General features: G+C 56.0%; 97 protein-coding genes, 5 tRNA genes, 4 rRNA genes and 1 riboswitch (1 of these 107 running past the window's edge). Of the genes, 33 read left to right on the top strand and 73 right to left on the bottom strand.

From position 1 onward, the window contains the following. The 3 genes in view from ACWPW2_RS00530 to ACWPW2_RS00520 are tightly spaced (at most 56 nt apart) and all read right to left on the bottom strand, a layout consistent with a single transcriptional unit that may run on beyond the window. Nucleotides 1-138, bottom strand: the beginning of a protein-coding gene (locus ACWPW2_RS00530) for an ABC transporter permease (protein ID WP_454121262.1). It extends 696 nt beyond the left edge of the window; only the first 138 of its 834 coding nucleotides appear in the window; the start codon lies at nt 136-138; its stop codon lies beyond the left edge, outside the window. Between the two features lie 56 nt (nt 139-194). Continuing rightward, entirely contained in the window at nt 195-1,343 is a 1,149-nt protein-coding gene (locus ACWPW2_RS00525) for an ABC transporter substrate-binding protein (protein WP_454121261.1), read from the bottom strand. A 34-nt stretch (nt 1,344-1,377) separates the two neighbouring features. Then, nucleotides 1,378-2,367, bottom strand: a complete 990-nt coding sequence (locus tag ACWPW2_RS00520; RefSeq protein ID WP_454121260.1) for an ABC transporter ATP-binding protein — start codon at nt 2,365-2,367, stop codon at nt 1,378-1,380. A gap of 152 nt (nt 2,368-2,519) precedes the next feature. Here ACWPW2_RS00520 and ACWPW2_RS00515 point away from each other — a divergent pair, with 152 nt between their 5' ends. The 3 genes from ACWPW2_RS00515 to ACWPW2_RS00505 are packed head-to-tail and all read left to right on the top strand — an operon-like array spanning nt 2,520 to nt 5,064. After that, entirely contained in the window at nt 2,520-3,281 is a 762-nt protein-coding gene (locus ACWPW2_RS00515; protein WP_454121259.1) for an MBL fold metallo-hydrolase, read from the top strand. Further along, nucleotides 3,274-4,284: a LacI family DNA-binding transcriptional regulator gene (locus ACWPW2_RS00510; protein ID WP_270221116.1), complete on the top strand. Its 1,011-nt coding sequence runs from the start codon at nt 3,274-3,276 to the stop codon at nt 4,282-4,284. Before ACWPW2_RS00515 ends, ACWPW2_RS00510 begins: the two co-directional genes overlap by 8 nt. Before the next feature lie 9 nt (nt 4,285-4,293). After that, nucleotides 4,294-5,064: an inositol monophosphatase family protein gene (locus tag ACWPW2_RS00505; protein ID WP_454121257.1), complete on the top strand. Its 771-nt coding sequence runs from the start codon at nt 4,294-4,296 to the stop codon at nt 5,062-5,064. 5 nt (nt 5,065-5,069) lie between these two features. Here the strand turns inward: ACWPW2_RS00505 and ACWPW2_RS00500 are convergent, their stop codons facing one another. The 4 genes from ACWPW2_RS00500 to ACWPW2_RS00485 form a co-directional block, all read right to left on the bottom strand. Next, a complete protein-coding gene (locus tag ACWPW2_RS00500) occupies nt 5,070-6,533 on the bottom strand; it encodes a SulP family inorganic anion transporter (RefSeq protein WP_454123553.1) in 1,464 nt (487 codons plus the stop codon). A gap of 362 nt (nt 6,534-6,895) precedes the next feature. Continuing rightward, nucleotides 6,896-7,342, bottom strand: coding sequence for a hypothetical protein (locus ACWPW2_RS00495; protein ID WP_454121256.1), 447 nt, complete (start codon nt 7,340-7,342; stop codon nt 6,896-6,898). Nucleotides 7,343-7,490: 148 nt separating this feature from the next. Next, on the bottom strand, nt 7,491-9,086 hold the full coding sequence (locus ACWPW2_RS00490; protein WP_454121255.1) for a glycosyl hydrolase family 18 protein: 1,596 nt from the start codon (nt 9,084-9,086) through the stop codon (nt 7,491-7,493). A 228-nt stretch (nt 9,087-9,314) separates the two neighbouring features. Continuing rightward, a complete protein-coding gene (locus tag ACWPW2_RS00485) occupies nt 9,315-9,443 on the bottom strand; it encodes a hypothetical protein (RefSeq protein WP_454121253.1) in 129 nt (42 codons plus the stop codon). Between the two features lie 251 nt (nt 9,444-9,694). Between ACWPW2_RS00485 and ACWPW2_RS00480 the strand changes: the two genes are divergently transcribed. Continuing rightward, a complete protein-coding gene (locus ACWPW2_RS00480; protein ID WP_124970624.1) occupies nt 9,695-10,237 on the top strand; it encodes a chorismate mutase in 543 nt (180 codons plus the stop codon). A 72-nt stretch (nt 10,238-10,309) separates the two neighbouring features. Here ACWPW2_RS00480 and ssb1 read toward each other — a convergent pair whose 3' ends face one another. Beyond that, nucleotides 10,310-10,843, bottom strand: coding sequence for a single-stranded DNA-binding protein SSB1 (gene ssb1 / locus ACWPW2_RS00475; RefSeq protein WP_023478365.1), 534 nt, complete (start codon nt 10,841-10,843; stop codon nt 10,310-10,312). 256 nt (nt 10,844-11,099) lie between these two features. Between ssb1 and uvrA the strand changes: the two genes are divergently transcribed. Beyond that, entirely contained in the window at nt 11,100-13,925 is a 2,826-nt protein-coding gene (uvrA, locus tag ACWPW2_RS00470) for an excinuclease ABC subunit UvrA (protein ID WP_279793853.1), read from the top strand. On the opposite strand, the gene ACWPW2_RS00465 is transcribed toward uvrA, so the two are convergent. From ACWPW2_RS00465 to dnaB, 8 genes are all read right to left on the bottom strand, one after another. Further along, nucleotides 13,926-14,279, bottom strand: a complete 354-nt coding sequence (locus tag ACWPW2_RS00465; protein ID WP_054804259.1) for an MmcQ/YjbR family DNA-binding protein — start codon at nt 14,277-14,279, stop codon at nt 13,926-13,928. Nucleotides 14,280-14,282: 3 nt separating this feature from the next. Then, nucleotides 14,283-14,699: a secondary thiamine-phosphate synthase enzyme YjbQ gene (locus tag ACWPW2_RS00460; RefSeq protein ID WP_312119533.1), complete on the bottom strand. Its 417-nt coding sequence runs from the start codon at nt 14,697-14,699 to the stop codon at nt 14,283-14,285. Between the two features lie 98 nt (nt 14,700-14,797). Beyond that, nucleotides 14,798-15,508 carry an acid phosphatase AphA gene (gene aphA, locus ACWPW2_RS00455; RefSeq protein ID WP_042712656.1) on the bottom strand — a complete coding sequence of 237 codons (711 nt, stop codon included), beginning with the start codon at nt 15,506-15,508 and terminating at the stop codon, nt 14,798-14,800. A 174-nt stretch (nt 15,509-15,682) separates the two neighbouring features. Then, nucleotides 15,683-16,876, bottom strand: coding sequence for an aromatic amino acid transaminase (gene tyrB / locus ACWPW2_RS00450; protein ID WP_454121251.1), 1,194 nt, complete (start codon nt 16,874-16,876; stop codon nt 15,683-15,685). A gap of 94 nt (nt 16,877-16,970) precedes the next feature. Next, complete coding sequence (locus ACWPW2_RS00445) at nt 16,971-17,975, bottom strand: AAA family ATPase (protein WP_454121250.1); 1,005 nt, start codon at nt 17,973-17,975, stop codon at nt 16,971-16,973. Beyond that, nucleotides 17,972-18,529, bottom strand: coding sequence for a nicotinamide riboside transporter PnuC (gene pnuC / locus ACWPW2_RS00440; protein WP_454121248.1), 558 nt, complete (start codon nt 18,527-18,529; stop codon nt 17,972-17,974). The genes ACWPW2_RS00445 and pnuC overlap by 4 nt, the downstream gene beginning before the upstream one ends. A 12-nt stretch (nt 18,530-18,541) precedes the next feature. Further along, a complete protein-coding gene (gene alr / locus ACWPW2_RS00435; RefSeq protein ID WP_023478382.1) occupies nt 18,542-19,621 on the bottom strand; it encodes an alanine racemase in 1,080 nt (359 codons plus the stop codon). An 81-nt stretch (nt 19,622-19,702) separates the two neighbouring features. Continuing rightward, the gene (dnaB, locus tag ACWPW2_RS00430; protein WP_023478500.1) at nt 19,703-21,109 is read right to left on the bottom strand and encodes a replicative DNA helicase; all 1,407 of its coding nucleotides are present in this window, start codon (nt 21,107-21,109) and stop codon (nt 19,703-19,705) included. 61 nt (nt 21,110-21,170) lie between these two features. On the opposite strand from dnaB, the gene ACWPW2_RS00425 reads away from it, so the two are divergent. Beyond that, nucleotides 21,171-22,154, top strand: a complete 984-nt coding sequence (locus tag ACWPW2_RS00425; RefSeq protein WP_454121247.1) for an NADPH:quinone reductase — start codon at nt 21,171-21,173, stop codon at nt 22,152-22,154. Between the two features lie 228 nt (nt 22,155-22,382). On the opposite strand, the gene dusA is transcribed toward ACWPW2_RS00425, so the two are convergent. Both dusA and traF read right to left on the bottom strand, forming a co-directional pair. After that, complete coding sequence (gene dusA, locus ACWPW2_RS00420; RefSeq protein WP_454121246.1) at nt 22,383-23,381, bottom strand: tRNA dihydrouridine(20/20a) synthase DusA; 999 nt, start codon at nt 23,379-23,381, stop codon at nt 22,383-22,385. Between the two features lie 82 nt (nt 23,382-23,463). Continuing rightward, nucleotides 23,464-24,729 (bottom strand): conjugal transfer protein TraF, encoded by a 1,266-nt coding sequence (traF, locus tag ACWPW2_RS00415; RefSeq protein ID WP_454123551.1) that lies wholly within the window; start codon nt 24,727-24,729, stop codon nt 23,464-23,466. A gap of 330 nt (nt 24,730-25,059) precedes the next feature. Here traF and zur point away from each other — a divergent pair, with 330 nt between their 5' ends. Next, entirely contained in the window at nt 25,060-25,575 is a 516-nt protein-coding gene (zur, locus tag ACWPW2_RS00410; RefSeq protein WP_023478461.1) for a zinc uptake transcriptional repressor Zur, read from the top strand. Between the two features lie 255 nt (nt 25,576-25,830). Here zur and ACWPW2_RS00405 read toward each other — a convergent pair whose 3' ends face one another. The 4 genes from ACWPW2_RS00405 to ACWPW2_RS00390 form a co-directional block, all read right to left on the bottom strand. Next, nucleotides 25,831-26,040, bottom strand: a complete 210-nt coding sequence (locus tag ACWPW2_RS00405; protein ID WP_023478538.1) for a CsbD family protein — start codon at nt 26,038-26,040, stop codon at nt 25,831-25,833. A 133-nt stretch (nt 26,041-26,173) separates the two neighbouring features. Next, nucleotides 26,174-27,508 carry an MATE family efflux transporter DinF gene (dinF, locus tag ACWPW2_RS00400; RefSeq protein WP_454121245.1) on the bottom strand — a complete coding sequence of 445 codons (1,335 nt, stop codon included), beginning with the start codon at nt 27,506-27,508 and terminating at the stop codon, nt 26,174-26,176. A 75-nt stretch (nt 27,509-27,583) separates the two neighbouring features. Beyond that, a complete protein-coding gene (gene lexA, locus ACWPW2_RS00395) occupies nt 27,584-28,198 on the bottom strand; it encodes a transcriptional repressor LexA (RefSeq protein WP_023478391.1) in 615 nt (204 codons plus the stop codon). Nucleotides 28,199-28,306: 108 nt separating this feature from the next. Further along, the gene (locus ACWPW2_RS00390) at nt 28,307-28,675 is read right to left on the bottom strand and encodes a diacylglycerol kinase (RefSeq protein WP_454121244.1); all 369 of its coding nucleotides are present in this window, start codon (nt 28,673-28,675) and stop codon (nt 28,307-28,309) included. Nucleotides 28,676-28,807: 132 nt separating this feature from the next. On the opposite strand from ACWPW2_RS00390, the gene plsB reads away from it, so the two are divergent. Beyond that, nucleotides 28,808-31,228, top strand: a complete 2,421-nt coding sequence (gene plsB / locus ACWPW2_RS00385) for a glycerol-3-phosphate 1-O-acyltransferase PlsB (protein WP_454121243.1) — start codon at nt 28,808-28,810, stop codon at nt 31,226-31,228. 324 nt (nt 31,229-31,552) lie between these two features. On the opposite strand, the gene ubiA is transcribed toward plsB, so the two are convergent. The 5 genes from ubiA to malK all read right to left on the bottom strand — a co-directional run bounded on the left by ubiA (nt 31,553) and on the right by malK (nt 36,762). Continuing rightward, nucleotides 31,553-32,425, bottom strand: a complete 873-nt coding sequence (gene ubiA, locus ACWPW2_RS00380) for a 4-hydroxybenzoate octaprenyltransferase (RefSeq protein WP_023478407.1) — start codon at nt 32,423-32,425, stop codon at nt 31,553-31,555. A 12-nt stretch (nt 32,426-32,437) separates the two neighbouring features. Continuing rightward, nucleotides 32,438-32,935, bottom strand: a complete 498-nt coding sequence (ubiC, locus tag ACWPW2_RS00375) for a chorismate lyase (RefSeq protein ID WP_023478465.1) — start codon at nt 32,933-32,935, stop codon at nt 32,438-32,440. A 181-nt stretch (nt 32,936-33,116) separates the two neighbouring features. Then, complete coding sequence (malM, locus tag ACWPW2_RS00370) at nt 33,117-34,052, bottom strand: maltose operon protein MalM (protein WP_454121241.1); 936 nt, start codon at nt 34,050-34,052, stop codon at nt 33,117-33,119. Between the two features lie 109 nt (nt 34,053-34,161). After that, nucleotides 34,162-35,481 (bottom strand): maltoporin, encoded by a 1,320-nt coding sequence (locus ACWPW2_RS00365; RefSeq protein WP_023478404.1) that lies wholly within the window; start codon nt 35,479-35,481, stop codon nt 34,162-34,164. Between the two features lie 171 nt (nt 35,482-35,652). Beyond that, nucleotides 35,653-36,762 (bottom strand): maltose/maltodextrin ABC transporter ATP-binding protein MalK, encoded by a 1,110-nt coding sequence (malK, locus tag ACWPW2_RS00360; RefSeq protein WP_023478364.1) that lies wholly within the window; start codon nt 36,760-36,762, stop codon nt 35,653-35,655. Nucleotides 36,763-37,132: 370 nt separating this feature from the next. On the opposite strand from malK, the gene malE reads away from it, so the two are divergent. The 3 genes from malE (at nt 37,133) to malG (ending at nt 40,897) form a co-directional block, all read left to right on the top strand. Then, nucleotides 37,133-38,323, top strand: coding sequence for a maltose/maltodextrin ABC transporter substrate-binding protein MalE (gene malE / locus ACWPW2_RS00355; protein ID WP_454121240.1), 1,191 nt, complete (start codon nt 37,133-37,135; stop codon nt 38,321-38,323). Between the two features lie 124 nt (nt 38,324-38,447). After that, entirely contained in the window at nt 38,448-39,992 is a 1,545-nt protein-coding gene (gene malF / locus ACWPW2_RS00350) for a maltose ABC transporter permease MalF (protein WP_454121239.1), read from the top strand. 14 nt (nt 39,993-40,006) lie between these two features. Beyond that, a complete protein-coding gene (malG, locus tag ACWPW2_RS00345; protein WP_023478487.1) occupies nt 40,007-40,897 on the top strand; it encodes a maltose ABC transporter permease MalG in 891 nt (296 codons plus the stop codon). 75 nt (nt 40,898-40,972) lie between these two features. Here the strand turns inward: malG and psiE are convergent, their stop codons facing one another. Further along, nucleotides 40,973-41,383, bottom strand: a complete 411-nt coding sequence (gene psiE / locus ACWPW2_RS00340) for a phosphate-starvation-inducible protein PsiE (protein WP_124970674.1) — start codon at nt 41,381-41,383, stop codon at nt 40,973-40,975. Nucleotides 41,384-41,543: 160 nt separating this feature from the next. Here psiE and ACWPW2_RS00335 point away from each other — a divergent pair, with 160 nt between their 5' ends. Then, nucleotides 41,544-42,005, top strand: a complete 462-nt coding sequence (locus ACWPW2_RS00335; RefSeq protein ID WP_054804249.1) for an acyltransferase — start codon at nt 41,544-41,546, stop codon at nt 42,003-42,005. 35 nt (nt 42,006-42,040) lie between these two features. Here ACWPW2_RS00335 and ACWPW2_RS00330 read toward each other — a convergent pair whose 3' ends face one another. The 5 genes from ACWPW2_RS00330 to pgi all read right to left on the bottom strand — a co-directional run bounded on the left by ACWPW2_RS00330 (nt 42,041) and on the right by pgi (nt 47,913). Further along, complete coding sequence (locus tag ACWPW2_RS00330; protein ID WP_200134481.1) at nt 42,041-44,137, bottom strand: YjbH domain-containing protein; 2,097 nt, start codon at nt 44,135-44,137, stop codon at nt 42,041-42,043. A 2-nt stretch (nt 44,138-44,139) separates the two neighbouring features. Next, on the bottom strand, nt 44,140-44,877 hold the full coding sequence (locus ACWPW2_RS00325) for a capsule biosynthesis GfcC family protein (RefSeq protein WP_279794906.1): 738 nt from the start codon (nt 44,875-44,877) through the stop codon (nt 44,140-44,142). Further along, entirely contained in the window at nt 44,874-45,512 is a 639-nt protein-coding gene (locus ACWPW2_RS00320; protein ID WP_023478525.1) for a YjbF family lipoprotein, read from the bottom strand. The genes ACWPW2_RS00325 and ACWPW2_RS00320 overlap by 4 nt, the downstream gene beginning before the upstream one ends. Before the next feature lie 64 nt (nt 45,513-45,576). Beyond that, a complete protein-coding gene (gene yjbE, locus ACWPW2_RS00315) occupies nt 45,577-45,819 on the bottom strand; it encodes an exopolysaccharide production protein YjbE (RefSeq protein WP_071789442.1) in 243 nt (80 codons plus the stop codon). A 444-nt stretch (nt 45,820-46,263) separates the two neighbouring features. Further along, nucleotides 46,264-47,913 (bottom strand): glucose-6-phosphate isomerase, encoded by a 1,650-nt coding sequence (gene pgi, locus ACWPW2_RS00310; protein ID WP_454121238.1) that lies wholly within the window; start codon nt 47,911-47,913, stop codon nt 46,264-46,266. A gap of 363 nt (nt 47,914-48,276) precedes the next feature. On the opposite strand from pgi, the gene lysC reads away from it, so the two are divergent. Further along, nucleotides 48,277-49,626, top strand: a complete 1,350-nt coding sequence (gene lysC / locus ACWPW2_RS00305) for a lysine-sensitive aspartokinase 3 (protein ID WP_139568492.1) — start codon at nt 48,277-48,279, stop codon at nt 49,624-49,626. A gap of 494 nt (nt 49,627-50,120) precedes the next feature. On the opposite strand, the gene ACWPW2_RS00300 is transcribed toward lysC, so the two are convergent. Genes ACWPW2_RS00300 through ACWPW2_RS00290 form a run of 3 tightly spaced genes read right to left on the bottom strand, consistent with a single transcriptional unit; the run spans nt 50,121 to nt 53,280 of the window. Further along, nucleotides 50,121-50,906 carry a nucleotidyltransferase domain-containing protein gene (locus ACWPW2_RS00300; protein ID WP_023478385.1) on the bottom strand — a complete coding sequence of 262 codons (786 nt, stop codon included), beginning with the start codon at nt 50,904-50,906 and terminating at the stop codon, nt 50,121-50,123. 12 nt (nt 50,907-50,918) lie between these two features. After that, a complete protein-coding gene (locus tag ACWPW2_RS00295; protein ID WP_023478346.1) occupies nt 50,919-52,145 on the bottom strand; it encodes an RtcB family protein in 1,227 nt (408 codons plus the stop codon). Further along, nucleotides 52,135-53,280, bottom strand: a complete 1,146-nt coding sequence (locus ACWPW2_RS00290; RefSeq protein ID WP_454121236.1) for a slipin family protein — start codon at nt 53,278-53,280, stop codon at nt 52,135-52,137. The genes ACWPW2_RS00295 and ACWPW2_RS00290 overlap by 11 nt, the downstream gene beginning before the upstream one ends. 473 nt (nt 53,281-53,753) lie before the next feature. On the opposite strand from ACWPW2_RS00290, the gene rtcR reads away from it, so the two are divergent. From rtcR to ACWPW2_RS00275, 3 genes are all read left to right on the top strand, one after another. Continuing rightward, entirely contained in the window at nt 53,754-55,340 is a 1,587-nt protein-coding gene (gene rtcR, locus ACWPW2_RS00285; RefSeq protein WP_454121234.1) for an RNA repair transcriptional activator RtcR, read from the top strand. 149 nt (nt 55,341-55,489) lie between these two features. Next, the gene (gene panS / locus ACWPW2_RS00280) at nt 55,490-56,431 is read left to right on the top strand and encodes a ketopantoate/pantoate/pantothenate transporter PanS (RefSeq protein WP_454121233.1); all 942 of its coding nucleotides are present in this window, start codon (nt 55,490-55,492) and stop codon (nt 56,429-56,431) included. 149 nt (nt 56,432-56,580) lie between these two features. Continuing rightward, the gene (locus ACWPW2_RS00275; protein ID WP_042712605.1) at nt 56,581-56,853 is read left to right on the top strand and encodes a DUF3811 domain-containing protein; all 273 of its coding nucleotides are present in this window, start codon (nt 56,581-56,583) and stop codon (nt 56,851-56,853) included. On the opposite strand, the gene rluF is transcribed toward ACWPW2_RS00275, so the two are convergent. Then, complete coding sequence (gene rluF, locus ACWPW2_RS00270) at nt 56,854-57,723, bottom strand: 23S rRNA pseudouridine(2604) synthase RluF (RefSeq protein ID WP_454121232.1); 870 nt, start codon at nt 57,721-57,723, stop codon at nt 56,854-56,856. A 246-nt stretch (nt 57,724-57,969) separates the two neighbouring features. On the opposite strand from rluF, the gene ACWPW2_RS00265 reads away from it, so the two are divergent. Then, on the top strand, nt 57,970-58,248 hold the full coding sequence (locus ACWPW2_RS00265; RefSeq protein WP_454121231.1) for an addiction module antidote protein: 279 nt from the start codon (nt 57,970-57,972) through the stop codon (nt 58,246-58,248). Between the two features lie 28 nt (nt 58,249-58,276). Here the strand turns inward: ACWPW2_RS00265 and ACWPW2_RS00260 are convergent, their stop codons facing one another. The 4 genes from ACWPW2_RS00260 to metH all read right to left on the bottom strand — a co-directional run bounded on the left by ACWPW2_RS00260 (nt 58,277) and on the right by metH (nt 65,249). Next, nucleotides 58,277-59,908 (bottom strand): Na/Pi cotransporter family protein, encoded by a 1,632-nt coding sequence (locus ACWPW2_RS00260; protein ID WP_124970715.1) that lies wholly within the window; start codon nt 59,906-59,908, stop codon nt 58,277-58,279. 171 nt (nt 59,909-60,079) lie between these two features. Next, nucleotides 60,080-60,556 (bottom strand): hypothetical protein, encoded by a 477-nt coding sequence (locus ACWPW2_RS00255; RefSeq protein ID WP_454121230.1) that lies wholly within the window; start codon nt 60,554-60,556, stop codon nt 60,080-60,082. After that, nucleotides 60,531-61,307: a hypothetical protein gene (locus ACWPW2_RS00250; protein ID WP_034812002.1), complete on the bottom strand. Its 777-nt coding sequence runs from the start codon at nt 61,305-61,307 to the stop codon at nt 60,531-60,533. The genes ACWPW2_RS00255 and ACWPW2_RS00250 overlap by 26 nt, the downstream gene beginning before the upstream one ends. Nucleotides 61,308-61,562: 255 nt before the next feature. Next, the gene (metH, locus tag ACWPW2_RS00245; RefSeq protein ID WP_454121229.1) at nt 61,563-65,249 is read right to left on the bottom strand and encodes a methionine synthase; all 3,687 of its coding nucleotides are present in this window, start codon (nt 65,247-65,249) and stop codon (nt 61,563-61,565) included. 241 nt (nt 65,250-65,490) lie between these two features. Here metH and ACWPW2_RS00240 point away from each other — a divergent pair, with 241 nt between their 5' ends. From ACWPW2_RS00240 to ACWPW2_RS00230, 3 genes are all read left to right on the top strand, one after another. Then, entirely contained in the window at nt 65,491-66,153 is a 663-nt protein-coding gene (locus ACWPW2_RS00240; RefSeq protein ID WP_454121228.1) for a hypothetical protein, read from the top strand. Nucleotides 66,154-66,273: 120 nt separating this feature from the next. Next, nucleotides 66,274-67,101, top strand: coding sequence for a glyoxylate bypass operon transcriptional repressor IclR (gene iclR, locus ACWPW2_RS00235; RefSeq protein ID WP_023478496.1), 828 nt, complete (start codon nt 66,274-66,276; stop codon nt 67,099-67,101). A 119-nt stretch (nt 67,102-67,220) separates the two neighbouring features. Beyond that, nucleotides 67,221-68,237 carry a hypothetical protein gene (locus ACWPW2_RS00230; protein ID WP_454121227.1) on the top strand — a complete coding sequence of 339 codons (1,017 nt, stop codon included), beginning with the start codon at nt 67,221-67,223 and terminating at the stop codon, nt 68,235-68,237. On the opposite strand, the gene aceK is transcribed toward ACWPW2_RS00230, so the two are convergent. From aceK to ACWPW2_RS00185, 9 genes are all read right to left on the bottom strand, one after another. Continuing rightward, nucleotides 68,234-69,982, bottom strand: coding sequence for a bifunctional isocitrate dehydrogenase kinase/phosphatase (aceK, locus tag ACWPW2_RS00225; RefSeq protein WP_454121226.1), 1,749 nt, complete (start codon nt 69,980-69,982; stop codon nt 68,234-68,236). The two genes, ACWPW2_RS00230 and aceK, sit on opposite strands and share 4 nt — an antisense overlap. 84 nt (nt 69,983-70,066) lie before the next feature. Next, on the bottom strand, nt 70,067-71,377 hold the full coding sequence (gene aceA, locus ACWPW2_RS00220) for an isocitrate lyase (protein WP_042712589.1): 1,311 nt from the start codon (nt 71,375-71,377) through the stop codon (nt 70,067-70,069). 152 nt (nt 71,378-71,529) lie between these two features. Then, nucleotides 71,530-73,131 (bottom strand): malate synthase A, encoded by a 1,602-nt coding sequence (gene aceB / locus ACWPW2_RS00215; protein ID WP_454121224.1) that lies wholly within the window; start codon nt 73,129-73,131, stop codon nt 71,530-71,532. 246 nt (nt 73,132-73,377) lie between these two features. Next, nucleotides 73,378-74,307 (bottom strand): homoserine O-acetyltransferase MetA, encoded by a 930-nt coding sequence (gene metA, locus ACWPW2_RS00210; protein ID WP_023478504.1) that lies wholly within the window; start codon nt 74,305-74,307, stop codon nt 73,378-73,380. Between the two features lie 133 nt (nt 74,308-74,440). Further along, nucleotides 74,441-74,869 (bottom strand): YjaA family stress response protein, encoded by a 429-nt coding sequence (locus ACWPW2_RS00205; RefSeq protein WP_312119473.1) that lies wholly within the window; start codon nt 74,867-74,869, stop codon nt 74,441-74,443. Nucleotides 74,870-74,967: 98 nt separating this feature from the next. Next, nucleotides 74,968-75,083 (bottom strand): 5S ribosomal RNA (gene rrf, locus ACWPW2_RS00200). A 195-nt stretch (nt 75,084-75,278) separates the two neighbouring features. Next, a 23S ribosomal RNA gene (locus tag ACWPW2_RS00195) occupies nt 75,279-78,185 on the bottom strand. Nucleotides 78,186-78,387: 202 nt separating this feature from the next. After that, nucleotides 78,388-78,463 (bottom strand) — tRNA-Glu (locus ACWPW2_RS00190). An 84-nt stretch (nt 78,464-78,547) separates the two neighbouring features. After that, nucleotides 78,548-80,089 (bottom strand): 16S ribosomal RNA (locus ACWPW2_RS00185). Together the 16S, 23S and 5S rRNA genes with 1 tRNA gene alongside form the textbook arrangement of a ribosomal RNA operon. Nucleotides 80,090-80,658: 569 nt before the next feature. Here ACWPW2_RS00185 and purH point away from each other — a divergent pair. Together purH and purD are read left to right on the top strand one after the other, a co-directional pair. Beyond that, on the top strand, nt 80,659-82,248 hold the full coding sequence (purH, locus tag ACWPW2_RS00180) for a bifunctional phosphoribosylaminoimidazolecarboxamide formyltransferase/IMP cyclohydrolase (protein WP_320511189.1): 1,590 nt from the start codon (nt 80,659-80,661) through the stop codon (nt 82,246-82,248). Nucleotides 82,249-82,263: 15 nt separating this feature from the next. Then, a complete protein-coding gene (purD, locus tag ACWPW2_RS00175; RefSeq protein ID WP_446428085.1) occupies nt 82,264-83,559 on the top strand; it encodes a phosphoribosylamine--glycine ligase in 1,296 nt (431 codons plus the stop codon). Nucleotides 83,560-83,767: 208 nt separating this feature from the next. Here purD and ACWPW2_RS00170 read toward each other — a convergent pair whose 3' ends face one another. The 6 genes from ACWPW2_RS00170 to nudC form a co-directional block, all read right to left on the bottom strand. Next, entirely contained in the window at nt 83,768-84,460 is a 693-nt protein-coding gene (locus ACWPW2_RS00170) for a DUF1481 domain-containing protein (protein WP_312122903.1), read from the bottom strand. A gap of 12 nt (nt 84,461-84,472) precedes the next feature. Beyond that, entirely contained in the window at nt 84,473-84,745 is a 273-nt protein-coding gene (gene hupA, locus ACWPW2_RS00165) for a nucleoid-associated protein HU-alpha (RefSeq protein WP_002884342.1), read from the bottom strand. A gap of 186 nt (nt 84,746-84,931) precedes the next feature. Beyond that, a complete protein-coding gene (locus tag ACWPW2_RS00160; protein ID WP_023479398.1) occupies nt 84,932-85,522 on the bottom strand; it encodes a YjaG family protein in 591 nt (196 codons plus the stop codon). A 33-nt stretch (nt 85,523-85,555) separates the two neighbouring features. Beyond that, nucleotides 85,556-86,236, bottom strand: coding sequence for a deoxyribonuclease V (gene nfi, locus ACWPW2_RS00155; protein ID WP_187800499.1), 681 nt, complete (start codon nt 86,234-86,236; stop codon nt 85,556-85,558). Nucleotides 86,237-86,245: 9 nt separating this feature from the next. Then, nucleotides 86,246-87,310 (bottom strand): uroporphyrinogen decarboxylase, encoded by a 1,065-nt coding sequence (gene hemE / locus ACWPW2_RS00150; protein ID WP_023479397.1) that lies wholly within the window; start codon nt 87,308-87,310, stop codon nt 86,246-86,248. A gap of 39 nt (nt 87,311-87,349) precedes the next feature. Next, the gene (nudC, locus tag ACWPW2_RS00145) at nt 87,350-88,123 is read right to left on the bottom strand and encodes an NAD(+) diphosphatase (RefSeq protein WP_279794931.1); all 774 of its coding nucleotides are present in this window, start codon (nt 88,121-88,123) and stop codon (nt 87,350-87,352) included. 79 nt (nt 88,124-88,202) lie between these two features. Between nudC and ACWPW2_RS00140 the strand changes: the two genes are divergently transcribed. The 10 genes from ACWPW2_RS00140 (at nt 88,203) to ACWPW2_RS00095 (ending at nt 96,503) form a co-directional block, all read left to right on the top strand. Beyond that, nucleotides 88,203-88,706: an Rsd/AlgQ family anti-sigma factor gene (locus ACWPW2_RS00140; protein WP_023479394.1), complete on the top strand. Its 504-nt coding sequence runs from the start codon at nt 88,203-88,205 to the stop codon at nt 88,704-88,706. A 53-nt stretch (nt 88,707-88,759) separates the two neighbouring features. Next, a riboswitch (TPP riboswitch) is annotated at nt 88,760-88,896 on the top strand. Nucleotides 88,897-88,979: 83 nt separating this feature from the next. Further along, nucleotides 88,980-90,875 carry a phosphomethylpyrimidine synthase ThiC gene (gene thiC / locus ACWPW2_RS00135; protein ID WP_454121220.1) on the top strand — a complete coding sequence of 632 codons (1,896 nt, stop codon included), beginning with the start codon at nt 88,980-88,982 and terminating at the stop codon, nt 90,873-90,875. Continuing rightward, entirely contained in the window at nt 90,875-91,510 is a 636-nt protein-coding gene (gene thiE / locus ACWPW2_RS00130) for a thiamine phosphate synthase (RefSeq protein WP_454121218.1), read from the top strand. Before thiC ends, thiE begins: the two co-directional genes overlap by 1 nt. Beyond that, nucleotides 91,503-92,258, top strand: coding sequence for a HesA/MoeB/ThiF family protein (locus tag ACWPW2_RS00125; protein ID WP_454121216.1), 756 nt, complete (start codon nt 91,503-91,505; stop codon nt 92,256-92,258). Before thiE ends, ACWPW2_RS00125 begins: the two co-directional genes overlap by 8 nt. Continuing rightward, a complete protein-coding gene (gene thiS / locus ACWPW2_RS00120; protein WP_270222036.1) occupies nt 92,242-92,442 on the top strand; it encodes a sulfur carrier protein ThiS in 201 nt (66 codons plus the stop codon). The genes ACWPW2_RS00125 and thiS overlap by 17 nt, the downstream gene beginning before the upstream one ends. A 1-nt stretch (nt 92,443) precedes the next feature. Continuing rightward, entirely contained in the window at nt 92,444-93,214 is a 771-nt protein-coding gene (gene thiG, locus ACWPW2_RS00115) for a thiazole synthase (RefSeq protein ID WP_454121215.1), read from the top strand. Continuing rightward, nucleotides 93,211-94,365, top strand: a complete 1,155-nt coding sequence (thiH, locus tag ACWPW2_RS00110) for a 2-iminoacetate synthase ThiH (RefSeq protein ID WP_454121213.1) — start codon at nt 93,211-93,213, stop codon at nt 94,363-94,365. Before thiG ends, thiH begins: the two co-directional genes overlap by 4 nt. A gap of 336 nt (nt 94,366-94,701) precedes the next feature. Then, complete coding sequence (locus ACWPW2_RS00105; protein WP_023479403.1) at nt 94,702-95,007, top strand: PTS sugar transporter subunit IIB; 306 nt, start codon at nt 94,702-94,704, stop codon at nt 95,005-95,007. Between the two features lie 4 nt (nt 95,008-95,011). Further along, a complete protein-coding gene (locus tag ACWPW2_RS00100; protein ID WP_023479392.1) occupies nt 95,012-95,329 on the top strand; it encodes a PTS lactose/cellobiose transporter subunit IIA in 318 nt (105 codons plus the stop codon). Between the two features lie 136 nt (nt 95,330-95,465). Beyond that, nucleotides 95,466-96,503, top strand: a complete 1,038-nt coding sequence (locus ACWPW2_RS00095; RefSeq protein ID WP_454121211.1) for a helix-turn-helix domain-containing protein — start codon at nt 95,466-95,468, stop codon at nt 96,501-96,503. On the opposite strand, the gene ACWPW2_RS00090 is transcribed toward ACWPW2_RS00095, so the two are convergent. The 14 genes from ACWPW2_RS00090 to ACWPW2_RS00025 form a co-directional block, all read right to left on the bottom strand. Beyond that, the gene (locus tag ACWPW2_RS00090) at nt 96,433-97,494 is read right to left on the bottom strand and encodes an alpha/beta hydrolase family protein (RefSeq protein WP_454123549.1); all 1,062 of its coding nucleotides are present in this window, start codon (nt 97,492-97,494) and stop codon (nt 96,433-96,435) included. The genes ACWPW2_RS00095 and ACWPW2_RS00090 overlap by 71 nt on opposite strands. Nucleotides 97,495-97,636: 142 nt before the next feature. Then, nucleotides 97,637-101,860, bottom strand: a complete 4,224-nt coding sequence (gene rpoC, locus ACWPW2_RS00085; RefSeq protein ID WP_023479382.1) for a DNA-directed RNA polymerase subunit beta' — start codon at nt 101,858-101,860, stop codon at nt 97,637-97,639. Between the two features lie 76 nt (nt 101,861-101,936). Next, entirely contained in the window at nt 101,937-105,965 is a 4,029-nt protein-coding gene (gene rpoB / locus ACWPW2_RS00080; protein WP_023479402.1) for a DNA-directed RNA polymerase subunit beta, read from the bottom strand. A gap of 321 nt (nt 105,966-106,286) precedes the next feature. Further along, nucleotides 106,287-106,655 carry a 50S ribosomal protein L7/L12 gene (rplL, locus tag ACWPW2_RS00075; RefSeq protein ID WP_023479395.1) on the bottom strand — a complete coding sequence of 123 codons (369 nt, stop codon included), beginning with the start codon at nt 106,653-106,655 and terminating at the stop codon, nt 106,287-106,289. A 66-nt stretch (nt 106,656-106,721) separates the two neighbouring features. Next, nucleotides 106,722-107,219 carry a 50S ribosomal protein L10 gene (gene rplJ, locus ACWPW2_RS00070; protein ID WP_007704673.1) on the bottom strand — a complete coding sequence of 166 codons (498 nt, stop codon included), beginning with the start codon at nt 107,217-107,219 and terminating at the stop codon, nt 106,722-106,724. 298 nt (nt 107,220-107,517) lie between these two features. Then, the gene (rplA, locus tag ACWPW2_RS00065; RefSeq protein ID WP_023479399.1) at nt 107,518-108,222 is read right to left on the bottom strand and encodes a 50S ribosomal protein L1; all 705 of its coding nucleotides are present in this window, start codon (nt 108,220-108,222) and stop codon (nt 107,518-107,520) included. A 3-nt stretch (nt 108,223-108,225) separates the two neighbouring features. Beyond that, nucleotides 108,226-108,654, bottom strand: a complete 429-nt coding sequence (gene rplK / locus ACWPW2_RS00060) for a 50S ribosomal protein L11 (RefSeq protein ID WP_023479393.1) — start codon at nt 108,652-108,654, stop codon at nt 108,226-108,228. Nucleotides 108,655-108,795: 141 nt separating this feature from the next. Further along, nucleotides 108,796-109,341, bottom strand: a complete 546-nt coding sequence (nusG, locus tag ACWPW2_RS00055) for a transcription termination/antitermination protein NusG (protein ID WP_006816549.1) — start codon at nt 109,339-109,341, stop codon at nt 108,796-108,798. Nucleotide 109,342: 1 nt separating this feature from the next. Next, the gene (gene secE, locus ACWPW2_RS00050; protein WP_003033128.1) at nt 109,343-109,726 is read right to left on the bottom strand and encodes a preprotein translocase subunit SecE; all 384 of its coding nucleotides are present in this window, start codon (nt 109,724-109,726) and stop codon (nt 109,343-109,345) included. A 228-nt stretch (nt 109,727-109,954) separates the two neighbouring features. Continuing rightward, entirely contained in the window at nt 109,955-111,139 is a 1,185-nt protein-coding gene (gene tuf, locus ACWPW2_RS00045; RefSeq protein WP_076768836.1) for an elongation factor Tu, read from the bottom strand. Between the two features lie 114 nt (nt 111,140-111,253). Beyond that, nucleotides 111,254-111,329, bottom strand: a tRNA-Thr gene (locus tag ACWPW2_RS00040). Between the two features lie 5 nt (nt 111,330-111,334). Beyond that, nucleotides 111,335-111,409: transfer RNA gene (locus ACWPW2_RS00035), tRNA-Gly, on the bottom strand. Nucleotides 111,410-111,520: 111 nt separating this feature from the next. After that, nucleotides 111,521-111,605, bottom strand: a tRNA-Tyr gene (locus ACWPW2_RS00030). A gap of 8 nt (nt 111,606-111,613) precedes the next feature. After that, nucleotides 111,614-111,689 (bottom strand) — tRNA-Thr (locus ACWPW2_RS00025). A gap of 411 nt (nt 111,690-112,100) precedes the next feature. On the opposite strand from ACWPW2_RS00025, the gene coaA reads away from it, so the two are divergent. Next, complete coding sequence (gene coaA, locus ACWPW2_RS00020; RefSeq protein WP_034812588.1) at nt 112,101-113,051, top strand: type I pantothenate kinase; 951 nt, start codon at nt 112,101-112,103, stop codon at nt 113,049-113,051. 31 nt (nt 113,052-113,082) lie between these two features. On the opposite strand, the gene birA is transcribed toward coaA, so the two are convergent. From birA to rrf (ACWPW2_RS00005), 3 genes are all read right to left on the bottom strand, one after another. Continuing rightward, nucleotides 113,083-114,045 (bottom strand): bifunctional biotin--[acetyl-CoA-carboxylase] ligase/biotin operon repressor BirA, encoded by a 963-nt coding sequence (birA, locus tag ACWPW2_RS00015; protein ID WP_312123069.1) that lies wholly within the window; start codon nt 114,043-114,045, stop codon nt 113,083-113,085. After that, nucleotides 114,042-115,070 carry a UDP-N-acetylmuramate dehydrogenase gene (gene murB / locus ACWPW2_RS00010; protein WP_454121206.1) on the bottom strand — a complete coding sequence of 343 codons (1,029 nt, stop codon included), beginning with the start codon at nt 115,068-115,070 and terminating at the stop codon, nt 114,042-114,044. The genes birA and murB overlap by 4 nt, the downstream gene beginning before the upstream one ends. A 127-nt stretch (nt 115,071-115,197) precedes the next feature. Beyond that, nucleotides 115,198-115,313 (bottom strand): 5S ribosomal RNA (gene rrf / locus ACWPW2_RS00005). Between the last annotated feature and the right edge of the window lie 30 nt (nt 115,314-115,343).

Raw genomic sequence — 115,343 nt, 5'->3', positions numbered from 1 at the left:
AAAGTGCGCCAGCGTTAACGCGTGGCTCTCGTCGGTAAAAGCCGAGATCAGCGAATAGCCGAGCGGCCAGAGAAACAGAACCGCGATGGTCAGCGTTGCCGGGCCAACCAGCAAAAGGGATTTCATCGTATGTCGCATGGTAAACCTGAATAGTCACTTAAACGCCCGGATCGGCGATCCGGGCATGGGGTTAATCAGTTCGATACCTGACGCTCGTAGCCCTCTTTGATATCGGTAAAGTACTGATTAATGGGGAAGCTTTTACCGTAGCGGCTCAGCGTTTCCGGTGAGATCTCGGCGAACAGTTTCTGCCAGGTTGCCGCGTCCAGCTTCTCTTTGACATATTTCGCGTCGATGCCCGGATACCAGTTGAACTGCTTCACAATCCCCTGCGCCTGCACCTCCGGGCTGGTCGCCAGCGCGATAAACTCCTGCGCCAGTTTGGCCTGCGCCGCGTGAGCTGGCACCACGTAGTACATCGGCTGGCCCGGCATACCTGGCGCGATTAATGTCAGCTTGATGGAGGGCGGCAGCTTGCCCTGATCGCGCCAGCTGTAGAACATATCAACCCATACTGGCCCCATAGCGATCTCGCCCCGGCTCAGCATATCGAGTGTGCCAGCGTTACCCGGAGTAAAGGTGACGTTATGGTTGAACGCTTTCAGTTTGGCGAAGGCCTGATCCCAACTCTTTTCAACGCTTTTATCGTAGGGTTGCGCCGACAAGCGCGCGACATCGGTGCCGTAGGCGTAGATCCAACCGACCACAAAACTGACGCCGGACATGCCGTTTTTAATGCCGTTATAGCCAAATGCCTTCGGGTTTTTCGCCGACCACTGCACCAGCTCGTCATAGGATTTCGGCGGTGTGCTCACCAGATCGCTGTTATAGGCAATCGCCGTCTGGCTAAGGAACATCGGCATCACATAGCCATCAACATTGACGCCCAGCGCATTTTTCGCGTTATCGGCGCTGACCAGCGAACCGGTGTTAATGGCTGGGCGATACTTCTCCAGCAGCCCTTTCTCCACCAGTTGACCGCCGACCGCCTGATGCACAACGGCAACGTCGATATCCCAGCTTTTCGCCCCACTCTCCTGCTGCGCACTCAGTTTTTCGAGGATTTTGTTCGACCCGGCATCGCCAGGGCCGGTGCCGACAACCTGCACTTTTACCCCGGGATGCGCGGCTTCAAACTTCGGCCCAAGCCACGTTTTTACGTAATCCACCATATTCTGATCGCCTGCCGTTGCCACATTGAGCACCGTTTCAGCTTGTGCGCCCTGCGCGACAGCGCCCAGACCGAGCGCGGCGATAACCGCCAGTTTCGTTGTTACGGACATGTTTTTCCCCTAAAAGAAGCCCTGTTGGTTGGCATTAAAAAGTGGTCTCAAAGCGATGCAGCGCCGGTGCCGGGACATGGAGTTTTACTGGCGTTTGCACAGGCCAATTCTGCTCGGCGTCGGCAAGCAGGATCTGCCCGTTGCAGCGCACGCTGTGGCGATAGTGATGACCCAGAAACGCGCTCTCCTCCACGACGCCCTCCAGCACCAGGCCCTGCGGCAAGTCGTATTGCGCGTTTGCGGGCAGCAACTGCACATCTGCGCTGCGAAAATAGAGGCGTTTATCGCTGCTCTCTTGTTCAATCAGGCAGTTATCCGCCCCCATAAAATCAGCGACAAAAGGCGTGGCCGGGTGGTTGTAGATCGCCTCCGGCGTGCCAATCTGCTCAATGCGCCCTTGATTGAGCACCGCAATGCGATCGGCCATCACCAGCGCCTCTTGCTGGTCGTGCGTCACAATAAGCGAGGTAAAACCGAGGCGCTTTTGCAGCGCTTTAATTTCATGGCGCACATTGAGGCGCACTTTGGCATCAAGGTTTGATAACGGCTCGTCGAGCACCAGTACATCCGGTTCAATAGCCAGCGCACGCGCAAGGGCAACACGCTGGCGTTGGCCGCCGGAAAGCGCCGTCACTTTACTCTCGGCATAGGGTTCAAGGTTGACGATGCGTAATAATTCCCGCACCCGCTGCTGGATATTCTCTTTTTTCCAGCGCCGCACTTTGAGGCCATAACCAATATTTTGTGCGACGGTGAAGTGGGGCCAAAGTGCATAACTCTGGAACACCATGGTGATATTTCGCTGCTCGGGCGTGAGGTGCGTAATATCCCGATCGTTAATTGCCACCGTGCCCGATTGCGCCGCGATAAAACCGCATAATGCATTGAGTAGCGTCGTTTTTCCGCAGCCGGAGGGGCCAAGCAGCGCAATCATTTCACCCTTTTCGACGGATAAATGAATATCGTGCAGCACCACTTTCTCGCCATAGGAAATTTTTAGTTTATCGATATGCAAATAACTCACGGGCGATCCCTTGTTGCGCATCTTATTTAGCAATGAACACGTGTTCATTTATTTGTAAAAAAAATGCAACTTTGTAGCGACATGATGTGAGCCTACTTTGTCCGCTATTTGTGACAATTTGATTAAGTGATAACGCTTTTTAGCGAGGCGACATGAAAATAGATGTGCTGGGGTGCGGGAGCGCCTTTTCGCGGCAGCAAAATACGTCCGCTATTCGGGTCATCGACCGGGAGAAGCGCCAATGGTTGATTGACTGCGGCCCCACTATTCCGCGCGCGCTCTGGCAGCGAAATCTGGAGATTAACGAGATTGATGCCCTCTACTTTACCCATGTGCACCCGGATCACTGCACTGGCCTGACGGCACTGCTCAATCACTGGAAAAGCTTTCAGCGGCGTAAACCGCTGATTATCTGGTCGCAGCGTGAACAGCGCACGGTACTGATGCAGCTGGCAAGCCTGGCAAACTGGCCGCAGACAGAACTGAGTTTCCCGATTGAGTGGTGCGACAGCGAAGCCGCTTTTCACTGGCAGGGTTGGCAGATCCGCACCGCCTTTACCCACCATGAAATTCCTAATCTCGCGCTGCGTATTGAGGCTGATGGGTGCGCGCTTTTTTACAGCGGCGATGGTCGTCCGACGGCAGAGAGTATCGCCCTGATGCACAATGCTGATCTCGCCTTCCAGGAGTGCGCCTCGTTGACGGCGTTAGGCAGCGACGCCTCCCACGGCGACTTTCCTGATTGCCTTTCGCTCTATCAGCAATTACGCCTTTCAGCGCTCGGCTTATACCACTGCAATGATAGTGCCCTTGCGGCACTGGCACAGGCGTGCGCACCCTATCCTGGGCTGTTTCTCAGTGAGGATGGCAAACAGTTTGATCTCCTCGCGCAGCAGGCGGCTCGTTATGGCTAAACAGACGGTCACCGCCGAGGATGTGGCGAAACGGGCTGGCGTTTCCCGCGCGGTGGTCTCGCGGGCGCTGAGCAGCAATGGCAGTATCTCGCCCGCCACGAAAGAGCGCGTATTGCGTGCCGCACAGGAGTTGGGCTATCAGGTCAATTTCCTTGCCCAGGGCTTAAACCGCCAGCGCAGCCATTTGATTGGCGTGATTGTGGCGCGTATTGCCGATCCGTTTCGCAGCCGCCTGCTGGAGGAGCTGCTGCATGAAATTCAGCGGCGCGGCTACCAGGCGCTGGTCACCGAGATTTCCGGCGAGCAGGATCTGGTTGCCACGCTGCGCCGTTTTACCCAGTTTCGCGTCTCGGGCGTAATTGTGACTTCCGGCCAGCCTCCACAAGCAATTGTGAATGAGTGCGTAAACCTGCAAATCCCGGTGGTGGGCATCAACCGCGACCCTGATATTCCGCTGGTCGATTTCGTCTGCTCCGATAACCGCGCCGGGGCGCAGCTGGCAGCAGAACAGCTGCTCAGCGCGGGCTGTCGTCGCTTCGGCTGGCTGAATACTCACGGCTCAACCTGGGCGGGACGCCGCCGGGGTGAGGCCTTCTCGCAGGCTTTAGAGGATGGTGGCGTTGATACGGCGCAGCATCTGCAGATCATCATGGCGCATGAAGAGGGTTATGCGGGCGGTTGGCAGGCGGCGCTGGCGCACGACGCTGAACTGCCCGACGGCATTTTTTGCGCCAACGCTCAACTGGCCTGCGGCTTTCTCGACGGCATGCGCCAGCGTGGCAAACAGGCACCGCACGATTTCCATCTGATCGGTTTTGATAACACCCCGCAAAGCGGGCAGTTCAGCTACCAGTTAACCACACTGCATCAGAACACCACAGAGATCGCCCATCGTGCACTGACGCGCCTGCTGGAGCGGGCGAAAAATCCGTTGCAGCCTTCCCACGTCGAGTGGGTTAAGGTGGAGCTTATTCATCGACATACATCGCCACGCATTGGCTAAGAGCTATCTATGACAGAAGAGTTTACCCGCGCGCTCTGCGCGCTGATTCGCCGCCTGGGCCTTGAGGCCAAACAGCTTCGTGATAAGGGGCTGACCGTTGAGCAGAAAGGCCGCCAGGATTTTGTCTCGCAGGCGGATGTTTATGTCGAGACGCAGCTGCGCGAGTGGCTGAAGGCGCAGCGCCCGCAGGATGGCCTGCTTGGCGAAGAGCGCGGCCTGGAGCCGGGCAGCGAAGGCACCTGGGTTATCGACCCGATTGATGGCACGACCAACTTTATTCTTGGTATGGATTACTGGTGCATCTCCGTCGCCTGGGTACGCAATGATCGCATCGAACTTGGCATTATCTACGCGCCGGATCGCGAAGAGTTTTTCTTTGCCCGCGCGGGCCACGGCGCGTTCCTTAACGATCGCCGCTTAACCCTGACGGAACCCTCGCCGGACGCCGTGGTGCTCGGCGTCGGGCGCTCAAGCCGCCGCGCGCCGCGTGAATATACCGATGCGCTGGAAAAACTGCTCGATCAGGGCGTGGAACACCGCCGGTTTGGCGCAGGTGCGCTGATGCTGGCCCACGTCGCCGCAGGGCTGGTGCACGGTTATTACGAAGCGCACCTGCACAGCTGGGATGCGCTGGCCGGGCTGGTGCTGATCAGCGAAGCGGGCGGTCGGCACAATGACTTTCTTGCTAATGATGGCTTAACCAACGGCAATACGGCCTGGGCCGCCACGCCTGCGGTGTGGCAGCAGCTACAACCGCTGCTGCTGCCGGCAGGCAAGTAACCCGCTTAGCGGGCGGGCCACTGGTTGAGATCGATTCCGCGCTGCGGCGCGGTTTTGGCAAACTCCCGCAGCACCGCTTTCACATCCGGATCGAAGTAGTTGACGTTCTCATGCTCAACCACCACCACGCTGCGCTCCGGGATCTTCGCCAGCAACGCCTGTAAACGGGGGTTATGCAAAAAGGTCAGGTTCTGCTGGATGCGCAGCACATAGTGATCGCCGCGACGTGCAAGCTGCAACGCATTGCGATGGCAGTGGTAGAGGCTAAGCGCCATCTGCACCGCCAGCCCCAGCGCAATCCCCATCAACATGCCGAAAACGATAATCCCGGCGACGGTGGTAAGAAACGGCACATACTGCTGATAACCGGCGCGAAACTGCTCGATAAAGAGGCGCGGCGTCGCCAGCTTATAGCCAGTGTATAGCAGCACGGCGGCGAGGCTCGCCAGCGGGATCACCGATAACAGCTCTCCGAACCAGAGACCACACACCAGCAGCAGTACGCCGTGCAGCAGCACCGAGAACTTACTTTGCGCGCCGTTGCTGACGTTGACCGAACTGCGCACAATCACTGCGGTGATCGGCATTGCGCCCACCAGGCCTGAGAGCAGGTTACCCGCGCCCTGCGCCACCAGCTCTTTATCCGGCGACGGCGGCGGGTTCTGCGGACGCAGCTTCTTCAGCGCCTCCTGGCTGAGCAGAGTTTCGAGGCTGGCCACCAGCGCCAGCGTGATCGCGACCGTGTAGACCGCCGGGTTTTGCCAGGCGCTCCAGTCCGGCCCCTCCAGTTCGGCCATCAGATCGTTAAGGGAGCCAAACTCCGGCAGGGTGATGCGCGGTAACGCGGGAAGCAGATGCGGCGCAAGGTAGCTCAAGGCAATCACCATCACGCTGCCGAGCAGCACCGCCACTAGCGGTCCGGGGATCCAGCTCAGGCTTTTGATCCGCTTCATTGCCGCCGAGTCCCATCCCCATAACAGGAGCAGGCCGCCAGCCGCGACGAATAACGAGGTCAGCGAAACGGTAAAGTCACCGCTGAAGAGCTGGCCTAAACCGCTCTCCTCCACTTCACCAAGCGCGACCGGGATCTGCTGCATAATCAGCAACAAACCGATCGCCGCCAGCATCCCCTTAATCACGCTACCGGGCACCAGCCCGATAAACCGCCCGGCGCGCAGCAGGCCCATCGCCAGTTGCAGCACGCCTGCCAGCACCAGTGCGAAGAGAAAAGCGGAGAAGGAGCCGAGCGACTCCACCGAAGCCACGACAATGGTTACCAGCCCGGCAGCCGGGCCGCTGACGGCAAAACGCGACGGACTTAGCGCGGTGACCAGTAGCCCGCCGATGATCCCGGTTAGCAGGCCAACAAAAGGCGGTAGCCCGCTGGCGTGGGCGATGCCCAGGCAGAGCGGCAGCGCCACCAGAAAAACTACCACACCTGCCAGGGTATCCTGGCGCAATGTGGCGATGGGAAGAGAACGGGCCAGCAACGGTTTTAACCTTTTCACAGTGCGACTCCCTTATAGACGGTGAACAAAATCTGGCTGGTTTGATGCGGGAACTTTTACTACTAGCACTGTCGGCGGAAATATAATCCTAAGGAAAATCTTATTGTGGATTTAAATTAGTAAAAAAAGTCTGAATGTAAAATTATGAAAAATAAATTCGCGCGAAATATACAGATATCAAGAAAATATTGAGCTTATTGATAACTTGATAAACAGTAGGGTTTAATTCCGGCATATAACCAGATGATAATAAAGTTATATCACTGCGCTGTTTGAATATAAGCAATAATTACTTTATTAGAGACACTGCCATTAGCAGGAAGTTACGTCAGTTCACGTTTTGCATGGCGGCCAAAATCATTATCTTTCAGCAACTCTTTTAGTGCTTCAATAGCCGCAGTCTGCTGTTTATGCTGGCAAATCAATGAGAAGGCGGCATGTTTAAACAGAGTGTAGGTATCGCTCTGAACAAGGCTTAGCGCAAAGGCAATCTCTTTCTCTTTCACACTTAATAAAGCCAGCGAATTAATAGAGCTGACAATCAGGCTATCATCCTCAACGGCATCATTACGAATGATCTGAATCAACGCCTCTTTAATAAATGCATCGTCATAATCGCCATGATATAAGCCGAGGATCTTTACCGCTTCGATACGGATATCGTCGTCATTATCGATATTCGTGGCAATCTCAAGCATCGCTTTGGCTGAATTAAGATCCAATGACTGGGTAAAGCTACGCAGGAAATCGAGTTTTTCGTAGTCAGCCATTACAGTGAACGCTGAAAGATTACAGTGCCCGTGGTCCATGATTTATCCCGACTTACCCGCGAAGCATTGAGCTTATCAACATCTTCCGATATTGCTAATCTTGCGCCGGGTTGTGCCTCCGTCCATGGAAGCACGCTTCCAGGCAACTCTATTTCACGACCTTATCCCAGGCCATCTGCCAGGCGCTGCCGGCACCCGGCGCATAGGCGCTGGCAAGCCCGGCACACCAGCCGGTGTAGGGATAGGGTTTGCACTTATACAGATGATTGTCGCTACCGAGCACGATATCTCCGGCTTTATAAGCATGGCCAGCGACATATTTCGGGTAGCTCTGCTGATCCGGGGTATCGTCGCTGTGATCGGTTGTCATGACATTCAATACCGCCGACAGAAGTGATTTATTCCCCGCCTTATCAATGGCATTCACGCTGTAGGCGTAGTTACTGTTCGCCGTCAGATCGTCATCGGTATAGGTATTACCGCTGGCATCAGCCACTTTCTGCTGATTGCGGAACACTTCATAATGGTCCACGCCCGAGCCGCTATCGGTGGAGGCTTTCCAGGTCAGATGGACACTGGTTGCGGTCGCCTCGGCGTTCAGCGCGGTGGGTATGCTCGGCGCGGTGGTATCTTTTTCCGGCGTCTCAATCACGCTGCCGTCGTGGATCAGCTGAGTGTAGGCTTTGCGGAACTGCCCGTTGTAAGGCACATGGTTAACGTTTTCGCCCTCATCCCAGTTGATGGACCAGGTCATTAACCCTCTGAGCGGCAGCCCCTCTTTTTCCATATCAGCGAAGACGCGGTAAACATCCTGCGGCGTTTTAACAAACCCGGTCGCGGCGGCGGCGCCATTGCTCGGCAGGCCGATGACTAATTTGCTGGAGGGAATTTTCACCGCAGAGAGGCCGTGCTTATCGGTAATGATCTCTTTGCTGAAGTGGTAGAGAAACTCATATTTTTTGCTGTCGTCATTCTGCGCGTAATTTACCCACCAGCCATCTTTCTTGGTGTCGTCCGGCTGGAAGCCAATACCAAACGCGCCCTGATTATAGAACTGCGGTGCAATAAAGTCGTAATACCCTTCGAGGCTATTAATATATTTCTGGTACTGCGGATTCGCTTTGGTCAGATAAGGAATTTCTGGCGCCATACTGATAATAAAGTGTTTACCCTGCTGCTGATAATGATCGCGCACTCTTTTCAGCGCCGCCGGAATAACGGTTTCGTTATCGGCTTTTTTAATCGCACTCTGTTCAAGATCGATATCCAGACCGTCAAAACCATAGAGATCAACCAGTCGGATAATTTCGTCAGCAAAATGCTGCGTATCGCCGTTGGCTTCGTGCAGCTCAATATGCGCATCCGCGCCGCCAAGGGATAACAACACCGCCTGGCCGCGTTCGTTCAGCGCCGCCACTTCAGCGCGGAAGCTCTGATCGGTGCCGTAGTAGGGCACAAAAGTCGGCATACTTTTGCCATCTGACGACTTCATAAAGGAGGCCATCACCACGTTATAGGCTTTCGGCGTATCTTTTAATGCCAGTTTCAGCGGGTAGCCCTGCTCATAATCGCCGGAAAAACCCTGATCCCAGTTGTGCCAGTAGCCAACTAATAACTTTTTACCTTCGATGGAGGGCATAGTATCGGCGTAATCGGTGTTGGCGAAAGCATGGCCGCTAAAACCGACCATTCCCGCCAGTGCCAGCGAGGCGAAGACATTATTCATCTTAAATATACATTTCATGATAATCCCTTAAATATGACCCACACAGCTCGGATGAAAAATATCGAGTGCAAAGTACAAACAATGGAAATCATATTAAAGGGTGTCAGGATAATTTCATTATTTAAGTGACAGGAAGATTCTGCTCTTTATATGGCGAATTTTATTGGCTTAAAGAAGCTTCTGAATAAGTGAGGTAGTTATAGCGGCGAATAAACTTATATCCTGTTTAATATCACATTTTATTTATCAGAAGATTGCGCGCAGCAGCGCGCGCAGAAAAGTACGGGTTTCCATCGCCAGATCGCTGTGTGAAAGACAGAGAAACAGCATCAGCAAGAGAGTGATGATAACGATAAGCGTAACCCGGGTTTTCATCGCGGTTTGCCTCCTGCTTGTCGAAAAATGTGGCCGCTTCAGCATGCGCTATTTCAGTCGCTTGCACTAGCCGGACATTGTTAACGGTGTAATAAAACGAAACGGTAATTTCATTTCGTGATTACAAGTTTTTAATATAATCACGCCGCCACACGATAAGGGAGGCTTCTCTGCCTGACACGGTGGTTAACAGGAAAGCGCGTCACTTCAACATGAGATACACGCCCATCTATCGACTTCGGAGAGTGATTATGGACTACAAGCTTTACTCCGCCGTGGTGATGCTCGCCACGCTCAGCTTTTCCACCGCCGCTGCTGTCACGGCCGATGCTTCCCTCGGCAAACTGATTAACGAGCGGTTGTCATGGATGAAAGATGTCGCAGGTGCTAAAGCACAACAGCACCAGGCAATAGAAGATTTGGCCCAGGAGCAGAAAGTGCTGGCGCGCGCCGTTATCGACGCCGAGTCGCTGGGGCTGGACGGTGAGAGCGTGAAGCCCTTTATTCAGGCGCAAATGGATGCCGCGAAGGCGATTCAGTACCGCTACCGCGCTGACTGGCTGTCAACACCGGAGACAAGCTGGCAGCCGCGTCCGCTGAATGAGGTGCGAAAACAGATAAGCGAGCTGAGCGATCGTATTCTGCGCAAAGTGGCGGAACGCCTGAAAGCCAGCGGCAAGTTGACCGAGGCTGATAGAGAAGAGTTTATGCGCACGGTGCAGCAGCACAACTTAACCGAGCAGGATAAAGCGCATATGTGGCAGGCGATAAAATTGGTTTCGCTGAAAGCGTAAAATATAAAGCAAAAGACCCCGCCGAAGCGGGGTCTTATCGTTTCTGTTACGCGGCCCACAACGGGCGCTGAATCAGAACGGGATATCGTCGTCGAAATCCATCGGCGGTTCGTTGTTAGACTGTGCCGGGGCAGACTGCTGCTGCGGACGAGACTGCGCGCCGCCGCTGAACTGGTTGTTGTTGCCCTGCGGTTGCTGAGGCTGACCCCAACCGCCCTGCTGCTGGCCGCCACCTGCCGGTGCACCGCCGCCGCCCTGGCGACCGCCCAGCATCTGCATGGTGCCGCCAACGTTCACCACCACTTCGGTCGTGTACTTTTCCTGGCCGGACTGATCGGTCCATTTGCGGGTGCGCAGCTGGCCTTCAATATAAACCTGAGAGCCTTTACGCAGATACTCACCGGCGACTTCCGCCAGCTTGCCGAACAGCACAACGCGGTGCCACTCGGTCTGCTCTTTCATCTCGCCGGTCGCCTTGTCACGCCACGATTCGGACGTAGCCAGCGTAATGTTGGCAACTGCGCCACCACTCGGCATATAGCGTACTTCCGGGTCCTGGCCCAGATTACCGACGAGAATAACCTTGTTTACGCCTCTGCTGGCCATGATCGTGTCTCCTGAAATCGTTTCGTAGTAGTGTAAACGCGCGAGTGTACCATTTCCACGTAGCATTTTGATAGCTGCGAAGCAGGTTCCAGACATCGTCCGCGAAGTGCGTATTTTACACACTTACGCGGAAGTTGCATTCCTATACTGTATATTCATTCAGGTTAATTTGTGTCATAATTAGCCGTTTGTGATCGCCGGTTGTCCTTCAAACACACCGGGCATTACGTGTTCCACCGGGTAAAAGGTGAATGGATTGGATAAGATAGAAGTTCGGGGCGCGCGCACCCATAATCTCAAAAACATCAACCTCGTCATCCCTCGCGACAAACTGATTGTTGTCACCGGGCTGTCGGGTTCGGGCAAATCCTCGCTGGCTTTCGATACGCTCTATGCAGAAGGGCAGCGTCGCTACGTCGAATCGCTCTCTGCGTATGCCCGCCAGTTCCTGTCGTTGATGGAAAAACCGGACGTTGACCACATTGAAGGTCTCTCGCCTGCCATCTCTATTGAACAGAAGTCGACATCGCACAACCCGCGTTCCACCGTCGGCACCATAACCGAAATTCACGATTACCTGCGCCTGCTCTATGCACGCGTTGGCGAACCGCGCTGCCCGGATCACGGCGTGCCGCTGGCGGCGCAAACCGTCAGCCAGATGGTGGATAACGTGCTGTCGCAGCCGGAAGGCAAGCGCCTGATGCTGCTGGCACCGGTGATCAAAGAGCGTAAAGGCGAGCACACCAAAACTCTCGAAAACCTGGCAGGCCAGGGCTATATCCGCGCCCGTATCGACGGCGAAGTGTGCGATCTCTCCGATCCGCCGAGTCTTGAACTGCAAAAGAAACACACCATTGAAGTGGTGATTGACCGCTTCAAAGTGCGCGACGATCTGACGCAGCGCCTGGCGGAATCTTTCGAAACCGCGCTGGAGCTCTCTGGCGGTACGGCCATCGTTGCCGATATGGACGATCCTAAAGCCGAAGAGCTGCTCTTCTCGGCGAACTTCGCCTGCCCGATTTGCGGCTACAGCATGCGCGAACTGGAGCCGCGTCTCTTCTCGTTCAACAACCCGGCGGGCGCCTGCCCGACCTGCGACGGTCTTGGCGTTCAGCAATATTTTGACCCTGACCGCGTGATCCAGAACCCGGAGCTGTCGCTGGCCGGCGGCGCTATCCGCGGCTGGGATCGCCGTAACTTCTACTATTTCCAGATGCTGAAGTCGCTCTCGGATCACTATAAATTCGACGTCGAAGCGCCGTGGGAAAGCCTCAGCGCCAACGTGCAGAAAGTGATTCTGGCAGGTTCCGGCAAAGAGTCGATCGAGTTCAAATACATGAACGATCGCGGCGATACTTCCGTGCGCCGCCATCCGTTCGAAGGCGTGCTGCACAATATGGAGCGCCGCTACAAAGAGACCGAATCGAGCGCGGTGCGCGAAGAGCTGGCAAAATTTATCAGCAACCGTCCTTGCGCCACCTGCGAAGGGACGCGTCTGCGTCGCGAAGCGCGCCATGTTTACGTTGAAGATACGCCGCTGCCGACCATCTCCGATATGAGCATCGGTCATGCGATGGACTTCTTCACCAATCTCAAACTTTCCGGTCAGCGTGCAAAAATCGCTGAAAAAGTGCTCAAAGAGATTGGCGATCGTCTGAAATTTCTCGTTAACGTCGGCCTGAACTACCTGACGCTTTCCCGCTCGGCGGAGACCCTCTCCGGCGGTGAAGCGCAGCGTATTCGTCTGGCAAGCCAGATTGGCGCAGGTCTGGTCGGCGTCATGTACGTGCTGGATGAGCCTTCTATCGGCCTGCACCAGCGCGATAACGAACGTCTGCTTGGCACCCTTGTGCACCTGCGTAACCTCGGTAACACGGTGATTGTGGTTGAGCATGACGAAGATGCTATCCGCGCCGCGGATCACGTGATCGATATCGGCCCTGGTGCCGGCGTGCACGGCGGCCAGGTGGTCGCGGAAGGCCCGCTGGAAGCAATCATGGCGGTGCCGGAATCGCTGACCGGCCAGTTCATGAGCGGCAAACGCAAAATTGAAGTGCCGAAAGAGCGTGTGAAAGCCGATCCGCAGCGCGTGCTGAAGCTGAGTGGCGCACGCGGCAACAACCTGAAGGATGTGACGCTGACGCTGCCGGTCGGCCTCTTTACCTGTATTACCGGCGTTTCCGGCTCCGGCAAGTCGACGCTGATTAACGATACGCTCTTCCCGCTCGCCCAGCGCCAGCTTAACGGCGCGACGATTGCCGAGCCTGCGCCTTATCGCGATATTCAGGGGCTGGAGCACTTCGACAAAGTAATCGATATTGACCAGAGCCCGATTGGCCGTACGCCGCGCTCCAACCCGGCGACCTACACCGGCGTCTTTACGCCCGTGCGTGAACTCTTCGCTGGCGTGCCGGAGTCCCGTTCACGCGGCTATACGCCGGGTCGCTTCAGCTTTAACGTCCGCGGCGGGCGCTGTGAAGCGTGCCAGGGCGACGGCGTGATCAAAGTCGAAATGCACTTCCTGCCGGATATCTACGTGCCGTGCGACCAGTGCAAAGGCAAGCGCTATAACCGCGAAACGCTGGAGATTAAATACAAGGGCAAGACCATCCACGAAGTGCTGGATATGACCATTGAAGAAGCGCGTGAGTTCTTCGACGCGGTTCCGGCGCTGGCGCGTAAGCTGCAAACGCTGATGGATGTCGGCCTGACCTATATTCGTCTCGGCCAGTCGGCCACCACCCTTTCCGGTGGTGAAGCCCAGCGCGTGAAACTGGCGCGCGAGCTGTCGAAACGCGGTACCGGGCAGACGCTCTATATTCTTGATGAGCCGACCACCGGTCTGCACTTCGCCGATATTCAGCAACTGCTTGAGGTGCTGCATCAACTGCGCGATCAGGGCAACACCATCGTGGTGATTGAGCACAACCTCGACGTGGTGAAAACCGCAGACTGGATTGTCGACCTGGGGCCAGAAGGCGGCAGCGGCGGCGGCGAGATCCTCGTCTCCGGCACGCCGGAAACCGTCGCCGAATGCGAAGCATCGCACACGGCACGGTTCCTGAAACCGCTGCTCAGCTAGTCAGACGGAGAGCTGTTGCCGGATCCCCTCCGGCACCAGCTCCATCGCCTGCTGATACGAGGCGTCCACCAAGTAGTAGATTTGCGAGTCTGGCAAAGTGCCGTCCAGATAGACCGTGCTCCAGTGCGCTTTATTCAGATGGCGGCTGGGGCGCACATCGCTGTGCTGATCGCGCAGCAGCTCCGCCAGCGCCGGGCTGGTTTTCAGCGCAACCGCCGGGCGATCCTCAATCTCTTTCACCATCGCAAACAGCACGTCGGCGACCTTAATCTGCGTCGCTTTCCAGTCGCTGTGCACGCTCTGCTCCGCGCCAGGCTTGGCCATGCAATATTGCAGTAACTCCGAAATTGTCATCGTTTATTCCCCTTGTAGTGTCGCGATAATCCGCCGCGAACCGCCGTGGATGCGATGCTCTCCCAGCCAGATCCCCTGCCATGTCCCCAGCAACACGCGCCCATTCTGCACGGGCAGCATCAGCGACACGCCAAGCGTCGATGATTTGATATGCGCAGGCATATCATCCGGCCCTTCATAATCATGCTCATAGGGCGCGTTATCCGGCACAGCACGTAAAAAGTGGCGCTCCATATCCTGGCGCACCGTGGGATCGCAATTTTCATTCAGGGTGAGAGAAGCGGACGTGTGCTGAAGCAGCAGGTGCAACAAACCGGTTTTCACGCTCTTTAGCGCAGTAATCTGCCCGAGCACCTCATCGGTGACCAGGTGAAAGCCGCGCGATTTCTGGCTAAGCGTAAGCGTCTGTTGATGCCACATAAACTGCTCCTTATCAAAAATGAACCTCTGTAAGTGTGCAGCATGTGGCCAAAAGGGGAAACCCGACGCCCTTTTTTTCTCTAAAAAAGGGCGCTGGATTAATAGTCGGAGTCGACAATCACCTCTTCACCGAACGCACCGGCCTGCGGCAGCGGTTGGTAGGTTGAGTTCGCGGCGCGCAGCACGCGGATCGGGCGCGCTTCGCTTTCGCGCGCGGCGGTGATGTCACCGTCAGAGTCGCCGTAATAGATGCGGATTTTTTTGTCCTTCAGCCACTGAACCTTATTGTTCTGGCCAGGCTGATCGCCGGCAAAAATCACCGGGTTCATATTGGCAGCGGGAATATGAAAATCATCCTGCAAAGTTTTGCTCACCGTCTCGGTTTTGGTCTGGCTACGGCCGGTGATAAAGAAAATGGTATCGCCGCGTTTAACGTGCATGGCGATCAGCTGACGCGCGACCTCTTTGGGAATGCTGAACTCATCCCAGCCGTTATTCATCTTTTCCCAGAATTCCGGGTTGTGCAGATAGGCATCGCTATCCGGAGACCAGGTTTTCTTGCCGCGCCAGAAGCCGGGGCTGGAGAAGAGCACGGTATCGTCGATATCAAACCCTACCGCCATTGGCGGGCGTTCAACCAGCGAGCTTTCGATTTGCGCCACGGAAACCCAGTGTACCGCCGCCTGCTCAGAGAGTTTTGCAACGTTAGTGCCCGTTGAAACCGGCGTCGGCGCCGAGGCGTAAACCGCCGCGCTGCTAAAGGCCGCCCACAGGCAGAGCGCGCCGAGCGCGTGTCTGAACTTTTGCATAATTTTCCCTGCTTATCAGTGCCTTGTTTTTTATAAAAGAGGTGAATAGTCTTAAACCTGAGTGACCATAACCGCAGGGCGAAGTGAAACAAAGTTTTTTCTGGGAAATCCGCCAGCTTTGGTGGGTCACCCTCTGCCGGTTTGCAGAGGGTGAAGAGAGAAGTAAGTGAATACTTACATCACTGCCGCGAAGGCTTGTGCCACGCGGTGAACGTTGCGGTTATTAAGCCCGGCGACGCAGATGCGGCCGCTGGAAACGAGATAAATGCCAAACTCTTCGCGCAGACGATCCACCTGCGCAGCACTCAGCCCGGTATAACTAAACATCCCGCGCTGCTTGAGCAGGTAGGTGAAATCCCCTGTCGGCATCGCCTCATTCAGTGCATCAACCAGCGTCTGACGCATTGCCTTAATGCGGGTGCGCATCGCTTCCACTTCTGCCAGCCATGACGCTTTCAGCCCGGCATCATTCAGCACCGTCGCCACCAGCTGCGCACCGAAATTCGGCGGGCTGGAGTAGTTGCGGCGCACCGTCGCTTTTAACTGCCCGAGCACGCGCCCGGCGGCATCGGCATCTTCACACACCACCGAAAGCCCGCCAACGCGTTCGCCGTAGAGGGAGAAGATTTTTGAGAAGGAGTTGCTGACCAGTGCAGGCAGCCCGGCGTGGGCAATCGCGCGGATCGCATAGGCATCCTCTTCCATCCCCGCGCCGAAGCCCTGATAGGCGATATCGAGGAACGGAATCAGCGTGCGCGCTTTCAGCACCTCAACCACCTCATCCCACTGCGCAGGCGTTAAGTCGGCACCAGTCGGGTTATGGCAGCACGGATGCAGCAAAACAATGCTCTGCGCAGGCAAGGTGTTTAATTTTTCGAGGAATGCCGCGAAACGCACGCCGTTGGTTTCATTGTCATACCACGGGTAAGTAGCGACCTCGAAGCCTGCGCCTTCAAAAATCGCGATATGGTTTTCCCATGTCGGATCGCTGACCCAGACGCCGGAGTTGGGGAAGTAACGTTTCAGAAAATCTGCGCCGACTTTCAGCGCGCCGGAGCCGCCGAGCGTCTGGATGGTGGCGACACGCTGCTGCTCCAGCACCGTATGCCCGGCACCAAACAGCAGCGGCGCGATGGCGTGACGGTAGCTGTTAAGCCCTTCCATCGGCAGATAGAGCGACGCGCCATGCGGCTGCGCGTTGAGACGCGCTTCGGCTTCCGCCACCGCCTGCAAACGCGGAATTGTGCTCTCTTCGTCGTAATAGAGCCCGATGCTGAGGTTAACTTTGTCGCTGCGGGGATCCTCTTTGAACCGCTCCATCAATGAGAGGATCGGGTCGCCGGCATAGGCGTCAACTTTCTGAAACACGCGTGTATTCTCCAGGTTTACAGTGGGCGAAACACCACAATAAACCGGAAGTCAGGCAAGGTCGAGGGGCAGTAAAGCGGAAACGAAATAAGGATTAACAGCCCAGCACTGCGCGCACTTGCGCGATGCGTTCAGCCACCGACCCGCTGACGCGAATAAACGGCACGCCGCGTTCGGTCAACTGTTCGAGATACCAGGCCTGCTGGCGCTGGCGGAAGGTTTCATCCTGGCGGGTGCCATCCTGCACAAACGGGAAGTCATCCTCGCACAACACCACCAGGTGATAGTGCCGCTCCGCCAGTGCGTAGAGCGCCGCAGGCGCTTTGCCAAACATCGTTAGCGTATAAAAGAGCGTGGTCAGCGGCGAGGTATCGCACACCAGCCAGCGCACCGCGGGCGTGCTCTCTTCCCGTTGCACCTGGGTTTTTGCAATCGCCAGCATATCGTCATACACCAGCTCGCCACCCTGATCCTCCCAGCGCTCGCGGCCATACTCCGCCACATAGGCCGTTCCCAACGCCTCTGCCAGCGCGGCGCTGAGGGTACTTTTGCCCGTCGATTCACCGCCCAGCAGGCAGATGCGCTGAACAAAGTCGTGATAGACGGGCGCGGCCAGCATCTGCCGCCAGCGGTGGACATCGCTGCGGATCAGCGTCCCGGAGGGCGCATCCTCACCCTGCCCGCGCGTTAGCCGCACATGCGTCACCGGGCGAGCAAAACGTTCGCTCAGCACGCGGGCGAAGCCGTCGCCATACTCCTCCGCCGTAAAGACCGCGTCGGGCTGGCAGCGCAACACCTGCAAACAAATATCCGCAACATAGTGACGATGCAGATCGCCATCGGCGTCGTTATGCGGTGACGGGCCTAACCCCAGCGCCGCCACGCGCGCCGGTGTCAGAACGAGGATCTCACACTGCGGAAACCGCGCCCGCAGCCAGCGCTCGCGCTTCTCCGGCTCGCAGCCGGGCAGTTCTGGCACGGAGTAGCTGATGAGCCACAGGCGTTCGCACTGCGCCAGCGCGGTGTTGATTAACCGTTCATGACCACAGTGCAGCGGCGCGAATTTGCCGACAATCAGCCCGCTGGCGAAGGGTTTCAAGGCTTAACCAGCGCCTTGCGCCACTGGTAAAGCCCGTGCCAGGCATTACACCAGAAGATCAGGTAAAGCCCGGCGGTCAGCCACAGATCGCGCGCGGCATAGAGCGGCACGGCGATGGTGTTGACCAGCAGCCAGAAGTACCAGCTCTCCAGCCGCCGCCCCATCAGCATAAACTGCGCGAGAATGCTGAAGACCATAATTGCCGAATCCAGCCACGGCGACCAGGCGTTGGTAAAACGGTGCAGCAGCCAGGCATAGCCGCCTGCGACAATCAGCGCCCCCACCAGCAGGAAAGCAATATGTTGTAGCGGCGTTTTGCGCACCGCCAGCTGATGACCATGATTGCCCTTCAGCCAGTTGATCCAGCCCGCAATACTGCTAACGATAAAGAAGAGTTGCAGGGTGACATCCGCATAAAGCTGCACGGAGTAGAAAACCCAGCCGTAGAGCACGCAGCCGATAATGCCCGTCCACCACGTATGCACATTGTTGCGCGCGGCAAGCCACACGGAGAGGGCGTAAGCCAGGCAGGCGGCGATTTCCATCGGCGACACGGGGCGTTCCTTTTAGTCGATGTAGATAAGGGTCGCCCTTGAGGTCAGGCGCGTAATAAGTTCGTAAGCACTCACATTTGTTGCCTGTGCGATGCGCTCGACGGGTAAGCCTTCGCCCCAAAGCACCACGCGATCGCCGGGTTTATCCTGCGCTTCTGGCCCCAGATCGACGCAAATCATATCCATCGCCACGCGCCCAACAATCGGCACTTCGCGCCCGTTGACCAGCACCGGTGTGCCGGAGGGCGCCGCGCGCGGGTAGCCGTCGCCATAGCCCATCGCCACCACCCCTAAACGGGTATCGCGCGCACTCTGCCAGGTGCCACCATAGCCGACCGGTTCACCCGCCGCATGCTGGCGCACGGCAATCAGTTGCGAGGTTAACGTCATTACCGGCTGGAAGCCAAAATCGCTGCCCCACGGTTTATGGTCGAGCGGCGAAACGCCGTAGAGAATGATGCCGGGGCGCACCCAGTCGAAGTGAGACTGCGGCCACAGCAGCGTGCCGCCCGAAGCGGCAATCGAGCGCATACCCGGCTTGCCTTCGGTAAAGGTGGTAAAGAGATCGAGCTGGCGCTCGGTCGCGCCGCAGTCGGGCTCATCGGCGCGGGCAAAGTGGCTGACGATATTCACCGGCTGGCGCACATTTTTGCACTGGCTCAGCCGGGCGTAGAACGCTTCCGCTTCGTGCGGGTGTACGCCCAGGCGATGCATGCCGGTGTCGAGCTTCATCCAGACATCCACCGGCGCGCTCAGGGTGGCGGCTTCCAGGGCTTCCAGCTGTTCAACGCTGTGGATCACCGTATGCAGCTGATGCTCTGCTACCTGTAGCAAATCGCTGGCGGCAAAAAAGCCTTCGAGTAACAGAATCGGTTGAGTAATGCCCCCTGCGCGCAGTTGCAGGGCCTCTTCAAGACGGGAGACGCCGAAAGCATCGGCATCGGGGAGCGTTCGCGCGGTCTCAAGAAGACCGTGTCCATAAGCGTTCGCTTTCACGACCGCAACCAGTCGGCTGGCGGGAGCCAGTTCGCGCAGGCGTTGCAGATTGTGTCGCAGAGCGCGGCGGTTAACTACTACGGTTGCCGCTTGCATGTTTTTCCTCAAAAACAATTTTGTCGATCGTTCGTGGGCAGGCGCGTTGAATGCACCCGCGGCGCGAAGAGTAACGAAACGTTATTCGTCGTCGTATTGTGGCCCGGCATAGTTATCGAAGCGTGACCACTGCCCATTGAATGTCAGACGTACCGTGCCGATAGGGCCGTTACGCTGCTTACCAATAATGATTTCAGCGATGCCTTTTAAGTCGCTGTTTTCGTGATAAACCTCATCACGGTAGATAAACATGATTAAGTCGGCATCCTGTTCGATAGAGCCCGATTCACGCAGGTCGGAGTTGACCGGGCGCTTATCGGCGCGCTGCTCCAGCGAGCGGTTAAGCTGCGACAGCGCCACCACCGGCACCTGCAACTCTTTCGCCAGCGCTTTCAGCGAGCGGGAGATCTCGGCAATTTCCAGCGTACGGTTATCCGACAGCGACGGCACGCGCATCAGCTGGAGGTAGTCGATCATAATCAGGCCAATGCCGCCATGTTCGCGGGCGATACGCCGCGCACGAGAACGCACTTCCGTCGGCGTCAGGCCGGAGGAGTCATCAATATAGATATTCCGTTTTTCCAGCAGAATGCCCATCGTGCCGGAGATGCGCGCCCAGTCCTCATCGTCGAGCTGGCCGGTACGGATGCGGGTCTGATCGACGCGCGACAGCGACGCAAGGGAACGCATCATAATCTGTTCGGAGGGCATCTCGAGACTGAAGATAAGCACCGGCTTATCCTGCAACATCGCCGCATTTTCGACGAGGTTCATCGCAAAGGTCGTTTTACCCATCGAGGGACGCGCCGCGACAATAATCAGATCCGACGGCTGCAAACCGGCGGTCTTTTTGTTCAGATCGTCATAACCGGTATTCACGCCGGTCACACCGTCATGGGGCTGCTGGAACAGTAGCTCAATACGCGCCACCGTCGCCTCAAGCACATCGGCGATGTTCTTCGGCCCTTCATCTTTATTGGCGCGGCTTTCGGCGATTTTAAACACGCGGGACTCGGCCAGATCGAGCAGATCCTCACTGCTGCGGCCCTGCGGATCGAAACCGGCGTTGGCGATCTCATTCGCTACCGCGATCATTTCGCGCACCACCGCGCGTTCACGCACGATATCGGCGTAAGCGCTGATGTTCGCCGCACTTGGCGTATTTTTTGACAGTTCAGCGAGATAAGCGAAGCCGCCGACAATATCGAGCTGGCCCTGTTGCTCCAGCGATTCGGCAAGAGTAATCAGGTCGATGGGTTTGCCCATCTCCTGCAGGCGGTGCATTTCCGTAAAGATATGGCGATGCTGGCGAGTATAAAAATCCTCGGAAACGACGCGCTCGGCGACGTCGTCCCAGCGCTCATTATCCAGCATTAAACCGCCCAACACCGACTGCTCCGCTTCGATCGAATGCGGAGGCACTTTCATCCCCTCAAGCTTGTGGTCGCGGGGCTCAGTCTGTTTGTTGAAGGGTTTATTTCCTGCCATAGTGAATGGAGTTATCCGGGTAATGAATGGGTTGAGAGATTATCACAGATCAGGAGGAAGCATGGCGACAAGAATTGAGTTTCAACAGCACGGCGGCCCTGAAGTGTTGAAGGCGGTGGAGTTTACGCCCGTTGATCCGGCAGAAAATGAGGTGCAGGTCGAAAACAAAGCCATTGGCATTAACTATATCGACACCTACATCCGCAGCGGTCTCTATCCGCCGCCGGGCTTGCCAAGCGGGCTGGGAACCGAAGCCGCCGGCGTGGTCAGTAAAGTGGGCGCTGGCGTCACGGAGGTGAAAGTTGGCGACCGCGTGGTTTACGCGCAATCGGGGCTGGGCGCATACAGCTCCGTGCATAATGTGCCTGCCGATAAAGTCGCCGTCCTGCCCAACGCCATCTCCTTTGAACAAGCCGCCGCCTCCTTCCTCAAAGGATTGACCGTCTTCTATCTGCTGCGCAAAACCTATGAAGTGAAGCCCAATGAGATGTTCCTGTTTCACGCTGCGGCGGGCGGCGTTGGCCTGATCGCCTGCCAGTGGGCAAAAGCGCTCGGCGCGAAACTGATTGGTACCGTTGGCTCGGCGCAAAAAGCGCAGCGCGCCCAGCAGGCGGGTGCCTGGCAGGTGATCAACTACAGCGAAGAGAGCGTGGTTGAGCGGGTGAAAGAGCTGACCGGCGGTAAAAAAGTGAGTGTGGTATACGACTCCGTTGGTAAAGACACCTGGGAAACCTCCCTCGACTGCCTGCGCCGCCGCGGCCTGATGGTCAGCTTCGGCAACTCCTCCGGGCCGGTGACCGGCGTCAATCTGGGCATCCTCAACCAGAAGGGATCGCTCTATGCCACCCGCCCTTCGCTGAACGGTTACATCACCACGCGTGAAGAGTTGCAGGAAGCGAGCAATGAGCTCTTCTCGCTGATCGCCAGCGGCGTAATCAAAGTGGAGGTGGCTGAGAGCCAGAAGTTTGCGCTCGCCGATGCGCAGCGCGCCCATGAAGCGCTGGAAAGCCGGGCGACCCAGGGATCGAGCCTGCTGATCCCGTAAGTGATTGTGCAGAAAGAATTAGGGCTTCCCGCAGGAAGCCCTTTCTTTTTTAGTTCGGCTGTATTGTAGGGTACAGCGCGATGAATTCGTTACGCCGGAATAGTGACAGATTTACGCGCTAAATCCTATTTGCTTCACCGGGCTGCACGGGGAAATGTTTCAAGGTTGTGACGAAGCGCTCACTCCTTTGCTAACCGATCCCACGATTGCGCAATAAATCTGCACGCCTTAGCGTTTCGACGCCACCAGATTGAGGGCGTGTTCCACCACATTGATATCCGCCCCCGCTTTGTGCGCGTTTTCACTCAGGTAGCGACGCCACTGACGCGCGCCCGGCACGCCCTGGAACAGGCCCAGCATATGGCGCGTGATATGGCCGAGATAAGCTCCCTGGCTCAGTTCGCGCTCAATATAGGGGTACATCGCGCGCACTACTGCCACCGGGTCGGCATCCGGCGTATCGACGCCAAAAATCTCTCTGTCCACCGAGGCGAGGATGCCGGGGTTCTGGTAGGCTTCGCGCCCGACCATCACGCCATCCATATGTTCGAGATGCGCTTTCGCCTCTTCCAGCGATTTGATGCCGCCGTTGATCGACATCATCAGGTGCGGGAAGTCGCGTTTTAGCTGATAGACACGCGGATAATCGAGCGGCGGAATTTCGCGGTTCTCTTTCGGGCTAAGGCCAGAAAGCCAGGCTTTGCGGGCGTGGATCGTGAAGCTTTCGCACTCGCCTTTACCGGCTACGGTGCCAATAAAGTCGCAGAGGAATTCATAGCTATCCTGCTCATCAATGCCGATACGGGTTTTAACCGTCACCGGAATAGAGACAACGTCGCGCATCGCTTTAATGCAGTCCGCCACCAGCTGCGCTTCACCCATCAGGCAGGCGCCGAAACGGCCATTCTGCACGCGGTCAGAAGGGCAGCCGACGTTGAGGTTGATTTCATCATAGCCGCGCGCTTCAGCAAGCTTCGCACAGTGAGCCAGCTGCGCCGGATCGCTGCCGCCGAGCTGCAACGCCACCGGATGCTCTTCGTCGCTGTAGGCCAGGTAATCGCCTTTGCCGTGAATAATCGCCCCGGTGGTCACCATCTCAGTATAGAGCAGCGTGTGGCGCGACAGCAGACGCAGGAAGTAGCGGCAGTGCCTGTCCGTCCAGTCGAGCATCGGGGCAATCGAGAAACGATGAGCGGGAAATGTTGAGGACGGTTTTTCTGGCAGCATGGCGATTATTTGAACATCAAAAGAAAAAGGGGCGCTACTATAGCACAGGCAAAACCGGAGGCGCAGCGCCTCCGGTTAATCCTTAGAATGTCAGGCTCAGCTGCGCACCAGCACCCCAGGTTTCATCTTCGCCCACCAGCCCCATCAGATCGAGATGAACGCGGTTGAACGGCGAGAAGCCAACACCAGCGGTGAAGACATCTTTATCATCGCCTTTCACATCAGCGCGGTAACCGGCACGCACGGCCAGCCAGTTAAGCGGACGCACTTCAGCCCCGACGCCGACATACTGTGAGTTCTTCTCGCTCTTAAAGCCTTTGGTTTCAGTCAGATCGCCGTCAGCACTCAGCGTTACCAGCTCGTTATGCCAGGCGGCACCGGCGGTGACGATCGGGCTAATCTGGTAGGTATCTTTGTAGTTACGCACTTCGCCCGTTCTGCCGTTACGGATGATGGCGTCCTGAGTGTCAATGTTACGCGAGATCAGGTTCTGACCGGTCAAACCGAGCGTCACGTTTTCATTGAGGTCGGCGGCCAGGCCCACGTCAACGTTGAAGCCGGTGTCATCGCGGCGGTAGCGGCTGCTGTTCCAGTCATCGCTGTCGTAGTCATAAATCGACGCCGTGTAGTTGTAGACCCACACTTTTTGCAGCTTCGGCGTTACGCCAACGGAGAGCGGAATGCCGCCCGCGTCAAACTGGTGTGCCAGCGCCACGCCAAAGTCGGTAACAATCGCGCCACGCCCGGAAGCGGTGGAGTTCAGGTTACGGGTGATCTCATCGCTGCCATTTGGCGACAGCGCCGCGCCCAGCGCTTCACGCACCGCAACGGCATCGCTGTTTTGAATGCTGCGCAGGTAATCAATATCCTGCTGATCGATATTGGAGCTTACGCGCGCGTGGGCGTAGGCTTTGGTCACGAAAGCCGCAGAGAGCACATCGTTAGGGATGCTGACCGCAATACCGGCTGCCGCTTTTGCCTGCGCGGTTTTGCCACGCAGCTTAACCAGCTCGTCACCCAAATCTTTGGCCGCATTCTGGAATTGATCGATGGTGCCAAACGGGTTGGTAATAATATCCCGCGCCGTCAGATTATCGACGACATCTTTATACTGATCGACTTTGTCATTGATGTAATCAATTTCGTCGCGCAGATTGTCCTTATCTGAAATTTGTGCCTGTACGCTTGGCAGAATAATGGTGACATCATCTTCCGGTTGCCCCTTCGCCAGCAACGCCGGGTTGATCAGTGCTCCACTGCCATAGTTTGCCGATGCGACGCCCGTTCCACCCATTGCATCGTTACGCGCTTCTGCCCATGTATTGGCTGCTCCCGCCTGATTTGCCATAAAAAAGGAGACAGCAATGGCGACCACCGAAAGTTTCGCATTTATTTTCACAGTATGTTCTCGTAGCCAGATGAGTATTTAAGCCTGTTAGTTTGCGCACAAACAGGAATTTATATTGCTGTGAATAACAGTAGAAAAAGGCACTACCTCTTCCGAACGCTCAGGGCGGCCGGTTCATATTTATAGTGATGGCACTCACTATTTATAGAAGAGGAAAACCGTTTCGGGAAGGAAAGTTCCGAAAGTGTCTTTAAAGTTGGCGGTCTCGGCGTTTCAGGCAGGACATGGTAAAGTGTGAAGCTTCATCTTTTCACCAACCCGAGAGCGCCTATGGATAAGACCACTTCGCAAGAGATGTTAGTGCAGGCTGAAAAGCTGTGCGCGCAGCGCAACGTGCGCCTGACTCCACAGCGTCTGGAAGTTTTACGTTTGCTGAGCCTGCAAAAGAGCGCCATCAGCGCCTACGATCTGCTCGACCTGCTGCGGGAAAGCGAACCCCAGGCGAAGCCGCCCACGGTTTATCGCGCGCTCGATTTTCTGCTTGAGCAGGGTTTTGTGCACAAGGTGGAGTCCACGAACAGTTACGTGCTGTGCCATCTCTTCGATCAGCCGACGCACACTTCTGCGATGTTTATCTGCGACCGCTGCGGCGCGGTTAAAGAGGAGCAGGCGGAAGGCGTGGAAGATATTATGCACGCGCTGGCAGCGAAGATGGGCTTTGCCCTGCGCCATAACGTGATTGAAGCCCACGGTTTATGCGCTGCCTGCGTGGAAGTCGAAGCCTGCCGTCATCACGACCATTGCCAGCACGATCACAGCCTGCAGGTGAAGAAGAAACCGCGTTAGAGATTTTTACTTTTCTTTTTCTGTTTCTGTTTCTGTTTCTGTTTCTGTTTCAGAAAGTAATCCCAAAAGATTTCGCGTTTTAGCAAGGCGGCAAATGAGTGAATCATAGGGAGCATACATAAGTATGTGACCTATGTGAGCGAATGCAGCCAACGCCGATAAAACGTGAAAGATGAAGGGATTAGGGAGGTACATCCTTGTACCTACGGGCAGGGTAGCCTGTGAGGGTTAATACACTTGAGGGGGAAGTGTTGGCTACCAGCGGTATTCGTTACGAGTTTCCCAATCCGTAACTTCCTTCTCCGCTTCGTCTTTCGCGTAACCGTAACGCTCCTGGATTTTACCTACCAGCTGGTCACGTTTACCTTCAATGACGGTCATGTCGTCATCGGTCAATTTGCCCCATTTCTCTTTAACAGTGCCTTTAAACTGTTTCCAGTTACCGCCGACTTCGTCTTTGTTCATAATTGACTCCTTATCGTTCGGTTAAAATGACGTTCTTGCGTGCTGAACGTATTAATTATTGTAGATAAGGATTCGGCGTTCGGTTTTTTATTCGGAATCTTTAACCATAGATGCCAGACGAAGCCGCAGATCTTCATGCATTGTCGGCATTGGCAAACCAGCTGCCGTTGCGCCAGTGATGACGCCAGATCAGCGCCAGCGTAATGCCGCGCAGCGCAAGGAAAACGCCCAGAGAGAGCCATAAACCGTGGTTGCCAAGCCACGGCACCGTCAGCAGGGTCAGGCCAAAACCGGCAGCGGCAACCGCCATACTGTTACGCATTTCAGCCGCGCGCGTTGCACCCACAAACATGCCGTCGAGCAAATAGCACCACACCCCCACCAGCGGCAGTACCACCTGCCAGATGAGATAGTGTCCGGCAACCGCCTGCAGTTCAGGAATGGAGGTCAGTAGCGCAATAATCGTGCTGCCCGCCAGCGCGTAGCTAAGGGCAAAAGCGAGCGCCACAAACCCTGCCTGCCGACAGGCCGCGCGCCAGACGTGCAGCAACTGGCTGCTATCGCGCGCGCCGTAAGCCTGGCCGGAGTGGGCTTCAACGGCATAGGCAAAGCCGTCCAGCGCGTAGGCGGTAAAAGTGAGGAACATCATCAGCACCGCGTTGGCGGCGACCGTTTCGCTGCCAAGACGCGCACCCAGCACGGTGATGGATCCAAAGCAGAGTTGCAGCAGCAGCGAGCGCAGCATGATATCGCGATTGAGCGCCAGCAAACGGCGAACGCCGCCGCGCCAGGCGGATTTCAGCATCACGAGCGAGATAGCCTGTCGGCGTAAAACCTGCCACACCATCAACAAGCCGATAAAGAAGGTGACATATTCCGCGATAACCGTGGCGAGCGCAGCGCCCTGCACATTCATATGCAGGCCCATCACCAGCCAGAGATCGAGAACGATATTGAAGAGGTTGCCGACCACCAGCAGTATCACCGGTGCACGGGCATACTGCACGCCGAGCAGCCAGCCAAGCAGCACCATATTGCCCAGCGAGGCGGGCGCGCTAAGCCAGCGAATGGCAAGGAAGCGCCGGGCCTGCTCCAGCACCGCCTCGCTGCCGCCGGTAATATGCAGCGCCAGGTCGATAAGCGGCGTGCGTAACAGCGCAATGACAACCCCTGCGCCGAGCGCCAGCAGCAGAGGCTGGACGAGCGCACGTGAGAGTGCAGAAGGATTTTTCGCACCAAATGCCTGGGCGGTCAGCCCGGTGGTGCTCATACGCAGAAACAGCAGCAGCATAAAGAGGAAGCTGGTTGCCGTTGCGCCAATCGCCACGCCGCCAAGGTAGACGGGACTATCCAGATGACCAATCACCGCCGTATCAACTAATCCCAGCAGGGGAACGGTGATATTGGATAAAATCATCGGCAGCGCAAGCCGCCACAAAGCTTTATCGGATGCGGTTAACAGCGGCATAGCGTAAGCGTCGTTAAAGGTAGGAAGCGTGGCGCTGCGGCGCGTAACAGGGCGCCACAGCAGAGAAAAGAGGCGTTACAGCCATTCACCGTTACGGATCACGCCGACTGCCAGCCCTTCAATGGTGAAGTTCTGCTTGCGCAGATCGACCACAATCGGGGAAAAGTCGCTGTTTTCTGCCAGCAGCTCAACGGTATTGCCATGTTTTTTCAGGCGCTTCACCGTCACTTCATCTTCGATACGGGCCACGATAACCTGGCCATTACGCGCATCCTGGGTTTTATGCACCGCCAGCAGATCGCCGTCCATAATACCGATATCTTTCATCGACATCCCGCTAACGCGCAGCAGGAAGTCAGCATGCGGTTTAAAGAGATTCGGATCGACCTGATAGTGGCTTTCGATATGCTGCTGTGCCAGCAGCGGCTCACCCGCAGCGACGCGACCGATCAGCGGCAGACCAATATCGTTCTCTTCTTCCAGAAGCAGGCGCAGACCGCGCGATGCACCAGATACGATTTCGATCACCCCTTTGCGCGCCAGCGCTTTAAGGTGTTCTTCGGCTGCATTTGGGGAACGGAACCCCAATTGCTGTGCGATTTCCGCACGCGTCGGTGGCATACCGGTTTGGGTGATGCGATCGCGAATCAGATCGAACACCTCTTGCTGCCTGGCCGTTAATGCTTTCATCCCGCCCCCTGGGTGTATATACAGTTATGCTGTGAGTATATACAGTCAACGGCGATTTTGAAACCACATTTAAGCAAAAATCCAGAGTGTTATAGAATTATGGAAACGCTATCGAAAATGTGACCAAAGAAGCGAGACCCAGGTAAAGACCGCCAGTAAGATTGTCATCAGCACCGCTGCCGAGCCCATATCTTTTGCCCGGCCGGAAAGCTCATGGAACTCAGAGCCGATACGGTCCACAACCGCTTCGATAGCGCTGTTGAGGATTTCGACAATCATCACCAGCGTGACCGAGCCAATAAGCAGGACGCGAGTGATGACATCAATATCCAAAAATGCAGCGATAATAATAGCCAGGACAACGGCGACGCCCTCCTGGCGAAATGCAGCTTCATTAATCCAGGCTGCGCGGACGCCTTTCCACGAATATCCTGCGGCTTTAATGATCCGGATAAAACCGGTGGTATTATTGGCCATGAAAAGAACCTTTTTAACTATTAAGCGTCAATGAGTAGTGGTACACGCAGCGGTACCACAGAAATTATGCGTGCTTTCTGATATTCTTGCGGCGCAATGGCACTATTAATAACCAGAGGCTTTACACCCTTTATGTCCGGCTGGCCACGAATTTACTACAAATTACTGAACTTACCATTAAGCGTGCTGGTAAAAAGTAAATCGATCCCCGCAGAACCTGCACAGGAACTGGGGCTCGACACATCACGTCCTATTATGTACGTGCTGCCTTACAACTCAAAGGCTGACTTAATGACCTTGCGCGAGCAGTGCCTGGTGCATGAATTACCCGATCCCCTCGAACCGCTGGAGATCGATGGCGCGCTGCTGCCACGCTACGTGTTTATTCACGGCGGCCCGCGCGTATTCACCTATTACACGCCGAAAGAAGAGTCGATCAAACTGTTCCACGACTATCTGGATTTACACCGCAGCCATCCCGATCTGGATGTGCAGATGGTGCCGGTATCGGTGATGTTTGGCCGCTCGCCGGGGCGTGAAAAGGGTGAAATCAACCCGCCGTTGCGCATGCTCAACGGTGTGCAGAAATTCTTCGCTGTTTCGTGGCTTGGCCGCGACAGCTTTGTGCGCTTCTCCCCGCCGGTTTCGCTGCGCCGCATGGCGACCGAACATGGTACGGATAAGATCATCGCGCAGAAACTGGCGCGCGTGGCGCGTATGCACTTCGCCCGTCAGCGTCTGGCCGCCGTTGGCCCACGTCTGCCGGCGCGCCAGGATCTCTTCAATAAGCTTTTGTCGTCTAAAGCGATTGCCCGTGCGGTGGAAGATGAAGCGCGCAGCAAAAAGATCTCCCACGATAAGGCGCAGCAGAACGCTATCGCGCTGATGGAAGAGATTGCCGCTAACTTCTCGTACGAGATGATTCGCCTGACCGACCGTATCCTCGGCTTTACGTGGAACCGGCTCTATCAGGGGATCAACGTGCACAACGCCGAGCGCGTACGCCAGCTGGCGCACGAAGGCCATGAAATTGTTTATGTGCCCTGCCACCGCAGCCACATGGACTACCTGCTGCTCTCCTATGTGCTTTACCATCAGGGTCTGGTGCCGCCGCATATTGCGGCCGGGATCAACCTCAACTTCTGGCCCGCCGGCCCGATTTTCCGCCGTCTTGGCGCCTTCTTTATTCGCCGTACCTTTAAAGGCAACAAGCTCTACTCGACGGTGTTCCGTGAATATCTGGGCGAGCTCTTCAGCCGTGGTTATTCGGTGGAGTATTTCGTTGAGGGCGGCCGCTCGCGCACCGGGCGTCTGCTCGATCCGAAAACCGGTACCCTGTCGATGACTATCCAGGCTATGCTGCGCGGCGGCACGCGCCCGATCACGCTGGTACCGATCTATATCGGTTACGAGCATGTGATGGAGGTCGGCACCTACGCCAAAGAGCTGCGCGGCGCGACGAAAGAGAAAGAGAGCCTGCTGCAGATGCTGCGCGGCCTCAGCAAGCTGCGTAATCTCGGTCAGGGCTATGTGAACTTCGGCGAGCCGATCCCGCTGATGAACTACCTGAACCACCATGTGCCGGAGTGGCGTGAATCGATCGATCCGATTGAAGCGATCCGCCCGGCATGGCTGACGCCGACGGTTAACAGCATCGCTGCCGATCTGATGGTTCGCATCAATAACGCCGGTGCGGCGAACGCCATGAACCTCTGCTGTACGGCGCTGCTGGCTTCGCGCCAGCGCTCGCTGACGCGCGAGCAGCTGACCGAGCAGCTTAACTGCTACCTCGAGCTGATGCGCAATGTGCCCTACTCGCCGGACTCTACCGCACCATCCGCCAGCGCCGCCGAGCTTATCGCTCACGCGCTGCAGATGAACAAGTTTGAAGTCGAGAAGGACACCATCGGCGATATCATCATCCTGCCGCGCGAGCAGGCGGTGCTGATGACCTATTACCGTAACAACATTGCGCACATGCTGATGCTGCCGTCGCTGATCGCGGCGATTGTCACCCAGCATCGCGCGATCTCACGCGGCGAAATTCTGCGTCACGTTGAGCTTCTCTACCCGATGCTTAAAGCCGAGCTGTTCCTGCGCTGGGAAAACGCAGAGCTGGCAGAGGTGCTGGATAAGCTGATTCAGGAGCTGGTGCGCCAGGGGCTGATTACCCTGAAAGAGGATCTGCTGAGCATCAATCCGGCACACTCACGCACTCTGCAACTGCTGGCCGCAGGCGCGCGCGAGACGCTGCAGCGTTATGCCATCACCTTCTGGCTGCTGAGCGCCAACCCGACGATGAACCGCAGTACGCTGGAGAAAGAGAGCCGTACGCTGGCGCAGCGCCTGTCGGTGCTGCACGGCATCAACGCGCCAGAGTTCTTCGATAAAGCGGTCTTCAGCACACTGGTACTGACGCTGCGCGATGAGGGTTATATCAGTGATACCGGCGACGCCGATCCGGCGCGCACGCTTGGCGTTTACCAGATGCTGGCAGAGCTGATGACATCGGATGTGCGTTTAACGATTGAGAGCGCGACGCAAGCGGAGTGACGGATGGCGTGTAAACGCTTATCCGGCCTGGGTGGTAACGCTGGAACAGTATGTTCGTTGCCGGATGGCGCTAACGCTTATCCGGCCTACGTAGTAACGCTGGAACTGTATGGGAAGCGCCGGATGGCGTGTTAACGCTTATCCGGCCTGGGCGGTAACGCTGGAACAGTATGTTTGTTGCCGGATGGCGCTAACGCTTATCCGGCCTACGCGGTTTCAGCGGCTCCGAACTCGTAGGCCGGATAAGGCGCAGCCGCCATCCGGCAACTCAGCGCCCGAACCCGTCACCTCAGCGCACGAGCGCACAACCCCGACAAACCCGCGCTATACGTGCAGATAACTCACCGCCAGCCCCAGAAACAGCACCAGGCCAACGTAGTTATTGTTCAGAAAGGCTTTAAAACAGGCATCGCGTTCGCGGCCTGCAATCAACACCTGCTGATAAACAAACAGCGCCCCGGCGACCAGCACGGTGGCGTAATAGATCCACCCCAGCCCGTTCAGCCAGCCGACTGCCGCCATCATCGCCATCACCAGCACCTGCAAAATGCCGATAATCAGCTTGTCGTGACGCCCAAAGAGGATCGCCGTCGACTTGATGCCAATCTTCACATCATCGTCGCGGTCGACCATCGCATATTCGGTGTCATAGGCCACCGCCCACAGGATGTTGGCGAAAAACATAATCCAGCAGCTCAGTGGCACGGACTCGCTGACGGCAGCAAACGCCATCGGTATCGACCAGCCAAACGCCGCGCCAAGCACCACCTGCGGCAGATGCGTATAGCGCTTCATAAACGGGTAGATCCAGGCGAGGCCCAGCGCTGCCACCGAGAGCAGAATGGTCATAAGATTGAGGGTAAGCACCAGCGCAAAAGCCAGCAGCACGAGGATGATAAACAGTCCGCGAGCCTCATTCTCCGTCACCGCGCCGCTCGGCAAAGGACGATTTGCAGTACGCTTTACGTGCCCATCAAACTTACGATCCGCGTAATCATTCACCACGCAGCCGGCCGCGCGCATCAGCCAGACGCCGGCGACAAACACTAACAAAATCCACAGCGGCGGTACGCCAGGTGTTGCCACCCACAGCGCCCACAGCGTCGGCCACAGCAGTAACAGCGCACCAATCGGTTTGTCCGTACGCATCAGCCGATGAAAGGCCAACAGTTTAGTTGGCGTGAGACTCCACTCCATTTTCAGTTCCTCTTAGTACAGCGGTGACGCGGGCAGAAACAGTTCGGTCAACATCAGCGGTTTACCGCCGAGACGCAGGCGGGAGCGCCGCCCCCATAACTGCTCGTGGCGTCCAATATCAATAAAGTCACGCGTAAGTGTAGAAGAGGTGAAAAGATATCGCCCCAGCGGCGTATTCCCCAGCTTTTGCAGCGCCAGTTCCGGGCCGCTCAGGGTTGACTCGGGCACCACGGTACGACCGGCAAGCCACGGCTCGCCGTCGGCGCAGAGCAGGATTTCCCGCAGCCAGTAACGGGCTTCATCGGGCAGATGATCGCGCTCTTCGGCGATCTCATCAGGCGTGACAAACCCCTCGCGGATTAGCGTAACCGTGACCTTTTTGCCCTGTTGTTCAAAACGTTTGGTCATGGAATCTTCCAGCAACAGCCACTCGAGCAGTTGTGGTTCCAGCGCGGGGATTGCGTCCAGGTAGCGCAGCGCACGCAATTGCGTAAGCGCAGGATGTGACATGCCATACTCTCCGGTACATAACGTCGCTGTAGTGTATCGCAGAACCGATGAGTGAGTGGCGGGAAAGTTTATTCGCTTTTCATCCGTGCAACAGTTGCGCAACAGCGCGCGCGCACGGCGGAAAAAAAGGTGCGTCTGGCGACGCACCAGTTACTGCAAGTATCAACAACGTGGGGAGACGTTACCCCTTGCCTTTTACACTGCTGATAAAAGTGGCACGGGCAGTTTTCGACCCGAGACGCTCTGCTTCATTCAATAATTTCAGGGCCTTATCGATATCACCCTTCTCAGCCGCCTGTTTGATCGCCCGGTTAAAGTAGCTCTCGGTATCATTGAGCATCGGCTCGCTTTTCGCCGCAGGAGCAGGAGCAGCAACCGGCGCTGGTGCAGGCTGCGTGTTATAAGCAGGCGCGGCGGTGTTGCCGACCGTCACCGCACTCGGTGCCGAGGAGCCAAACAGCGGGCCAACAAGAATGCTGGACGCGGAAGAGGTGCTGGCTTTCAGCGCCAGTGTGCCGCTGGAGGCATGGCGGGCAATCGGATCCGGAATATCAGGCACCGCGTTACCGTTCCCTTTGGCGTAGGCTTTCGCCGGGTCAACCATTTGTGTGGTCTGACGCAGATCTTTTTCCGTGGTGAACACTAATAAGTAGAGCTTTTGCTGACCCAGCGCAGGGGTCAGCTTCATGGTGCCTTCGAGGCGGTTATCGGACATCACGCCCGGCTCCTGGTAGGCAAAGAAGCTGGAGGGGAAAAAGGCTGCTGGCGACAGATTCTGATCCAGCACCAGCACGTTCGGCGCGAAGACGCTTTCATCTTTGACTTTGCTGCTGAGCGTAATATTCAGTTCGCCGATATTGGCTGGCACGCTGTAGGCCATCACCGGGCCGCTAATGCCGCTGACATTCAGGCGCTGCCCTGCGGCAGAGATATCGTTAGTCACAGTTTGTGACGCATTCACCGGCGTCCACTGCAGTTGCTGAAGCGCGGAGGCAGGAATAGCAGGCGCGGCAGAGAGATCCTGCGGCACGATGTTAATCGCCGCGAAGCTGGTCATCGGCGCAGCCAGCAGGCCAGCTGTGAGGCACAATGCGAGAAGACTCTTTTTCATTTTCATTGTTATCACCTTAATTTCGTTGTGAGCGGTAGCCAGGCAATAGCGCGCTTCACCTAAAATTGAGGGGCTTACGCCCCTCTTTTCATGCATTACAGCGGGTAAAACTTGATTACCACCAGATTTCCATCTGTGCACCGAAGGTCCACTCGTCGTTGTCACCACGGCTGGTGGTGCCAAACGGTGTTATCGTGCCGTTGCTGGCCGCAAACGAAGAGCTGTTGCCGGTAGCATCGGTCTTCACGTAACCCCATTTTTCATCCCACTTGGCGTAGGTGGCGAACACACGAATCGCCGGGCGGGACCAGATGCTGTCGCCAGCCTGCCACTGTTGCGCGAGGGTGATTTTGTACTGGTTGTTGCGATCGCCGGTTTCCTGAGACTTCACATTGTCGTAGCCCACTTCCATCAGGGTGCTCATGATCGGTGTCCATTTGTACATCGGACGCACGCCCACGGTGTACCAGGTGTTGCCGCGGTTGTTATCGCGATCGGTATCCTGATACATACCGACATACATCAGGTCCCACTTCTCTGCGAGGTTGATGGCCCCGTGATCCAGCACGCGGATCAGGTGACCGTCGTTATCCACAGAGCCGCCACGCGCCTGGCCTTTACCCTGAGAAATCATTGAGTTGGTGGCGTACTGCACCACGAACTTGTTGTAGCCCTTCATCATGCTCTGGGTATGTTCAGCGGTGAACATCCAGCCATCTTTCGAAGCGCCCGGCTCGAGGTAGTAGTCATCCGGAATGTTGGTATGGCCGTAATCCACGCCCAGTTCCAGCACACCGTCCGGGTTGGTTTGCAGACCGGCTAAGCGCACATCGAACACATCGTTAGGCACGTCGTTGTTATAGGTTCTGATGCCCGTCGTAGGATCGCGATCGCCGAAGGCAGAAGAGCCGCCGGATTCAGAGGAGCGTGTCGCGGCCAGAGAGAGTTTACCGATGCCAACGTCAATGTTTTCAAGACCTGCACCCGGGCCGGAGATATCCCAGTAGTAGAAGTCGATCATGTGTACGTCATGACGCTGATAGAAGCGTTTACCGGCCCACATGTTAGCGCCCGGCAGCGCGTCGATCAGGTTTTTACCCACGACGTTAAATTCACGCACGGCTGGCGTGTTGCTGTCTTCCCAGTCATTCAACTGAGCGGTTTTGTAGGCGATATTGGAGTCGAAATAGAAGCTTTTATCAGCGTCTTTCCACACTTCCTGACCTAATTTAATTTCAGCGTAGGTTTCGCATTCGTTACCGAGACGGTATTTGGCATCCGCACCGGTGGCCTGGAAGCACTGCTGCTCGCCGCCGCTGCCGGTCCAGCCAATGCCGGAACGTGCATAACCTTTAAAATCAACAGCGCCCGCCTGAGCAGACAAAATGCCTGCCGTAATGGCGATTGCCAGAGGAACTTTGCGCAGAGTAATCATCGTTCTATCTCCTGAGAGCTTGCTTTTCTTTTTTTACACGCCCCCGTCCGGCTAACGCTTTGTTGGCTGCCGTATTCACCCGTGCGCCTACGTTTGTAAGCGCACAAAGTGCATGCCGTTGCCGCCTCGACATCATGCGAATGGCTTTGTGTAATCTCTTTGTGGGGTAGCTTAAACGCCAGGTTCTTTATGCAACCGGCGGCAGGCGGTGCCATCTTCACGGAACAGATGGCAACGCTCCGGCGGTAAGCCGATGGCGAATGTGGCACCCTCTTCTACCAGCACCACGTCGTTCTGGCGGTAGACCAGGTTCTGACGTATTGCGGGGATCTGGATATGAATCTGTGTTTCGTGACCAAGCTGTTCGACGACCTGAACAGTGCCGGAGAGCGTGACATCGGCGATATCGCTGGGCAGCAGATGCTCCGGGCGAATACCGAGCGACATATTGGCGCCGACCTGCACGTTCGCGCTGTCAACCGGCAGCCACACCTGCTGGCGGTTTGGCAGCTCAACCTGCACCTGTTCAATCGCCGTGGCGGTCACTTTTACCGGCAGGAAGTTCATCTTCGGCGAGCCGATAAAGCCAGCAACAAAGCGATCTGCCGGGTAGTGATAAAGCTCCAGCGGCTTGCCGACCTGCGCCACGCGCCCGGCGTCCAGCACCACGATTTTGTCCGCCAGCGTCATCGCTTCGACCTGATCGTGGGTGACGTAAATCATCGTGCGGCGCAGGCGCTTGTGCAGACGGGAGATCTCAATACGCATCTGCACGCGCAGCGCGGCATCAAGGTTAGAGAGGGGTTCATCGAGCAGAAAAACGCGCGGCTCGGCCACCAGCGTACGGCCAATTGCCACACGCTGACGCTGACCACCGGAGAGCGCCTTCGGTTTACGCTCCAGCAGATGCCCGAGTTGCAGCACTTCGGAGACCTGGGTGACGCGCGATTTGATTAAATCTTTTTTCGCGCCCGCGAGCGTGAGGCCGAATGACATATTGTCCGCCACCGACAGATGCGGGTAGAGCGCATAGGACTGGAACACCATGCCGATACCGCGCTCAGCGGGCGGCACGTCGTTCATGCGGGTATCGCCAATCAGCAGATCCCCGCTGGTAATCGTCTCCAGCCCGGCAATCATGCGCAGCAGCGTTGACTTACCGCAGCCTGACGGGCCGACAAACACGACGAACTCACCTTCGTGAATGTCCAGACTGATATCTCTCGATACCACCACATCGCCCCAGGCTTTCGTGACATTTCGCAGCTGTACGCTCGCCATCCCCATCTCCCTTCGTTACAACCTGATACCAACGGATACATTCAAAGTGGCCTGACTATGGCGTAAGGATTTTTCCGGCGAATCCTCCACCCCCTGCGTTTTTTATGGGGGAGGAGATGGGAGGATGAGACGCGCTGCTCTGCCCCCCCGGCGAGCGGGCGGCGGGTAAATTCGTGACCGGCTTTGCAAAAAACGGCGCATTTTTATGTGCGCTGCGACACATAACAAAAATCCCTGTAACAGAGATCACACAAATCGCCCCAGGGGCGTAGGGGCGGGGATGATGAGAAGCGCTTGCCAAAAAAGGAGACTACTCCCGTCAAACCACCTTATGCGTATTCACGAGCACATCATCTAAAGGACGGGATATATGAAAATCAAAACAGGCGCACGCATCCTCGCATTGTCCGCAGTGGCAACGATGATGTTCTCCGCCTCTGCCCTTGCCAAAATCGAAGAAGGTAAGCTGGTTATCTGGATTAACGGCGACAAAGGCTATAACGGCCTGGCCGAAGTGGGTAAAAAATTCGAGAAAGATACCGGCATCAAAGTGACCGTTGAGCACCCGGACAAGCTGGAAGAGAAGTTCCCGCAGGTTGCAGCGACTGGCGACGGCCCGGATATCATCTTCTGGGCGCATGACCGTTTCGGTGGCTACGCACAATCTGGTCTGCTGGCAGAAGTGACGCCGGACAAAGCCTTCCAGGACAAACTGGTTCCCTTCACCTGGGACGCGGTGCGCTACAACGGCAAGCTGATCGCCTACCCGGTCTCCGTAGAATCCCTGTCGCTGATTTATAACAAAGATTTAGTGCCGAACCCGCCGAAAACCTGGGAAGAGATCCCGGCGCTGGATAAAGCGCTGAAGGCGAAAGGCAAGAGCGCGCTGATGTTCAACCTGCAAGAGCCCTACTTTACCTGGCCGCTGATCGCCGCCGATGGCGGTTACGCCTTTAAGTATGAAAACGGCAAATATGATGTGAAAGATGTCGGCGTGGATAACGCAGGCGCGAAAGCTGGTCTCAGTTTCCTGGTGAAACTGATCAAAGACAAGCACATTAATGCCGATACCGACTACTCGATTGCCGAAGCCGCGTTTAACAAAGGCGAAACGGCGATGACCATCAACGGGCCGTGGGCGTGGACCAATATCGACAAGAGCAAGATCAACTACGGCGTCGCGCAGCTGCCAACCTTCAACGGTAAACCGTCGAAAACCTTCGTCGGCGTGCTGAGCGCAGGCATCAACGCCGCCAGCCCGAACAAAGAGCTGGCGAAAGAGTTCCTTGAAAACTACCTGCTGACCGATGAAGGCCTGGCGGAAGTGAACAAAGACAAACCGCTCGGCGCGGTAGCGCTGAAATCCTATCAGGATCAGTTAGCGAAAGATCCGCGCATCGCCGCCACCATGGCGAACGCCAAAACCGGTGAAATCATGCCGAATATCCCGCAAATGTCCGCCTTCTGGTACGCCACCCGTACCGCGGTGCTCAATGCCGTGACCGGTCGCCAGACCGTAGATGCGGCGCTGAAAGATGCGCAGGGCCGCATCACTAAGTAAGAACGTAACGGCCCTGTTCCTCACGGAGCAGGGCTAACTGGACAGGCTGTATACATGCCAGATTTCACGCTGCCTCGCCAACAACGAAGCGGCGTGGAAAATGGTGTGTAGAGAGGACACTCCCATGGATGTTGTAAGAAAACGCCACTGGTGGCAAAGCTCGCAGGTTGCATGGGCCGCCATCGCAGTGATCGGGCTGCTGGTGGCTTACCTTGTCGTCATGATGTATGCCCAGGGGGAATACCTTTTTGCCATCACCACGCTCGTGCTGAGTTCGGCGGGCCTCTACATTTTTGCCAATCGTAAAGCCTACGCCTGGCGCTATGTCTACCCGGGTCTCGCGGGGATGGGGCTGTTCGTCCTCTTCCCGCTGATTTGCACCATCGCCATCGCCTTTACCAACTACAGCAGCACGAATCAGCTCACCCAGGAGCGCGCGCAGCAGGTGCTGCTCGATCGCTCATATCAGGCGGGCAAAGCCTATAACTTCGGGCTCTATCCGGACGGGGATAAGTGGCAGTTAGCGCTGACGGATGGCGAGAGCGGCAAACACTATCTCTCCGACGCTTTTAAACCCGGCGGCGAACAGCAGCTGAAGGTTAAAGAGGTCGATGCGCTGCCTGCGGGCGAGCGCGCAAACCTGCGTGTGATTACGCAAAACCGCCAGGGGCTGAACCAGCTCACCGCGGTACTGCCGGATGAGAGCAAAGTGGCGATGAGTTCGCTGCGCCAGTTCTCCGGCACCCGTCCGCTCTATCAGGTTGAGCAGGACGGCACGCTGCTAAATAACCAGAGCGGCGTCAAGTATCGCCCGAACAACCAGACCGGCTTCTACCAGGCGCTTAACGCTGACGGCAGCTGGGGCAGTGAGAAATTGAGCCCCGGTTATACCGTCACTATCGGCTGGGATAACTTCAGCCGCGTCTTTACCGATGAAGGTATTCAGAAACCGTTTATCGAGATTTTTATCTGGACGGTGATCTTCTCCATCCTCACCGTGGTGCTGACGGTAGCGGTCGGCATGGTGCTGGCCTGCGTCGTGCAGTGGGAGTCGCTAAAGGGTAAGGCTGTCTATCGGCTGCTGCTGATCCTGCCTTACGCCGTGCCGTCGTTTATCTCGATCCTGATCTTTAAAGGGCTGTTCAACCAGAGTTTTGGTGAGATCAACATGATGCTGAGCGCGCTGTTCGGCATTAAACCGGCGTGGTTTAGCGATCCGAATACCGCCCGCGCGATGGTGGTGATCGTCAACACCTGGCTCGGCTACCCCTACATGATGATCCTCTGCATGGGTCTGCTGAAAGCGATCCCGGAAGATCTCTATGAAGCCTCGGCAATGGATGGCGCCGGGCCGTTACAGAACTTTTTCCGCATCACCTTCCCGCTGCTGATAAAGCCCCTGACGCCGCTGATGATCGCCAGCTTTGCCTTTAACTTTAACAACTTCGTGCTGATCCAACTGCTGACCAACGGCGGGCCGGATCGCATCGGCACCACCACACCGGCGGGCTATACCGACCTGCTGGTGAGCTACACCTACCGCATCGCCTTTGAAGGCGGCGGCGGCCAGGACTTCGGTCTTGCGGCGGCAATCGCCACGCTGATCTTCCTGCTGGTGGGCGCGCTGGCCATCGTCAATCTGAAAGCCACGCGCATGAAATTCGATTAAGGAGGAGGAAAACTATGGCTATGGTGCAGGCGAAATCGCAAAAGCTGCGGCTCTTTTTCACCCATGCGTTACTGCTGCTGTTTATCGCCGCGATTATGTTCCCGCTGCTGATGGTGATCGCCATTTCACTGCGTGAAGGCAACTTCGCCACCGGCAGCCTGATCCCGGAGCGCATCTCCTGGGAGCACTGGCGGCTGGCGCTGGGCTTTAGCGTTGAGCATGCCGATGGGCGCGTCACTCCGCCGCCCTTCCCGGTGCTGTTATGGCTGTGGAACTCGGTGAAGATCGCCGTGATTACCGCCATCGGCATTGTCGCGCTCTCCACCACCTGCGCCTACGCCTTTGCCCGTATGCGTTTTCGCGGTAAAGCGACGCTGCTGAAAGGGATGCTGATTTTCCAGATGTTCCCGGCGGTGCTGTCGCTGGTGGCGCTCTATGCCCTGTTTGATCGTTTAGGCCAGTACATTCCGTTTATTGGTCTGAATACGCACGGTGGGGTGATCTTCGCCTATCTCGGCGGGATCGCACTGCATGTCTGGACGATCAAGGGGTATTTCGAAACGATCGACAGCTCGCTGGAAGAGGCCGCCTCGCTGGATGGCGCGACGCCGTGGCAGGCGTTCCGCCTGGTGCTGCTGCCGCTGTCGGTGCCGATTCTGGCGGTGGTCTTTATTCTGTCGTTTATTGCGGCCATTACCGAAGTGCCGGTCGCCTCGCTGCTGCTACGCGATGTCGACAGCTACACGCTGGCGGTGGGGATGCAGCAGTATCTCAACCCGCAGAACTACTTATGGGGCGATTTCGCCGCCGCGGCGGTGCTCTCCGCCATCCCGATTACCCTGGTGTTCCTGCTGGCGCAGCGCTGGCTGGTCAATGGCCTGACGGCTGGCGGGGTGAAGGGCTAAATTTCATCGTTGTCATACCCTTGTTGTTATTGCCACTGCACCCTCAATTTTGGCGGCCTGAACAGGCCGCCTTTTTTATTCGCGGCGCAGGCGCTGGGAGTTACAGATCCACAGCGTGATCACCAGTAGCAGGATCGCCGCCGAGTAGATCAGCACATCCATCGGCGACTCATGATCGATGATGATCAACCGTACAATCGCCGTAATGCCGATATAGACAAAGTAGCGCAGCGGGAAGTGCAGCCCGGACTGAAAATACTTCACAATCAAGGCGATAAATTCGAAGTAGAGGAAGTAAACCACCAGCCCTTCGACCAGCTCATATTTGCTGGTTTGTACCGGCGCGAAGAGCGCAATGGCCAGATGCAGCGTCTCTTTGCCGAGAAAGACAATCAGGATAATACCCAGTGCCAGCAGACCCAGGCTGAGTATGCCCTGCAAAATAGTTGAAACAAACGCCACCCGCGGGTGATTAAGCGACGACATAACAGCACCTCATTATTGTTAGAAGATCCTCTGTATATCGCGTAAATGTGATCTTGATCTACTTTTTTTACTTAGATTATGTGACAGCCCGTGATGAGATGTGTCGCGGTCAGAACAAAGCACGCTGCATATTTTCGGGAAACCGCTTTAAGGAGCCATCATGCACACCGCCTCTCTTCGCCACGCCGCCGTTCGCAACGTGACCTGCGGTGAAAATGTGGTGATTTATGAGCCCGCCAATCTGTATGACTGCACGCTGGCGGATGAGGTTTTTGTCGGCCCATTTGTAGAAATCCAGGGTAATACGCAGATAGGCAAAGCCACGAAGATCCAGTCCCACACCTTTATTTGTGAGTACGTCACCATTGGCGAAGGCTGCTTTATTGGTCACGGCGTGATGTTCGCCAACGATCTGTTCCGCGACGGCAAACCCGATCCAAATCGCGAAAACTGGGGGCGGATTACGATTGGCAATGGGGTATCTATTGGCAGCGGTGCGACGATTCTGGCGGTCTCGATTTGCGATGGCTGCGTAATTGGCGCGGGCAGCGTGGTGACAAAGTCGACTACGGTGAAAGGCGTTTATGCGGGCAATCCGGCGCGACTGCTGCGCCGGTTGTAAAACAGCGCCCTTCTCAGCGCGAGAAGGGCGTTTGCTTACTGGAAGTTAACTGACTTATCGCTGGTCAGGCTGTAGAGATCGAACTTACGGCCCAGTTTCTGGCCGCCGTCACGCGTCAGCGGTGTCCAGCCGATGGCGGCACGGCTGCGGGTCGGGCTGGCGCTGAACAGATCCAGCGGTACGGAGACATACACCCCTTTGGTGAAATCCCCTTCGCCGTACTGCGCGGCGGAAACGTTGGTTTTCGTCGCATACGCCCCGACCACGATGCCGCTGTCGAAGTGTTTCGACACTTCCAGCGTCACCCCTTTATCGCCCGCCAGATACTGCCCGGCGCTCGCTTTCACCAGCACATTATCGGCAAACCACGGCGTCCAGTAGGCGGTGAAGTGCCCGGTTTTCACGCTGTAATCGGTGAACTTCATCATGTCCTGGGCGCTGCGCCAGTCACGCTGCTTCACGTAGTTCGCGTCAATGCCGAAGGCGAGCGGCCCGTCAACCGGACGCCACAGCACCTCTGCACCCGCGCCGCCGTACATGGTCTCCAGATAACCGCCATAGACCTGGCCATAGAAATTATTGCCGAGGTACTGGAGGTAGTTGGCCTGCAGGTTGTTCACATAGACATCGTTCTGCACATATTCACGCACGCGGGTACGCACACGCGGCAGCGCGGAGTCCTTCGGCGGGTTAGTGTAGTTAAACTTGTCATAGTTATTGGAGATGTTGCCGAACAGGCTGCCGGTGGTCAGCAGATGGTCGGTGACCCACCAGTCGGCGGTCGCCATTATCCCCAGCTGATACATGTAGAAGCCTTCCGGCCCGCCGAGCGACTGGTTAAGCACCGGATCGAGATGGAAGTCGAACGCCGTGCGGTCGATATACCAGCCCTGCTCGGTTTTATCCGGCACGATTGGCGTGACGCGTTTTTGCACCAGCTCCGTATCCTGTCCCAGCGGTTCGCCCTCAAGGTGGCGTTTCAGGCTGGCGACATCCGTTTCGGTAGTCACAGCTGGCATACGCAGGCGGTTTTCCGTCACCCGGATGGTGCGAATACCGTCCGGCAAATCATTCATGATGATACGGTTTGCGCGCTCAACCCCTTCCTGGTTATGACGATATTTCACCTGCTCGCCGGTGACATAGAGCGTATCGCCCTTGACCTGAATTTGCGGATCCGCAAGACCGGCATTGTACTTCAGCAACGTAAGCTGATTCGCCACCACCGAGTGTTGCAGGATCGCATCCTGCGGCTGCGGTTGATACTTCGGCCGTGGGTTATCGTTATACGCCGGGCGCAAATTATTGAAGTTATTACGCAGGGTGAAGCCGAACATCCAGGTGTTACCGCGCTCGTAGCTCAGGTTGATATCTGCCCAGTCCGACACGCGATAGATCGCGCCGACGTTCACTTTGCTGCGCTGCGGCAGTTTGCCGGCGAAATCCTGCTGATAGTTGTTGCCGTCATACTCCAGCTTCAGGCGCAGCGGGTTCCACGGCGTCTGGTACTCTACGCCGCCGAACAGCGCGCTCGGGCCGCGGAACATCTGGCTGGTATCCGTTGAACCGGCCTGTTTATAGCGGTTGTCACGCACGCAATAGGCTGACTTGTAGCTACAGAGCGGGTTTTTAATATTTCCATTGGTGCCGAGATAGCCCCAGCCGATACCGAGGGAGAAATCAAACGGCCCCCAGGCTTTGTTCGCCACCAGATATTCGCCATCGAACAGCCCTGTCCCGCCGATATCGCGCGCGCCGACGGAGACCTGCGGCAGCCAGTAGCCCTCTTCCCAGAGGCGTAATTTCAGATCGAACGCTTTATCTTTATAGGTCTGGTTGCCGGAGAACGCTTCAACCGAGCTATATTTGCGCGTACGCACGTCGGTGTAACGCAGTGTAGTTTCCAGCCACGGGAAGAGCTGCACCGAGCCTGAGTAGTAACGATACTGGTCGTTATCGCGATAGTTGAGGCTCAGTTCGCCCTCGGGTGCCATACGCGCGGTGGGCGTTTGCAACAGGCCAACGCCGCCGAAATCTGACTGCGAAGGCCCGATCGGGTCCGGCCAGGACTCCGCGTGACAAGCGGCGCTCACGCCAAGCGCCAATATGCTAATAACAAACGATTTTTTCATTATTATTCCGGTATCCGATGCGTCAGGGACTGGAGAATGTCGGCATTGAGCTTGTCATTCTCATCGCTCCACAAACCCGGTGCGAAACCGACGAAAATCACGCTGCCGGGCATCGGCTCGACGTGACGACGGTTCCAGTAAGCCACCGGTACCTTTTGCGTTTTACCGTTGGGATAGACCACCCATGCGTAGCTGCGATCCGCGCCGCTCAACAGATCCATCTCGTCGAGGTAGCTCACCACATCGCGCTCTGGCGTAAAGGGCTTCTTGCCCGGCCGGCTCACCAGCCCGACGACGGTAATGGTGGTCGGCTGCGGTCCCACCCACAGGGTGTAGTCACCTTCCAGCGGCCGGTTAGCGCGGCGGTGCGTGCGCAAAAAGTCGGGATCGAGTTCAACAAGCTGCCTGCCGGTGACCTTGATTCCCTGCAACTGCTGACGCAAGCCGTTGATGGCGGCGGCGCTGTCCCCCCCCTCTTCTGACGCGAGCGTGGTGAGCCGGGCCAGCAGCGCTTGATGGCGTGCCTGCTCGGTGATCGTCGCCCTGCGCTCGCTGACCACCGCGCCCGGCCACCAGCTGTTCGCCAGACGCGGCTGGCCCACCAGATCGACCAGATGTTCGGCATTGGTTAAGGTTTTCGGTTTGCTGTCGCCGGGGGTGTAAACATCAACGTTGCCCGCCGCCAGCGCCAGCGGGGAGACGAGGCTTGAAAGCATCAAAAAGAGCGCGCGTGTTTTCATTGTTTGCCCGCCTTAATCAGCGTGGTTTTCACCGGGAACCAGTCCGCGCCAAGATACTGTTCAGACTGGCGGATCACCCCGTCCTCATCCACCCAGTAGCGGTTGCGCCAGCTTTTTTGATCCGTTGTGACCTCTTCGTCCAGCACGCGAACGCGGGTTTCGTCGCTGCCCAGTTGCACGGTGTCGGTGCCATTCCAGTGGAACACCGAGCGGGCAGTGGCGTAGCGCACCTGTTTGTATTCGGTCCAGCCCATCATGCGCGTCCAGCTGGTACCATCGATAATTTGGTTAGGTTTCGCCAGCGGATCTGCCGCCAGGTTGGTGACATCAAGCAGGTTATCGGTGCCAAGGTGGGTTTTTACGATGCGATAGTTTTGCGTCACGATGACGGCCTGATCTTGCGTCACCCATTTTTGCTGCCCGTTTTCGGCAAATGCCAACACCACAAACAGCTGAGGGCCGTTATTCAGCCGCATATATTGGCTGGCGTAGGGCATATTACGGATATCTTCATCGGTAAGCTGCACGCCCGGCGTGCCAAATACGCTATTCCAGAGTGAATTCCCGAGGCCTTTGATCGGGCCAGAACATGCCTGAAGGAGCAGGCAAATCAAAATGATACCAGGTCGCTTCACGACTCTTCTCCGAAAGGGACGAAATAACCACACCGAAGTGTGGTTATAGTTAATGCACTCGCTATTACTGAGTACTTGTCGTGGTGGTGGTTGTGGTCCCCGTATTGGAACCATCACCGCCACCGGTTGCCGCCAGAGCGACACCTACCGCTGACCCTACGGTGCTCGCACTCGTTGCCGCAGAGCTGCCTGCAGAAACAGAGGTCGCTGCCGAGCCTGCTGCGTCACCGGTTTGCACCGGTGCAGCGAAAGCAGACGTCGCCGCAAGCGCGGTTATGGCAAAAATGCCATAAAGAGCTTTTTTCATATCAATTTCCCTTCATTGAATGAATGGAGATTTGCCTGAAAAAATTCAGGCGATAGGGAGTATACACAACTAAAGCAGAGGAATTACGCCTCAGGAAATAGCGGGGAACCTTTTAGGAACATTAGCCGGAGCGTATATTTAGCAAACAGTTAGATTTATAAATACTTTAAAAAACAAAGATATAAATAATCACATATTATTCATACAATAAGGCTAGTCCTAAAATAGATAGTAAGCGTTACGCTATGCGCGCTGATTTTCGGATAAACCTGATGAACCAAATTACGCATGGCAAAGGCAGCTATTCGGCGTGGATTAGCCTTAATGGAAATAACATTATTGGAATTACTTATATATTGATTCGCGCAGGCGGCAGATATTTAAGGTGCGGCGGGAATAATTGCGCAGGCAAAAAAAAGCGCCGCCGAAGCGACGCTTTCTCTGTTAACCGCGCCAGGATTTGTAGCGGTTAATCAGCCCGTTTGTTGAACTGTCGTGGCTGGAGATCGATTTATCGTCGCCCAGTTCCGGCAGAATACGGTTCGCCAGCTGTTTGCCTAACTCAACGCCCCACTGGTCAAAGGTGAAGATGTTGAGGATTGCGCCCTGGGTGAAGATTTTGTGCTCATAGAGCGCAATCAGCGCGCCGAGGCTAAACGGCGTGATTTCGCGCAGCAGGATGGAGTTGGTCGGGCGGTTGCCTTCAAACACTTTGAACGGCACCACGTGATCCAACGTTGCCGGATCTTTACCCTGATCGCGATACTCCTGCTCAACCACCTCACGGGATTTGCCGAACGCCAGCGCTTCGGTCTGGGCGAAGAAGTTGGAGAGCAGTTTCTGGTGGTGATCAGAAAGCGCGTTATGGGTAATGGCCGGAGCGATGAAATCGCACGGCACCATTTTGGTTCCCTGGTGAATCAGCTGGTAAAACGCATGCTGACCGTTGGTGCCCGGCTCACCCCAGATGATTGGGCCAGTCTGGTAATCCACGGCGTTGCCATTGCGGTCAACATATTTACCGTTGGATTCCATGTTGCCCTGCTGGAAGTAGGCGGCAAAGCGGTGCATGTACTGGTCATACGGCAGGATCGCTTCGGTCTCAGCGCCGAAGAAGTTGTTGTACCAGATACCGATCAGCGCCAGCAGCACCGGCAGGTTCTTATCCAGCTCGGTGGAGGCGAAGTGCTTATCCATGGCGTGCGCGCCGGAAAGCAGCTCAACAAAGTTGTCGAAGCCCACGGAGAGGATGATCGACAGACCAATCGCCGACCACAGGGAGTAACGACCGCCGACCCAGTCCCAGAACTCAAACATGTTGGCGGTATCAATCCCGAACTCACCCACCGCTTTCGCGTTAGTCGAGAGTGCGGCAAAGTGCTTCGCTACGTGCTTTTCGTCAGCGGCGGTTTTCAGGAACCAGTCGCGCGCGCTATGGGCGTTGGTCATGGTTTCCTGGGTGGTGAAGGTTTTCGATGCCACGAGGAACAGCGTGCTTTCCGGGTTCACTTTCTTCAGCACTTCAGCGATGTGGGTACCATCGACGTTAGAGACAAAGTGCATGTTGAGGTGATTTTTGTACGGGCGCAGCGCTTCGGTAACCATAAACGGGCCGAGATCCGAGCCGCCAATGCCGATGTTGACCACGTCGGTGATCGGCTTGCCGGTGTAGCCTTTCCAGCTGCCTGAAATGATCGCTTCTGAGAAGCTTTTCATCTTCTCCAGCACGGCGTTCACTTCCGGCATCACATCTTTGCCATCGACCATAATCGGCGTATTGCTACGGTTACGCAGCGCGACGTGCAGCACGGCGCGATCTTCGGTGCGGTTGATCTTCTCGCCGGAGAACATCGATTTGATGGCACCGGCCAGATCGGTCTCTTTAGCCAGCGCCAGCAGCGCGTCGAGGGTCTCTTGCGTGATGCGGTTTTTGGAGTAATCCACCAGCATCAGATCGTCGAAAGTAGCGGAGAATTTGGTAAAGCGGTCACCGTCTTTTGCGAAGAGATCCGCAAGAGTGACGTCCTTCATTTCAGCGTAGTGTTTCTGTAGTGCCTGCCAGGCAGAAGTCTGCGTTGGATTGATGTTTTTCATAGCAATACTCTTCTGATTTGAGAAGTGAGACTGCCGTCGATTGTAGCGCCTGCGAGGGGAAGGTGTGATGGTTTTTATGTCAAAGGTTCGGTCGATGTGCGCAAAAGCCAGGCAAAAAACAGCGAAAACCAGCACAACATAAGTCATTTTACTAACAGCAAAAGCAGCATGAAAAATCCGCATAATCCCGACGTTGACACTGTGCCCGCCCAGCCTTTATTTATAAATACGCTGTTTTACGAAGTTTTTTGCAGGATAACTGCACGCTTCAGTTTCATCTACCCAGGCCACCGCTGTGGGGCGAAAGGCGAAGGTTTTACCTTGTGCCATGGCTGAAATGATATCCCCTGACACGAGGTAGTTATGTCAAGTTTCGTTGTCGCTAAATTTGGCGGCACCAGCGTTGCCGATTACGATGCCATGAACCGCAGTGCGGACGTGGTGCTCTCCGATAACAGTGTCCGTCTGGTGGTGCTCTCCGCTTCCGCGGGCGTGACCAACTTACTGGTTGCGCTGGCCGAAGGCCTCGAAGCGACCGAGCGTTTCGTCAAGCTCGACGCCATCCGCAAAATTCAGTTCGATATCCTGGAGCGTATGGGCAGCCAGGCGGTGATCCGCGAAGAGATCGAACGCCTGCTGGAAAATATTACTACCCTCGCTGAAGCTGCTTCGCTGGCAACCTCGGCGGCGCTGACGGATGAGCTGGTCAGCCACGGCGAACTGATGTCGACCCTGCTGTTTGTGGAAGTGCTGCGCGAGCGTAGCGTGCAGGCGCAGTGGTTTGATATCCGCAAAGTGATGCGCACCAGCGACCGTTTTGGCCGCGCCGAGCCGGACGTAGCCGCCCTCTCAACGCTTGCCACGCAGCAACTTGCCCCGCGCATCAATGAGGGACTTGTGATCACCCAGGGCTTTATCGGCAGCGAAGCGAAAGGCCGCACCACCACGCTTGGCCGCGGCGGCAGCGACTACACCGCAGCGTTACTGGCTGAAGCGCTGAGCGCGTCGCGCGTCGATATCTGGACCGATGTGCCGGGCATTTACACTACCGATCCGCGCGTGGTACCGGCAGCAAAACGCATTGATGAAATCGCCTTTGAAGAGGCGGCAGAGATGGCGACCTTCGGCGCGAAAGTGCTCCATCCGGCGACGCTGTTACCGGCGGTGCGCAGCGATATTCCGGTCTTTGTCGGCTCGAGCAAAGATCCGCAGGCGGGCGGTACGCTGGTGTGCAATAACACCACCAATCCGCCGCTGTTCCGCGCGCTGGCGCTGCGTCGTAAGCAGACGCTATTAACGCTGCACAGCCTGAACATGCTCCACTCACGCGGCTTCCTCGCCGAAGTGTTCGGCATTCTGGCGCGGCACAATATTTCGGTCGATCTGATAACCACCTCGGAAGTGAGCGTGGCGCTGACGCTGGATACCACCGGTTCCACCTCCACGGGCGATACGCTGCTGACGCAGGGGCTGTTGATGGAGCTCTCGGCGCTCTGCCGGGTGGAAGTGGAAGAGGATCTGGCGCTGGTGGCGCTGATTGGCAACGATTTGTCGAAAGCGTGCGGCGTGGGCAAAGAGGTGTTCGGCGTGCTTGAACCATTCAATATCCGCATGATCTGTTACGGCGCGTCGAGCCATAACCTCTGTTTCCTCGTCCCCGGAAAAGAGGCCGAACAGGTGGTGCAGAAGTTACACCACAACCTGTTCGAGTGAGATGTTGCCTGATGGCGGCTACGCCTTATCAGGCCTACGGGAGTGATGCAGTTTGTAGGCCGGGTAAGCGCAGCGCCACCCGGCAAAAAGCTCTGTCCGGAGCCAAAACCGGGCACAATATCGTGGTTCTGCCTGATGGCGGCTGCGCCTTATCAGGCCTACGGGAGTGATGCAGTTTGTAGGCCGTGTAAGCGCAGCGCCACCCGGCAAAAAAACTGTCCGGAGCCAAAACCGGGCGCAATATCGTGGTTCTGCCTGATGGCGGCTGCGCCTTATCAGGCCTACGTAAACCATGCATATTTCAATTGCATGGCCGTTTGTAGGCCGGGTAAGCGCAGCGCCACCCGGCAAAAAACCTGTTCGGAGCCAAAACCGGGCACAATACCTTGGTTCTGCCTGATGGCGGCTACGCCTTATCAGGCCTACGCAAACCATGCATATTTCAACTCCATGGTCGTTTGTAGGCCGGGTAAGCGCAGCGCCACCCGGCATGGTTAGGCCATCACCGTTTCAAACAGCAACTGGTCGAGATCGCGGACATTGCCGCTGCGGCTCTCGGGCAATGCATCCGCCACTTCACCGCGCGCCAGCTCCTGGCTGATAAAGTCATGCATCAACGGCCGACGCGCGCCGTATTGCGCTTCACCTGCGCGCTGCTTCACCTCCAGCAGTTCATCGATTTCAGCCCGCAGCGGCGCGCCGAGATCGCTTCCTGCCAGCAGCGTGGCGAAACGCATCGGCGGCATCCCTTTCCCTGCCTCTATCCAGCGCACCGCCAGCAGCGGACGCAGCACATAGAAGTACTTCTTCAGTCGCACCTGCTCATCCTGCAAGTAGCTGCGAAAGTTCTTCTTCGCCATGGCGTAGTAGTGCCAGCGCGCGCGAACCGGTGAAAACCAGTGCGGCACCTGATCGCGTAACGCTGCCAGCACGCCCTCATCCTGCTGATAGACCACTGGCGAATCGAGCCACTCGATAAGCGTCGGGTTTGCGGCCTTCAATAACCCCAGCGCTTTTCGCCACTCCCAGCCGCAAACATCCAGCTCTGCGTCTATCGGCAGCTCGATCACATCGCGCTGCGGTTCAACGCGCAGGTACCACTGCGGCTTGTGCACATACAAAAAGCGCACATCATAATCGCTGTCCGGCGAGGCAAAGCCCCATCCGCGACTGCCTGATTCGCAGGCGTAGAGCACTCTCACATCATATTTGCGCTCTACTGCCTCTAACTCGAGCCGCACGCGTTCACGCATGGCGGCATCTACTCCGTGCTGTTCCATCTTTTCACCCTTTTATCCTTTTACGCACACCACCTGACGCAGGGTATGCACCACTTCCACCAGCGAGGCCTGCGCCGCCATCACGGCGTCGATATCTTTATAGGCCATAGGGATCTCATCGATCACCTCGCTGTCTTTACGGCACTCCACATGCGCGGTAGCGCGGATCTGATCTTCAACGGTAAAGCGCTTTTTCGCCGCGGTACGGCTCATGGTGCGCCCGGCACCGTGGCTGCATGAACAGAAGCTCTCTTCGTTTCCCAGCCCACGCACGATAAAGCTTTTCGCACCCATTGAGCCGGGAATAATCCCCATCTGCCCTTTTTGCGCCGACACCGCGCCTTTACGCGTGACCAGCACCTCTTCACCAAAATGCGTCTCTTTTTGCACATAGTTATGGTGGCAATTCACCGCTTCCTGCTGGGTCATAAAGGGTTTGGTGACAATACTCGACAGCGCTGCCAGCACGCGCGACATCATCACTTCCCGGTTATGACGGGCGAAATCCTGCGCCCACTCGACCGCTTCCAGATAGTCGTCATAGTGCTTGCTCCCCTCGCGGAAATAGGCGAGGTTTCGGTCCGGCAGATTGGCAATATGCTGCTGCATATCCTGCTGGGCCAGGGTGATAAAGACGTTGCCGATGGCATTACCCACGCCGCGCGAACCGCTGTGCAACATCACCCAGACCCGTTGCTGCTCATCCAGACACACTTCAATAAAGTGGTTACCGGTGCCTAATGTTCCCAGATGCTGATAATTGTTGGTCTTCAGCAAGCGCGGATATTTATCCGTCAGCCGCTTAAAACGCGGCGCAAGCGACGCCCAGTGCGCATCCACCTCTTCCGGCGGTCTTGACCACGCGCCTTTATCCCGCTTCGAACGGTTTACCGAGCGCCCGTGCGGCACGGCTTGCTCAATGGCGCTGCGCAGCCCGCTCAGGTTATCCGGCAGATCGCTTGCCAGCAGCGAGGTACGCACGGCAATCATGCCGCAACCAATATCCACGCCGACCGCCGCCGGGATAATCGCCCCTTTGGTCGGGATGACGCTACCAATGGTGGAACCTTTCCCGAGGTGCACATCCGGCATTACCGCCAGATGTTTGAAGATAAACGGCATCTTGGCGGTATTAAGCAACTGCTCACGCGCTTCTGGCTCGACCGGCACGCCGTGGGTCCACATCTTCACCGGCGCGCTGTTTTCACGCGCCAGCAGGTTGTAATCGTTATGCTGCATTATCTTTTCCTTTAATGTTTACAAGGCCGTGCAATACCTGGTCGAGACCACCGAAGACCGAGATCTTATCGATGCGCTCTGCGACACGCTCCAGCGTTTCCAGCTCTTTCAGGCGCAATGCCACCGGGTTGCTCTCCATCACTTTCGCCGTGTTTAGCAACGAACGGGTGGCGGCGGTCTCTTCGCGGCGGCGGATCACATTCGCCTGCGCCGACTTTTCTGCCTCGACTAAGCGCGACAGAATCGTTTTCATCTCGCCCGGCAGGATGATGTCTTTCACGCCAAGCGATGCCACTTCGATGCCGAAGGCCGCCATGCGGTTCGCCACCTGTACGCTAACCACATCAGCAATAATCTGCTTATCTTCCAGCAGCTCATCCAGCGTGCGGGTACCGATCGCTTCACGCAGGGCAAACTGCAACTCGCGGTAGAGGTGATCCAGCGGTTTGCTCAACTGGGCAAACGCGCTCAGCACATCGCTGTAACGCCAGTTCGCCGCCAGGTTGAGGCGCAGGGTCACTTTATCTTTGGTCAGGATCTCCTGGCCGCTCACTTCCAGCACCTGCAGGCGCAGATCGACCACTTCCGCTTCCACCAGGTGGTTCACTTTCCAGTAACCGCTGATACCCGCCGGTAACAGCGCCTGGGTTTCGCCATCGATTTTCAGTACGCCCGCATGCCAGGCGGGAACTTGCACCACGAGGATTGCATCGCGCCCTTTCACCGCCGCGCCGCGTTTCGGCTGCAATACGGCGTTAACAATATCGGCCGGGACGCTCACCTCGTCGGTATTGAGGCGCACCAGCGTCAGAGTGTCGTCCGCTTTCCAGTAAAGACGACGCGTAGCAGGCGGCAAAATCTCCAGCAGCATGCCGTTCAGGTAGAGCGCGCCCGCTTCGTTATCGCCCAGATCGGCTGCCAGGCAATATTTCTCCGCCCAGTCCGGCTGGAAACGGCGCAAATACTCGGCAAGACCGGCCGGCACTTCACTGCCGTCGCGGTTAACAATCAGCACATCCGGTTTTTTGCTAAACCATGACAGACGGTGCTCTCCGGTTTCCAGAACCTGGTAGTAGTCGCCCTCTTTTGCCAGTAACGCTAACTGACCTTTTCGAATTGTGATTTTGTTGGTCATCTCTGTTCCCTCTTATTTTTGTTGTTACGACCGCGAATGCAGGGGCGAAGCGACAGGGGAAACACTGTTTTGCCTGCCGCCCGGCGCCATTATCGGCGGTCGTCTCATGTCACCGTAAACTGCGCGATGACGGGGTACTGCATCATGATTATCTGGAGAGATAATGGTTGCGAATTCGGGAGTCGAACCCGATCAATAACCGATTTTCCGCAGATGTCTCTGCACTGACGGAACGCCTCCGGGAAAACGGCGCTTGCCGCTCCTGATGCGCCGGCGGGGTCAATAACCCCAGCGAACTCAGCGTGTTGACGAGATAACTATTGCGAGAGGCGTGCCAAAAAGAGGGAAACAAGAAAATAAATTTTTATCTTATTGAAAATAAATAATTTAATTTTTTAAGGCGATACCAGGCATTGTGCCAGCCTACGAGATTTCTTATCTTTATGTATCGCCTTTTATTATTCAGGATAAAGATGAAACGTCGGGTTGTGATCGGGGTACTGGGAACAGTGCTGGATAAACGCGGAAAACGGCATAACCGCTTTCGCAAATGGCGACCGACGGTGGCACTCTGCCAGCAAGCGGATTTTCCTGTCGACAGGCTGGAGTTGATCCACCAGCCGCGCGATGAAGGGCTGGCGACGCAAACCGCAGAAGATATCGCAGTGCTCTCGCCGCGCACCGAGGTGCGCAACCACCCGGTGGAGATTAAAAATCCGTGGGATTTCGAAGAGGTCTACGCCGCGTTTCTAGATTTCGCCACTCACTACCCTTTCGATACCGACAATGAAGAGTACCTGGTGCATATCACCACCGGGACGCACGTGGCGCAGATCTGCTGGTTCCTGCTCACCGAAGCGCGCTACCTCCCCGCCAGCCTGTTGCAGACCGGCCCGGCGGCGAGAGGCGCGAATGATAAAGAGATCTCAGCGGGCGTCTGTTCGGTTATCGATCTCGATTTAAGCCGCTATGCCACGCTGACCAGCCGTTTTCAGCGTGAGCAGCAGCAGTCGGTCTCGTTTCTGAAATCGGGTATTGATACGCGCAACGCCACCTTTAACCGCATGATCGATCAGATTGAGCGCGTGGCGCTGCGCTCCTCTGCGCCGATTCTGCTTACCGGCCCGACCGGGGCGGGAAAATCGTTTCTGGCAAAACGCATCTTTCAGCTACGCCACGCCCGCCATCTCGTTGCCGGGCGGCTGGTGGCGGTGAACTGCGCGACGTTGCGCGGCGATAACGCCATGTCGACGCTGTTTGGTCATGTGAAGGGGGCGTTTACCGGTGCACAGCAGGCGCGAACCGGGCTGCTGCGCGAAGCGGATGGTGGGGTGCTGTTTCTTGATGAGATCGCCGAGCTGGGGCTGGATGAGCAGGCGATGCTGTTAAAAGCGATTGAGGAGAAGACCTTTTTCCCCTTCGGCTCGGATAAAGAGGTGCAGAGTGACTTCCAGCTGATTGCCGGTACCCATCGCAATATGCAGCAGTGGGTTGATGAGGGGCGCTTCAGGGAGGATCTCTACGCGCGCATCAATATGTGGACCTTTGAACTGCCGGGGCTGGCGCAGCGGCGGGAGGATATCGCCCCCAATATCGAGTATGAGTTGCAGCGTTTTGGCCTTGAGCAGCAGACGCAGATCCGCTTCGACAAAGGGGCGCGCGAGCGATACCTGGCGTTTGCCTGCTCGCCGCAGGCGGCGTGGCGCGGCAACTTCCGCGAGTTGAGCACCTCAATAGCCCGTATGGCAACGCTGGCGGAACAGGGCCGCATCACCGATACGCTGGTGGCAGAGGAGATCGCACGGCTGGAGTACAACTGGCGCGGTGCGCCATCAATGGGCGATCTTCCGGTCGACATGGAGACGCTGGATCTCTTCGACAGACGCCAGCTGGAGAGCGTGGTGGAGGTGTGCCGCCGCACGCAGAGCCTCTCTGAAGCGGGCCGGGAACTGTTTGCGGTCTCGCGGCAGAAAAAGGCCAACCCCAATGATGCTGACCGGCTGCGTAAATATCTCGCACGCTTTGGCCTGAGCTGGGAGAGCGTGCGCGGCGCAACATAAACGATCTTCATCATAATTCGTTTGAATATTAATCCTTAGCACGATAAACATTGGCTATGGTCGGGCTCGAACCCGGCCGTTAATAAACCCCCGAATCGTTTACGAGAACGGGGAATAACACAACACAATGTCATCGCAAGGAAATCCCCATGCTCGCAACCTTCACGCGGCTGTTCCCGCTCTGGGCCGTGCTGCTCTTCGTTCTCGCCTACTTCTTCCCGCCGACGTTTGTCGCTATCGGGCCGTGGGTCACCACGCTGCTGATGCTGATTATGTTCGGCATGGGCGTACATCTGACCCTCGACGACTTCAAGCGCGTGCTCTCCCGACCGGCCCCCGTCGCGGCGGGTACGTTTCTTCACTATCTGGTGATGCCGCTGGCGGCGTGGCTGCTGGCGATGATTTTCAAAATGCCTCCGGATCTGTCGGCTGGGATGGTGCTGGTCGGCAGCGTCGCCAGCGGAACCGCATCCAACGTGATGATCTATCTCGCCAAAGGCGATGTTGCGCTGTCGGTGACTATCTCTTCGGTCTCAACGCTAGTGGGAGTTATCGCCACGCCGCTGCTGACGCGCCTCTATGTCGATGCCCATATCCAGGTCGATGTGATGGGGATGCTGCTGAGTATCCTGCAAATCGTGGTAATCCCGATTGGGCTGGGTTTGATTGTTCACTACCTCTTCCCGCGCGTGGTGAAAGCGGTAGAGCCCTGGCTACCCGCTTTTTCGATGGTCTGTATTCTGGCCATCATCAGTGCGGTGGTCGCCGGTTCCGCATCACACATTGCTTCTGTTGGGCTGATGGTGATTGTGGCGGTGATCCTGCATAACGCGATTGGTCTGCTCAGCGGTTACTGGGGCGGGCGTCTGTTTGGTTTTGATGAGTCCACCTGCCGGACGCTGGCTATCGAAGTGGGAATGCAGAACTCGGGGCTGGCTGCCGCGCTTGGCAAGCTCTACTTCTCACCACTCGCCGCCCTGCCAGGCGCGCTCTTCTCGGTCTGGCATAACCTTTCCGGCTCGCTGCTGGCAGGCTACTGGTCGGGTAAACCGGTAGAGGGCCATCAGGCAGAAAAGCGCGAAATGAGTTAACGGATAAAGGGAGCGCAGAGCGCAGCAGGTCGTTCCGGTTATCCTCATTGAGCGATAACCTGCGAGCCAATTTCCAGTTATGCCGTTCTTGCCTGCGCTTTTGACGCGTTATCGCGTAGACTCGTGACACTTCCTTAGGAGAACATGCCATGGCCGTGACCAGACTGACGCAGAAAGAGATGACCGAAAGTGAACAGCGGGAGCTTAAAACGCTGCTCGATCGCGCCCGCATTGCGCATGGACGCCCGCTGAGTAACTCTGAGGCGAACCATGTTAAGAAAGAGTACATCGATAAGTTGATGGCGCAGCGTGAAGCGACCGCGAAGAAAGCCCGCCAGGTGAAAAAGCAGCAGGCTTATAAACCTGATGAGAACAGCACCTTTTCGTGGTCGGCAACCACGCAAACGCGCGGACGCCGCTGATTAGCGCCCTTTCTTTTTCCTGCCCGGCTGGGTAAAGCGTTTACCGGCCGGTTTCGCCCGGCTTTTCTCTTCCGGCTTCGCCGCTTTTACCGCGGGCTTTTTCGCCGCCTGCGGTTTCGCTTTGCTCTGCCCCTTCAGTTTCGCTTCCGAGGTGGAGTTCTCAATCAGCTTAAACAGCGCAATCAGTTCATCATCGGTAAGATCGCGCCATTCGCCAGGCGGCAATCCGGTCAGGCTGACGTTCATAATGCGCGTGCGCTCAAGCTTGGTCACCTCATAGCCAAAGTGTTCGCACATGCGGCGAATCTGGCGATTAAGCCCCTGCACCAGCGTGATGCGGAAGGTAAAAGGCGCTTCCCTCTTCACTTTGCACTTTTTGGTTACCGTACCGAGGATCGGCACACCTGCGCCCATCCCGCGTACAAACTCATCGGTAACCGGCTTGTTGACCGTGACCAGATACTCTTTTTCGTGGTCGTTTCCCGCCCGCAGGATTTTGTTGACCAGATCGCCGTGGTTGGTCAGGAAAATCAGCCCCTGCGAATCTTTATCGAGCCGACCAATGGGGAAAATGCGGCTGCTGTGGTTAACGAAATCGACGATATTGTCTTTTTCGCCCTCTTCGGTGGTACTGACGATGCCAACGGGTTTATTCAACGCGATAAACACCAGATCTTCTTCATTTCGCGGTTCGATAAGTTGCCCGTTCACTTTCACCACGTCTCCGGCCACCACCTGGTCGCCAATGCCGGCGCGTTTGCCGTTGATAAAGACGTTGCCCTGTTCGATGTAACGGTCAGCCTCGCGGCGTGAGCAGATTCCGCTTTCGCTAATGTATTTGTTTAAACGTGTAGATTGGGTTGGCAGCATAAGTTCTCCTCTGAAAGCGGAATATAACGTTGTTAAGCTGAAGAGAAAAATGGATTTTTGCCCCAGCGGCAAAGAAGTGTGCGCTAACTCTTTAAAATATATGCACTATGTGAAAGCGAGCAAAGTAGTCTGTGAGACGCTTTCCAGAAGGAGAATGGGGGACTTTTTTCCCTACCAGTGGAAGAGTATTTTTGCTCAACAGTACAAAATACCTGGCAAAATGTGTTTAATCCTCAGGTGATTACCATGAATAAATTAACCCCTTATGATCCCGCAGCGGCACTGGTTAACGATGAGGCGATAGCGGTCTTCATGGCGGATGCACTGGAAACCGGCAATGCGGCTTATATCGCCCGAGCATTAGGGGTGATCGCTCGGGCTAAAGGGATGACCGACATCGCTGCAGAAACCGGTTTGTCACGCGAGCAGCTCTATCGCTCTTTCAGCGAAAAGGGGAATCCGACACTGAGGACGACACTCTCCGTAATGAAAGCGCTGGGCATTGAACTGACAGTCAAACGCTAAGCTGCCGTGCCCGCAGGCACGGCGTGGATTAATACTCTTCGCGGGATTCGTCTTCGTCGGGCTGCTCCAGCACGCTGTAGGCCACCGAGCAGAAGAGCGAGTTGAGGCGCTTCATATCGCCGAGCAGGCCGAGGTGTAGCGAGCTGGTTTCAATACTCTGCACGTTTTGCTGATGCAGACGATCGACGTGCGCGTGGGAGTAACGGCGGTTCAGAATACGGAAGCGGTGCTTGCTGCGGCGCAGGCGGCGTGCGCTGGTAACATCGCGGGAGAAAAAGACCGACATCGCCAGCTTCAGGTTGTTAAGCAGTTGCTCATGCAGAGCGTCCAGCTCTTTCAGCCCTTCAAAGGAGAACGCGCGCCGCGCGGCGAGGGATTTATCGGCGATCTCACTGCCCATGCGCTCAATAATGTCGGAGGCCTGCTCAAGGTTGAGGGACATCTCAATCACCTCGCCCCAGCGCTTCGACTCCTCTTCCGCCAGCTCATCTTTCGGCATGCGCGCCAGGTAGAGTTTGATGGCGGTGTAGAGCACATTCACATCGTCGGCCTGCTTACGCAGCTCCTTCTCCTGACGCGGTTCGCCATGCATCACTTTGTGCAGCCCTTCCAGCATCTGCTCCATCGCATCGCCCATGCGCAGGGTTTCGCGTGCGGCATTGGCCAGCGCCAGCGTTGGTGTATCAAGCGCGGAGCTGTCGAGGTGTTTCGGCTTGAGGCGTGCATCCAGCTCCGGCTCTTCGTGAATAATACGTTTACAGAAGCGCGCCATCGGGCTGGCAAACGGCACCATCGCCAGACAGCGGATGACGTTGTAGAAGACATGGAAATAGATCACCAGCTCCGATTCCGGCAGCGGCAGTTTCTGCATCCCGTCAGCAAGGAGGTGAACGAAAGGCAGGATAAGCAGGCTGCCCACCAGCTTGAAGAGCAGGCTGCCGAGCGCAACGCGGCGGGCGGCGGCATTGGCCCCGCTGTTATTCAGCATCGCCAGCAGCCCGGAGCCGAGGTTGGCACCAATCACCAGGCAGAGCGCCACCGGGAACGAGATAATACCGGCCGCGGTTAACGTCGCGGTCAGCAACACCGCGGCGAGGCTGGAGTAGCTGATGATGGCAAACACCGCGCCAATCAGCGCGTCGAGCATGATATCGCCGGTCAGCGAGGCGAAAATCACCTGCACCCCGTTCGCCTGGGTAATCGGCGTCACGGCCTGCACAATCAACTCCAGCGCCAGCAGGATCAGCCCAAGGCCGATGCTGACGCGGCCAAGCTGCCCTTCGCGGGTCTGTTTACGCCCAAGAAAGAAGATCACGCCGACAAAAATCAGCAGCGGCGAAAGCCATGAGAGATCGAAGGTCAGCACCCTCGCCATCAGCGCGGTACCCACATCCGCGCCGAGTACGATCACCAGTGCGGGGGTCAGCGCTACCAGATCCTGGGCGACAAAGGAGGCCACCAGCATGGTGGTGGCATTGCTGCTCTGCACCAGCGCGGTCACGCCAATACCGGCGCAGAAGGCGAGCGGTTTTTTCTCTACGCTGCGGCTAAGCACCGTGCGCAAACGCGCGCCAAACACGCGCATGACGCCGGTTCGTACAATGTGTGTGCCCCACACCAGCAGGGCGACAGCAGAAAGAAGATGTAGCAAAGTTAACACGGAATCAGCTTCTCCTTATCGTTATGCGCTGCCTGTTATCCACATGGATACGGCAACTTTATGAAGTAAGTATAAGGCGTTAAACCTGAGACGGGCGCAGGGCGCGCAATCCGCGCCCTGCGAGTTGTAAGAATAGATGACAGTTATGTGACAGAAGCGAGGCGTTGGCGGTTAACGCGTTAACGCGGCATCCGCGCGTGGGGTGCCGTTACGTTTTGCCCAGACCACCGAGCCAATTTTTAACGCTTCCGACAACATAAACAGAACTATCGCGACCAGGGCTGAGCGGAATCCCGTTAGATGCAGCATCATCGGAATCAGCGCAACAGAGCATTTTAATGAGAACACGCGGGCAATTTCCTGCACCACAAAGAAAATCATATTGATATTTTTCTTTACCAGAAACGACCACGCGGAAAATATTAACGAAATAATTAATGCAATATTAATAAAGAACATCAACTGGACTAATCCGCCCGTCACACCGCTGACGCCTAAGCGGCCATAGTTGGAATAAAACGCGCTGATGTCAGAATAAAAAGGTACGTTACCGCTCTGCATCGAAAAAAAGAGATATCCGAGCAGCGCCAGCACGTCCATCACGCCCCAAAAGATAAATATTTTATTTCTTAAATTCATAATCTTCATCCCTTACGCCTGGAATCCAGTGCCATGATTTACCTGACACCGCCCAGGCATCATCACCCTCAAGATATTTCTGGTAGATCGTCCGTTTTTCGCCGTAGCGGCGAATCACCGAACGATTATAGAGGAACTCGCGCGTATCGGATGCCAGGTCTGCCGGCAGCGGCGTCCAGAGCTGAATTTTATCGCGCGAGGTGTTCATATAATCTTTGCCATCAGAGCCGAAGACGCGGCCTTCGTCGCCCATACTGGTCGCACGGTTAAGCAGCATCACCGCCGCATTCTTCACGCCGTGGAAGTCCGTTTCGCTGGTTTTCCAGTAGCCGGGGCCAAACTCATCCGTCACCGGCGCGAAATCGCTGCGGGTCGGAGCCGGACGCCCGTGTACCGCCACGCTATCTTTAAAGCCGTTAATAATCGTACGCACAAAGACGGCGTTGAACGACAGGCTCTGCACGCAGAACAGCTCAGCGTTTTCGGAAATAAAGAACGGATAGTAGAAGCGGTTGCGTGCACTGACGTTTGGCCTGACCACCACCACAATGCCTTTATCAATCAGGCTATCGATATAGTTCTCTTTTTGATGGCCCAGCGGATCGTGCGGTAAACCATATTTAAAACCGTGATGAGGTTTAATGGTGTAGCCATCAATACTGCCTAAAAGATTATTAGGGCTGCTTTCAATAAAGTACTCTTTTTTAATGATGTTTTTTGCAATATCTGGCGCAAGGATATTCTCATAATCCTTCGGCAATAAATTTCTTTTCCTGATATCATAAATATCCATTTTATAATACTCACGTTTAATTGATGTCAGCCAAAAGCAGCGCAAAAAAGAGAGCAACTTTACTTTTTAATCTGCCTCCATCATACGCATGAAGCGGAATGAGGGCCTAAGAAAATATCATACTTTAAGAATGTTCTTAGTTCAAATTTGTATTATGTCTGCTTCACGATAGTTTCGTGAAAATGAAATGAAAAAAGGGGCAATTAACCTGCCCCGTATAATTTAATCCGCATCGTAACCTAAATGGGACGCCAGCCAGCGTTCAACTTCCGCCACGCTCATCCCTTTACGGCGCGCGTAATCTTCCACCTGGTCACGCTGAATTTGCGCCACGGCGAAATATTTACTCTCCGGATGGCTGAAGTACCAGCCGGAAACCGAGGCGCCAGGCCACATGGCGAAGGACTCCGTCAGCTTCATGCCGGTATGTTTCTCCACATCCAGCAACTGCCAGATGGTCCCTTTTTCCGTGTGCTCCGGGCAGGCCGGATAACCCGGTGCCGGGCGGATGCCCTGGTAATTCTCGCGGATCAGCGCCTCGTTGCTGAGATTTTCATATGGCGCATAGCCCCAGTAGACTTTACGTACCCGCTCATGGAGATACTCGGCGAAGGCTTCCGCCAGCCTGTCGGCTATCGCCTTGACCATGATTTTGTTGTAGTCGTCGTGCGCGGCGTCATACGCATCTGCCAGCGCGTCCTCTTCCAGGCCGCCGGTCACGGCGAAAGCACCGATGTAGTCCGCTTTACCGCTCTGTTTCGGCGCGACAAAATCGGCGAGGCAGTAGTTAGCAAAGCCGATTTTTTCCGTCTGCTGGCGCAGATGGCAGCCCAGCGCCAGCAGCTCAGTGCGGGTTTCATCCCGGTAGATCTCGACGTCATCACCGACGCGGTTCGCCGGGAAAATGCCCACCACGCCGCGCGGGTTGAGCCGCTTTTCTGCGCCGAGCATATCAAGCATCTCGTTGGCATCGGCGAAGAGCCGTTTTGCCTCTTCACCCACCACTTCATCTTCGAGGATGCGCGGATATTTACCCGCCAGCGACCAGGTCATAAAGAAGGGCGTCCAGTCGATGTAGTTACGCAGCGTCTCAATACTGGCCGTGACCTCCTGCACACCTAAACGGTGAGCGACCGGCGGCGTGTAGCTCGCCCAGTCAAAGGCGAGATCGTTTTCACGCGCGGCCTGTAGCGTCACGGGCGGCGTGCGCGGTTTTTTACGCGCGTGCTGAATGCGCACCGTTTCATACTCTTTGCGGGTGCGGGCGACAAAATCATCGTGCTGAGTAGCAGAGAGCAGCGCAGAGACCACGCCGACGGTACGCGAGGCGTTTTGCACATAGACCGTCGGCCCGCTGTAGTTCTGCTCGATTTTGACCGCCGTATGGGCCTTCGAGGTGGTCGCGCCGCCAATCAGCAGCGGAATGGTGAAGCCCTGACGCTCCATCTCTTTCGCCACGTTGACCATCTCATCAAGCGAGGGGGTGATAAGGCCGGAAAGACCAATCAGATCGGCATTCACTTCGCGGGCGGTTTTGAGGATTTTATCCGCTGGCACCATCACGCCGAGATCGATAATTTCGTAGTTGTTGCACTGCAGCACCACGCCAACGATGTTCTTGCCGATATCGTGCACATCGCCTTTTACCGTGGCGATCACCATCTTACCGTTGCTGCTGCCCTTCTCTTTGCTGGCCTCGATGTAGGGCTCCAGATAGGCCACTGCCTGCTTCATCACGCGGGCAGATTTCACTACCTGCGGCAGAAACATTTTGCCTTCGCCAAACAGATCGCCGACCACGTTCATGCCATCCATCAGCGGCCCTTCAATCACTTCGATCGGGCGCGCGGCCAGCTGTCGGGCCTCTTCGGTGTCCTGCTCAATAAACTCGGTGATGCCTTTAACCAGCGAATATTCAAGGCGCTTTTTCACATCCCAGCTGCGCCACTCCGCCTGCTGGGCAGCAGCCCCCTCATCGGCACCTTTACTGCCGCGATACTTCTCCGCCAGATCCAGCATGCGCTCGGTAGCGTCGTCGCGGCGATTAAGGATCACATCTTCTACCCCATCGCGCAGCTCGGCGGGCAGATCGTCATAAATCGCCAGCTGACCGGCGTTGACGATGCCCATATCCATACCGTTACGAATGGCGTAATAGAGGAAGACAGCGTGGATCGCTTCACGCACCGGGTCGTTACCACGAAACGAGAAGGAGACGTTCGACACGCCGCCGGAGATGAGGGCGTGGGGCAGTTCGCGTTTGATATCTTCGCAGGCACCGATAAAGTCCTGCGCATAGTTGTTGTGCTCTTCGATCCCCGTCGCCACGGCGAAAATGTTGGGGTCGAAAATGATATCTTCCGGCGGGAAACCCACTTCCTGAGTCAAAATCTGGTATGCGCGACGGCAAATCTCAATCTTGCGCGCGCGGGTATCCGCCTGGCCTACTTCATCAAAGGCCATCACCACCACCGCTGCGCCATAGCGGCGCACCAGCTTCGCGTGATGAATAAAGGCCTCAACGCCCTCTTTCATTGAGATGGAGTTAACAATGCCCTTGCCCTGGATGCACTTCAGCCCTTTTTCAATCACCTCCCATTTGGAGGAGTCGATCATGATGGGCACGCGGGCAATATCCGGCTCACCGGCAATCAGGTTGAGGAAACGCACCATCGCCGCTTCGGCGTCGAGCATCCCTTCATCCATATTGATATCGATGATCTGCGCGCCGCTCTCCACCTGTTGACGGGCGACATCGAGCGCTTCGTTGTACTTCTCTTCTTTAATCAGGCGTTTGAATTTGGCTGAGCCGGTGACGTTTGTGCGTTCGCCGACGTTCACAAACAGGCTCTCATCGCCAATATTGAGCGGCTCAAGACCGGCGAGACGGCAGGCGACGGGCAGCTCCGGAAGTTTGCGCGGCGGTACACCAGCAACCGCGCGGCTCATCGCCGCAATATGTTCCGGCGTGGTGCCACAGCAACCGCCAACTATGTTGAGGAAACCGGCCTGCGCCCATTCGCCGATTTGCGCTGCCATGGTGTCGGCATCGAGATCGTATTCACCAAACGCATTCGGCAGACCGGCGTTCGGGTGCGCGGTGACGTAGCACTCGGCAATGCGCGACAGCTCCTGCACATACTGGCGCAGCTCGTCCGGCCCCAGCGCACAGTTGAGACCGAAGGTGAGCGCATCGGCATGGCGCAAAGAGTTATAGAAGGCTTCGGTGGTCTGCCCGGAGAGCGTGCGCCCGGAAGCGTCGGTAATGGTGCCGGAGATCATGATCGGCAGATCGATGCCCAGCGCGTCGAACTCCTCTTTTACCGCGAAGATCGCCGCTTTGGCGTTGAGGGTATCAAACACCGTTTCGATCATGATCAAATCGGCTCCCCCCTCCACCAGCGCGCGGGTTGATTCGCGATAGGCAGTAACCAGCTGATCGAAGGAGATATTACGAAATGCCGGGTCGTTAACGTCCGGCGAAATGGACGCGGTGCGGTTGGTTGGGCCGAGCACGCCGGCTACATAGCGCGGTTTATCTGGCGTCTGCGCGGTCCACTTATCAGCGCTGGCACGCGCCAGCTTCGCGGCAGCAAAGTTGATCTCCGCCGACAGGGATTCCATCTGGTAATCCGCCATGGCGATGGTGGTGGAGTTAAAGGTGTTGGTTTCAATAATATCCGCGCCTGCTGCAAAGTAGGCGTCGTGGATATCAGCAATCACCTGCGGTTTGCTGAGAACCAGCAGGTCATTGTTCCCTTTAAGATCGCAGGGCCAGTCGGCGAAGCGTTCGCCGCGGAAATCCTGCTCGCTTAAACGATAGCTCTGGATCATGGTGCCCATGCCCCCATCCAGAACCAGAATGCGTTCACTTAACTGCTGTTTCAGTTGCTCAACGTTGCTGCTCACACTCACTCCCGACGGCTCCAGATCAGGCCAAAAGGCCAGCAGGACATACTGGCATAAAGTCACAGGGTGGAAAAGCGACGCGGGGGGAATATGAGAGAAGTTCACTTAACGCCTGTAAGCTCGATTGCCGCGCCAGTCACTAACCTTTCCGGGGAATTCCTTGTTCAAGTTTTGGGCGATGCTGCCGATGTATGCTAAATCTTTTGCCTCTTTATAAACGCACCTCGTCACGGAACAGATTATGTCGTTTTTACGCTCATTGTTTGGCAATAAAAAACCTCGTCTCAGCGACTTGAAACTTAATGTTGATAAGTGGCAACTGTATGAGACATTTGAAACCACTATGATGTGGTTTACACCAGAACGAAACGCAGTGCGCCTGCAACTGCTCCCACCGACGCAGTGGCCCTTCGCCTTAGATGATATTGCCGCGGCTACCCGCTACTGGCAGCAGGAAACGGCCAAAATCGATGGAGCATTGGTGGAGCTGATAGCGCTCGATATTCAGGGAATGGCAGCGTTGCAAGGCATATTTAAATATCGGGACCCTACACCTGGTTCGCTTGGTATGTATTACGTCGCGATTATCTGGCTCCCCTTAAGCCAGGGTATTTTCCAGATTAATGCTGAAGCGATCGAAAAAGGCGATACCGGTATACGCGAAGCGTTCGTCACGAACTTGCTTCTTCACCAGGGCTATGAAGCGCCAGCCGAGGAGGAACCCGAATTTATCGAATCCGCCGACGCTCTTTTCGCCAGGTTGCGTGAAAGCAAGCTACGCTGTCTGCCGAGCGACGAGCGGCAATACGATGAGGTATTCCCTGAGCACCCTCTCAGCCAGGTAAGACAGACCATTGCGTTTTGCGCTCAACATTGTCAGCTGGCAAAACACTTGCGGCAATAAACAAGCTGTGGGGCCGTTTTTCGATATGTTTGGGCGAACTCATCCGATCAGTCCACCAAGGAGTTACGTTATACTCTGGCAAAACGAAAACCATTTCCACGATACAGAAAAGGAGCTCCTATGGTCGCTTCCGTCCCCGCAAAACGTGGCAGAAAAGCCGCCGCTCCGGCCGCGCCCGCTGGCGGGCAGGTGCAATCCTTAACGCGCGGCCTGAAATTGCTCGAGTGGATCGCCGAATCACACAGTAGCGTCGCGCTGACCGAGCTGGCGCAGCAGGCCGGTTTACCCAACTCCACCACCCACCGTTTATTGACCACCATGCAGCAGCTGGGCTTTGTCCGCCAGGTAGGCGAGCTGGGGCACTGGGCGATTGGCGCGCACGCTTTTATCGTCGGCAGTAGCTTTCTGCAAAGCCGCAACCTGATGGCGATTGTGCACCCGATTCTGCGCAAGCTGATGGAGGAGTCCGGCGAGACGGTGAACCTGGCGGTGCTGGATAAGAGCGATCATCAGGCGATCATTATCGATCAGGTGCAGTGTACGCAGTTGATGCGTATGTCCGCGCCGATTGGCGGCAAGCTGCCAATGCATGCCTCCGGGGCGGGAAAAGCGTTTCTTTCCCGGCTGGATGATGAGCAGGTTGGTAATCTGCTGCACCGCCAGGGGCTGCACGCTTACACCCACGCCACGCTGGTGTCACCGCTGCATCTGAAAGAGGATCTCGCCCAGACGCGTAAACGCGGCTACTCCTTTGATGATGAAGAGCATGCGCTCGGCCTGCGCTGCGTCGCCGCCTGCATTTTTGACGAGCACGGCGAGCCGTTCGCAGCCATCTCAATCTCCGGGCCGATTTCGCGCATTACCGACGATCGCGTCACGGAGTTGGGCGCAATGGTGATCCGCGCGGCAAAAGAGGTGACGCTGGCTTACGGCGGCATCCGCACCTAAAAGAAGAGTTCTCTCTATACGCGCGGGCACTCTCGCAGGCGATAGAAGGGATCTCTGATTGTTGTTCCCCCTCAGGCAGTGGCACTTTGGCGGCAATGCCCTTTCTGAGGTTCTGTTTGATGAAGTGTAATAGTCGTACGCTTGCCGCCCTTCTGCTGGCGCTGCCTGTTCCGGTGTGGGCGCATGTGAAATGGTTTGTGGATTATGACGTCAAAATCGCCCCGGCCTCGCTGACGGCGATTGCCGGTTCACTTAGCTTTTGGGCGCTGCTGGTTTTCGCCACGCTGGTGATTTTCGCCACCTCGCTGGCCGATCGCCGCCTCCCCTCATTACCTGAGATCCCGCGCTTTCGCCCGCAACTTCAGCGCGCCCATCACTGGGTTCCTGCAATTATGCGCGTGGGAACCGGCCTCTTTTTTCTCATCCTCGGCCTCTTCTACCCGCAGGTGATCCTCACCCCAGAGCTGATCGTGGCCAACCCGTGGCTGACCTTTATTCACCTCGCCATTGCCATCACCGCCCTGACACGGAAAACCAGCTTTATCGCCGGGCTACTGATGCTGTTTCTTTATAGCTATGCGGTGCAGCTTTACGGCGCGTTCCATATGCTCGATTACCTGCTGTTTGTCGCCCTCGGTATCTATCTCATCAGCCAGACCTTTCTGCCGGTAGAAAACGACGAGCGGGTGATTGCCTTTGTGCGGCTGATGCTCTGCTACTCCTTTTTATGGGGCGCCGTGGAGAAATTTATGCAGCCGAATCTCTATTTCCAGTTGCTGGGCGCGCACCCGTGGCTGGCGATGGAGCTGGACTGGGCTTTCTTTGTGCGCGGCTGCGGGTTTGTGGAGCTGTGCCTGATCTGGCATATCTACAGCGGCAAACTGGCAAGCTATGCCTGCATCACTCTCTTCGCGCTGATTGCGGTGCTGGCCTTTATTCCCTTTGGCATCACAGATGTGGTGGGTCATTTCGCCTTTATTGTGCCGCTGGTTGCGATCCTGCTTACGCCAAGGGAAACCGTGCTGTTTCGCAGCGCCATAGCTAACACCGCCGCCTTTCTGGTGATGCTGTTGACGCTGCTACTGTTTGGCTCCCTGAGCTACTCGGTGTTGCAGTACAACACCCATCTGCGTTAACCGGCCTGCCGCAGCGCGCTTTGGGCGAAGCGAATGCAGAAGCGCTGGCGTTTGCGGTAGGCGTAGACATCCTCGACGTGCCCCTGGCGAATGCGCTCCTGCAAACCACGCCAGTAGTCAGCACGAAGGAGATCGGCATGCATCTCTTCAAACAGCGGGCCGATCTCCGGGTCGGCGCAGAGCCAGTGGCGAAACTCTTCAGGAAAGACATCGCCTGGCGCGACGCTGTACCACGGCTCGGCGCTGAGTTCATCTTCCGGGTAACGCGGGGCGGGGATATCGCGGAAATTCACTTCCGTCATGTAGCAGATTTCGTCGTAGTCATAAAACACCACCCGACCGTGGCGCGTCACGCCGAAGTTTTTAAACAGCATATCGCCGGGGAAAATATTGGCGGCGGCAAGCTGACGGATGGCATTGCCATACTCTTCCACCGCATCGCGCAGCTGCTGGCCTTTCACCTGCTCGAACCAGAGATTGAGCGGCACCATACGCCGTTCTATGTAGAGATGGCTGATGGCAATCCGATCGCCGAGATCGGTGATTTTACCCGGCGCCTGCTCCAGCAGCAGCGCCATCAGCGGCGGCGCAATCTGCCGCTTCTCCAGCACAAAATTTTCAAACTCCTGGGTGTCGGCCATGCGCCCGACGCGATCGTGCTCCTTTACCAGTTGATAGCAGGCGCGAACGTGGGCGGCGCTCATCTCTTTTTGCGGCGGGAACACATCTTTAATTACTTTGAAGACACGATCGAACCCCGGCAGGGTAAACACCAGCATCACCATACCGCGAATGCCGGGCGCTTCAATAAACTGCTCATCACTGTTAGTGACGTAGTGGAGATATTCGCGGTAACTCTCTGTTTTCGCATGTTTCTGGCAGCCAATCGCCATATAGAGCTCGGCGGTGGTTTTGCCCGGCAGGAGCTCGCGCAGCCACTCGACGGTGGCCGCCGGGAGCGGCGCATAGACCATAAAGTAGGAGCGGGCGAAGCCAAACACGATGCTAGCTTCGGCGTGCGTGGTGAGGCAGGTATCGACAAACAGCTCCCCCTCATCACTGCGATGGATCGGCAGCAGAAACGGCAGCGTTCCCGCCGGGGTGATGAGTTTGCCCACCAGCCAGGCGGCTTTATTGCGATAAAAAAGCTCGTTCGCTACCTGTAAATGCGCGTGGTTGAGCGCATCCATGCCAAAGGCTTCCAGCAGGTGAGCGCTGATATAACGCACGTCACGCGCTTTGTCCTGCCACGGCAGCCGCAGCGGCAGATCCGATAACACTTTTGTCAGCAGCGCTTCCCAGCCGCGCTCCGGCCAGAAGGCTTTCGCAAGCGGGCGCGGAATGGTGCGAAAACGGCGTTCAGGCTGCGAACTGAAGATGAAAAGCCGCTCGGGCGACAGAGAGCGATGATCAAACAAGCGGCAATAGACCGAGTTAAAGAAGCTTTCGGCAATTTCAAAGCGGGGATAGTCGGGCAGCAGCTGCGTGTAGTGCGCTTTCACCTCTTGCAAAAATTCCACGTCCGGATGCTGGCTGTCGGTGATACAGCGCAGCTGCTCCACCACCAGACCGACGTGGTGATCGTAGAGGTGGATACGCTGTTTCATCGCCTGCTGCACGGCGTGCCAGTCCGCCTGCTCAAAGCGCTGCTGCGCCCCGGCGGTCACTTCCAGAAAGCGCCCATACTGCGCGTCAAAACCCTGCAGGATGGTTTGTGCAATTAACAACGCCAGGCCACGCGACATGTGCACCTCCAGGTGACGGCCGGATTAGTGTGTAAGCCGGAGACGCGTCCGCGCCATCCGGCAGCCACAATGCAGTCGGGCGCATTAGACGCCGAACTGCGCCTCTTCTGTCGATCCGGTTAATGCCGTGACCGACGAGGCTCCGCCCTGAATAATGGTGGTCACTTTGTCGAAGTAACCGGTGCCCACTTCCTGCTGGTGCGAGACGAAGGTGTAGCCCTCTTTCCCGGCGGCAAACTCCGGCTGCTGCACCTTCTCAACGTAGTGCTTCATCCCTTCGCCCTGCGCGTAGGCGTGCGCAAGGTCGAACATGTTGAACCACATGCTGTGAATGCCCGCGAGGGTGATGAACTGGAATTTGTAGCCCATATCCGACAGTTCCTGCTGGAAGCGCGCGATGGTGTCGTCGTCGAGGTTCTTTTTCCAGTTAAAGGAGGGCGAGCAGTTGTAGGCCAGCAGCTTGCCGGGGAATTTCGCGTGAATGGCGTCGGCAAAGCGGCGTGCCAGCGCCAGGTCGGGCGTCGAGGTTTCACACCACACCAGGTCAGCGTAAGGAGCATAAGCGAGGCCACGGCTGATCGCCTGCTCAATGCCGGCATGGGTGCGGTAGAACCCTTCGCTGGTGCGCTCCCCGGTAATAAAGGCGCTGTCATAAGGATCGCAGTCGGAGGTGATCAAGTCGGCGGCATCCGCATCGGTACGCGCGACCACTAATGTCGGCACGCCAAGCACGTCGGCGGCCAGTCGCGCGGCCACCAGTTTTTGCACCGCTTCCTGGGTCGGAACCAGCACTTTACCGCCCATATGGCCGCACTTTTTCACCGAGGCGAGCTGATCTTCGAAGTGAACCGCCGCTGCACCGGCTTCGATCATCGATTTCATCAATTCAAAGGCGTTAAGCACGCCGCCAAACCCCGCTTCCGCATCGGCAACAATCGGCAGGAAATAGTCGACATAACGCGGGTCGCCAGGCTCAATGCCGCTCGACCACTGGATCTGATCCGCGCGGCGGAAGGTGTTATTGATACGCTCAACCACCGCCGGAACCGAGTTGGCCGGGTAGAGGGACTGATCCGGGTACATGCTGGCGGCAAGGTTGGCGTCCGCCGCTACTTGCCAGCCGGAGAGATAGACCGCCTCGATGCCCGCTTTCGCCTGCTGCAATGCCTGACCACCGGTTAATGCGCCAAGGCTGTTCACGTAACCCTTTTTCGACTCACCGTTCAGCAGACGCCAGATTTTGGCCGCGCCAAGCTGCGCCAGCGTGCACTCCGGGTTGACCGAGCCGCGTAATTTCACCACTTCTTCCGCGCTGTACGGGCGGCGAATGCCTTCCCAGCGTGATTGTGTCCATTCCTGTTGCAGCGCTTCAATTTGTTGGGTACGGGTTTTCATATGCAGATGCTCCCTATTCTTCTCCTGGCGTACCAGGCGTTATTGATGAAGGCCGTTTGCTCAGGGCCAGCCCACCCACCGCAGCCTGTTTGTCATAGCGGGGATGATGAGCGCTGCCTTGGCCAACGTGGCGAACAAATTAGCCCGGGTGGTTACGCCAGCAGGCGGTAGCCCGGCAGGGTTAAGAAATCAATCAGCTCATCGGAAGTGGTGATCTGCTCCATCAACCGCGCGGCATCGTCGAAACGTCCGCTGCTGTAACGGTGCTCACCCAGCTCTTCCTGGATGACCTGCATCTCTTCAGCCAGCATCTGGCGGAACAGCGCTTTGGTCACCGGTTTACCGTTGCTCAGCGTCTTCTGGTGGTGGATCCATTGCCAGATAGAGGTTCGGGAGATTTCCGCGGTGGCGGCATCTTCCATCAGACCGTAAATCGGCACGCAGCCGTTGCCGGTGATCCACGCTTCGATGTACTGCACCGCCACGCGGATATTGGCACGCATCCCCTCTTCCGTGCGCTCCCCTTCGCAGGGTGCCAGCAGCTCTTCTGCGCGGATCGGCGCATCCTCTTCACGGGTTACGAAAAGCTGGTTTTTATGCTTGCCCAGCGCCGCGTTGAAAATCTCCATCACGCTGTCGCCAAGGCCGGGGTGCGCAATCCATGTGCCATCGTGTCCGTTATCCGCTTCCAGCTGCTTGTCGGCTTTTACTTTGTTCAGCACCCAGTTATTGCGTTCGGCATCTTTGCTGGGGATGAACGCCGCCATGCCGCCCATGGCAAACGCGCCGCGACGATGACAGGTTTTGATCAGCAGGCGGGAGTAGGCGCTGAGGAAGGGTTTATCCATCGTCACCACCTGGCGATCCGGTAGCACACGGTCCGGGTAGTTTTTCAGGGTTTTGATGTAGCTGAAGATGTAATCCCAGCGCCCGCAGTTCAGCCCGACAATATGGTCACGCAGCGCGTGGAGGATCTCATCCATCTGGAAGACGGCCGGCAGCGTTTCAATCAACAGCGTTGCTTTGATGGTGCCGCGCGGCAGGTTGAAGCGATCTTCCGTGAAGCTGAAGACTTCGCTCCACCAGGCGGCCTCTTGCCAGGCTTGTGTTTTCGGCAGGTAAAAGTAAGGGCCGCTGCCTTTGGCGAGTAGACTTTTATGGTTGTGGAAGAAGTAGAGCGCGAAGTCGAACAGGCTCCCCGGGATCGCTTCTCCGCGCCAGGTGACATGTTTTTCCGGCAGGTGTAAGCCGCGCACGCGGCAAACCAGTACCGCAGGATCGGGCTTCAACTGATAAATTTTTCCCGCTTCATTGGTGTAGCTGATGGTGCCGTTGACCGCATCACGCAGGTTGATCTGCCCGTCGATCACTTTTCCCCAGTTTGGCGCCAGCGAATCTTCAAAATCCGCCATAAATACTTTCACGTTTGCATTCAGCGCGTTGATAACCATTTTGCGCTCGACGGGCCCGGTGATCTCTACGCGACGGTCCAGCAGATCGTCAGGAATGCCGCGGATCGTCCAGTCGCCTTCACGGATGGAAGCGGTTTCCGAAATAAAGTCTGGCAGCCTGCCGTTATCAATCTCTTGCTGCTGGTGAATGCGCGCTGCCAGCAGTTGATTGCGTTTTGGCGTGAAGCGCGCGACCAGGTCGCTGAGGAATTCTACTGCTGCCGGCGTCAGGATCTGCTTCTCCTGCGCGCCAAATGGCTGGGTAAAGGCCAGTTCTTCAGTTGTGGTCGCCTGTTGTGTCATGGTGCGGTCTCCTCTTTTGGCAGCGAACTCATTTTCCAGGGCAAACGAAGATCGGTTGTGCAGTTTTCGTGCAGCAAGATCAATCCTGGACAATAAATTTTCCAAAATCAAAAACAATTTCCATTTTAATTATAAATACATGATAAGTGATTGATCAGAATGGAGATAAATTTTTACTGGGGAGTGAAGTGATTTTCGCAAACAAAAAAGGCACCCGAAGGTGCCTCTCGTCTGGAGCTGAAACGCTTAATCCAGGGTTGGATTCATATGACGAAGATCGTATGGCGTGATCTGGTAGACGTAGTAGTTGAGCCAGTTGATGAACAGCAAATTACCGTGGCTGCGCCATGAAGCACGCGGTTTGTTTTGCGGATCGTTTTGCGGGAAATAGTTGTGCGGCAGTTCAGGTTTCAGGCCTGCTTCCACGTCGCGGAAATATTCGCTCGCCAGCGTGTCAGGATCGTATTCCGGGTGACCGGTGACAAACGCGATGCGCTTATCTTTGCTGGCAAAGAGGTAGGCATCGCCATCTGCCGTTTCTGCCAGGATATCGAGATCGGTGTAATCACGGATCAGCGCAGCGGGGAAATCAGCATAGCGCGAGTGCGGCGCGAGGAAATAGTCATCGAAGCCGCGCGTCAGCAGGGCATGAGGCTGCAGGAGGTGGTGCTCGTAGACGCCGGAGAGTTTATCGCTGCGGGTCTGTTTCGGAATGCCGTAAAGGATATTGAGTGCTGCCTGTACTGCCCAACAGACGAAAAGTGTAGAGGTAACGTGATCTTTTGCCCATGCCAGCACCTGCTCGATCTGCGGCCAGTAGGCAACATCGTTAAACTCGACCAGGCCTAACGGCGCGCCGGTGACGATCAGGCCATCGAAATTCTCGTCGCACACTTCATCGAAGTTACAGTAGAAGGTGTTGAGGTGCTCAGCGGGGGTGTTACGCGACTCGCGTGAATCGATTCGCAACAGGCGGACATCAACCTGCAGCGGGGAGTTGGAGAGCAGCCGCAGGAACTGGTTTTCCGTCTCGATCTTTTTCGGCATGAGGTTGAGGATAAGCACCTTCAGGGGACGAATTTCCTGCACTGTCGCGCGCGAAGTCGTCATCACAAAGACGTTTTCATCCCGAAGAAGATTGACGGCCGGCAGCTCGTCCTGCACCCGAATCGGCATAACTTATATCCTCACAACATACGTTTATACGTTTAGACATCCAGACAGCTGACAATACCCATAAATGTTCTGAATGTCGAGCCTGCCGGTGGAAGGTGAGAAAGTTTCACATTACGGCCAGTACAGGAATGTATTAGCTGATGATAGTGGGATTGTTATTTCCCGGCGCTTTTGGCTTTTTGATATCTTCCAGAGTGGCTAAAACCTGGGCATCGCTAAGCGGAGCGGGATCGGCGATAGCATGCAGCTCGCGGCAGCGACCACCACCGGCACCAAAGGCGACTTCGAGGATGGCGCGCTCTTCAACTATGGATAAACCGCCTTCATTCATTTCCAGTGCGTGAGAGAGAATATCGAGCTTCCCTGACTTAGGAAGGAACTGCCAGAAAGAGCGCGGGGCAACCTGTTGAACCAAATCCCGGAGTAACTTTTCGGCGACAAAGAAGTCGGCAACAATGATGCGCTGATTGCTGAAGGGTTGATGGCCGGAAACCTGCTGCTGGGTGTTGAGATTGCGTACAACCATGCGGTTTTTATACAGCTGAACGTAAAGCGTGACCATGGCTACTTCCTTTAGCGGTGAGGGGAGGATTAAAACGCGTGGAAAAAGCATAGCAAAAAGCCTCATGCTTTCGCATGAGGCTTTCGGCTTTGATTGATGCCTGGCAGTTCCCTACTCTCGCATGGGGAGACCCCACACTACCATCGGCGCTACGGCGTTTCACTTCTGAGTTCGGCATGGGGTCAGGTGGGACCACCGCGCTGTTGCCGCCAGGCAAATTCTTTGTGCCCGGAACGTCTCTTTCACCCTGATGCGGCGTTGGCTGCGCTCGTAAAGTCAGTCACATACTTCAGTATGCTCCTTCCTTTCCGTCACTTGCCGCCTTGCCTCAGTGCAAAAGCGTTCGTTCCTTCAAATCTGGTATCAGCTGAAAATCTGTCTCTCATCGCCAAAACATCTTCGGCGTTGTAAGGTTAAGCCTCACGGTTCATTAGTACCGGTTAGCTCAACGCATCGCTGCGCTTACACACCCGGCCTATCAACGTCGTCGTCTTCAACGTTCCTTCAGGAGACTTAAAGTCTCAGGGAGAACTCATCTCGGGGCAAGTTTCGTGCTTAGATGCTTTCAGCACTTATCTCTTCCGCATTTAGCTACCGGGCAGTGCCATTGGCATGACAACCCGAACACCAGTGATGCGTCCACTCCGGTCCTCTCGTACTAGGAGCAGCCCCCCTCAATTCTCCAGCGCCCACGGCAGATAGGGACCGAACTGTCTCACGACGTTCTAAACCCAGCTCGCGTACCACTTTAAATGGCGAACAGCCATACCCTTGGGACCTACTTCAGCCCCAGGATGTGATGAGCCGACATCGAGGTGCCAAACACCGCCGTCGATATGAACTCTTGGGCGGTATCAGCCTGTTATCCCCGGAGTACCTTTTATCCGTTGAGCGATGGCCCTTCCATTCAGAACCACCGGATCACTATGACCTGCTTTCGCACCTGCTCGCGCCGTCACGCTCGCAGTCAAGCCAGCTTATGCCATTGCACTAACCTCCTGATGTCCGACCAGGATTAGCTGACCTTCGTGCTCCTCCGTTACGCTTTAGGAGGAGACCGCCCCAGTCAAACTACCCACCAGACACTGTCCGCAACCCGGATCACGGGTCCACGTTAGAACATCAAACATTAAAGGGTGGTATTTCAAGGTTGGCTCCACGCAGACTGGCGTCCACGCTTCAAAGCCTCCCACCTATCCTACACATCAAGGCTCAATGTTCAGTGTCAAGCTATAGTAAAGGTTCACGGGGTCTTTCCGTCTTGCCGCGGGTACACTGCATCTTCACAGCGAGTTCAATTTCACTGAGTCTCGGGTGGAGACAGCCTGGCCATCATTACGCCATTCGTGCAGGTCGGAACTTACCCGACAAGGAATTTCGCTACCTTAGGACCGTTATAGTTACGGCCGCCGTTTACCGGGGCTTCGATCAAGAGCTTCACCTTGCGGTTGACCCCATCAATTAACCTTCCGGCACCGGGCAGGCGTCACACCGTATACGTCCACTTTCGTGTTTGCACAGTGCTGTGTTTTTAATAAACAGTTGCAGCCAGCTGGTATCTTCGACTGGTTTCAGCTCCGTGAGCAAGTCACTTCACCTACGCACCAGCGTGCCTTCTCCCGAAGTTACGGCACCATTTTGCCTAGTTCCTTCACCCGAGTTCTCTCAAGCGCCTTGGTATTCTCTACCTGACCACCTGTGTCGGTTTGGGGTACGATTTCGTGTTACCTGATGCTTAGAGGCTTTTCCTGGAAGCAGGGCATTTGTCACTTCAGCACCGTAGTGCCTCGTCATCACGCCTCAGTGTTAAAGTGAACCGGATTTACCTGGAACACACACCTACACGCTTAAACCGGGACAACCGTCGCCCGGCCGACATAGCCTTCTCCGTCCCCCCTTCGCAGTAACACCAAGTACAGGAATATTAACCTGTTTCCCATCGACTACGCCTTTCGGCCTCGCCTTAGGGGTCGACTCACCCTGCCCCGATTAACGTTGGACAGGAACCCTTGGTCTTCCGGCGAGCGGGCTTTTCACCCGCTTTATCGTTACTTATGTCAGCATTCGCACTTCTGATACCTCCAGCATGCCTCACAGCACACCTTCGACGGCTTACAGAACGCTCCCCTACCCAACAACACATAGTGTCGCTGCCGCAGCTTCGGTGCATGGTTTAGCCCCGTTACATCTTCCGCGCAGGCCGACTCGACCAGTGAGCTATTACGCTTTCTTTAAATGATGGCTGCTTCTAAGCCAACATCCTGGCTGTCTGGGCCTTCCCACATCGTTTCCCACTTAACCATGACTTTGGGACCTTAGCTGGCGGTCTGGGTTGTTTCCCTCTTCACGACGGACGTTAGCACCCGCCGTGTGTCTCCCGTGATAACATTCTCCGGTATTCGTAGTTTGCATCGGGTTGGTAAGCCGGGATGGCCCCCTAGCCGAAACAGTGCTCTACCCCCGGAGATGAATTCACGAGGCGCTACCTAAATAGCTTTCGGGGAGAACCAGCTATCTCCCGGTTTGATTGGCCTTTCACCCCCAGCCACAGGTCATCCGCTAATTTTTCAACATTAGTCGGTTCGGTCCTCCAGTTAGTGTTACCCAACCTTCAACCTGCCCATGGCTAGATCACCGGGTTTCGGGTCTATACCCTGCAACTTAACGCCCAGTTAAGACTCGGTTTCCCTGCGGCTCCCCTATACGGTTAACCTTGCTACAGAATATAAGTCGCTGACCCATTATACAAAAGGTACGCAGTCACCCCATAAAAGAGGCTCCCACTGCTTGTACGTACACGGTTTCAGGTTCTGTTTCACTCCCCTCGCCGGGGTTCTTTTCGCCTTTCCCTCACGGTACTGGTTCACTATCGGTCAGTCAGGAGTATTTAGCCTTGGAGGATGGTCCCCCCATATTCAGACAGGATACCACGTGTCCCGCCCTACTCATCGAGCTCACAACCTGTGTGCTTTTGTGTACGGGGCTGTCACCCTGTATCGCGCGACTTTCCAGACGCTTCCACTAACACTCAGGCTGATTCAGGCTCTGGGCTGTTCCCCGTTCGCTCGCCGCTACTGGGGGAATCTCGGTTGATTTCTTTTCCTCGGGGTACTTAGATGTTTCAGTTCCCCCGGTTCGCCTCACAGCACTATGTATTCATGCTGTGATAGTGCAACGGATTGCACTGGGTTTCCCCATTCGGACATCGCCGGCTGTAACGGTTCATATCACCTTACCGGCGCTTTTCGCAGATTAGCACGTCCTTCATCGCCTCTGACTGCCAGGGCATCCACCGTGTACGCTTAGTCGCTTAACCTCACAACCCGAAGATGTTTCGTAAAACACCCTCAGTTGCGAAAATTTGAGAGACTCACGGAACAATTCGCATTGTTCTGTGTTTCAATTTTCAGCTTGATCCAGATTTTTAAAGAGCAAATATCTCAGACATGACTCACTGTTCACACAGGAATCAGGTTTGAGATATATCGGCAGGTGACTTTCACTCACAAACCAGCAAGTGGCGTCCCCTAGGGGATTCGAACCCCTGTTACCGCCGTGAAAGGGCGGTGTCCTGGGCCTCTAGACGAAGGGGACACAAAGTCTCACTCGCAAGACGCCTTGCTTTTTACTTTTCATCAGACAATCTGTGTGGACACTGCAGGGAAAGGTTCTTTAAGGTAAGGAGGTGATCCAACCGCAGGTTCCCCTACGGTTACCTTGTTACGACTTCACCCCAGTCATGAATCACAAAGTGGTAAGCGCCCTCCCGAAGGTTAAGCTACCTACTTCTTTTGCAACCCACTCCCATGGTGTGACGGGCGGTGTGTACAAGGCCCGGGAACGTATTCACCGTGACATTCTGATTCACGATTACTAGCGATTCCGACTTCATGGAGTCGAGTTGCAGACTCCAATCCGGACTACGACGCACTTTATGAGGTCCGCTAGCTCTCGCGAGATTGCTTCTCTTTGTATGCGCCATTGTAGCACGTGTGTAGCCCTGGTCGTAAGGGCCATGATGACTTGACGTCATCCCCACCTTCCTCCAGTTTATCACTGGCAGTCTCCTTTGAGTTCCCGGCCTAACCGCTGGCAACAAAGGATAAGGGTTGCGCTCGTTGCGGGACTTAACCCAACATTTCACAACACGAGCTGACGACAGCCATGCAGCACCTGTCTCACAGTTCCCGAAGGCACCAATCCATCTCTGGAAAGTTCTGTGGATGTCAAGACCAGGTAAGGTTCTTCGCGTTGCATCGAATTAAACCACATGCTCCACCGCTTGTGCGGGCCCCCGTCAATTCATTTGAGTTTTAACCTTGCGGCCGTACTCCCCAGGCGGTCGACTTAACGCGTTAGCTCCGGAAGCCACGCCTCAAGGGCACAACCTCCAAGTCGACATCGTTTACGGCGTGGACTACCAGGGTATCTAATCCTGTTTGCTCCCCACGCTTTCGCACCTGAGCGTCAGTCTTCGTCCAGGGGGCCGCCTTCGCCACCGGTATTCCTCCAGATCTCTACGCATTTCACCGCTACACCTGGAATTCTACCCCCCTCTACGAGACTCAAGCCTGCCAGTTTCGGATGCAGTTCCCAGGTTGAGCCCGGGGATTTCACATCCGACTTGACAGACCGCCTGCGTGCGCTTTACGCCCAGTAATTCCGATTAACGCTTGCACCCTCCGTATTACCGCGGCTGCTGGCACGGAGTTAGCCGGTGCTTCTTCTGCGGGTAACGTCAATCGACGCGGTTATTAACCGCATCGCCTTCCTCCCCGCTGAAAGTACTTTACAACCCGAAGGCCTTCTTCATACACGCGGCATGGCTGCATCAGGCTTGCGCCCATTGTGCAATATTCCCCACTGCTGCCTCCCGTAGGAGTCTGGACCGTGTCTCAGTTCCAGTGTGGCTGGTCATCCTCTCAGACCAGCTAGGGATCGTCGCCTAGGTGAGCCGTTACCCCACCTACTAGCTAATCCCATCTGGGCACATCTGATGGCAAGAGGCCCGAAGGTCCCCCTCTTTGGTCTTGCGACGTTATGCGGTATTAGCTACCGTTTCCAGTAGTTATCCCCCTCCATCAGGCAGTTTCCCAGACATTACTCACCCGTCCGCCACTCGTCAGCAAAGCAGCAAGCTGCTTCCTGTTACCGTTCGACTTGCATGTGTTAGGCCTGCCGCCAGCGTTCAATCTGAGCCATGATCAAACTCTTCAATTTAAAGTTTGATGCTCATCGAATTAAACCGTAATGAATTACGTGTTCACCCGTGAGACTTGGTATTCATTTATCGTCCGAGGACGTTAAGAATCCATGTCACCTGAGTGCCCACACAGATTGTCTGATAAATTGTTAAAGAGCAGTTGCGACGCGCTTCAGCGCTCTGTCGCGAGGTGGCGTATATTACGCTTTCCTCTTTCAGAGTCAACCCTGAATTTCAGGATTTTTTCTCTTCCGACTTAACGTCGCTGCAAGCTGTTGTTTGCTTAGCGCCGTGTCGATGGAGGCGCATTATAGGGAGTTCTCCGCACCCCGCAATAGAAAAATGACATAAAAATGACTGACTGCTGCATTCCACAGCAAAAGCCGCCCTTATACGCATTTACACACAGAGTTATCCACAAAGCGCCAAAAGTGGAAAAATTCCCGAGCGTTGCGCAAACGTTTTCGTTACAATGCCCGCGCAAAATTAATCCGCCCTGCCTGGGGTGTTAGCTGAATCTTCCCATAATAAAGAAGCGAAAATTCAGCTAACGCTCTCTGTTAAAGTCAAATCCAGGGGATTTACCATGCAACAACGTCGTCCAGTCCGCCGCGCCCTGCTCAGTGTTTCTGATAAGGCCGGTATCGTCGAATTCGCCCAGGCGCTCTCCCAGCGTGGCGTCGAACTGCTCTCTACCGGCGGAACCGCTCGCCTGCTGGCAGATAAAGGCCTGCCGGTGACCGAAGTCTCCGACTACACCGGTTTCCCGGAAATGATGGATGGACGCGTAAAAACCCTGCACCCGAAAGTGCACGGCGGCATTCTCGGTCGTCGCGGCCAGGATGATGACATCATGGCGCAGCACGCCATCGCACCAATCGATATGGTAGTGGTTAACCTCTACCCCTTCGCCCAGACTGTTGCCCGTGAAGGGTGCTCGCTGGAAGACGCCGTTGAGAATATCGATATCGGCGGCCCGACCATGGTGCGCTCCGCCGCGAAGAACCATAAAGATGTCGCCATTGTGGTTAAGAGCAGCGACTACACCACCATCATTAATGAAATGGATGCCAACGACGGCTCGCTGACGCTGGAGACCCGTTTCGACCTCGCGATCAAAGCCTTTGAGCACACCGCCGCTTACGACAGCATGATCGCCAACTACTTCGGCAGCCTGGTGCCCGCCTATCATGGCGAGAGCAAAGAGCCAGCCGGCCGCTTCCCGCGCACGCTGAACCTCAACTTTATTAAGAAGCAGGATATGCGCTACGGTGAAAACAGCCACCAGCACGCTGCCTTCTATATAGAAGAAGAGATCAAAGAGGCTTCCGTTGCCACCGCGCAGCAGCTGCAGGGCAAAGCGCTCTCCTATAACAACATCGCCGACACCGACGCGGCGCTGGAGTGCGTGAAAGAGTTTGATGAGCCCGCCTGCGTGATTGTGAAACACGCCAACCCGTGCGGTGTCGCCGTCGGCGGCTCAATTCTTGATGCGTACGATCGCGCTTATAAAACCGACCCGACCTCAGCATTCGGCGGCATTATCGCTTTCAACCGCGAACTGGATGCTGAAACGGCGCAGGCCATTATCTCTCGCCAGTTTGTGGAAGTGATTATCGCCCCGTCTGCCACAAAGGAAGCGCTGAGCATTACCGCCGCCAAACAGAACGTCCGCGTACTGGTCTGCGGCCAGTGGGCAGCGCGCGTACCGGGCCTCGATTTCAAACGCGTCAATGGCGGCCTGCTGGTTCAGGATCGCGATCTGGGCATGGTGACTGCCAATGAGCTGCGCGTAGTCAGCAAGCGCCAGCCGACCGAGCAAGAGCTGCGCGATGCGCTCTTCTGCTGGAAGGTAGCGAAGTTCGTTAAATCCAACGCCATTGTCTATGCCAAAGAGAACATGACCATCGGTATTGGCGCAGGCCAGATGAGCCGCGTTTATTCTGCGAAGATCGCTGGTATCAAAGCCGCTGACGAAGGGCTGGAAGTGAAAGGTTCCGCAATGGCCTCTGACGCCTTCTTCCCGTTCCGTGATGGTATTGATGCCGCTGCCGCTGTCGGCGTGAGCTGCGTTATCCAGCCGGGCGGTTCTATCCGCGATGACGAAGTGATTGCCGCCGCCGACGAGCACGGCATCGCGATGATCTTCACCGACATGCGTCACTTCCGCCATTAATCCACGGAGCAGAGAATGAAAGTATTAGTGATTGGTAACGGCGGGCGCGAACACGCGCTGGCCTGGAAAGCGGCCCAGTCTGCGCGGGTTGAAACTGTCTTTGTCGCACCGGGTAACGCCGGCACGGCGCTGGAGCCGACGCTGCAAAACGTGGCGATTAGCGCGACGGATATTCCGGCGCTGGTTAATTTCGCCCAGAGCGAGAAGATCGATCTGACCATCGTTGGCCCGGAAGCGCCGCTGGTGATTGGCGTGGTTGATGCCTTTCGCGCGCAGGGGCTGAAAATTTTTGGCCCGACCCAAGGCGCAGCGCAGCTCGAAGGCTCCAAAGCCTTCACCAAAGATTTCCTCGCACGCCACAACATTCCGACGGCGGAGTACCAGAACTTTACCGAGGTAGAGCCAGCGCTGGCTTACCTGCGCGAGAAAGGCGCGCCGATTGTCATCAAAGCGGACGGTCTGGCAGCCGGTAAAGGGGTGATTGTCGCCATGACGCTGGAAGAGGCGGAAGCGGCAGTCCACGATATGCTGGCCGGTAACGCCTTTGGCGATGCGGGTCATCGCATTGTGATTGAGGAGTTTCTCGACGGCGAAGAGGCGAGCTTTATTGTGATGGTCGACGGCGAGCATGTGCTGCCAATGGCGACCAGCCAGGATCACAAACGCGTCGGCGACGGCGATACCGGCCCGAATACCGGCGGTATGGGAGCATACTCCCCGGCGCCGGTGGTGACCGATGAAGTCCACCAGCGGGCAATGGATCAGGTCATCTGGCCAACCGTGCGCGGCATGGCGGCAGAAGGAAATACCTACACGGGTTTCCTCTATGCCGGGCTGATGATCGATAAGCAGGGCAACCCGAAGGTGATCGAGTTCAACTGCCGCTTTGGCGACCCGGAGACGCAGCCGATTATGTTGCGTTTGCAGTCGGACCTGGTGGAACTCTGCCTGGCAGCCTGTGACGGCAAGCTGGATGAGAAAGTCTCGAAATGGGATGCGCGCGCATCGCTTGGTGTGGTGATGGCTGCCGGAGGCTATCCGGGTAACTATCGCACTGGAGATCAGATCCACGGCCTGCCGTTAGAAGAGGTTGCGGACGGGAAAGTGTTCCACGCCGGTACCACGCTTGCTGACGATGATCGGGTGCTGACCAACGGTGGACGTGTGCTGTGCGTGACTGCGCTGGGTGACACCGTTGCCGAAGCGCAGCAGCGCGCTTATGCGTTGATGACCGATATCCACTGGGATGGCAGCTTTAGCCGCAGCGATATTGGTTACCGCGCGATTGCCCGCGAACAGGGCAGCAAGTAATACGCGATCCACGGCCGGGTGGGATTTTGCTTACCCGGCGTTCAGAAGTCGAATTGCCGGATGGCGCTGCGCTTATCCGGCCTACAAAACCGTGTCGTGGTCATTGCGCTTATCCGGACTGCGGAACGCACCTCACTGTCGTGCAAGCGCTTTTCGTAGGCCCGATAAGGCATCGCCGCCATCGGGCAACGCACCGATGACGCCAACGCTAAAAGTTCTTCTCCGTCGGCTGCCAGTGACAGAAATCCTCATTCGCCACCAGCAACAGCTGCGCCCCTTCCGGCGCTTCCAGCCACGCCACGCTCACCGCCAGCGACGAACGGCTCTGGCGCTGCGCAATATGGTTTAACGCCCACGTATCAAGCTCTGGCTTCACGGTCTGCCCTTCGCAGGTCTGCACCGTGTTATTTGCCTGCCAGCGCCCCTGACGCAGTACAACCCGTCCCTGACGCAGCGCATCGCTGGTCTGGCGGATCTGTTCAGCGCGGTAGCGATAAAGCGCAACCTGGTCGCTGGAGAGCTGCTGCTTCTGGCCGTTCACTTCGCGCTGCATAAAGCTCAACTCGCCACGATCGTCAAAACGCACGCGAATATGCTCAGGCGGATTAGCGTAGATATTGAGTTCGATAAGGGTTAGCGCATCGCCTTGCCAGCGATACTCAGCTAAAGAGGTGTTCCCACGATGCCACGGGCTAAATGCGGAGAGCAGGTGGGTCTCACCGCCTGAATCTTTACGCCAGATGCGTATTGCGCCCTGATCGCCGGCGAAACCGCTGGCGGTAAAGGGCGGCAATGACGAATCGTGGCTACAGGCGGCAAGCAGCAGTGCGCCGACCAGCAAAAGCGGGCGACGCCAGTATGACAAAAGGGGCGTTACCGCCCCTTCGACAAAACTGTTCACTGCCATGCTGTCTTACTTAACAGCGTCTTTCAGTGCTTTACCAGAAACAAATGCCGGCACGTTAGCTGCGGCGATTTTGATTTCTTTACCGGTCTGCGGGTTGCGGCCAGTACGCTCAGCGCGGTGGTTCACCTTGAAAGTGCCGAAACCAACCAGTTGTACCGCATCGCCTTCTTTCAGAGACTCAGTAATGGCAGCCAGGGTGGATTCCAGTGCAGCTTTCGCTTGCGCTTTAGACAGATCAGCCTTGTCTGCAATTACATCAATCAGTTGAGTCTTGTTCATAAGTTATCCTTTCAATGTGTTTATCGCTTGCTAAGCATCGAGTGCGACGGAAATGCCTCAAAAGCACTCTCCTGCATACACGCACCGATAGCCACTTTTTTTCGCCCCCCAAATGTAGACCAGACGGGGGTCAGAAGGGAAGCCTTCAGGCGCGACAAAACAGGCCTTAAATCACGTTTTATTGTCTCATTGCTGCAAATTTATACCGATATTACTCTCGCCAGCCTCGCGCAGGTCTGCGCGCAAGCCTTTGATCAGGTCAATATCGCGCTCTTCGCAGGCGGCCAAAAGGCGGAAAATCTCCCACTGGATATCCCATTCCTGCTCTACAGCGGGGTTAAGACCCAGCTCTTCATCGGTCATTTCGCGGCCCTGCTGCGTCATTTCCAGCATCGCGACAGTGGTGATCGAGGTCTTGCTGACCTCAATGGCGTGTTCCAGCGTTTCACCGCTCAGACGCGAATGAATCAACTCGCTCAGCGCCACACAGGCGTCAATCGCCGGGTAGACACCGTAGAGATCGTAATCCTCTGCGGCGGGGATCCCCTCTTCCAGCTTCTCAAGCTGGCTGTCGAAATTGACCTTCGCATCTTTGACGGTCTCTGTTTCCCACACCAGGTCAAGGATACGGCGATAGAGCTGCGCATCGCCAAAGCCGGTCTGGCGGCAGAACAGCGCATAGTTGGGGTACATGCGCTCGCACAGACAGGCCATGAAAACAACGTGCTGCCAGCTTTCCTGCTTTTCCAGTCGCAGATGAATCGGGTTTTGTAACATGATCGCTTCTCAAAAACGGTAATGCGCCGCAGTTTACCCGATATCGCGCTGAATTGCCTGCCATCGCGCAAAGGCGGGGCGACCCGATGCCACGGCATCTGCCCAGCGCGTTGGCTCCGGCAAGCGGTAGCCCTTCATGCAGCGCTGCACCCACGCCAGCGCAGTATCCTGGCTGACACGGTGGCCGGTAGCGACAAAGAGCGGATTACAGCGCGCTTTGCTGCGCCATACCCACGCCAGCTGTTCACCTTTATCCACCAGCGGCGACAGCGCACCGGGCTCATCGGCCAGCGGTTCGAACTTCCCACACAGCCGTTTTTTCGCCACGCCGATGGTCGGCACATCCACCAGCAGGCCAAAATGGCTGGCAACGCCAAGACGGCGCGGATGGGAGATCCCATGCCCGTCGACAAAGAGTAAATCGGGTTTTTGCGACAGCATCTCCCACGCCGCCAGCAGCGCGGGATACTCACGAAATGAGAGGAAGCCAGGAATATAGGGCATGGTGGTGGCGATACGCGCCACCTGATACTCAACCAGTTCCAGCGAAGGCCAGGTGAGCAGTACCATTGCCGCCCGCGTCACTTCGCCACCCTGCTCGAAACCGACATCCGCCCCGCCGATCAACGTCGGCGGATCTTTATCAAGACGATCCTCGCGGATCACGGAAGAGGCCAGTTCAAGTTGTTGTGCGCGTAGCGACGCGAGATCCATATTTGCTCCTTATTGATGCCAGGGGGCCGACAGACGGTGAACCGCCTCGACAAATACTCCTGCATGTTCCGGCGGGACATCCTGGTGGATGCCGTGACCGAGGTTAAATACATGGCCTTCGCCTTTGCCAAAGCCAGAGAGAATTGTAGACACTTCTTCCTCAATGCGTGCAGGCGGCGCATAAAGCATAGAGGGATCCATGTTGCCCTGCAGCGCCACTTTGTCGCCAACGCGACGGCGCGCATCGCCAATATCGGTGGTCCAGTCGAGGCCGAGCGCATCGCAGCCGGTCGCCGCCATCGCTTCCAGCCACTGGCCGCCGCCTTTGGTAAACAGGGTCACCGGCACGCGACGCCCTTCGTTTTCACGCAGCAGGCCATCGACGATTTTATGCATGTAGTAGAGCGAGAACTGCTGGTAGTCGCGCCCGGTCAGCACGCCGCCCCAGGTGTCGAAAATCATCACCGACTGCGCGCCAGCGCGGATCTGCGCGTTGAGATAAGACGTCACGCTCTGCGCCAGCTTATCCAGCAGCGCATGCAGCACCAGCGGCTCGGCGTACATCATCTTTTTGATTTTAGTGAACGCTTTGCTGCTGCCGCCTTCAATCATGTAGGTCGCCAGCGTCCACGGGCTGCCGGAGAAACCAATCAGCGGCACTTCGCCTTTCAGTTCACGGCGAATGGTGCGCACGGCGTTCATCACGTAACCCAGCTCATCTTCCGGGTCCGGCACCGGCAGCTTGTCCACGTCCGCTTTACAGGTGATGGGATGGCTAAAACGCGGCCCTTCACCGGCTTCGAAATAGAGCCCCAGCCCCATCGCGTCCGGCACCGTCAGGATATCGGAGAAGAGGATCGCCGCATCCAGCTTGTAGCGGCGCAGGGGTTGCATCGTTACTTCACAGGCCAGCTCCGCATTGCGGCACAGCGACATAAAATCGCCGGCCTGCGCACGGGTTGCCTTATATTCCGGCAAATAGCGGCCTGCCTGGCGCATCATCCATACCGGCGTCATATCTACTGGCTGGCGCTGAAGCGCGCGCAGGTAACGATCGTTTTTCAGTTCGGTCATTGTCAGTTCCTCAAGCGTCAGGCCGCCAGTATATACACCTTATTCGCTCTCTGCCCGACACATCGCCACGGTATCCTCGATCAGGCGGCGCGCGACGGTACCCGGCGGCGGAAGCAGCGGCAGGTCGTCATAGCGATACCAGCCGGCATCAATCAGCTCTTTGGTATCAATAACGATCTCACCGCTCTCATACTCGGCCATAAAGGCAGTCATTAATGATTGCGGGAAGGGCCACGGCTGAGAGGTAACATAACGCAGGTTCTTGATTTTAATCCCGCTCTCCTCCATCACCTCGCGCGCTACCGCCTGCTCCAGCGTCTCGCCGACTTCAACAAATCCGGCCAGCACGGTATACACGCCATTACGATGACGCGTATGCTGGGCAAGTAGCAGGCTGTCATCGCGGCGAATAGCGACAATGATGCAGGGAGCAATTTGTGGATAGTAACGTTCCCGGCAGTGGTCGCAGAGCATCGCCCACTCGGTTTTGCTGGGGTGCATGGTGTGGCCACAGTAACCGCAAAACTTATGCGAGCGGTAAAACTCGGCCAGCTGCACGCCGCGCCCGGCTAACTGGAACAGCGCGGTATCCTGATCGATCAGTAAACGTACCGATCCCATCTCGCTGGAGCGCTGCTGGCGCACAAGCCAGACGCTCTCTCCCTGCCATTCGCCGATAATTTGCGCGGGTTGACCCGCAAGATCGAAATTTCCTGCCTCTCCATGTGGTAATTCTCCAGCGGGCAACCATAATTTTTGTTCATGGCTGACTATCCACCAGCCACGGTGATGAGCTTCAAGAGTTTGTACCATTGCGCGACCTTAGCTTCACTGGCATGTTATTAACATTATTATTACATCATTTTTAATCTTACATTTTGCGGAGTCATTTATGCTGAACCAGTTAGAAAGCCTGACAGAACGACTGGGGGGAAGTAACAAGCTTATCGATTTCTGGCTCAACGAACGTAAGCAGTTGCTTATCTCCTATTACAATCTGGTGGGAATCAAGCCGGGCAAAGGGTCGTACATGCAGCTTAACGAAAAAGCGCTGGATGATTTTTGCCATAACCTGGTTGAATACCTTTCCGCCGGTCATTTCACTATTTATGAACGCATCATCAATGAAATGGAAGGCGCCAGCCCACTTTTAGCGGCGACTCAGCTCTATCCGCAGCTTGAAGCCAATACCGTTGAAATCATGAAACATTATGATTCCAGCCTCGAACAGTCCATCGATGATGATAACTGCATGGAGTTCCAGCAGGCTCTCTCAGACATCGGTGAAGCGCTGGCGGCGCGTTTTACGCTGGAAGATCAGCTGATCACGCTGGCGTTCGATAACCACCTCAGCGAAAGCGCCAATGATGAAACCGGGATGGCGCGCCCGGCTTGAGTTCTTAAGCATTAACGCGTAGTTTAAAAACAGTCCCCCGCTTCGGGCGGGGGTTTTTCTTGTCGGAGTGCCACTCTTTTACACCCACGCTTTCTGAAAGCTGAGGTGTAAAAAGGCTGAGACCGTTAATTCGGGATCCGCGGAACCTGATCAGGCTAATACCTGCGAAGGGAACAAGAGTAATCCATCCACCACACCACCCTTACGGGCGGTTTGCTGCCATTACTCCATCCGTCGTCTGACAAGCCATCTCCTTTGACACTGGAATGAGCTATGTCTACTACTCAATATTCACGCCGTGAACAACGCGCCCAGGCGCAACACTTTATCGATACGCTGGAAGGCACCGCTTTCCCCAACTCCCGCCGCATCTACCTCACCGGCTCACAGCCCGATATTCGCGTGCCAATGCGCGAAATCCAGCTTAGCCCGACGCTTGTCGGCGGCTCAAAAACCGACCCGCAGTACGAAGAGAACGAAGCGGTGCCGGTGTATGACACCTCCGGCCCCTACGGCGATCCGGCGATTGCCATTGATGTGCAACAGGGTCTGGCTAAGCTGCGCGCAGCGTGGATTGCCGCCCGCGATGACAGCGAAGAGCTGGACCATCGCAGCTCGGCCTATACCAACCAGCGCCTGGCGGATGACGGCCTTGATGCGCTGCGTTTTAGCGGCCTGCTGACGCCGCGCCGCGCCAAAGCAGGTAAATGCGTGACGCAGCTGCACTATGCCCGTTTGGGCATCATTACCCCCGAAATGGAGTTTATCGCCCTGCGCGAAAACATGGGGCGTGAGCGCATTCGCAGTGAAGTATTGCGTCGCCAGCATCCGGGCGAAGGGTTTGGCGCGCGGCTGCCGGAGAACATTACGCCAGAGTTTGTCCGCGCTGAAGTGGCGGCCGGCCGGGCCATTATTCCCGCCAACATCAACCATCCAGAATCAGAGCCGATGATCATTGGCCGCAACTTCCTGGTGAAAGTGAACGCTAATATCGGCAACTCCGCTGTCACCTCATCAATTGAAGAAGAAGTGGAGAAGCTGGTGTGGTCAACCCGCTGGGGCGCGGATACGGTGATGGATCTCTCGACCGGTCGCTATATTCATGAAACCCGCGAGTGGATCCTGCGCAACAGCCCGGTGCCGATCGGCACTGTACCGATCTACCAGGCGCTGGAGAAGGTCAACGGGATCGCTGAAGATCTCAGCTGGTCGGTATTCCGCGACACCCTGCTGGAGCAGGCGGAACAGGGAGTCGACTACTTCACCATCCACGCCGGTGTGCTGCTGCGCTATGTGCCAATGACCGCGCAGCGCCTGACGGGCATTGTTTCGCGCGGCGGCTCGATCATGGCGAAGTGGTGTCTCTCCCATCACGAAGAGAACTTCCTTTACACCCACTTCCGCGAAATCTGCGAAATCTGCGCGGCTTACGATGTCTCTTTGTCACTCGGCGATGGCCTGCGCCCGGGATCGATTCAGGATGCCAATGACGAAGCGCAATTTGCCGAGCTGCATACGCTCGGGGAACTGACCAAAATCGCCTGGGAGTATGACGTGCAGGTGATGATTGAAGGCCCCGGTCACGTGCCGATGCAGATGATCCGCCGCAATATGACCGAGGAGCTTGAGAGCTGTCACGAAGCGCCCTTCTACACCCTTGGGCCGCTCACCACCGATATCGCGCCGGGCTATGACCACTTCACCTCCGGCATCGGCGCGGCAATGATTGGCTGGTTTGGCTGCGCGATGCTCTGCTATGTCACGCCGAAAGAGCACCTCGGCTTGCCGAACAAAGAGGATGTTAAACAGGGGCTGATTACCTACAAAATCGCCGCCCACGCCGCGGATCTGGCCAAAGGCCATCCTGGTGCGCAGATCCGCGATAATGCGATGTCGAAAGCGCGATTTGAGTTCCGCTGGGAAGATCAGTTTAACCTCGCCCTCGACCCCTTCACCGCCCGCGCCTATCACGATGAAACCCTGCCGCAGGAGTCCGGCAAAGTGGCGCACTTCTGCTCGATGTGCGGGCCGAAATTCTGCTCGATGAAGATTTCGCAGGAGGTGCGTGACTACGCCGCCGCGCAGACCATCGATGCGGGCATGGCGGATAAAGCCAGCGACTTCCGCGCCCGCGGCGGGGAGATCTACCTGAAACAGGAGGAGGCGTAATGTACCAGCCTGATTTCCCGCCGGTGCCCTTTCGCCTCGGGCTTTATCCGGTGGTCGATAGCGTGGAGTGGATCGCCCGCCTGCTGGATGCAGGTGTGCGCACCCTGCAACTGCGTATCAAAGATAAGCGCGACGAAGAGGTGGAAGCGGACGTGATGGCCGCCATTGCCCTTGCGCGCCGTTACAACGCGCGGCTGTTTATCAACGATTATTGGCGGCTGGCGATTAAACACCAGGCCTACGGCGTGCATCTCGGTCAGGAGGATCTGGCCACTACCGACTTAACCGCCATTCGCCAGGCCGGACTGCGGCTCGGCCTCTCCACCCATGATGATATGGAAATTGATGTCGCGCTGGCGGCACGCCCCTCCTATATCGCCCTGGGCCACGTTTTCCCGACGCAAACCAAGCAGATGCCTTCCGCTCCGCAGGGGCTGGCAACGCTTACGCGCCACGTTGCGCGGCTCGGTGATTACCCGACGGTAGCGATTGGCGGCATCAGCCTTTCGCGCGCGCCAGAGGTGCTGGCAACGGGCGTCGGCAGCATTGCCGTGGTGAGCGCCATTACCCAGGCGGATGAGTGGCAGCTGGCCACGCGGCAGCTGCTGGATCTCGCGGGGGTGGGCGATGAATGATCACGACTTTATGCGCTACAGCCGCCAGATCTTGCTGGAGGAGATCGCCATCGCCGGGCAGCAGAAGCTGCTCGACAGCCGGGTATTGATTGTCGGCCTTGGCGGTCTTGGCGCGCCGGCCGCCGCCTACCTCGCGGGCGCGGGTGTCGGCATGCTGGTGCTGGCGGATGATGACGCCGTGCATCTGAGCAACCTGCAACGGCAGATCCTCTTTACCTCGCGCGATATCAACCAGCCAAAAGCCACGGTGACAGCAGAGCGGCTGCATCAGCTCAACCCGGAGATTGAACTGGTCTCTCTCTCACAGCGGCTCAGCGGCGACGCGCTGCTTGAAGAGGTCTCGCGCGCCGATGTGGTGCTCGATTGCAGCGATAACATGCAGACCCGCCAGGCGATTAACGCCGCCTGCGTGGCGCGTAATACGCCGCTGGTTTCCGCCAGCGCCGTCGGCTTTGGCGGCCAGTTGCTGGTGCTCACCCCGCCCTGGGAGCAGGGCTGCTACCGCTGCTTGTGGCCCGATGAGCGCGAACCGGAACGCAACTGCCGCACGGCGGGCATTGTCGGCCCGGTGGTCGGCATTATGGGAGCGATGCAGGCGCTGGAAGCGATCAAGCTGTTAACCGGTATGCAGGCGACGCAGGGAGAGCTGCGGCTGTTTGACGCCCGCACCAACCTGTGGCGCACCCTCGCATTACAGCGCGCCAGCACCTGCCCGATCTGCGGAGGGCATCATGCAAATACGCGTTAATGACGAACCGATGACCTGCGCGCAGGCGCTCAGCGTTGCCGACCTGCTTAAGGAGCTTGAACAGTTAAAGCCGGGCGTCGCGCTGGCGCTAAACGAGGCGATTCTGCCGCGCGAGCGCTGGGAAGAACAACAGTTGCAGGATGGCGATTGCATCCTGCTGTTTCAGGTTATCGCAGGGGGTTGAGATGTTACGTATTGCAGATAAAACCTTTTCCTCACGCCTCTTTACCGGCACGGGGAAATTCGCCACGCCGCAGCTGATGGTGGAGTCGATTCAGGCGGCGGGCAGCGAGCTGGTGACGCTGGCCATGAAGCGCGTCGATTTACGCCAGCGCAATGACGCTATTTTGCAGCCGCTGATAGACGCGGGCGTCACCCTGCTGCCAAACACCTCCGGCGCGAAAAATGCCGAAGAGGCGATCTTTGCCGCCCAACTGGCGCGAGAAGCGCTGGGCACACACTGGCTGAAGCTGGAGATCCATCCCGATGCGCGCTGGCTGCTGCCGGATCCTATCGAAACCCTGCGCGCGGCAGAGAAGCTGGTGCAGAGCGGGTTTGTGGTGCTGCCCTACTGCGGCGCAGATCCGGTGTTATGCAAACGGCTGGAAGAGGTGGGGTGTGCCGCGGTGATGCCGCTCGGCGCGCCGATTGGCTCAAATCAGGGGCTGGAGACCCGCGCCATGCTGGAGATCATCATTGAGCAGGCCACTGTTCCGGTGGTGGTGGATGCCGGCATCGGCGCGCCAAGCCACGCCGCACTGGCGCTGGAGATGGGCGCGGATGCGGTGCTGGTCAATACCGCCATCGCCGTCGCGGACGATCCGATCGCCATGGCGCGCGCGTTTCGCCTGGCGGTGGAAGCCGGGGCGCTGGCGCGCCGCGCCGTACCGGGCGCTCGCCAACATTACGCCGCGGCCACCAGCCCGCTGACCGGCTTTCTGGAGACGCTGCAATGAACACCTTTACCGACCGCTGGCGGCAGCTGAACTGGGATGATATCCGCCTGCGTATTCACAGCAAGACCACCGCTGACGTCGAGCGCGCGCTTAACGCCCGGCAAGTGACCCGCGACGATATGATGGCCCTGCTCTCCCCGGCGGCCAGCGAGCTGCTGGAGCCTCTGGCGCAGAAAGCGCAGCGCCTGACCCGCCAGCGCTTTGGCAACACCGTCAGTTTTTATGTCCCGCTCTATCTGTCGAATCTCTGCGCCAATGACTGCACCTATTGCGGTTTCTCGATGAGCAACCATTTGAAACGCAAAACGCTGGATGAGGAGGAGATCGCTCGCGAGTGCGCTGCCCTGCGTGAATTGGGGTTTGAGCATCTCCTTCTGGTCACCGGTGAGCATCAGGGAAAAGTGGGTATGGACTATTTTCGCCGCCATTTCCCTACTATTCGCCGCCAGTTCGCCTCGTTGCAGATGGAAGTGCAGCCGCTTTCCGAAGAGGAGTATCGCGAGCTAAAAGGGCTCGGGCTGGATGGTGTGATGGTCTACCAGGAGACCTACCATAGGGCGCAATATGCCCGGCATCATCTGCGGGGCAAAAAGCAGGACTTTTTCTGGCGGCTGGAGACGCCGGATCGCCTTGGCCGTGCGGGGATCGACAAGATCGGCCTTGGCGCGTTGATGGGGTTATCTGATAGCTGGCGCGTCGACTGCTATATGGTGGCGGAACATCTGCTCTGGTTACAGCAACACTACTGGCAGAGCCGCTACTCGGTGTCGTTTCCTCGCCTGCGCCCCTGCGCGGGCGGGATCGAACCGGCGTCAATCATGGACGAGAAACAACTGGTGCAGACCATTTGCGCCTTCCGCCTGCTGGCACCGGATACCGAGCTGTCGCTGTCGACGCGCGAGTCGCCGCACTTTCGCGATCATGTTATTCCCCTCGCCATCAACAATGTCAGTGCGTTTTCTAAAACGCAGCCCGGCGGCTATGCCGACGATCACCCGGAGCTGGAGCAGTTCTCGCCCCACGATGGACGTCGCCCGGAGGCGGTCGCCGATGCGCTGATCGCCCGTGGGCTGCAACCGGTGTGGAAAGACTGGGATAGCTGGCTGGGACGTGTGCCGCAAAAAAAGAGTAATACGCTGATAAACAGTTAATTTTCTTGCGGCCTGTTACGTAAAGTGAAATTCGGGCGCTGGCACCACAGCGCCCGCTGCGGCAACCTTGCTTCGTCAGCGTACACTGACCGGAGCGGGCGCCGTTCCCCTCTCCCGCTCCGCCCCCCTTTGGCAGGTACGCTGCTTATCACGCTGAAAAACAGCGCGGCCAACGACGGTCATGCAAGGAGTGAAACGAAGTGATGTCAGGTTGTAACCGGTTTCACATTCGCTGCCCTTTCTTTGTGATGCCAGACACACAATCACCGTAAAGCGGTTGTTGAAGTCAACGCCGACGGATAATTATCAATTATCCCATCAACACCGAGGCTGACTATGAAAAACATCGTTTTATGCTGTGCAGCAGGTATGTCCACCAGCATGTTGGTGCAACGAATGAAAGACGCGGCGCAAAAGAAAGGCGTCGAGGTCACCATCAAAGCGGTTCCTGTTGCGGACTTTAAAGATGAAATTGCAACGGCAGATATCGTGTTGCTGGGGCCGCAGGTGAAGTATGAGCAGGCAAAACTGCAGGCGCAGGCCGAGCCGCTGGGCAAGAAGGTGGCGGTGATCGATATGATGGATTACGGCATGATGAAAGGCGATGTCGTACTGGAAAAAGCCCTTAAGCTGCTGGAGTGAGCGCGTGGAAGAGTTAGAAACCATCATTATGGAACTGCTGGTCAACGCCGGTGCGGCGCGCAGCCAGGCACTGACCGCGCTGCAAATGGCGCGGAAAGGCGATTTCGACGACGCGGAAAAAGCGATGGAGGAGTCACGCGAATTTGTTAAAGCAGCGCATAAGATCCAGACCCAGCTAATCGGTCTGGACGAAGGCACCGGTAAACTCCCGGTTAACCTCATCACCGTTCACTCGCAGGACCACCTGATGAACGCGATGGTCATCCAGGATCTGGCCGACGACCTGATTGAGATCTACCGCAGGCTTCCCCCGCGCGCTTGATTGTCGCTTCATTCCCATAAGAGACGCCCGCTTTACCGGGCGTTTTTTATTGCTGCCAAAACGGTGAGGTGTATTCCGCGTCGTTTTATGGCACAACATGGCATTCGCCGATCGTAATCACCACCGCAGGTGCCTGATGCCCGCCATTCCCGTTCCGTTTTTTACCCTCTCCCTGCTACTGATGCTGCTGGCAAAGGTCTGGCTGCAACGCCCTTCCGGCTATCGCACCCTCGCCACCTTTATCACCGGCTGCGCGTTGCTGGTGCTGATGACGGCGCTGCGCTGGCAATTTGATGCGCTAATTTTGCGACAGCTACAGTCGATGCTGGCAATTGCGCTACCGCCGCTGGCATGGCGCTGTTTTGCCCGCGTCACCGATCAAAGCCGCACCTCTGAACGCATTGCCTCGCTGCTGCCGCCTGCCATCGCGCTGGCGCTGAACCTGATTGCGCCCATGGCTACCGACACAGTTCTGATGCTGCTCTACATCGGCTACGGTGGCGCACTGATTTGGACCGCTTACCGGGGCGCAGATGCCTTTGTGCTGACACGGTTAACGGATGCGCGCAGCACCTCGGTGATGGCCTTTCTTGCCGGGGCGTTTCTCTGCTTTAGCGGCCTGACCGATGTGGCGATTATGCTCGACTTCGCCTGGTATGACGGCTTGCAGGCACCGCGCCTCGTCGCCCTCTCGCAGGCGATACTGCTGCCGTTTATCTGCCTCGCCATTCTCTACAGCGGCAAGAAAATCCCCGCCGCTGATGAAACACCGCTAATACCGCCAGCCGACGTACAAAGCGTGGAGGTGGATAACGATCTGGTTACCCTCTGCGAAAAGCTGGAGGCACGCCTTACTGAACAGCAGCTGTTTCTCAATAGCGACCTGACGCTCGATCTGCTGGCGAGAAAATGGGTGATCCCGGCTCGCCAGATTTCACGCGCCGTCAATGCGGTGCGCGGCTGCAATGTCTCACAGTGGATTAACGGCTTTCGCATTCACTATGCCCAACACCTGCTGCTCACCACCGACGCGCCCGTCACCAGCATCATGCTTGATGCTGGCTTTGCCACCAAATCGAACTTCAACCGCGAGTTTGTGCGTATCAGCGGCGTGAGCCCGACGGAGTTTCGCCGCGCGGTGGGTAATCCAGCGCCTGTTGCAGAAAAGCCGTGATCGTGTCGCTAAGCCGCTGATGAATGTCAGCCCGGCTTAGCGCACCGCCATCGTCACACACAATCCCTTCGCCCGGATCTTGCGCCTCAATCAGCGCCTTCGCGCCGGGCTTGCAGAGCTGCATAAAACTAAAGTGGGTTGCGCCCGTAACGCTTTGTGCCTGCTGCTTCGCAGCCGGAATGTAATGTTGCAGATAGCCGGACTCCAGCCGGGCAGGTAACTCGTCGCTATCGGCCTGCGCGGAGAGGATCAGCACCGGCAAATCGAGTTGAGCGAGGCTCTCCGGCGTGAAACCGCGCGCCAGCCCCAAATCCAGCGAAACAATGGCTTTGATCAGCGGCTCGCGCTGGCTCTCCCTCAACGGGGCAGATGCCTCAGGACGATTGATGCCGAGGGCTGGGATCAGCTTACAGCCCGACAGCGCGGGATGGCTTTTACAATCCGTCTGGAAACGTCCGGCGTCGAAACGGGCACCTGCCAGCTCCATTACCGTCCAGCCACCCAGCGAGTGGCCGATCGCGGCGATGCGCCGGGTGTCCACCTGGCCAGCAATAGCAGGATCACCAATCAGGTCATTCATTACGCGGCGCAAATCGCGTGGCCGCTGCCAGAGCTGCCAGGCATCCTGCTGCGCTTTATTGCGGGTGGTGGTGCCCGGATGATCGGGCGCAGCGACGATATACCCCTGCGCCGCCATGCGCTGCGCCAGCCAGTTCAGGTTGCGCCAGTTGCCGCCGTAACCGTGTGACAGCAGTAATAAGGGATGTTTACCGGTTGCGGGCTGTGCGTTACGCAGAGCCGGTGTGCCGACAAAAACCGGGTTGTCGCCCACCGTTTCCGGGGTGCCGGTTTGTGCAGTCGGATACCAGATGGCGACATCAAGCGGGCGGGCTTTATCCTCTTGCAGATGTAGCTGGCGGAAGGCGGTGTCGGCATGGGTTATGCCGCTCAGAAGAAGCGTAAAACAGAGAATGAGTGTGCGTAGGGACATCATGCGTTCCTGATGGGTTAACAGAACGCTGAGTGTGCCCGTCCCTTGTGCGGCGGGCGTCCTGAAACGCGATCGAGGACCGGTTTAGCGGATTTCGGGCATAAAAAAACCCGCCGAAGCGGGTTTTTAGGACGAGAAACGATTACTCGTTGTCGGAACCACCCAGACCTGCGTTCAGCAGTTCTGCAAGGCTCGCGGACGCGTCTTCCGCAGTGACCTGCGGTGCTGCCGGCAGTTCGCCAGCGGCGCGACGGCGCATACGATCCTGGTGGTACGCATAACCGGTACCGGCCGGGATCAGACGACCCACGATAACGTTCTCTTTCAGACCGCGCAGTTCGTCGCGTTTGCCTGCAACGGCTGCTTCGGTAAGCACACGAGTCGTCTCCTGGAACGATGCCGCGGAGATGAAGGACTCGGTCGCCAGAGACGCTTTGGTGATACCCAGCAGATCGCGTGCATAGGTTGCACTGATTTTGCCGTTCGATTCGAGATCGCGGTTAGCAATCTTGACGCGAGAGTATTCAACCTGCTCGCCTTCCAGGAACTCGGAGCTGCCCGCGTTCACGATGGTGGCTTTACGCAGCATCTGACGAACGATAACTTCGATGTGCTTATCGTTGATCTTAACGCCCTGCAGACGGTAAACGTCCTGTACTTCGTTGGTGATATAACGCGTTACCGCGTGTACGCCACGAAGACGCAGAATGTCGTGCGGTGCTTCCGGACCGTCGGAAACCACGTCACCACGTTCTACACGTTCACCTTCAAACACGTTGAGCTGACGCCATTTCGGGATCATCTCTTCGTACGGATCGCTACCGTCAACCGGCGTGATCACCAGACGGCGTTTCCCTTTGGTCTCTTTACCGAAGGAGATGATACCGCTGATTTCAGCCAGGATTGCCGGCTCTTTCGGACGACGTGCTTCGAACAGGTCCGCAACGCGCGGCAGACCACCGGTAATATCCTTGGTACCGCCGGATTCCTGCGGAATACGTGCCAGGGTGTCACCGGAGCTGATCTGTACGCCATCTTCCAGCTGAACAATCGCTTTACCCGGCAGGAAGTACTGGGCAGGCATATCGGTGCCTGGGATCAGTACGTCGTTGCCATTGGCATCAACGATTTTCAGTGCCGGACGCAGGTCTTTACCGCCAGCGGTACGCTCTGCAGAGTCCAGAACCACCAGCGAAGAGAGACCGGTCAGTTCGTCGGTCTGACGGGTAATCGTCTGACCATCGATCATGTCGGTGAAGCGGATGAAACCAGCCACTTCGGTGATTACCGGCATGGTATGCGGATCCCAGTTTGCAACGGTTTCGCCGCCGGCAACCTGCTCGCCATCACCCTTCGCCATCACCGCACCGTAAGGCACTTTATAGCTCTCTTTGGTACGACCGAATTCGTCGATCAGTTTCAGCTCAGTGTTACGGGAGGTGACCACCAGCTTACCGCTGGAGTTAACAACCGACTTCGCATTGCTCAGACGGATGCTACCTTTGTTTTTCACCTGAATGCTGGATTCAGCAGCCGCACGCGATGCCGCACCACCGATGTGGAACGTACGCATCGTCAGCTGTGTACCCGGCTCACCGATGGACTGTGCTGCGATAACGCCGATTGCTTCACCTTTGTTGATGATGTGGCCACGCGCCAGGTCACGACCATAGCAGTGGGCGCACACACCAAAGTCGGTGTCGCAGGATACAACGGAACGCACTTTCACGGAGTCGACAGAGTTCGCTTCCAGCAGGTCACACCACTGTTCGTGCAGCAGCGTGTTGCGCGGAACCAGAATGTCTGCGGTGCCCGGCTTCAGAATGTCTTCAGCGGTCACACGACCCAGAACGCGATCGCGCAGCGGCTCTTTAACGTCGCCACCTTCGATAACCGGCGTCATGGTGATCCCTTCGAGGGTGCCACAATCGTCTTCGGTTACAACCAGATCCTGTGCCACGTCAACCAGACGACGGGTCAGGTAACCGGAGTTCGCGGTTTTCAGTGCGGTATCCGCCAGACCTTTACGCGCACCGTGCGTGGAGATGAAGTACTGGAGTACGTTCAGACCTTCACGGAAGTTCGCGGTGATCGGCGTTTCGATGATGGAGCCATCCGGCTTCGCCATCAGACCACGCATACCAGCAAGCTGACGAATCTGGGCTGCAGAACCACGCGCACCGGAGTCGGCCATCATGTAGATGCTGTTAAAGGAAACCTGCTGCTCTTCAACGCCGTCACGGTTAATAACGGTTTCAGTCTGCAGGTTATCCATCATCGCTTTGGATACGCGATCGTTCGCTGCGGCCCAAATATCGATAACTTTGTTATAGCGTTCGCCCGCGGTTACCAGACCAGACTGGAACTGCTCCTGGATCTCAGCAACTTCAGCTTCCGCTTCAGAGATGATCTCGTGTTTCTTCTCCGGGATGACCATGTCATCGATACCAACGGATGCACCTGAACGCGCTGCATAAGCAAAGCCGGTGTACATCGTCTGGTCAGCGAAGATAACGGTCGGCTTCAGACCCAGAATGCGGTAACAGGTGTTCAGCATTTTGGAGATCGCTTTCTTGCCCAGCGCCTGGTTGACGATGGAGAAAGGCAGACCTTTCGGTACGATCATCCACAGAATGGCACGGCCAACGGTCGTGTCTTTCAGGCTGGTGGTCGCAACGAACTCGCCGTTAGCATCTTTTTCATATTCGGTGATACGCACTTTAACGCGCGCATGCAGAGAGGCCAGGCCAGCGCGGTAAATACGCTCAGCTTCTTTCGGGCCAGTCAGCACCATGCCTTCGCCTTTGGCGTTAACACAGTCACGGGTCATGTAGTAGAGACCCAGTACAACGTCCTGAGACGGAACGATGATTGGTTCGCCGTTAGCCGGAGACAGGATGTTGTTGGTAGACATCATCAGCGCACGCGCTTCCAGCTGGGCTTCCAGCGTCAGCGGTACGTGAACAGCCATCTGGTCACCATCGAAGTCGGCGTTGTATGCCGCACAAACCAGCGGGTGCAGCTGGATCGCTTTACCTTCGATCAGTACCGGTTCAAACGCCTGGATACCCAGACGGTGCAGTGTTGGTGCACGGTTCAGCAGTACCGGGTGTTCGCGGATAACTTCGTCCAGGATATCCCAAACGACAGCTTCTTCGCGCTCAACCATTTTCTTCGCGGCTTTGATGGTGGTGGCGAGGCCACGCAGTTCCAGCTTGCCGTAAATGAACGGTTTGAACAGCTCCAGCGCCATTTTCTTCGGCAGACCGCACTGATGCAGACGCAGGTATGGACCTACGGTGATTACAGAACGACCGGAGTAGTCAACACGCTTACCGAGCAGGTTCTGACGGAAACGACCCTGCTTACCTTTGATCATATCGGCCAAAGATTTCAGCGGACGCTTGTTGGAACCGGTGATCGCACGACCGCGACGGCCGTTATCCAGCAGGGCGTCGACCGCTTCCTGCAGCATACGTTTTTCGTTGCGTACGATGATGTCCGGCGCCGCCAGATCAAGCAGACGTTTCAGACGGTTGTTACGGTTGATCACGCGACGGTAGAGATCGTTCAGATCCGACGTTGCGAAACGACCACCGTCCAGCGGAACCAGCGGACGCAGGTCCGGCGGCAGCACTGGCAGAACGGTCAGGATCATCCACTCCGGCTTGTTACCGGACTGTACGAAGGCTTCCAGCAGTTTGATACGCTTGGTCAGCTTCTTACGTTTGGTTTCGGAGTTGGTTTCGTTCAGCTCTTCACGCAGCTGTTCGCACTCTTGCTCCAGATCCATGCTTTTCAGCAGGGCCTGGATCGCTTCGGCGCCCATCTTCGCGTCGAATTCGTCACCGAACTCTTCCAGCGCGTCCAGATACTGCTCTTCAGTCAGGATCTGGTTACGTTCCAGGTTGGTCATCCCACCTTCGATAACCACATAGGATTCGAAGTAGAGAACGCGTTCGATATCACGCAGCGGCATATCCAGCAGCAGACCGATACGGGACGGCAGTGATTTCAGGAACCAAATGTGCGCGGTCGGGGAAGCCAGTTCGATGTGGCCCATGCGCTCACGACGCACTTTAGTCTGGGTCACTTCAACGCCGCACTTCTCACAGATCACACCGCGGTGTTTCAGGCGCTTGTACTTACCGCACAGGCACTCGTAATCTTTTACTGGCCCGAAAATACGCGCACAGAAAAGGCCGTCACGCTCAGGTTTGAACGTACGGTAGTTGATGGTTTCTGGCTTCTTAACTTCACCAAAAGACCATGAACGGATCATGTCTGGCGAAGCCAGAGCAATTTTGATCGCATCAAACTCTTCGGTTTTAGTTTGCGCTTTCAGAAACTTTAATAAGTCTTTCACGGATTTGCTCCCGTCGGAGTTAGCACAATCTGGTGCCGGGTGTTACCCCGGCACCAGTGACCTGTTTGAGCGAGAGTTACTCGTCTTCCAGCTCGATGTTGATACCCAGCGAACGAATCTCTTTCAACAGTACGTTGAAGGACTCTGGCATCCCCGGTTCCATCTGATGGTTGCCGTCCACGATGTTCTTATACATCTTGGTACGACCATTCACGTCATCAGACTTAACGGTGAGCATTTCCTGCAGGGTGTATGCCGCGCCATATGCTTCCAGCGCCCACACTTCCATCTCCCCGAAGCGCTGACCACCGAACTGCGCCTTACCACCCAGCGGCTGCTGAGTAACCAGGCTGTAGGAACCGGTGGAACGCGCATGCATTTTGTCATCAACCAGGTGGTTCAGTTTCAGCATGTACATGTAGCCAACGGTAACCTGGCGCTCGAACTGCTCACCGGTACGACCGTCGAACAGTGTGATCTGACCGGAAGTCGGCAGGCCACCCAGCTGTAACAGTTCCTTGATTTCAGACTCTTTCGCACCGTCGAAGACCGGCGTTGCGATCGGCATGCCTTTACGCAGGTTTTCAGCCAGACGCAGCACTTCGTCATCGCTGAAGGTGCTCAGGTCGACTTTCTGACGAACGTCAGCGCCCAGGTCGTATGCACGCTGGATGAACTCGCGCAGTTTCGCGACTTCCTGCTGCTGTTTCAGCATGGCGTTAATCTTGTCGCCAATACCTTTCGCAGCCATACCCAGGTGGGTTTCAAGGATCTGACCGATGTTCATACGAGACGGTACGCCCAGCGGGTTCAGTACGATGTCTACCGGCGTGCCGTTTTCATCGTATGGCATATCTTCGATCGGGTTGATCTTGGAGATAACACCCTTGTTACCGTGACGACCTGCCATCTTATCACCAGGCTGGATCTGACGTTTAACGGCCAGATAAACCTTAACAATCTTCAGCACGCCCGGTGCCAGATCGTCGCCCTGAGTGATCTTACGGCGTTTCGCTTCGAGTTTTTTCTCGAACTCGTGTTTCAGTTCGTCGTACTGCTCAGCCAGCTGTTCCAGCTGATTCTGTTTCGCTTCGTCGGTCAGGCCGAGTTCCAGCCAGCGGTCGCGCGGCAGTTTGTCGAGCTTCTCAGCTTCAACGCCACCGGATACCAGCACGGAGTGGATACGGCTGAACAGGCCAGCTTCGAGGATCTGCAGTTCTTCAGACAGGTCTTTCTTCGCCTGTTTGAGCTGCATCTCTTCGATTTCCAGCGCACGTTTGTCTTTTTCCACGCCATCGCGGGTGAAGACCTGAACGTCGATAACCGTACCGGAAACACCGTTTGGTACGCGCAGAGAAGAGTCTTTAACGTCAGACGCTTTCTCACCGAAGATCGCGCGCAGCAGTTTCTCTTCTGGCGTCAGCTGGGTTTCACCTTTCGGCGTTACCTTACCAACCAGAATGTCGCCGCCGGTCACTTCTGCACCGATGTAAACGATACCGGATTCATCCAGTTTGGAGAGCGCAGCTTCACCCACGTTCGGGATGTCAGCGGTGATCTCTTCCGGCCCCAGTTTGGTGTCACGGGACACACAAGCCAGTTCCTGGATGTGAATAGTGGTGAAACGATCTTCCTGAACCACACGCTCGGAGACGAGGATGGAGTCTTCGAAGTTGTAACCGTTCCACGGCATGAACGCTACGCGCATGTTCTGACCGAGCGCCAGTTCACCGAGGTCGGTGGACGGACCGTCTGCCAGCACGTCGCCGCGCTCAATCGGTTCACCCAGGTAAACACACGGCATCTGGTTGATGCAGGTGTTCTGGTTAGAACGGGTGTATTTGGTCAGGTTGTAGATGTCGATACCTGCTTCGCCCGGGTACATCTCGTCTTCGTTAACTTTGATAACGATACGGGAAGCATCCACGTACTGAACGGTACCGCCACGTTTCGCAACGGCAGTTACGCCGGAGTCAACGGCAACAGCACGTTCCATACCGGTACCAACCAGCGGCTTATCAGCGCGCAGAGTCGGAACCGCCTGACGTTGCATGTTCGCACCCATCAATGCACGGTTGGCGTCATCGTGTTCCAGGAACGGGATCAGGGATGCACCGACGGAAACCACCTGCTGGGTGGATACGTCCATGTAGTCAACCTGGTCTGCGCTGAAGAGGCTTGATTCGCCTTTGCTGCGGCAGGTTACCAGATCTTCTGCAAAACGCCCTTCTTCCGTCAGGTTGGTGTTCGCCTGAGCGATAACGTAGTTACCCTCTTCAATTGCAGAGAGGTAATGGATCTCGTCAGTCACCACGCCGTCAGTCACTTTACGGTACGGCGTTTCGAGGAAGCCATATTCGTTAGTCTGTGCATAGACGGACAGGGAGTTAATCAGACCGATGTTCGGACCTTCAGGCGTTTCGATTGGACATACGCGACCGTAGTGAGTCGGGTGTACGTCTCGAACTTCAAAGCCTGCGCGCTCACGGGTCAGACCGCCCGGGCCAAGTGCAGAGATACGACGTTTGTGCGTAATCTCAGACAGCGGGTTGTTCTGATCCATAAACTGGGAGAGCTGGCTGGAACCGAAGAACTCTTTCACCGCCGCCGAAATCGGCTTGGCGTTGATCATGTCCTGCGGCATCAGGGTATCCAGATCGCCCAGAGAGAGACGCTCTTTCACCGCACGCTCTACACGCACCAGGCCAACGCGGAATTGGTTTTCCGCCATTTCGCCTACGGAACGGATACGACGGTTGCCGAGGTGGTCGATATCATCCACTTCACCGATGCCGTTACGGATACCGATGAGCTTCTTCATCACTTCGATGATGTCGTCGTTGCTCAGGATACCGGAACCTTCAATGCTGTCGCGCAGCAGAGAACGGTTGAACTTCATGCGGCCTACCGCAGAAAGGTCGTAGCGGTCTTCGGAGAAGAACAGGTTTTCGAACAGGCTTTCAGCCGCTTCGCGAGTCGGCGGCTCACCCGGGCGCATCATGCGGTAGATTTCTACCAGCGCGCTCAGACGATCGTTAGTTGGGTCGACGCGTACGGTTTCAGAGATGTACGGGCCGTGATCCAGATCGTTGGTGAACAGCGTTTCGATACGTTTATGACCGGCCTGGCTCAGTTTAGCCAGCAGATCGAGCGACAGCTCCATGTTAGCCGGGCAGATCAGCTCGCCAGTGGATTCGTCAACGTAGTCTTTCGCCGCAACTTTGCCTGCGATGTACTCAACCGGCACTTCGATATGTTGAATTTCGTCTTTTTCCAGCTGACGAATGTGGCGCGCGGTGATGCGGCGGCCTTTCTCAACATACATTTTGCCGTTGGCTTCGATATCGAAGGAGGCGGTTTCGCCACGCAGGCGTTCCGGTACCAGTTCCATCTGCAGCTTGTTGTCGCGGATCTCAAAGACCACTTTCTCAAAGAACAGGTCAAGGATCTGTTCAGTGGTGTAGTTCAGCGCGCGCAGAATGATGGTTGCCGGCAGCTTACGACGACGGTCGATACGAACGAACAGGTTGTCTTTCGGATCGAACTCAAAGTCCAGCCAGGACCCACGGTAAGGGATGATACGTGCGTTATAGAGCACTTTACCGGAAGAGTGGGTTTTACCCTTGTCGCTGTCAAAGAAGACGCCCGGGCTACGGTGCAACTGAGAAACGATAACACGCTCAGTACCGTTGATAACAAAGGTACCGTTGTCGGTCATGAGCGGAATTTCGCCCATGTAGACTTCTTGTTCTTTAATGTCTTTTACGGTGCCTTCCGGCGCTTCGCGCTCGTAGATCACCAGACGCAGTTTTACGCGCAGCGGGGCGGAGTACGTCACACCACGGATTTGACACTCTTTAACGTCAAATACGGGTTCGCCAAGACGGTAGCTGACGTATTGCAGTTCCGAATTGCCGCTGTAGCTCTTGATCGGGAACACGGAGCGGAATGCCGCTTCGAGCCCGTACTGGCCTTCAGGATCTTGCTCGATGAACTTCTGGAACGAGTCAAGCTGGATAGAAAGGAGATAGGGAACATCCAGTACTTGTGGACGTTTACCAAAATCCTTACGAATACGTTTTTTCTCGGTATAGGAGTAAACCATAGGGTTCCTCAGCTCGCTGACAAGTCGACCCATCTGCCCAGGGAAAGGACAGTTTGTGCAACACTATTTTTTTGACCGGAAAGTGGAGCACTTTCCGCAATGCTTGTTGCTATCACGCTTAAATCATTTCATTGCGATTTACACAGCGCCGAGCGACTGTCGCAGTATATTAAGTCGTCGATAGAAACAAGCATTGAAAAGGCAACAGGTAGTCAAACAGTGTGAAACACTACCAGCGCCTTCTACAGCGCAAAAAGGCTGGTGACCAAAAAGTCACCAGCCATCAGCCTGATTTCTCAGGCTGCAACCGGAAGGGTTGGCTTATTTAACTTCAACTTCAGCGCCAGCTTCTTCCAGAGATTTTTTCAGAGCTTCAGCGTCATCTTTGCTCACGCCTTCTTTCAGAGCGGCCGGAGCAGATTCTACCAGGTCTTTAGCTTCTTTCAGACCCAGGCCAGTTGCGCCACGTACTGCTTTGATAACAGCAACTTTGTTAGCGCCAACAGCTTTCAGAATAACGTCGAATTCAGTTTTCTCTTCAGCAGCTTCAGCAGCCGGGCCAGCAGCAACAGCTACAGCGGCAGCAGCAGAAACACCGAATTTTTCTTCCATTGCAGAGATCAGTTCAACAACGTCCATTACGGACATAGCGGAAACTGCTTCAATGATTTGATCTTTAGTGATAGACATTTAAATTGTTCCTGAATATCAGAATAAGTTTATACGTAAGCGAATGCGTTATAGAGAAAACTGCGATTAAGCAGCTTCTTTCGCATCGCGTACAGCAGCCAGAGTACGAACCAGTTTGCCAGCAGAGGCTTCTTTCATGGTTGCCATCAGGCGTGCAATTGCTTCTTCGTAGGTCGGCAGGGTTGCCAGGCGATCGATCTGGGACGCCGGGATCAACTCACCTTCAAAGGCAGCGGCTTTGACCTCAAATTTTGCATTCGCTTTCGCGAAATCTTTGAACAGACGAGCAGCAGCGCCCGGGTGTTCCATAGAATATGCAATCAGGGTCGGACCAACGAACGCGTCTTTCAGGCACTCGAACTGAGTACCTTCAACAACACGGCGCAGCAGGGTGTTGCGAACAACACGCATGTAAACGCCGGCTTCGCGACCTGCTTTACGCAGTTCGGTCATTTTATCTACGGTAACGCCACGGGAATCCGCAACAACCGCAGACAGCGCGCCTTTGGCTACTTCGCTGACTTCAGCAACAATCGCTTGTTTGTCTTGAAGATTTAAAGCCATTAGCTTTGCTCCTGGATGTTTGCCAGGGCTCATGCCCTGGAACTCACTTCACTCTTTTCAACGAAAAGAGCGTCTTAATACGGTGAGCAGAAACAAGCCAAAGAGTACTTAAAAAATATTCTTCAGGTTCTGTCACCGTCTACGCAGGGAATTAAGTCTCTTGCGAAACACCTGCGGTCTTCGACGGAGGCCTGGATAGGCCAGGCTCCAACGAACAAATCTGTTTGTTTGCTAGCTTACGCGAGCAAAACGTGGGGGAAGATTGTAGACAAATCCGCCACCCACGTAAAGGCGAATATTAGTTCGCCGCTGCGTTCAGACCAGCCTGGTCTACCGCAACACCAGCACCCATGGTGGTGGAGATGCTAACTTTCTTGATGTACACGCCTTTCGCCTGAGACGGTTTTGCTTTTTTCAGCGCAACCAGCAGAGACTCCAGGTTTTCTTTCAGTTTGTCAGCGTCAAAGTCCACTTTACCGATGGTGGTGTGGATGATGCCGTTTTTGTCGTTACGGTAACGAACCTGACCCGCTTTAGCGTTTTTAACCGCTTCAGCAACGTTCGGAGTTACAGTACCAACTTTCGGGTTCGGCATCAGGCCGCGCGGGCCCAGAACCTGGCCCAGCTGGCCAACAACGCGCATTGCATCCGGGGAAGCAATAACAACGTCAAAGTTCATTTCGCCTTTTTTGATCTGGTCAGCCAGATCTTCCATACCTACCAGCTCAGCGCCAGCTGCTTTAGCAGCTTCAGCGTTCGGGCCCTGGGCAAATACGGCTACGCGAACAGAACGGCCAGTACCGTGCGGCAGTACAGTTGCACCACGTACGTTCTGGTCAGATTTACGTGCGTCGATGCCGAGGTTAACGGCAACGTCTACGCTTTCTACGAATTTAGCAGTGGCCAGCTCTTTCAGCAGAGCAATGGCTTCGTTGATGTCGTACTGTTTGGTCGCATCAACTTTGTCACGGATCACGCGCATACGCTTGGTCAGTTTAGCCATTTCTTAATCCTCCACTACCAGGCCCATGGAACGCGCAGTACCTTCGATTGAGCGAGTCATCGCTTCAATGTCAGCACCGGTCATGTCCGCGGCTTTAGTCTGAGCGATTTCCTGCAGCTGAGCGCGGGAGATGGTGCCCACTTTGTCTTTGTTCGGCTTGCCGGAACCAGACTTGATACCAGCCGCTTTCTTCAGCAGAACTGCTGCCGGAGGCGTTTTGGTAACGAAAGTGAAGGAACGGTCAGCGTAAACGGTAATAACAACCGGAATCGGCAGACCTTTTTCCATGGATTCTGTTTTTGCGTTGAACGCTTTGCAGAATTCCATGATGTTAACACCCTGCTGACCCAGAGCCGGACCAACCGGTGGGCTCGGGTTTGCCATGCCAGCTGCAACCTGCAGCTTGACGTAGGCCTGGACTTTCTTAGCCATTGAAATTTCCTCGTTTGGGTATAGCGCCCCGAAAGGCTCCCCGTGGTTAAAACTGTTTTACCGGTTCAGAACCCGTAAAAACAAAAGGCGCGAAATTGTATGTCAATTTCGCGCCCTGTGCAACGTTTGATCGCCGATTATTTAGGCTTTTTCGACCTGGCTGAAGTCCAGCTCTACCGGGGTCGCACGACCGAAGATAGAGACGGAAACTTTCAGGCGGGACTTCTCGTAGTCCACCTCTTCAACCACACCGTTAAAGTCGGCAAACGGACCATCGCTAACGCGGACCATTTCACCCGGCTCGAACAGCGTTTTCGGACGCGGCTTATCACCAACCTGCTGCAGGCGGTTCATGATCGCATCCACTTCTTTGTCGCTAATCGGCGCCGGACGATCGGAGGTACCACCGATGAAGCCCATTACGCGCGGAACGCTGCGCACCAGGTGCCAGCTGGCGTCGTTCATTACCATCTGGACAAGTACGTAGCCCGGGAAGAATTTGCGTTCGCTTTTGCGACGCTGGCCGCCACGGATTTCGACCACTTCTTCGGTCGGCACCATAACTTCGCCAAACAACTCTTCCATGTTGTGTAATTTGATATGCTCACGCAGCGAAGTTGCTACGCGGCCTTCAAAACCGGAAAACGCCTGAACGACGTACCAGCGCTTTTTAGGAGCTTCAGACATCTCAGAACCTCAGGCCAGTGATAAAGGAAACCAGGCGGACCAGAATACCATCCAGCCCCCACAGGATCAGTGACATAACTGCGGTGACCGCAGCCACAATCAACGTGGTGTGCAATGTTTCCTGACGAGTGGGCCAAATCACTTTACGTACTTCGGTTCTCGCTTCACGGGCAAAAGCAACGGTCGCTTTTCCCTTCGTCGTCAACAGCGCGACACCACCTGCTGCAGCAATCAGAATTACAACTGCCAGCGCGCGGAGCGGCAGCATCATGTCACGATAAAGATAGTTGCCAACGATAGCCACGAGCAGCAGTACTGCAACAACAACCCACTTCATCGCTTCCAGGCCGCGCCCGCTCCCTTGAGCTTCGGTATTCGCACTCATAAACCAACCTGTCACAAGAATTCAGACAAACATTTTTGCCCCGCATAAGCGAGGCAACCAAACCGAAATGCTCTGGCGAGTTTCGGACTCACGCCCTCTTCAGAGCCTGTCTCAGCAATGATTATGGACAAAAAAATCACTGATGAGCCAGGTTCTGGGTCGAAAGCGTACAAAAAGGGCATCAAATGATGCCCTTTTCTTGCGCATTGCGTCAAATGTTATCAGCGATTAGCTGAGAACTTTTGCTACAACGCCCGCGCCAACGGTACGGCCGCCTTCACGGATTGCGAAACGCAGACCATCGTCCATCGCAATCGGGTGAATCAGGGTAACAACCATTTTGATGTTGTCGCCCGGCATTACCATCTCAACGCCTTCCGGCAGTTCGATGGTGCCAGTCACGTCAGTTGTACGGAAGTAGAACTGCGGACGGTAGCCTTTGAAGAACGGAGTATGACGGCCGCCTTCATCTTTGGACAGGATGTACACTTCAGATTCGAATTTGGTGTGCGGCTTGATGGAACCCGGCTTAGCCAGTACCTGACCACGTTCGATTTCTTCACGTTTGATACCACGCAGCAGAACACCAACGTTCTCACCAGCACGGCCTTCGTCCAGCAGTTTGCGGAACATTTCAACGCCGGTACAGGTAGATTTCGCGGTGTCTTTGATACCAACGATTTCAACTTCTTCACCAACTTTGATGATACCGCGCTCTACACGACCGGTAACAACGGTACCACGACCGGAGATGGAGAATACGTCTTCGATCGGCAGCAGGAACGGCTTGTCAATCGCGCGCTCTGGTTCCGGGATGTAGGAATCCAGGTAGCCAGCCAGCTCGATGATTTTCTCTTCCCACTCAGCTTCGCCTTCCAGCGCTTTCAGCGCGGAACCGCGAACGATCGGGGTGTCGTCGCCCGGGAAGTCGTACTGAGACAGCAGCTCACGCACTTCCATCTCAACCAGTTCCAGCAGCTCTTCGTCATCAACCATGTCACATTTGTTCAGGAACACGATGATGAACGGAACGCCTACCTGACGACCCAGCAGGATGTGCTCACGGGTCTGCGGCATCGGGCCGTCAGTCGCAGCAACAACCAGGATCGCGCCGTCCATCTGCGCAGCACCGGTGATCATGTTTTTAACATAGTCGGCGTGGCCCGGGCAGTCTACGTGCGCGTAGTGGCGAGTCGGGGTGTCATATTCAACGTGAGAGGTGTTGATGGTGATACCACGAGCTTTTTCTTCCGGCGCGTTATCGATCTGGTCGAATGCGCGAGCAGCACCGCCGTAGGTCTTAGCCAGTACGGTAGTGATTGCAGCAGTCAGCGTTGTTTTACCATGGTCAACGTGGCCGATAGTACCGACGTTAACGTGCGGTTTTGTACGTTCAAACTTTTCTTTAGACATCGATTGTCCCTCTAAGACACGGATAAATCGGTGATATCACCACATCAACCAGGCAACATGCCCGACTCGTTGAATGCTAAATAACAGAAGAGAAACCAGGAAGGAGAAGTGAAGTGGTGCTGATACCCAGAGTCGAACTGGGGACCTCACCCTTACCAAGGGTGCGCTCTACCAACTGAGCCATATCAGCACGTCTGGAGCGGGCAGCGGGAATCGAACCCGCATCATCAGCTTGGAAGGCTGAGGTAATAGCCATTATACGATGCCCGCATCCTGAAACTCGGCTACCCAGTGCTTCTGTATTGCCGGGAGAAGATTCTCTCCCTGAGAGCTGATTCACTACTGACACCAACTCAGGTTACGTTTTAGCGTAACCGAAAATGGTGGTGGGGGAAGGATTCGAACCTTCGAAGTCTGTGACGGCAGATTTACAGTCTGCTCCCTTTGGCCGCTCGGGAACCCCACCGGACTTGATGGTGCCGACTACCGGAATCGAACTGGTGACCTACTGATTACAAGTCAGTTGCTCTACCTACTGAGCTAAGTCGGCATCAAGTAGCGCGCATTCTAGGGAGACCTGCGGAGGGATGCAACAAAAAAATTGCACAAAATGCTCTATCGCTCACATTTTGCACGACAACACGAATAAATGCTGTAATTTCATGCAACACCGTGGAAAAAAACATCATATCTGCTCGCGAATTTGGTGCGCCACAAGGTCGTTTCATCCCCTTTAATTTTATTGCCTGGCTGCGCATTCTCCTTAATGGGTGTAACCGATGGGTGGGAAACCCTCTCCAGAGTGTGATTTTTCATATTATTCACTGTCATCTGGTGTTAACCTCCTGCCCATTGTTCCCACTTATTTAATAACGCCGAGCCATAGCATTATCTAAAGAGATGCTCTCGTTGCGCGCCGCCAGGCGCACCGCAGAGAGCCATGGCAGGCCGATAAAAGCGTATGAGTAAAAAAGAGCAAACGTTAATGACGCCCTACCTACAGTTTAATCGCAGCCAGTGGGCTGCCCTTCGTGCTTCGGTTCCCATGACGCTGACCGAGGGCGAAATCGCAAGATTAAAAGGCATTAATGAAGACCTTTCTTTAGAAGAAGTGGCGGAAATTTATCTCCCTCTTTCCCGTTTACTCAATTTCTATATCAGCTCTAACTTGCGCCGTCAGGCCGTGCTTGAACAATTCCTTGGCACTAATGGGCAACGCATTCCTTATATCATTAGCATTGCCGGCAGCGTAGCAGTTGGTAAAAGCACCACGGCACGCGTACTGCAAGCCTTATTGAGCCGCTGGCCCGAACATCGCCGCGTTGAACTCATTACTACCGATGGTTTTTTACATCCAAACCAGGTGCTAAAAGATCGCGGTCTGATGAAGAAGAAAGGCTTTCCGCAATCCTATGATATGCATCGCCTTGTGAAATTCGTGTCAGATATCAAATCCGGGGTGACCAATGTTACCGCGCCGGTCTATTCGCACCTGATTTATGATGTCATTCCGGATGGTGACAAAACGGTTGCTCAGCCCGATATTCTGATTCTTGAAGGGTTGAATGTCCTGCAAAGCGGTATGGATTATCCTCATGACCCGCACCATGTATTTGTCTCTGACTTTGTCGATTTTTCAATATATGTCGATGCGCCTGAAGAGTTGCTCCAGAACTGGTATATCAACCGCTTCCTGAAATTCCGTGAAGGGGCGTTTACTAACCCAGATTCTTATTTCCATAACTATGCGAAATTATCGAAAGAGGAAGCCGTCGAGATTGCGCAATCGCTGTGGAAAGAGATTAACGGGTTAAATCTTAAAGAGAATATCCTTCCAACGCGCGAGCGTGCGAGCCTGATTATGACCAAAAGCGCTAATCATGCTGTTGAAGAAGTGCGTCTGCGTAAGTAATAAAAAAGGGAGCATCTCTGCTCCCTTTCAGTTATTCCGCGCTGCGTAGCGATATTTCCCCACCAACCCAGGGTTTAACCACGCCATCCTGCTCAAGCAATAAAGCCCCCTGCGAATCGATGCCGCGAGAGATACCGAAAATCTCTTTCTCGCCAATAATCAATTTAACCGGACGGTTAATAAAGTTATCCAGCACTTCCCAGCGGGGAAGAAAAGGCGCGAGCCCCTCTTGTTCAAAACAGTGCAGTGCGCTGCGTAATTCGGTGATAAGCCGTGCCGCAAGAACGTTACGGTCGATGCGCACGCCTGCTTCCTGTAGGTTGATCCAGCCCTGATTGATATCACCTGCCTGCGCATTTCGCATGGCTAAATTCACACCGGCGCCGATCACTATCTGCGCCGCATCGCCTGTTTTTCCCGTTAATTCGACCAGGATGCCGGCCAGTTTGCGATCCTGCAGATAAAGGTCGTTAGGCCATTTCACACGCACCTGATCCGCACCTAAGTCGCGTAATACTTCAGTCATGACGATGCCGATCACCAGACTTAAGCCGATAGCAGCAGCGGGACCTTGCTCAAGACGCCAGTACATGGAGATATAGAGATTGGCACCAAAAGGCGAAACCCATTTCCGGCCGCGGCGCCCACGGCCTGCCTGCTGATACTCGGCGACACAGGCATCGCCTGACTGCAAGCCGGCAAGACGATCCAGCAAATATTGGTTTGTGGAGTCAATGACAGGCAATACCGCCACGCTCCCTTGCTCAACTCCGCGACGAATAAAAGTCTCATCCAGCAGTTGAATAGGTTCAGGAAGGCTGTAGCCTTTCCCCGGTACGGTGAACACATCCACACCCCAGTCCCGCAGCGTCTGTATATGTTTATTGATTCCAGCACGGCTCATACCCAGGCTTTCACCAAGCTGTTCACCGGAGTGAAACTCGCCGTCCGCCAGAATTGAGATGAGCGTCAATGGGATAGTATTATCTTTCACGCAATAACCTCCACGGCATTCACCTCTCCGGCATGACCAATAAAGCGCACCTCTGGCTCCAGCCAGACGTTAAATTTTTCGCCGACGCGCTGGCGCACTAAATGGGCAAGCTGAACGACATCATCACTTGTCGCCCGATGCGCATTAATGAGCACCAGAGCCTGTAAGTGATGAACGGCAGCTCCGCCTGTCGATGTCCCCTTCAACTGACATTGATCGATAAGCCAACCGGCGGCCAGTTTTACCGAACCATCGGCCTGTGGATAGTGCGGGGCTTGAGGATTAGCAGCCAGTAAGGCAACCGACTGTTCAGCAGAGATCACCGGATTTTTGAAGAAGCTGCCCGCATTACCGTAAATTTTGGGATCTGGCAGCTTGCTCGTACGCATATGACAGACGGCATCGAAGACCTGCCGTGGCGTTACCGTCGCAGGATCAAGCCGGGTTAAGTCCCCATAGGTGAGTACGGGTTGCCACGCTTTAGCCAGACGCAATCCTACGGCAGTGATCGCAACGCGATCCTGATACTCATGCTTGAATATGCTGTCACGATAGCCAAAGCGGCACTCTTTTGCGGTTAAACGCTGTTGCTTGCCACTGCTTAGTTCAACGCAATCAACGTAATCGCAGACACGCTGCAGCTCAACGCCATACGCGCCGATATTCTGGATAGGTGAGGATCCCGTACAACCCGGGATTAGCGCCAGGTTTTCGAGACCGGGCATTCCGCGTTCAAGCGTGAATTGCACAAGCTGATGCCAGTTCTCGCCGGCGCCAACGTGCAGAAGCCATGCATCAGCCTCTTCGCTAATAGTGATGCCTTTGATGCGATTGATGATCACGGTTCCGGCAAAATCCTCCAGGAAAAGCACATTACTGCCCTCTCCAAGAATTAGCACCGGTTGCTGATGCTCTACTGCACTCTGCCAGGCTTCCAGCAGTTGTTGGGTATTCTCGGCACATACAATGCGACGGGCATTATGCTCGATACCAAAGGTGTTCCACGGCTTAAGGGAGAGATTCATTCACGCTATCCTGATGCAAAAACAGGGCTAGTTTACCGTATCCGAAGGGGGAGCGCTTGCGGTGTTTCAGGAAGATACAACGCAAAAAGCCTCATGCTTTCGCATGAGGCTTTCGGCTTTGATTGATGCCTGGCAGTTCCCTACTCTCGCATGGGGAGACCCCACACTACCATCGGCGCTACGGCGTTTCACTTCTGAGTTCGGCATGGGGTCAGGTGGGACCACCGCGCTGTTGCCGCCAGGCAAATTCTTTGTGCCCGGAACGTCTCTTTC

Source organism: Kosakonia sp. Marseille-Q7440, from assembly GCF_965119485.1.
Note: the sequence above shows the minus strand (reverse complement) of the source record. Positions and strands in the feature narration are given on the sequence as shown.

Coding starts and splice junctions, on each gene's coding strand:
- ACWPW2_RS00525 (WP_454121261.1), bottom strand. CDS start 1,343: ATGTCCGTAACAACGAAACTGGCGGTTATCGCCGCGCTCGGTCTGGGC.
- ACWPW2_RS00515 (WP_454121259.1), top strand. CDS start 2,520: ATGAAAATAGATGTGCTGGGGTGCGGGAGCGCCTTTTCGCGGCAGCAA.
- ACWPW2_RS00510 (WP_270221116.1), top strand. CDS start 3,274: ATGGCTAAACAGACGGTCACCGCCGAGGATGTGGCGAAACGGGCTGGC.
- ACWPW2_RS00505 (WP_454121257.1), top strand. CDS start 4,294: ATGACAGAAGAGTTTACCCGCGCGCTCTGCGCGCTGATTCGCCGCCTG.
- ACWPW2_RS00495 (WP_454121256.1), bottom strand. CDS start 7,342: ATGGCTGACTACGAAAAACTCGATTTCCTGCGTAGCTTTACCCAGTCA.
- ACWPW2_RS00490 (WP_454121255.1), bottom strand. CDS start 9,086: ATGAAATGTATATTTAAGATGAATAATGTCTTCGCCTCGCTGGCACTG.
- ACWPW2_RS00485 (WP_454121253.1), bottom strand. CDS start 9,443: ATGAAAACCCGGGTTACGCTTATCGTTATCATCACTCTCTTGCTGATG.
- ACWPW2_RS00480 (WP_124970624.1), top strand. CDS start 9,695: ATGGACTACAAGCTTTACTCCGCCGTGGTGATGCTCGCCACGCTCAGC.
- ssb1 (WP_023478365.1), bottom strand. CDS start 10,843: ATGGCCAGCAGAGGCGTAAACAAGGTTATTCTCGTCGGTAATCTGGGC.
- ACWPW2_RS00465 (WP_054804259.1), bottom strand. CDS start 14,279: ATGACAATTTCGGAGTTACTGCAATATTGCATGGCCAAGCCTGGCGCG.
- ACWPW2_RS00460 (WP_312119533.1), bottom strand. CDS start 14,699: ATGTGGCATCAACAGACGCTTACGCTTAGCCAGAAATCGCGCGGCTTT.
- aphA (WP_042712656.1), bottom strand. CDS start 15,508: ATGCAAAAGTTCAGACACGCGCTCGGCGCGCTCTGCCTGTGGGCGGCC.
- alr (WP_023478382.1), bottom strand. CDS start 19,621: ATGCAAGCGGCAACCGTAGTAGTTAACCGCCGCGCTCTGCGACACAAT.
- dnaB (WP_023478500.1), bottom strand. CDS start 21,109: ATGGCAGGAAATAAACCCTTCAACAAACAGACTGAGCCCCGCGACCAC.
- ACWPW2_RS00425 (WP_454121247.1), top strand. CDS start 21,171: ATGGCGACAAGAATTGAGTTTCAACAGCACGGCGGCCCTGAAGTGTTG.
- dusA (WP_454121246.1), bottom strand. CDS start 23,381: ATGCTGCCAGAAAAACCGTCCTCAACATTTCCCGCTCATCGTTTCTCG.
- traF (WP_454123551.1), bottom strand. CDS start 24,729: ATGGCAAATCAGGCGGGAGCAGCCAATACATGGGCAGAAGCGCGTAAC.
- zur (WP_023478461.1), top strand. CDS start 25,060: ATGGATAAGACCACTTCGCAAGAGATGTTAGTGCAGGCTGAAAAGCTG.
- ACWPW2_RS00405 (WP_023478538.1), bottom strand. CDS start 26,040: ATGAACAAAGACGAAGTCGGCGGTAACTGGAAACAGTTTAAAGGCACT.
- dinF (WP_454121245.1), bottom strand. CDS start 27,508: ATGCCGCTGTTAACCGCATCCGATAAAGCTTTGTGGCGGCTTGCGCTG.
- lexA (WP_023478391.1), bottom strand. CDS start 28,198: ATGAAAGCATTAACGGCCAGGCAGCAAGAGGTGTTCGATCTGATTCGC.
- ACWPW2_RS00390 (WP_454121244.1), bottom strand. CDS start 28,675: ATGGCCAATAATACCACCGGTTTTATCCGGATCATTAAAGCCGCAGGA.
- plsB (WP_454121243.1), top strand. CDS start 28,808: ATGTCCGGCTGGCCACGAATTTACTACAAATTACTGAACTTACCATTA.
- ubiA (WP_023478407.1), bottom strand. CDS start 32,425: ATGGAGTGGAGTCTCACGCCAACTAAACTGTTGGCCTTTCATCGGCTG.
- ubiC (WP_023478465.1), bottom strand. CDS start 32,935: ATGTCACATCCTGCGCTTACGCAATTGCGTGCGCTGCGCTACCTGGAC.
- malM (WP_454121241.1), bottom strand. CDS start 34,052: ATGAAAATGAAAAAGAGTCTTCTCGCATTGTGCCTCACAGCTGGCCTG.
- ACWPW2_RS00365 (WP_023478404.1), bottom strand. CDS start 35,481: ATGATTACTCTGCGCAAAGTTCCTCTGGCAATCGCCATTACGGCAGGC.
- malK (WP_023478364.1), bottom strand. CDS start 36,762: ATGGCGAGCGTACAGCTGCGAAATGTCACGAAAGCCTGGGGCGATGTG.
- malE (WP_454121240.1), top strand. CDS start 37,133: ATGAAAATCAAAACAGGCGCACGCATCCTCGCATTGTCCGCAGTGGCA.
- malF (WP_454121239.1), top strand. CDS start 38,448: ATGGATGTTGTAAGAAAACGCCACTGGTGGCAAAGCTCGCAGGTTGCA.
- malG (WP_023478487.1), top strand. CDS start 40,007: ATGGCTATGGTGCAGGCGAAATCGCAAAAGCTGCGGCTCTTTTTCACC.
- psiE (WP_124970674.1), bottom strand. CDS start 41,383: ATGTCGTCGCTTAATCACCCGCGGGTGGCGTTTGTTTCAACTATTTTG.
- ACWPW2_RS00335 (WP_054804249.1), top strand. CDS start 41,544: ATGCACACCGCCTCTCTTCGCCACGCCGCCGTTCGCAACGTGACCTGC.
- ACWPW2_RS00330 (WP_200134481.1), bottom strand. CDS start 44,137: ATGAAAAAATCGTTTGTTATTAGCATATTGGCGCTTGGCGTGAGCGCC.
- ACWPW2_RS00325 (WP_279794906.1), bottom strand. CDS start 44,877: ATGAAAACACGCGCGCTCTTTTTGATGCTTTCAAGCCTCGTCTCCCCG.
- yjbE (WP_071789442.1), bottom strand. CDS start 45,819: ATGAAAAAAGCTCTTTATGGCATTTTTGCCATAACCGCGCTTGCGGCG.
- pgi (WP_454121238.1), bottom strand. CDS start 47,913: ATGAAAAACATCAATCCAACGCAGACTTCTGCCTGGCAGGCACTACAG.
- lysC (WP_139568492.1), top strand. CDS start 48,277: ATGTCAAGTTTCGTTGTCGCTAAATTTGGCGGCACCAGCGTTGCCGAT.
- ACWPW2_RS00300 (WP_023478385.1), bottom strand. CDS start 50,906: ATGGAACAGCACGGAGTAGATGCCGCCATGCGTGAACGCGTGCGGCTC.
- ACWPW2_RS00295 (WP_023478346.1), bottom strand. CDS start 52,145: ATGCAGCATAACGATTACAACCTGCTGGCGCGTGAAAACAGCGCGCCG.
- ACWPW2_RS00290 (WP_454121236.1), bottom strand. CDS start 53,280: ATGACCAACAAAATCACAATTCGAAAAGGTCAGTTAGCGTTACTGGCA.
- rtcR (WP_454121234.1), top strand. CDS start 53,754: ATGAAACGTCGGGTTGTGATCGGGGTACTGGGAACAGTGCTGGATAAA.
- panS (WP_454121233.1), top strand. CDS start 55,490: ATGCTCGCAACCTTCACGCGGCTGTTCCCGCTCTGGGCCGTGCTGCTC.
- ACWPW2_RS00275 (WP_042712605.1), top strand. CDS start 56,581: ATGGCCGTGACCAGACTGACGCAGAAAGAGATGACCGAAAGTGAACAG.
- rluF (WP_454121232.1), bottom strand. CDS start 57,723: ATGCTGCCAACCCAATCTACACGTTTAAACAAATACATTAGCGAAAGC.
- ACWPW2_RS00265 (WP_454121231.1), top strand. CDS start 57,970: ATGAATAAATTAACCCCTTATGATCCCGCAGCGGCACTGGTTAACGAT.
- ACWPW2_RS00255 (WP_454121230.1), bottom strand. CDS start 60,556: ATGAAGATTATGAATTTAAGAAATAAAATATTTATCTTTTGGGGCGTG.
- ACWPW2_RS00240 (WP_454121228.1), top strand. CDS start 65,491: ATGTCGTTTTTACGCTCATTGTTTGGCAATAAAAAACCTCGTCTCAGC.
- iclR (WP_023478496.1), top strand. CDS start 66,274: ATGGTCGCTTCCGTCCCCGCAAAACGTGGCAGAAAAGCCGCCGCTCCG.
- ACWPW2_RS00230 (WP_454121227.1), top strand. CDS start 67,221: ATGAAGTGTAATAGTCGTACGCTTGCCGCCCTTCTGCTGGCGCTGCCT.
- aceK (WP_454121226.1), bottom strand. CDS start 69,982: ATGTCGCGTGGCCTGGCGTTGTTAATTGCACAAACCATCCTGCAGGGT.
- aceA (WP_042712589.1), bottom strand. CDS start 71,377: ATGAAAACCCGTACCCAACAAATTGAAGCGCTGCAACAGGAATGGACA.
- aceB (WP_454121224.1), bottom strand. CDS start 73,131: ATGACACAACAGGCGACCACAACTGAAGAACTGGCCTTTACCCAGCCA.
- metA (WP_023478504.1), bottom strand. CDS start 74,307: ATGCCGATTCGGGTGCAGGACGAGCTGCCGGCCGTCAATCTTCTTCGG.
- ACWPW2_RS00205 (WP_312119473.1), bottom strand. CDS start 74,869: ATGGTCACGCTTTACGTTCAGCTGTATAAAAACCGCATGGTTGTACGC.
- purH (WP_320511189.1), top strand. CDS start 80,659: ATGCAACAACGTCGTCCAGTCCGCCGCGCCCTGCTCAGTGTTTCTGAT.
- purD (WP_446428085.1), top strand. CDS start 82,264: ATGAAAGTATTAGTGATTGGTAACGGCGGGCGCGAACACGCGCTGGCC.
- hupA (WP_002884342.1), bottom strand. CDS start 84,745: ATGAACAAGACTCAACTGATTGATGTAATTGCAGACAAGGCTGATCTG.
- ACWPW2_RS00160 (WP_023479398.1), bottom strand. CDS start 85,522: ATGTTACAAAACCCGATTCATCTGCGACTGGAAAAGCAGGAAAGCTGG.
- nfi (WP_187800499.1), bottom strand. CDS start 86,236: ATGGATCTCGCGTCGCTACGCGCACAACAACTTGAACTGGCCTCTTCC.
- hemE (WP_023479397.1), bottom strand. CDS start 87,310: ATGACCGAACTGAAAAACGATCGTTACCTGCGCGCGCTTCAGCGCCAG.
- nudC (WP_279794931.1), bottom strand. CDS start 88,123: ATGGTACAAACTCTTGAAGCTCATCACCGTGGCTGGTGGATAGTCAGC.
- ACWPW2_RS00140 (WP_023479394.1), top strand. CDS start 88,203: ATGCTGAACCAGTTAGAAAGCCTGACAGAACGACTGGGGGGAAGTAAC.
- thiC (WP_454121220.1), top strand. CDS start 88,980: ATGTCTACTACTCAATATTCACGCCGTGAACAACGCGCCCAGGCGCAA.
- thiE (WP_454121218.1), top strand. CDS start 90,875: ATGTACCAGCCTGATTTCCCGCCGGTGCCCTTTCGCCTCGGGCTTTAT.
- ACWPW2_RS00125 (WP_454121216.1), top strand. CDS start 91,503: ATGAATGATCACGACTTTATGCGCTACAGCCGCCAGATCTTGCTGGAG.
- thiS (WP_270222036.1), top strand. CDS start 92,242: ATGCAAATACGCGTTAATGACGAACCGATGACCTGCGCGCAGGCGCTC.
- thiG (WP_454121215.1), top strand. CDS start 92,444: ATGTTACGTATTGCAGATAAAACCTTTTCCTCACGCCTCTTTACCGGC.
- thiH (WP_454121213.1), top strand. CDS start 93,211: ATGAACACCTTTACCGACCGCTGGCGGCAGCTGAACTGGGATGATATC.
- ACWPW2_RS00105 (WP_023479403.1), top strand. CDS start 94,702: ATGAAAAACATCGTTTTATGCTGTGCAGCAGGTATGTCCACCAGCATG.
- ACWPW2_RS00095 (WP_454121211.1), top strand. CDS start 95,466: ATGCCCGCCATTCCCGTTCCGTTTTTTACCCTCTCCCTGCTACTGATG.
- ACWPW2_RS00090 (WP_454123549.1), bottom strand. CDS start 97,494: ATGTCCCTACGCACACTCATTCTCTGTTTTACGCTTCTTCTGAGCGGC.
- rpoB (WP_023479402.1), bottom strand. CDS start 105,965: ATGGTTTACTCCTATACCGAGAAAAAACGTATTCGTAAGGATTTTGGT.
- rplL (WP_023479395.1), bottom strand. CDS start 106,655: ATGTCTATCACTAAAGATCAAATCATTGAAGCAGTTTCCGCTATGTCC.
- rplJ (WP_007704673.1), bottom strand. CDS start 107,219: ATGGCTTTAAATCTTCAAGACAAACAAGCGATTGTTGCTGAAGTCAGC.
- rplA (WP_023479399.1), bottom strand. CDS start 108,222: ATGGCTAAACTGACCAAGCGTATGCGCGTGATCCGTGACAAAGTTGAT.
- rplK (WP_023479393.1), bottom strand. CDS start 108,654: ATGGCTAAGAAAGTCCAGGCCTACGTCAAGCTGCAGGTTGCAGCTGGC.
- nusG (WP_006816549.1), bottom strand. CDS start 109,341: ATGTCTGAAGCTCCTAAAAAGCGCTGGTACGTCGTTCAGGCGTTTTCC.
- secE (WP_003033128.1), bottom strand. CDS start 109,726: ATGAGTGCGAATACCGAAGCTCAAGGGAGCGGGCGCGGCCTGGAAGCG.
- tuf (WP_076768836.1), bottom strand. CDS start 111,139: ATGTCTAAAGAAAAGTTTGAACGTACAAAACCGCACGTTAACGTCGGT.
- coaA (WP_034812588.1), top strand. CDS start 112,101: ATGAGTAAAAAAGAGCAAACGTTAATGACGCCCTACCTACAGTTTAAT.
- murB (WP_454121206.1), bottom strand. CDS start 115,070: ATGAATCTCTCCCTTAAGCCGTGGAACACCTTTGGTATCGAGCATAAT.